The organism is Pseudomonas sp. WS 5071, from assembly GCF_012985765.1.
Classification (GTDB): Bacteria; Pseudomonadota; Gammaproteobacteria; order Pseudomonadales; family Pseudomonadaceae; genus Aquipseudomonas; species Aquipseudomonas lundensis_A.
The window spans coordinates 1-112,668 of sequence record NZ_JAAQWY010000016.1 but is presented as its reverse complement, the minus strand read 5'-3'; the positions used below and the strand labels follow the sequence as shown (position 1 = coordinate 112,668).

Sequence of the window (112,668 nt, the reverse complement as noted above, 5' to 3'; positions counted from 1 at the left end):
CGCTGATCCCGGTGACCCAGCGCTTGAAATTCCTCGTGGCGCTGCGCCCCGGCATTGTGTCCCCGACCGTGGCGGCTCGTCAGGCCGCGACCCTGGATCGTTTGTCCGGTGGGCGTGCGCTGTTCAATCTGGTGACCGGTGGCGACCCGGAAGAATTGGCCGGTGACGGCCTGTTCCTCAGCCATGAGGAGCGTTATCAGGCGTCGGTCGAATTCACCCGCATCTGGCGCCGTGTGCTGGAAGGCGAAACGGTGGATTACGACGGTCAGCACATCAGCGTCAAAGGCGCCAAGCTGCTCTATCCACCGATTCAGCAGCCGCGTCCGCCGCTGTACTTCGGTGGCTCCTCGGAAGCGGCCCAGGACTTGGCTGCTGAACAGGTCGAGATGGTGCTGACCTGGGGCGAGCCGCCCGCGGCTGTCGCGCAGAAAATCGAGCAGGTGCGCGCCAAGGCCGCCCAGCATGGCCGCAGCATACGCTTCGGGATTCGCCTGCACGTGATCGTGCGTGAATCCAACGAAGAAGCCTGGAAAGCCGCTGACAAACTGATTTCCCATCTGGACGACGACACCATTGCTCGCGCTCAGGCATCGCTGTCGCGGTTCGACTCGGTGGGTCAGCAGCGCATGGCCGCCTTGCATGGCGGCAGCCGTGACAACCTTGAAGTGAGCCCCAACCTGTGGGCGGGCGTGGGGTTGGTGCGTGGTGGTGCCGGCACGGCGCTGGTCGGCGATGGCCCTACCGTGGCTGCACGGGTCAAGGAATACGCCGATCTGGGCATCGATACGTTCATTTTTTCGGGTTATCCGCACCTGGAAGAGTCGTATCGGGTGGCGGAATTGCTGTTCCCACACCTCGATGTCGAGCGCCCCGAGTTGCCTAAAAGTGCCGGTTACGTGAGCCCGTTTGGCGAGATGGTGGCCAACGACATTCTTCCCAAAGCCGCGTCGCAGAGCTGAGGCCAGCATGAGTATGGTGAAGGCTTCGCGCCTCAAAAATGTCGGTCACAGCCTGGCTCCGTGGGTCTTGCCCGTGTTGCTGCTGGCGGTGTGGCAATTGTCAGTGTCGGCGGGCTGGTTGTCGACGCGGATTCTGCCAGCGCCCAGTGCCGTGATCGCAGCGGGGGTCGAATTGGTGCGCAGTGGCGAGATTTGGAAACACCTCGCCATCAGCGGCTGGCGCGCCGCGCTTGGGTTTGTGATCGGCGGCAGCATCGGCCTGGCATTGGGTTTCGTCACGGGCCTGTCGAAGTGGGGCGAGCGCCTGCTCGACAGCTCGGTGCAGATGATCCGCAACGTGCCGCATCTGGCGCTGATTCCGCTGGTGATTCTGTGGTTCGGGATCGACGAGTCAGCCAAGGTCTTTTTGGTCGCGTTGGGCACGTTGTTCCCGATTTACCTCAACACCTATCACGGCATCCGCAACGTGGACCCGGCGTTGGTCGAAATGGCGCGCAGTTACGGCTTGTCCGGCTTCAGCCTATTTTGGCAAGTGATTTTACCGGGCGCCTTGCCCTCGATTTTGGTGGGTGTGCGTTTTGCGCTGGGCTTTATGTGGCTGACTTTGATCGTGGCTGAAACCATCTCTGCCAGCTCCGGCATTGGCTATCTGGCGATGAATGCCCGCGAGTTTTTGCAAACTGACGTGGTGGTGCTGGCGATTGTTTTGTACGCGGTGCTCGGCAAATTGGCCGACAGCGCGGCCCGTGGGCTGGAGCGCGTCTGGTTGCGTTGGCACCCGGCGTACCAAGTGGTTAAAGGCGGTGCAGCATGACAGCTCAACAACCTCCGCGTTTGCGTCAGGGCATCCCGTTGGCGATCAATGGCCTGCACAAAGCGTTTGGCGAACGTCAGGTACTGCGCGACATCGATTTACACATTCCGGCCGGTCAGTTTGTGGCCGTGGTGGGCCGCAGCGGCTGCGGCAAAAGTACGCTGATGCGGCTGATCGCCGGGCTCGACCAACCTACCGGCGGTGAACTGATGGCGGGCAGTGCGCCGCTGCAAGAGGCCCATGACGACACACGCCTGATGTTCCAGGAAGCGCGTTTGCTGCCGTGGAAAAAGGTCATCGATAACGTCGGTCTGGGGCTTAAAGGGGACTGGCGCTCCAAGGCCCTTAACGCGCTGGAAGAAGTCGGCCTTGCCGAACGAGCCCACGAGTGGCCGGCAGCGCTGTCGGGCGGGCAAAAACAGCGTGTGGCCTTGGCCCGCGCGCTGATTCACCAGCCGCGTTTGTTGCTGCTGGACGAACCGTTGGGTGCGCTGGATGCCCTGACCCGCATCGAGATGCAGCAGTTGATTGAACGTTTGTGGCGCCAGCATGGCTTCACTGTGTTGCTGGTGACCCACGATGTCAGCGAAGCCGTGGCCATTGCCGACCGCGTGATTTTGATCGAAGACGGCGCCGTTGGGCTCGACCTCACCATCGCGTTGCCGCGCCCTCGGGCGCGCGGTTCGCATCGGTTGGCGGCGCTGGAAACCGAAGTGCTCAACCGTGTACTGGCTTTACCCGGTTCGCCGCCCGAACCGGAACCCGTTGCACCGCTACCCACACAATTGCGTTGGGCGCAATAACCTCCGTTTTTTATCCCAAGACAGGAATCGACACCATGACCATCAAAGCCATCAACGTGCGTAACCAGTTCAAAGGCCACATCAAGGAAATCGTACTGGGGGACGTGTTGTCTGAAATCGACGTGCAAACCGCGTCCGGAATCGTCACCTCGGTCATCACCACCCGCTCGGTCAAAGAGCTGGAACTGGTGGTGGGCAGCGAAGTCATCGCCTTCGTGAAATCCACGGAAGTGTCGATCGCCAAGTTGTAATGCGTGGGTTATCCACAACCCTGAAGGGCGTGAGCCCTTCGGGGTTTTTTGTGGGCGTTGTTATTTCTGGGTGCCGTCGTCGTGTTGCAGGTTGGCTTGGGTCAGGTTGCAACCGGCCGGTACGCTGCGGGTCAACCAGACGTTGCCGCCGATGGTCGAGCCCTGACCGATGGTGATGCGGCCCAGGATCGTCGCCCCGGCGTAAATCACCACGTCGTCTTCGACAATCGGGTGACGCGGGTGGCCTTTTTGCAACTGCCCGGACTCGTCCGCCGGGAAGCGCTTGGCGCCCAGGGTAACGGCCTGATAAATCCTGACCCGCTCACCGATGATCGCGGTTTCTCCAATCACCACGCCTGTCCCGTGATCAATAAAGAAGCTGCGGCCAATCTGCGCGCCGGGGTGGATGTCGATGCCGGTGGCCGAGTGGGCGATTTCCGCGCTGATGCGTGCCAGCAGCGGCAAGCCCGCGCGATACAGATGGTGCGCCAGACGGTGATGAATCACCGCCAGAATGCCCGGATAGCACAGCAGCACTTCATCCACGCTGCGGGCTGCCGGGTCGCCGTGGTAGGCGGCCAGAACGTCGGTGTCGAGCAGGGTGCGCAGGCCCGGCAGCGCCAGGGCGAAATCCTGAATCAGCAGGGTGGCCGTGGCATCGACGCCATCATCGGGCTGGCCGCTTTGGCGCGCGGCGTAGCGTAACTCCAGACGCGCCTGCGCGAGCAAGGCGTTAAGGGCTACGTCGAGCGTGTGACCGACGTAGAAGTCTTCGCTTTCTTCGCGCAAGTCCACCGGGCCCAGGCGCATCGGGAACAATGCACCGCACAACGCTTCCAGAATCTCGGCCATCGCAGCCCGCGACGGCAACTCGCGACCGCCCAACTCGCCACTGACACGCCCGTTTTGCGTGCGCCACTGGTTACGCGCGGTGCGTAACTGGCCGACGATGGTTTGCAATTGCCAAGGGTTGGAACGCTCGCTCACGATGAATACTCCGCACGCTGGCAGCCGGAGTGACCGGCCGCGAAATGGCAATGATTTTACGGTATCAAGGGATGTCGGTTTTAGACAATTACGCGATTAATGATGACGATGGCGCCAAATGCGCCAGCCCAGCGCTATCAAAACCAGCAGCACCAGCGCTGCCACAATGGCCACGCTCAAGCCGTTGTAGCTGAACAGTGGCTTTTCGATGCGCACATAGCCCGGCTCTGCGAACAACTGGCGCAACGCATGATTGGCGTCTTCAAGCGTTACCGTCTGCAAGCGCTTGGCCGGGTCGGCAAAGCGGCTTTCATCGTAATCGCCCAGCGCGCTCCAGTAATAGTCGGCCAGCGCGCTGTTGCCCTGCACCGCCCATGCCTGGCGTGCGATGGCGGCTTGCTTGAGGCGGGCGAAGCGCTGCGGGTCGAGGCCGTTCTTGAGCAAGTGGGCTTTGAGTTGCGACATCACCTGTTGCGCTTGTTCGACATCGTCACGTTCAAGGTCGGCGTTCAGGCTCAGGAAGCCCACCCCGCCAAACACTTCGCGCTCTGACCACGGCCCATAAGACAGGCCATGCTTGAGCCGCAGTTCGCTGTACAGCGCCCACTCCAGATAGTCGCGCAGCAGGTTCCAGGTTTCGTCGCTTTGCCCGGCGATCACCGGTTCTGGCAGCAACCAGTGCAACTTGGCGGTGTCACCCACCACACCGCGCAGTAAAACGCGTTCGGCATCGGCTTTGGCATCAATGTCGGCCAAGGGCTTGTGGTCGCTGGGCTCAACGGCTTCCAGCGCGCCATAGGTGCGTTCCAGATAGGCCGGCAGCAAGCGGTCAAGTTCGCCGACGACGATCAGCGTCATGTTGTTGGGCGCATACCAATCCTTGCGCACACCTTCGAGTTGTCCGCGGGTGAGGTTGTGTACGGGCGCGCGTTCGGCGCATTTAAGGCCGAGTTCGACCGCCAGTTGATTGCTCGCGCTATGGCCCAGATCTTGACGATCCAGCCAGCGCTGCAAGTGCGAATAATGGCCGCCGTCTTCGCGTTCGACCACCTGCTTGGCGGCAGCGATCCGCTGATCGGTGAGTTGGGTCTGGGTCAACAGGCTCAGTAAAAGATCAAGCACCTTGCGCTGATTCTTCGCGGGCGCTTCGATCACGAACGTGGTGTCGGCATGGCTGGTGAAGGCGTTCCACTCGCCACCCAGCGCCTGCATGCGTTCTTCAAGGCCGCCTTCGCCCGAGTCATCGGTGCCGCTGAACAACATGTGTTCAAGCAGGTGCGGCAGTTGTTGGTCGGCACAGCTGAAATCATCCAGCCCCACCCCCACTACCAACCGGATCGACACGTGTCCGCGGTCACTGGTGGGTTTGAGGATCAGTTGCAGGCCGTTGGCCAGTTGGTAGCCCTCAACGCTGGAACGATCAAGGGCAAAGCTCTGGGCTGCGCCGAGCAGCAGGCAGATGAACAGCAGGCAACGCATAAAAAATCCCTGAATCCCTGTCGGGTGTGTGATGCCGTCGATGCGGGTTCTAAAGACTGACAACAGTGGTTCGTGCAACGTTCAAGGCGAATGGTGGGTATCGGTCATCTCGTCCAGCAGCAGTGCGCCGGTTTCAGAGGTTTCAAGCACCACGTAGGCACTGGCGCAAAACAGTGAATTAAGGCGTTGCATGTCAGCGATCAGTTCCAGGTGCATGGAGCTGGTTTCGATGCTTTGGGTGATTTTGCGCTGTAAACGGCTGACGTGAGCGTGCGCCAGTCGACGTTCCTGCGCGCGGAAACGGCGTTTCTCACGCAGTAATTGCCGTGCGCTTTGCGGGTCGCCGGTCAGGAATACCGTCAGCCCCAACCGCAGGTTGTCGATCAACTGGGTGTGCAGGCCGGTCAGTTCTTCCAGCCCGTCTTCGGAAAACGCCCGACGCTTCGAGGTTTTCTGTTGTTGCACTTTGCGCAACATGCGTTCGATGAGGTCACTGGCCAGCTTGAGGTTGATCGCCAGTTCGATGATTTCGGCCCAGCGGCGGCTGTCTTGCTCGCCAAGGTCTTCACGGGGCATTTGCGCCAGATAGAGCTTTACCGCGCTGTAGAGCACTTCGACATCATCGGCCAGGGTGCGCATCTCCTGAGTGATGGCGGTTTGCTTGCCGCGCAGCACGTCCAGCATGTTGACCAGCATGTTGTCGATCAGGTCACCGATGCGCAGGGTTTCACGTACTGCGTTGGCCAGCGCAAGGCTCGGTGTTTCCAGTGCCGTCGGGTCGAGATGACGGGGTTTGACGGCGCCGTTGGCGTTTTCTCGCTCGGGCAAGAGCCATGCGCAAACCCGCGCCATCGGCCCGACCGTGGGCAGCATCAGGAAGCAACGCGCCGTGTTGTAGAGCAGGTGAAAGCCGATCACGAGTTCTTGGGCGCTGTAGCTGAGGCTGTCCATCCACGCCACCAGCGGGTCGAGCACCGGGATAATCAGCAGCAAGCCGATCAATTTGTACAACAGGCTTCCGAGCGCGACCTGCCGCCCGGCAGCGTTTTGCATGCTGGTACTGAGAAATGCCAGGACGCCGCTGCCGATATTGGCGCCAATCACCAGACCCACTGCAACGGGCAAGCTGATGACCCCGGCGCCAGCCAATGTGGCCGTGAGCAGCACAGCGGCCAGGCTGGAGTAAGAAATCATCGCGAACAAGGCGCCGATTAAGGCATCGAGCAAGATGTCGCCGGTCAGTGAGGCGAAGATCACCTTTACGCCTTGCGCTTGCGTGATGGGCGCTGCCGCTTCGACGATCAACTGCAAGGCGAGAATGATCAAGCCCAAGCCAATGCCGACGCGTCCCAGTTGCCCGGCACGGGTCTGTTTGCGCGAGAGGAAGAAGATCACGCCAAGGAAAATCAGCAGGGGCGACAGCCATGACAGGTCGAACGTCAGCACCCGGGCCATCAGGGCCGTCCCGACGTCGGCCCCCAGCATCGTCGCCAAGGCAGGCGTGAGCGCCATCAAACCCTGGCCGACAAAGGAGGTGACGAGCATGGCGGTGGCATTGCTGCTCTGCACCATGGCTGTCACCACGATACCGGCGACAAACGCCAGCATGCGCTTGGAGACGTTTTGCCCGATCACGTGGCGCAGGTTTGTACCGTAGACCCGCAGAATGCCGGTCCGAACAATGTGCGTGCCCCAGATCAACAGGGTCACGGCGGAAAGCAGATTAAGCAGGGTCAGCATGCAGGCTCCCTGTGCGATGGATGCCCTGAAGGGCCGGATCAAAGGGCTGCGGCCAGCTCCTACAGTTGTTTCTTAAGCTGTAGTCGGCAAATAAGCAGAACGCCAGCATCGCATAGCTGGCAGAGGGTTGAAACATTTCTGCAACACTTGTACGAAAACGCCTTGTTAGAGGCTGCTGTCCTGAACAGCCTCTGACGGGGGCAGGCGTTATAGCGTGCTGTACAGCGGGAAGGTGCCGAGCAGTAAGGCGGCCAGCAGAATACCCATGCACACCAGAACCGCCCATTTGAGGGTGAAACGCTGGTGATCGCCAAACTCGATACCGGCCAGCGCCACCAGCAGGTACGTGGAGGGCACCAAGGGGCTGAGCAAGTGCACGGGCTGGCCGACAATCGAGGCGCGGGCCATTTCGACCGCAGTGATGCCGTAATGGCTCGCGGCTTCGGCCAGGACTGGCAACACGCCGTAGTAGAACGCATCGTTGGACATGAAGAAGGTGAACGGCAGGCTCACCAGTGCGGTGATGACTGCCAGGTATGGCCCCAGCGCCGGGGGAATGACGGCCAGCAAGCTTTTCGACATGGCATCCACCATGCCGGTGCCGGAGAGGATGCCGGTGAAAATACCTGCCGCGAAAATCAGCCCTACCACCGCCAGCACACTGCCTGCATGGGCGGCGACGCGGTCTTTTTGCTGTTGCAGGCAAGGGTAGTTGACGATCATCGCGATACTGAACGCGACCATGAACAGGACGGGCAGCGGCAACAAACCGGCGATCAGCGTAATCATCAACGCCAAGGTCAGAGCACCGTTGAACCAGATCAGCTTGGGACGGCGCGCATCGGGGAATTGCGACACGCTGATTTCGCTGTGATCCACGTCGTCGCCCTGAACCTGCAACTGACCCAGGCGCGCGCGCTCGCGCAGGCCGTAGCACCAGGCTATGACCAGAATGGTGGCACAGCCCGCGAGCATGGCCGGGATCATGGGCACAAAAATGTCAGAGGGATCGACGTGCAGCGCACTGGCGGCCCGCGCAGTCGGCCCGCCCCAGGGCGTCATGTTCATCACCCCGCCGGCCAGAATAATCAGCCCGGCCATGATGCGCGGGCTCATGCCGATGCGCTTGTACAGCGGCAGCATCGCCGCCACGCAAATCATGTAGGTGGTGGCACCGTCGCCATCCAGCGACACCACCAATGCCAGTACGGCCGTGCCGACGCTGATCTTCAGCGGGTCGCCCTTGACCAGTTTGAGGATCTTGCGCACGGCCGGGTCGAACAGGCCGGAGTCGATCATCAGGGCGAAATACAGAATGGCAAACATCAGCATCACCCCGGTCGGGGCCAGCTTGGTAATGCCTTCGAGCATCATGGGGCCGATCTTCGGTGCAAAACCGCCAAAGATCGCAAACAGGATCGGGACCAGAATCAACGCGATCAGGGCGGACAGACGTTTGGTCATGATCAGGTACATGAACGTAATGACCATGGCAAAGCCAAGGAAGGTCAGCATAAACAGTCACCATTCTTATTGTTGTCGAGTGGGCGCTGAGAGCGGATTGGGCCGCTGCTCTGGCCTGCCGGTCTTTTGCCGGGAGTGACGCGATGCTAGAGGGGAATGCTTTCAGCCAGCTTTCGCCGGGCAGAAATTACTGAAGGGTGGGATGTTATGGGCGACAGAGGTTGTTGTCGCTGACGCGGCAAAGCGGCGCGTCAGCGACAACAGGTATGGCTTCAGTCCAGCTTGAGGACTTTGGCCAGGACGATTTTCGGTCCTTTCATCTTTTTGATGATGATGCGCAAGCCTTCGACTTCCAGCAGTTCTTCTTCTTCCGGCACGCGCTTGAGGGTGTCGTAGATCAAGCCCGCCACGGTTTCGGCTTCGACGTGGTCAAGATCGACCCCCAGCAGGCGTTCGATCTTGAACAGCGGCGTGTCGCCCCGCACCAGCAGTTTGCCGGGCTGGTACGAAAGAATGCCGCGTTCGGCCTTGCGGTGTTCGTCCTGAATGTCGCCCACCAGCACTTCAAGCACGTCTTCCATGGTCAGGTAGCCCACGACTTTGCCGTCAGCTTCTTCCACCAGTGCGAAGTGCGCGCCACCCTTGCGAAACTGTTCCAGCAACTGTGACAGCGGCATGTGCCGCGAAACGCGCTCCAGAGGCCGGGTCAGTTCTTCGAGGTTGAACGTCTCGGGCAAGTGGTCGAGGTCAGCCAGTTCCAGCAGCAGATCTTTGATGTGCAGCAAACCGACGAAGGTGTTGGTTTCTGCATCGTAGACCGGGTAACGGCTGTACTTGTGGCGACGGAACAGCGCGAGGATTTCTTTGAGCGGCGCCTTGGAATCTAGGGTTACGAGGTCTTCACGGGAGTTGGCCCAGTCGACCACTTCCAGCTCACCCATTTCCACGGCCGACGCCAATACCCGCATGCCTTGGTCACTCGGGTCTTGACCCCGGCTGGAGTGCAGGATCAGTTTGAGTTCTTCGCGGCTGTAGGCGTGGTCGTGGTGCGCGCCCGGTTCACCCTGGCCGGCAATGCGCAAAATCGCGTTGGCGCTGGCATTGAGCAGGTAAATGGCGGGGTACATGGCCCAGTAGAACAGGTACAGCGGCACAGCGGTCCACAGCGACAGCGCCTCGGGTTTGCGAATGGCCCAGGATTTGGGGGCCAGTTCGCCGACCACGATGTGCAGGTACGAAATGATGAAGAAGGCGGTGAAGAACGACACACCCTTGACCACTTCGGCCGACTCCACGCCCAGCGCGCTGAGGAGCGGCTCAAGCAGGTGTGCGAACGCAGGTTCACCGACCCAGCCCAGGCCCAACGAGGCCAGCGTGATACCCAACTGACACGCCGACAGGTAGGCGTCGAGCTGACTATGAACGGTGCGCAGGATGCGTCCGCGCCAGCCGTTCTGGTCGGCAATGGCTTCGACCCGGGTTGAGCGCAGTTTGACCATGGCAAATTCCGCCGCAACGAAGAAGCCGTTGAGCAAAACCAGGATCAGTGCAAAAAGAATCATGCCGAAATCGGCGAACAGTGTGGCGAGGGTCAAGCCAGGGGAAGGGTCCATGATGGAGTTTTAATGGTTCCGTTGTTTCAAAAAAGGGAAAGGTCAAGTGCCTGAAGGGCAGGCACATGGCAAGCAATGTAACCATTGATGTAGCTGTTGCCTAGTGGGCGAACGCCGCATGGCTCAGTCAATCAGGTCGGGGTTGACCGATTTTGTCACCTGAACAGGGGGGAAATGGCAGGTGAAGGTGCTGCCGTGGCCGAGCACGCTGCTGATCTCAAGGCGGGCACGATGACGCAACAGCACATGCTTGACGATGGCCAGGCCCAGGCCCGTGCCGCCGGTGCTGGCGTTACGGCTGGAGTCGACGCGGTAGAAGCGTTCGGTCAGGCGTGGCAGGTGTTTGTTATCGATCCCGACCCCGGAGTCCTGCACGCTCAAGTGCGCGCCCGACCCGTCGGCCCACCAGCGAATGCGAATGCTCCCGCCGTCTTGCGTGTATTTGACGGCGTTAAATATCAGGTTTGAAAACGCACTGCGCAGCTCGGTCTCACTGCCTTTGAGGGCAATGTCGGCTTCAACGTCCAGCGTGATGGTTTGATTGCGCTGCCCGGACAACGCCTGGGCGTCGTTTTTGATGGTACGCAGCAGGCTGTCGATAGGCACGGGCTGGTTGTCCGACGGGTAATCCGTGGCTTCCAGTTTGGCCAGCAGCAGCAAGTCGTTGAGCAGGGTTTGCATACGCTCGCCCTGTTGCTGCATCTGCGACAGCGGGCGTTTCCAGCGCGGGTTCACGTCATCGACGTTATCCAGCAGGGTTTCCAGGTAACCGCAGATGACGGTCAGCGGGGTGCGCAGCTCGTGGGACACGTTGGCGATGAAGTCTTTGCGCATCTGTTCGAGCTGGTGCAGGCGTGTGACGTCGCGCACCAGCATCAAATGTTCGTTGTTGCCGTAGCGGGTGATGTACAGCTGGATGCGCAGGTGGTCGTTGACTGGCGAAGGGATGTCCAGCGGTTCGGCATAGCTGTCTTGCTCGAAATATTCCTTGAAGCGCGGGTGACGCACCAGGTTGGTCACGGGCTGCCCGCTGTCCTGTGGCGTCTTGAGGCCCAGCAAGGTCTCTGCGGCGCGGTTCCACCATTCAAGGTTGCCATCGCTGTCGAGCATCACCACAGCGTCTTTGAGCGCGGCTGTGGACTCCTGCACGCGGTCGATCACGGCTTGCAGGCGCCCGCGCACCCGTTGATCGCGGCGCTGCAGGTGATAAATGCTGTCGAACACCTCGCCCCACAGGCCGTAGCCGTCGGGCGGTGCTTCATCGGGTTGGTGATTACGCAGCCAGTCATGCAGGCGCAGCAGCTGCTTGAGCGTCCAGCCCAGATACAAGGCCACGCCTGCGGCCAGGCTCCAGCCGTAATAACCGGTGACCAGCCCGACCAACAGGCAGGCAGTGACCAGAAGCAACAAATGACGAATCAGCGTGCTATGCCAGTTTTGATTCACGTCGCGCGGGTCCTTGCTTGCCGTTGAGTCTGGAAGGGGTATCAGGCTTTGGTGGAGAAGCGATACCCGGTGCCGCGCACGGTTTGTACCAGATTCTCGTAAGCCTCGCCGAGGGCTTTGCGCAAACGGCGGATGTGCACGTCTACGGTACGCTCTTCTACGTAAACGTTGCCGCCCCACACTTGGTCGAGCAATTGCCCGCGGGTGTAGGCGCGTTCCTGGTGGGTCATGAAGAACTGCAGCAGGCGATATTCGGTCGGGCCCATCTCGGCGGGGGTGCCGTCGATGGTGACGCGGTGGCTGATCGGGTCGAGCAACAAGCCGCCAATTTCAATCGGGGACTCGCTGTCCGCCGGGCCTGCACGCCGCAATACGGCTTTGAGACGCGCCACCAGTTCACGAGGGGAAAATGGTTTGGTGATGTAGTCGTCTGCGCCGACTTCCAGACCTTGAATCTTGTTGTCCTCTTCACCCTTGGCCGTGAGCATGATGATCGGGATGTCCGCGGTCATTTCCTCACGCTTGAGGCGGCGGGCCAGTTCAATACCTGACGTGCCACCCGGCAGCATCCAGTCGAGCAAGATCAAATCGGGTTTGCGGTCGACAATGATGGAGTGGGCTTGCTGAGCATTCTCCGCCTCCAGGCAGTCGTAGCCTGCCATTTCCAGGGCCACGGCGATCATTTCGCGGATCGGTGCCTCGTCATCGACGATCAGAATGCTCCTGCCAACCATGCCGTAATCCTCGTGTCATTTATCTGTCTTGTGGCGCATTAGATAACGGAAATATTGCAGTCGTGTGACAACTTTGGGCAATCGCCACGTTCCAAGGGCGAATGAACTACGCTTTTGGTTCAAATCGTACAATCACGAAGAGGACGATTCCGATGACACGCAGCTCATTTTCCCTGAAGGCTTTACTGTTAGGTGCTGTGTTGGCCTTGCCGGGATTAGCATTTGCCGCCGAACCGGCGATGATCAAAGACGGTGTGCTGGTCGACCATAAAGGCATGACGCTGTACACCTTCGCCAAAGATGCAGACGGCAAATCGATGTGCAATGACCAATGCGCAACAAATTGGCCGCCGTTGAAGGCTGAAAGCACGGACAAAGGCGAAGGCAAATGGACCACCATCATCCGCGATGACCAGCAAGTCCAGTGGGCCTATGACGGCAAACCGTTGTACACCTTTGTAATGGACAAGAAAGCCGGGGAAAAGAAAGGCGACGGCAAAATGGACGGTGCCTGGAAAGTCGCCAAACCCTGAAACGTCCCGAGCGGCATCTGATCTGGCGCCCATAAAAAAACCTCGCCCCCTTGAACAGGAAGGCGAGGTTTTTTATTGCGCTGCCTTAAGCCGCGCTGGGCGACTTGGGACGGCGAACATCCGGTTGCTTCCATGACTCGGCAGCCGCCTCATCAATGGCTTGCTGGATAGCTTTCTTGCGGTGTTCTTCGGCGCGACGGCTGAAGAACCACACCAGGAAGGTCACCAGCGACACCGCCAGCAGGATCAGGCTGGCCACGGCGTTGATCTCGGGCTTCACTCCAAGGCGCACGGCCGAGAACACTTCCATCGGCAAGGTCGTGGAGCCGGGGCCGGACACAAAGCTGGCCAGAACCAGGTCGTCCAGCGACAGGGCAAAGGACATCATGGCGCCCGCCGCCAGCGAAGGTGCGATCATCGGGATGGTGATCAGGAAGAACACTTTCCAGGGCTTGGCGCCCAGGTCCATGGCCGCTTCTTCGATCGACAGGTCCAGTTCACGTAACCGCGCCGACACCACCACCGCTACATACGCGGCACAGAATGTGGTGTGAGCGATCCAGATGGTGACGATGCCGCGCTCTTGCGGCCAGCCAATCATCTGCGCCATGGCCACGAACAGCAGCAGCAGCGACAGACCGGTAATCACTTCAGGCATGACCAGCGGAGCTGTCACCAGGCCGCCAAACAGCGTGCGGCCTTTGAAGTGGCTAATGCGCGTCAGCACGAACGCCGCCAGGGTACCCAGGGCGACCGCCGCAATTGCCGTGTACAGGGCGATTTCCAGCGAGCGCATTACGGAGCCCATCAGCTGCGTGTTGTCCAGCAGGCCGGTGTACCACTTCAGCGACCAGCCGCCCCACACCGTCACCAGCTTGGAGGCGTTGAACGAGTAGATCACCAGAATCAGCATCGGCAGGTAGATGAACAACAACCCCGCGACCAACATGAAGCTAGAAAAACGGAAGCGATTCATATCTTGCCCTCCAGCTCTTTAGCCTGGCTGCGGTTGAACAGGATGATAGGCACGATCAGGATCGCCAGCATGACCACGGCAAGGGCAGACGCCACCGGCCAGTCACGGTTGTTGAAGAACTCTTGCCACAACACCTTACCGATCATCAGGGTTTCCGGGCCGCCCAGCAGTTCAGGGATCACGAACTCACCCACGACCGGGATGAACACCAGCATGCAGCCAGCGATGATGCCGTTTTTGGACAGCGGGACGGTGATTTTCCAGAAGCTGTTGAACGTGCTTGAACCCAGGTCAGACGCGGCTTCCAGCAGGCTGGTGTCGTGTTTAACAAGGTTGGCGTACAGCGGCAGGATCATGAACGGCAGGTACGAATAGACGATGCCGATGTAGACCGCGATGTTGGTGTTGAGGATCTGCAACGGTTCGCTGATCCAGCCCATCGACATCAGGAAGCCGTTAAGCAGCCCGTTGTTGCTCAGAATGCCCATCCACGCGTAAACGCGGATCAGGATCGCTGTCCAGGTAGGCATCATGATCAGCAGCACCAGCACGGTCTGCATCTCTTTACGCGCATTGGCGATGGCGTAGGCCATCGGATAGCCGATCAGCAGGCACAGCAGCGTGCTGAAGAACGCCATCTTCAACGAGCCCAGATAAGCGGCGATGTACAACTCATCGTCGCCCAACATGGCGTAGTTGCCCAGGTTCAGCAGGATCTGGATTTTTTGGTCAACGTAGCTGTAGATCTCGGTGTAAGGCGGGATCGCGACGTCGGCCTCGGCAAAGCTGATCTTCAACACGATGAAGAACGGCAGCATGAAGAACAAAAACAGCCACAGGAATGGAATCCCGATCACCGCATGGCGGCCACCGGGGGTTATTCGTTGCAGTCGGCGTTTAAGTTTTCGCATGTTCATGAGCGCAGTACCACGCCGCTGTCGTCTTCCCACCAGACGTAAACTTCGTCGTCCCAGGTCGGACGTGCGCCGCGGCGCTCGGCGTTGGCCACGAACGATTGCACCAGCTTGCCGCTCGGCAGTTCGACATAGAACACCGAGTGCCCGCCCAGATAAGCGATGTCATGCACCTTGCCGCGCGACCAGTTGTACTCGTAGGTCGGCTTTTCAGTGGTGACGAGCATTTTTTCCGGGCGAATCGCGTAGGTCACATGCTTGTCTTCTACCGAGGTGCTGATGCCGTGACCGACGTAGATGTCGTTCTCCAGCTCCGGGCAGTTGATACGGGCATACCCTTCTGCGTCATCGACCACTTCACCTTCGAACAGGTTGACGTTGCCGATAAATTCGCACACCAGGCGGCTGACCGGGGTTTCATAAATGTCGATCGGGCTGCCGATCTGGGCAATCCAGCCCAAATGCATGATCGCGATACGCTGGGCCATGGTCATGGCCTCTTCCTGGTCGTGGGTCACCATCACGCAGGTCACGCCCACGCGCTCGATGATTTCCACCAGTTCGAGTTGCATTTGCGAGCGCAGTTTTTTATCCAGCGCCCCCATCGGTTCGTCGAGCAGCAGCAGCTTCGGGCGCTTGGCCAATGAGCGGGCCAAGGCCACACGCTGGCGCTGGCCACCGGACAACTGGTGCGGCTTGCGCTTGGCGTACTGGCTCATGTGGACCAGCTTGAGCATTTCGCCCACGCGGGCATCGATCTCGGCGTTGGACATTTTGTCCTGCTTGAGACCGAACGCGATGTTCTGCGCCACCGTCATGTGCGGAAAAAGCGCGTAGGACTGGAACATCATGTTGATCGGCCGCTCGTAGGGCGGCATGTCCGTGATGTCCACGCCGTCGAGGAAAATACGGCCCTCTGTTGGGCGCTCGAAACCGGCGAGCATACGCAGCAAGGTGGATTTGCCCGATCCCGATCCGCCGAGCAAGGCGAAGATTTCGCCCTTGTTGATTTCCAGGGACACGTCGTCCACGGCAATCGTCTCGTCGAATTTTTTCGTGACCCGGTCGATTTTGACCAGTACCTGTTTAGGGGTCTGGTCGCCCTCGAGGGCTTTCTTATAGGCGCCGGAGGCAACAGCCATTACGAAACTCCCAACAAATTTAGCAGCCCGATCCAGTTGGTCGGGCCTTGGATAGGTGATCCAGAGGGTTATTTACCCGTCTTGACCTTGGTCCACGTGCGCGTCATCAGACGTTGCACTTTCGGGGGTAGTTCGGTGGAAACGTACGTTTTGTCCAGCACCGCCTGGGTTGGGTAAACCGCTTCGTCGGTACGAATGGACTGGTCCATCACCTTGTCGGCAGCCGGGTTAGGGTTGGCATAGCCGACATAGTCACTGACCTGAGCGATCACTTCAGGTTTGAGCAAGTAGTTGATGAACGTGTGGGCTTCCTTGACGTTGCTGGAGTCCTTGGGGATCGCCAGCATGTCAAACCACAGTGCGCCGCCTTCCTTGGGCACGATGTAGGCGATGTTAACGCCCTTTTTGGCCTCTTCGGCACGCGCCTTGGCCTGGAACACATCACCGGAGAAACCGATGGCAACACAGATATTGCCGTTGGCCAGGTCCGAAATGTATTTGGAAGAATGGAAGTAGGTGACGTATGGACGCACCGACATCAGGGTCTTTTCAGCTTCTTTGTAATCCTTGGGGTTGGTGCTGTTGGCATCTTTACCCAAGTAGTTGAGCACGGTGGGCAACATTTCGTCGGCCGAGTCGAGGAAGGCCACGCCGCAGCTTTGCAGCTTTTTCATGTTTTCGGGTTTGAACACCACATCCCACGAGTCGATCGTGTCCACGCCCAGAACTTCTTTGACTTTGTCGACGTTGTAGCCGATGCCATTGGTGCCCCAGAGATAAGGCACGGCATACAGGTTGCCCGGATCGTTTTGCTCAAGACGCTTGAGCAAGGCCGGATCCAGGTTGGAATAGTTGGGCAGCTGCGATTTGTCGAGCTTTTGGAACGCGCCCGCTTTGATCTGCTTGCCCAGAAAATGGTTGGACGGCACGACCACGTCATAACCGGTACGTCCGGCCAGCAGTTTGCCTTCCAGGGTTTCGTTGGAATCGAAGACGTCATAGACCGGTTTGATACCGGTGGCCTTTTCAAAATCGGCCAGCGTGGTCGGGGCAATATAGTCCGACCAGTTATAGATGTGCACGGTGGGTGCCGCTTGTACGCTGACGGCAAGCGTCAAACCAGCGCCGACCAGCAAGGTCTTGCGAAACAAAGATATAGACACGTGATGGTCCTCAAAATAGTTGGGCCTGAGTTGCCCGCGTCACACGGCAGCAGTACCGCCAAAGACAAAACCGGCGCGCAACTTACCCTCGATAAACCTGCACAGCAAAGTTTTCTGCGATTAATTGCGCGATCGCCGGATTCTGTCGCCGTTGCGCCGGGCTGCGATAAGGCCTTACGGGCCTGCAAAAGGGCAAAAACCGGTGTCCTTTTGTCTCAATCGCAACCCTGCGCCGCGGCGACAGGAGGCTTACTTGCCCGACTTGATCTTGGTCCAGCTGCGGGTCAGCAAACGCAAGGTGGCCGGTGGCAAATCGCTGATTGCGTACAACTTGGCTTTCACCTCGTCGGACGGGTAGATACTCGGGTCGCCCGAGATATCTTTGTTCACCAGTGGCGTTGCAGCCTTGTTACCGTTCGGGAAACGTACGCTGTTGGTGATTTCGGCCATCACTTCCGGTTGCATCAGGAAGTTCATGTAAGCGTAAGCCGCATCAACGTTTTCGGCGTCTTTAGGAATGGCAACCATGTCATAGAAGCTGCCAGCGCCTTCTTTAGGAATCACGTACTTGAGCTTGACCTTGTCACCGGCTTCCTTGGCACGGGAAATCGACTGCTCCAGGTCACCCGAGTAACCCACAGCGACACAGATGTTGCCGTTGGCCAGGTCGGAGATGTACTTGGAAGAGTGGAAGTAACCCACCGAAGGACGGATCTTCAGGAACAGGGCTTCGGCTTCAGCCAATTGCTTTTTGTCCTGGGTGTCGGTCGGGTAGCCCAGGTAATGCAAGGCAGCCGGGATCATCTCGGTCGGGGAATCGAGGAAGCTGATGCCACAGCTTTTCAGCTTGGCCGCGTTCTCGGGCTTGAACAGCACGTCCCAGGAGTCGATGGTGTCGACGCCCAGAGCAGCCTTCACCTTTTCAGGGTTGTAGCCGATGCCGATGGTGCCCCACATGTACGGGAACGCGTGTTTGTTGTCTTTGTCGCTGGCATCGCCAACGGCCTTGAGCAACGCAGGGTCGAGGTTTTTCCAGTTAGGCAGCTTGGACTTGTCCAGCTCCTGGTAAACCCCGGCCTTGATCTGCTTGGCCAGGAAATTGTTGGAAGGCACGACGATGTCGTAGCCTGATTTGCCCGCTAGCAGCTTGGCCTCGAGGGTCTCGTTGCTGTCGAACACGTCGTACACGACTTTGATACCGGTCTGGTCTTCAAACTTTTTCACGGTATCGGGTGCGATGTAATCGGACCAGTTGTAGATATGCAGCACTTTATCTGCCGCTTGGGCTGCCCCCGCCATCACACCCATCAAGGACAGGGCGAGAAGGGTCTTGCCAGCTTTTTTAAAACCTGATGCCTTCATCTGTAATGCTCCAATTATTCTTTTAAACCACCGATTCAGCGTCCTGATCTCAGGGTGACTAAAGCCGGCGGCTAGTCTGGCAAGATCCGGGGCAGGCTTTCAAGGGAAGAGCCTTGATTCTTAAGGCTTCGAGCGCAATTACCTACATTAAAACGGCAGTTGTCTTGTGCTCGAAGCCTAGCAGTTAACCTTGCAGGACTTCCAAGGTCAGATCCAGGCACTTGCGAGCCTTGGTCACCAGCTCATCAATCTCGTCCTTGGTAATCACCAGCGGTGGCGAAATAATCATGGTGTCGCCCACGGCGCGCATGATCAGACCGTTATCAAAGCAGAACTGGCGGCAGATCATGCCGACGCCTTTGCCCTCGTAACGTTTGCGCGTGGCCTTGTCCTGCACCAGTTCGATGGCGCCCAGCATGCCCACCCCGCGCACTTCGCCCACCAGCGGGTGATCGTTCAGTTCGCGTAAACGCTTTTGCAAATACGGTGCCGTTTCGGCGTGAACTTTTTCGATAATTTTTTCATCGCGCAGGATGCGGATGTTTTCCAGCGCAACCGCAGCGGCCACCGGGTGGCCGGAGTAGGTAAAGCCGTGGTTGAAATCACCGCCTTCGTTGAGCACCGCCACCACTTCATCGCGCACGATCAGGCCGCCCATCGGGATATAGCCCGAAGTCAGGCCCTTGGCGATGGTCATCATGTCGGGCTTGAGGCCGTAGAAATCGCTACCGAACCACTCGCCCGTACGGCCAAAACCACAAATCACTTCATCGGCCACGAACAGGATGTCGTATTTGGCGAGAATTTCTTTGATGCGCGGCCAGTAGGTTTCAGGCGGCACGATCACGCCGCCCGCACCCTGAATGGGCTCTGCGATGAACGCACCGACGTTATCGACGCCGATTTCGAGGATTTTTTCTTCCAGTTGGTTGGCCGCCCAGATGCCGAACTCTTCCGGCGACATGTCACCGCCTTCGCCGAACCAGTAAGGCTGCGGGATGTGGGTGATGCCCGGGATCGGCAAGTCGCCCTGTTCGTGCATGTAGGTCATGCCGCCCAGGCTTGCACCGGCCACGGTCGAACCGTGGTAGCCGTTTTTGCGGCTAATGATGACCTTCTTGTTCGGTTTGCCCTTGATCGCCCAGTAGTGGCGGACCATGCGCAACATGGTGTCGTTGCCTTCGGAACCGGAGCCAGTGAAGAACACGTGGTTCATGCCTTCAGGCGCAATCTCGGCAAGGACTTTCGACAGCTCAAGCACCGGCGGGTGCGCAGTCATGAAAAACAGGTTGTAGTAAGGCAGTTCGCGCATTTGTTTGCTGGCAGCGTCGGCCAGCTCGTCACGCCCGTAACCGATGGCTACACACCACAGGCCGGCCATGCCGTCGAGAATCTTGTGACCTTCGCTGTCCCACAGGTACACGCCCTTGGCGTGAGTGATGATGCGCGGTCCGACTTCTTTCAACTGTTTAAAGTCGCTGAATGGCGCGAGGTGGTGATCGTTACTGAGGTTTTGCCATTCGCGGGTTTGCGGGTTCTTGTTGGTCATACGGCTCTCCTTTATTCAGTGGGGAGCCGCGCTTCCCAAGCGCGGCCCCGGCGTGTCAGACGGCGAACAGCAGGAATTCCCGCTCCCACGAACTGATGACGCGCTTGAAGTTTTCATGCTCGGCACGTTTTACAGCCACGTAGCCGGTGATGAACTTGGTACCCAGGTACTTCTCGATGGTCTTGCTGTTTTCCATGCGCTCAAGAGCGTCCTCAATGGTCAACGGCAGACGCAGGTTGCGGCGCTCATACCCGCGGCCGACAACAGGCGCGCTCGGGTTAACGCCTTCGACCATGCCGATGTAGCCGCACAGCAAGCTGGCAGCAATCGCCAGGTACGGATTGGCGTCGGCGCCCGGGAGGCGGTTCTCGACCCGACGGTTTTGCGGGCCGGCGTCCGGTACCCGCAGACCCACGGTCCGGTTCTCTTCACCCCATTCCACGTTCACGGGTGCCGACGTGTCAGGCAAGAAGCGACGGAAGGAGTTCACATTCGGTGCAAATAGCGGCAGCAGCTCTGGAATGAACTTCTGTAGGCCCCCGATGTGATTGAGGAACAGCTGGCTCATGGTGCCGTCTTCATTGGAGAAGACGTTTTTGCCGGTTGCGATGTCGATGATGCTCTGGTGTAAATGCATGGCGCTGCCAGGCTCGCCCGTCATGGGCTTGGCCATGAAGGTAGCGGCCACGTCGTGCTTGAGCGCAGCTTCGCGCATGGTGCGCTTGAACACCAGAATCTGGTCGGCCAGCGACAACGCGTCACCATGACGGAAGTTGATTTCCATCTGCGCGGTGCCGTCTTCATGGATCAAGGTGTCCAGATCCAGCTCTTGAAGTTCGCACCAGTCGTAAACATCTTCGAACAGCGGATCGAATTCGTTGGCGGCTTCTATAGAGAAGGACTGGCGACCTGTTTCCGGGCGGCCAGAGCGACCGACTGGCGGTTGCAGCGGGTAGTCCGGGTCGTCGCTGCGCTTGGTCAGGTAAAACTCCATCTCCGGTGCCACGATGGGCTGCCAGCCGTGGTCGGCGTAGAGTTTGAGCACCTTTTTCAGCACGTTGCGCGGCGACAACTCAATCGGGTTGCCTTGCTTGTCGTAGGTGTCGTGAATCACCTGGGCCGTAGGCTCAATCGCCCAAGGCACGAGAAATACGGCGTTCTCGTCGGGCCGGCAGACCATATCAATGTCGGCCGGATCGAGGAGTTCGTAATAGATGTCGTCTTCGACGTAGTCGCCCGTTACGGTCTGCAGCAATACGCTCTCGGGCAGGCGCATGCCTTTTTCGGCAATGAACTTGTTGGTCGGCGAGATCTTGCCGCGAGTAATCCCGGTAAGGTCGGCGATCATGCATTCGACTTCTGTGATCTTGTGGTCTTTCAACCAATCGGTGAGCTGGTCGAGGTTGTTACTCATAAATGCCTCTGGGCTGAGTTTCCTGACTTGAATAAGTCAGGCGTTTACTGACGCATCGGCGTCGCGTTGTGTTGCGCGCCGTCTGCAGGCATCTCCAAATGCCTGGAAGATGGCGAGGTAAATCGGGTTAGAGCTTACCTGCCATTCGGGGTGCCACTGAACCGCTAAAGCAAAAGCCTTGCCGCCTTCGACCGAAACCGCTTCTACCAGACCGTCCGGAGCAGTGGCTTCAACCCGCAAACTCGGGGCCAGATGGTCAATGCCTTGGGTGTGAATGGAGTTGACTTCGAACTCGGCGGGTACGCCCAGGCCGGCCAATACGCCGCCGGGCTGAACGTGCATGGCGTGGCTAGGGGCGTATTGCACGTCAACGGGGGCGCTGGGGTCTTCACGGTGCTCGATGAAACCGTCGACTTCGTGGAGTTTCTGGTGAAGCGAGCCGCCGAGGGCTACATTCAACTCCTGAAACCCGCGGCAAATGCCGAGCACGGGTACGCCCGCTGCCAATGCGGCACGGATCAAGGGCAGGGTGGTGCGGTCACGGTCAGCGTCATGCAGCGTGCCAGGGGCACTGGCCGGGCCGTGATACAAATGAGGTTCGATATTGGAGGGTGACCCGGTAAATAGCAGGCCATCCAGACCGTCAAGAATATCGGTCGGATCAATAAGCTCCGCCAACGACGGAACGATCAGAGGCAAGCCTTTGGCTGCTACCGCAACAGCTCGCACGTACTTGTCACCGGTAATGTGATAAGGATGCAAACCGATCTGCTTGGTGCAGGCGGTGACGCCGATTAACGGCAGGCGTGACATGTAACACCCCGGTATTATTGCTGTTATGGGTTTGAATCGAGCTTAGCCTTGTTCATTTTTTTACACAACACCCCCGTAAAAAATACAACACGGCCCGCTCAAGCCTGCGGGCGGCACAGTTTTTTTTGGATAAATGACGCCCTAAAAAGCGTCAAAAATGGCCTTTCGGCGCTTTTTTAGGGCGAAAAACAGGCTGCTTGACTTCGGTATGCCGTTCGGGTTGACTGAAACCCGTAGCGCTCAATGATTGATATTTTTAACAACAAAGGTGTTGCATCATGTCGGTACCCCCGCGTGCCGTTCAGCTGAATGAAGCGAACGCGTTCCTTAAGGAACATCCTGAGGTTCTGTACGTTGACCTTCTAATTGCGGATATGAATGGTGTAGTGCGCGGCAAGCGCATTGAACGCACCAGCCTCCACAAGGTTTACGAGAAAGGCATCAACCTGCCAGCCTCTTTATTTGCCCTGGATATCAATGGCTCGACGGTGGAAAGCACCGGTTTGGGTCTGGACATCGGTGACGCAGACCGAATCTGTTATCCAATCCCTGACACCCTGTGCAATGAACCATGGCAAAAGCGCCCAACCGCGCAACTGCTGATGACCATGCACGAACTTGAAGGTGAACCTTTCTTCGCCGATCCGCGCGAAGTCCTGCGTCAAGTGGTGACCAAATTTGACGATCTGGGCCTGACCATTTGCGCCGCGTTCGAGCTGGAGTTCTACCTGATTGACCAGGAGAACGTGAACGGTCGTCCGCAACCTCCGCGCTCGCCAATTTCTGGCAAACGCCCGCATTCGACACAGGTGTACCTGATCGACGACCTCGACGAGTACGTCGATTGCCTCCAGGACATTCTGGAAGGTGCGAAAGAGCAAGGCATCCCGGCTGACGCCATTGTTAAAGAAAGCGCCCCGGCTCAGTTCGAAGTGAACCTTCACCACGTTGCCGACCCGATCAAGGCTTGCGACTACGCGGTATTGCTCAAGCGCCTGATCAAAAACATCGCCTACGACCATGAGATGGACACCACGTTCATGGCCAAGCCTTATCCGGGCCAGGCGGGTAACGGGTTGCATGTACATATTTCGATTCTGGACAAAGACGGCAAGAACATTTTTGCCAGCGAGGATCCCGAGCAGAACGCCGCATTGCGCCATGCAATCGGCGGTGTGCTGGAGACCCTGCCCGCCCAAATGGCGTTCCTTTGCCCTAACGTTAACTCCTACCGTCGTTTCGGCGCACAGTTCTACGTGCCGAATTCGCCGTGCTGGGGGCTGGACAACCGCACGGTTGCGATCCGCGTTCCGACCGGTTCGTCCGACGCTGTGCGTATTGAGCATCGGGTTGCGGGTGCCGATGCCAACCCGTATCTGTTGATGGCGTCTGTTCTGGCCGGTGTTCACCACGGCCTGACCAACAAAATCGAGCCGGGTGCACCGGTCGAAGGCAACAGCTACGAGCAGAACGAGCAAAGCCTGCCCAACAACTTGCGTGATGCCCTGCGCGAGCTGGACGACAGCGAAGTCATGGCCAAATACATCGACCCGAAATACATCGATATTTTTGTGGCCTGCAAGGAGAGTGAGCTGGAAGAGTTTGAACACTCCATCTCCGATCTCGAATACAACTGGTACTTGCACACCGTGTAAACGGTCCGTGCTTTATAAAGACGCCGCCGGCTCCCAAGCCCGCGGCGTTTTTTATGGTCATTACTTTCGGTTATTCAGGCTTTTTCTGATGAGAAACAGGATAAATCCTACATATAAATGCATCTGAAGCTCCCAAGATGATCGACTTGTTGAGCCTCACGTAGGGCGCTCCATGACCTTTATCGGACTGCCTTTTTATGCATCTTGTCTTGAAGCGTTCAGCTCTCAAACATCACCGCTTGGCTGCGCTTATTTTGTTACTGGCGTTGCTGGTCTATCACTCTGCCTTGGCTGAAAATTTGGCAGCGTTGGACCCAAAATACGCGTTGTGTAACGCCGGGGAGCAGCAGGCGCCCATCAATATTGAGCGCGCGGTGCTTGCCGACTTGCCGGCATTGAAGACCCGCTATCTCCCGGGGCCTGCCACTGTGAGGCATAACGGCCATAGTCTGGAAGTGCTTACAGACACCAAAGGTGAGCTCAGGTTAGGCAATAAAGTCTACGAATTTGTGCAGTTGCATTTTCATACACCCAGCGCAGAGCACATTCAGGGCCGGATTTACCCACTGGTTGCGCACCTTGTTCATCGCGATGACAAAGGTGCGCTGGCGGTGATTGCCATTCAGTTCGAGCAAGGAAAAGAAAACAACGGCCTGGCCCAGTTATTGGGGGTGATGCCTCGGCACAAGGACGATGCCTACGTGCTGGGGCATTTCAATGTGGAACAGTTTCTGCCGGCTCAACGGGACTACTTTGTATACAAAAGGGCCTTACCTGACCCAGCCTGCATTGAGAAGGTCCGCTGGCATCTCTTGAAGACTCCCGTAGAGGTGTCGCAGGCGCAGATAGCGACTTTTCAGTTGATGTTTCCCACGGACTCACATTCGGTCCAGCCGGTGAGCCCACGCACGGTGAGGATCAGTGGCTAACTGCTCATACGGCTCGTACAATGCCTGCTGCCCCGCAGGAGAAACCCATGACGCGTCCCGCCGCCTCACGCGCAACACCTCGCAAGGCCCGCGCACGTAGCCAGGGTCGGATTGAGGCAATACTCGATGCCGCCCGCACGTTGCTTGCCACCGAAGGGGTGGCCAGTTTGTCCATTTACAGCGTGGCAGAGCGGGCGCACATTCCTCCGTCCTCGGTCTACCATTTTTTCTCCGGTGTGCCGGGGTTGCTCGAAGCCCTCACCAGTGATGTGCATGCGGCCTTTCGTGGCTGCCTGCAAGCCCCTGTCGAGCATGCGCAACTGCACGGCTGGCACGATTTAGCGCGTGTGCTGGAGCAACGCATGCTGAGGATTTACAACGAGGATGCGGCCGCGCGACAGCTGATTCTGGCGCAACATGGTTTGACTGAAGTCACTCAGGCCGACCGCCAACACGACCTGGAACTGGGCCAACTGCTCCACACCGTCTTTTCCCGGCATTTCGAACTGCCAGCCCTGCCCGACGATGTAGACGTCTTTACCTTGGCGATGGAATTGGGGGATCGTGTGTATGCACGTTCCATCCAGCTTCATGGCAGCATTACGCCGCGTATGGCCGAAGAGGGCATGCGGGTTTTCGAGGCATATCTGGCGCTGTATTTGCCGCCGTTCCTGCCCAAGCGCACAGCACCTGTTTCAGCCGATCACTGATCGGCCGAGGGCTTTTTAAATACGTAAAACAGATTCGGCTCACTGACCACGTATACCGTGCCTTCATCATCCATCGCGATGCCTTCAGCTTGCGGGACCGATTTCTTCAAGCCATGCCGTCCTTTCTTCAGGGACAACATGCTGATAGGGCGTCCTTCTACGTCCAGTTCGATCAACAGCTTCGACTCGTCAGACAGCGCCAGCAAGTGGCCGCTACGTTCATCGAATTGCAGGCTCGACAAGTCGCGCACGAACAGTCGGGAATCGCGGCGCGGGTTGTTTACCACGTGGGTTGCATACGGCTGCTGGGGATTGGACTGAGGAAAGCCGCGCACTTCGTAGATCAGCATGGGATCACGCTCTTTAGCCACAAACAGATGCTTGCCCGCCGAGTCGTACGCCAGCCCTTCAAACCCTTTATTACCCGACAGGTTGATGCCCAACGTCAGCTGTTCTGCATCAGCGGCGTCCAGTACGTGGGTGTTGTCATCCACATGGACTTTGATCAAACGCTGCTGGCGCTCATCGGTAATGACGTAGGTATCCGGACCAATGAACTCCACTGCCTCTGCATCCCCAAAACCGATTAACGGGATACGTCGCAAAATTCGCCCATCCAGTGACAGCTCCACCAACTCGGCTTGCTTGTTGGTGACCGTGAACAGGCTTTTGCGCACCGGGTCGTAGGTGAGTGCCGATACGTCATCCTCAAGGCCATCAATCTTCTGGCCCTGAAGCACGGCCTGATACTCACCCAGGTTGATGCTATTCGGATCAACCGGTTCCCACAGTTGGCGGGCGTTGAACCATGTTCGCTCAAACAGGCGAAAGTGCTGCGCAGCAAAGCCTGCGGCCACGAACAGCACAATCATGAGGCTAATAATAAAAACGGTAGTGCGGCGGGTGCGGCGCATGGGGGTCGGACTCAAATCAGATCAGGCCGTGTAAATACCACGGCTGTATGAATTAAACCTTAATCCACAATGGTCGCTGACGCCTCACAGAAAAATCCTACGCAGCAATAGGTTATTTCTTCGTTTTCTCAAAGCGATAAAACAGGTTGGGTTCACTCACCATGTACAGAGTCCCATGTTCATCAATGGCGACGCCTTCAGCACGAGGAATTGTGTCTTTCAAGCCGTTGAAGCCGCCGAGCAGGGTCATGAAACTGACTTGCTGACCCTGCTCATCCAGTTCGAGCAACATGTGCGAATCGGCTGACAGCACCAGCGTATGACCTGTCCGCGGATCAACGCTCAAAGCCGACAGGTTGCGCAGATCCAGCTCATCGCTGATTACTTTTTGCTTGTCACCCCTGAGCACCTGGCTGCCATCGCTTTTCCACGTGAACATGGCGGGCGGTCGCTCTTCGCCCAACAGCAATTGTTGGCGGCGCGGGTCCCAGGCAATGGCTTCAAAAGCCTTGTTCTGATTCTTTGAAAGCCCCAGTTCGTACTGCGGGAAATCAGCGATGTTCAAGCGCTTGGTATTGGCGTCGACCTTCACAAGTGACAGTGAGTGCATGCGTTCATCAACGATCGCCAGCAACCCGTTTTCCATCACGGTCAGCCCTTCCGGGTTATTCCAGCCCTCCAATGGGATCTTGCGCAACACCTCACCCTCAAGGGTTAACTCGACCAAAAACGGGTTTTTCCCCATGACTGAAAACAACGTCTTTGTGAGTGGCGAATACGCAAGGTCAGACGCTTCATCTTTTTCCATGCCGGGCAACACTTTGGCATCGATGACCGCCGTGTAATCAGGCAGCCAGACGCTTTCATTCTGTTCTGTCTTGCTCTCAAACCGCTCTAGCACCCATAACGCGCCACGATCGTCCCAGTGCATCGCTATCATCAGGCCGTAGAGCAAAACTGCCAATAATAAAAGCCAGTAATACCAGCGCAAGACAAAGCGGGAAGCTCGACTGGCGGGCGGATTTTGCTGAGGATCGGTGGACATTGGTGTGCTCTTCCAGAATTTTTTGCTACGTCTAAATAATACAAACAGGCGGCAGAGACGGTTTTCTCGCGTAGGGATTATCCATATTACATGTGAAATTTTTGACAAAAATTTCAGCTGTGGCCTACCAGCTTAGAGGGAAGCCGAAAAAAACTCAGCTATGGCGTATCGCCATATTAGGGTGGCTCGCCCAACATGAACTCAGACCGTCCCGGCGGTCTATGTTCAAGCCGATGTAGGAATTGTCTGTAAATACGCGCGATAACAAAAAAGCGATACATCCGGAAAAGTATTTAAAGCGGCTAATATGTTAACTGTGCTTTAGAACACTAAAACTTGTGCGAGCGCACATTACATATGTGTAGATTTTAAACTTACACATGCACACTTCTAGTGACAGAAGCGTTTCGTAAGTAGGATCTTTCCGAATAGCGCGAAGACATGTGTATTCGTTTAGTTCTAACTTGACACCCACCTTCTTAGCCTCTTATCTAATAAAAAGATTGCCAGTGCATGTACTTACTATCGATTGCACCGACTGCAGGGGTGATCGAGTTCGCGACAATCACACGAATTCAGGGCTAACGACATCCGTTGCTTGCCTCCCTGTCAGGCATGTAAATGCTCTGGCGTACGCGGTTATGTACTTAATAATTGATTATGGAGTTTCTATATGCCGTTCACCTCGCACACTCAAAAGCTCGCGGCGCCCACCCTTTATCAAACTAATAAAAACACTATTTGTGCGTTAGCCGCCGAGCAGTTGTTCATTACAATACTGCCTTATCCAAATATGGAGGAGGGCGACCTGATCGAGTTGTTCTGGGATGGCTGTTATGTAACTTCCCAGCAAGTTGGCAAGTTGGATGTGGGGCAGCCCTGCCAGCTTAGAGTGCCTGAGAGTTTCATTCAGAACGGTACGTCCCGGCTTTATTATCGCGTCATGCATATCGGCAGCAGCCCTGCACTTTCCACTCAACTCAAAGTCCTGGTAAAGCTGGATTCGCCAGGCGGAAAGGCCATCGGTGAGGAAAATCAGGGATTGGCGCCCGTGACCATTCCTGATCCGATCCAGCGCTATGGGATCAACCCAAGTCAAATGAAGCGTGGGGTGCCGCTGACCATCGAGCCTTATCCCAACATGGCAGTCGAAGACGCCATCACGCTGATGTGGGGCGACATTCGCATGGATGTGCCCAAATTGCGTGTGATGGATATTGGTAAACCCGTCAACGTATTCGTGGCGCCCGAGATCATTCAGGAGGCCGGAGAAGACCCGAAGCTGGAAATCACCTATTGCGTGATTGATCGCGTCGGCAACAACTCGCGCTGGGCGCCTCCTCGCAGCATCAAGGTCGGCGCCAACAAACGTTACGTTAACCCTGCACCCCGCGAGCTGTTGCGCGCAGCCGAGCCGAGGCCTAATTGGCGAGAATAGACGGCACAACGCCGTAGGAAATAAGAAAAAAGGATGTGAGAAGCGTCTATCCATATTCCTAAAAGTTAGTGTTTAAAATTTTTATACTCGATTAGGGTATATAGACCGGACCACCGGACTCTCTAGTGATTACCCGCGCCGTTTGAATGGCGCTCCCATGAGATGCGAGGTAGGTATGGTCAGTAACACAATCACCCTTGTGCGTAACGCCAGGGCATTGGGTGCAGCCAAGGAGCGGTACTAATGTCTGATTTGGCTAATGCACATTTGCACAGCGACCAGGACGTCGCGCCTTTGTTGTTATCTGCGCACATTCTGCGTACGGATAATGAAGCCCTTGAAGCTGCGCACGCCCTGGCTGCGGTGGCCCGCGAACAGGCTGCCAAGCGTGACCGGCAACGCCAACTGCCGTGGTCCCAGATCGAGGCGTTCACCCAAAGTGGTTTGGGCAGTATTACCATTCCCCGCGAGTTTGGCGGCCCTCAGGTGTCTTATGTCACCTTGGCCGAAGTCTTTGCGATCATCTCGGCAGCCGACCCGGCACTCGGGCAGATCCCGCAAAATCAGGTCGGAATCCTGAACCTGGTGCTGAATACGGCAACTCAGGCTCAAAAAGAGCAGCTGTTTAGTCGCGTGCTGAAGGGGGGGCGCATCGGGAATGCCGGCCCGGAGCGCGGCAGTAAAAATACCCTCGACCTCAAAGCGCGAATCACGGCTGAGGGTGATGCGTTCGTTATCAACGGTCAGAAGTTTTACTCGACCGGCGCGTTGTTTGCCCACTGGATTGCCGTCAAAGCGCTAAACGACGAAGGCAAGCAAGTCATTGCCTTTGTGCAGCGTGCAACGCCGGGTTTACGCGTGGTGGACGACTGGTCAGGCTTTGGTCAACGCACGACCGCCAGTGGCACCGTGCTGCTCAACAATGTGCGCGTTGACGCTGACCTGGTGGTCGACAACTGGCCATTAACGAAAGCCCGAATATTCAAGGCGCGGTGTCGCAGCTGGTTCAGGCGGCCATTGACCTGGGCATCGCCCGCGAAGCCATTGCCGACACTATCCGTTTCGTACGCGAACGCTCTCGCCCGTGGATTGACGCCAACGTTGAGCGCAACAGCGATGATCCGTATGTGGTCGCTGACATTGGCAAGCTCAGCATTGAGTTGCATGCCGCCGAAGCGCTACTGCGTAAGGCCGCACGCGTGCTGGATGACGTCAGCGCCTACCCCGTCGACGCTCAGGCAGCCGCTCGGGCCTCAATTGCCGTGGCCGAAGCCAAAGTCCTGAGCACCGAACTCTCGTTATTGGCCAGCGAAAAGCTCTTCGAGCTATCCGGCAGCCGCGCCACCCTGGCGGAGTTCAACCTTGACCGGCATTGGCGTAACGCCCGCGTTCACACGCTACACGACCCCGTGCGCTGGAAATACCACGCCATCGGCGCCTACCGCCTGAACGGCACCTTGCCTGCCCGGCATTCCTGGATCTGACGCTGGAGAGAACCATGTCACTGACATCCCAACAGGTCCCGGTGCTGCGCAGCGACACCGAGGCCCTGAGCGTAGCGCGTGAGCTGGCTACCATCCTGAAGCGCGACAGCGCCCTGCGCGACCGCGAACGGCGCTTGCCGCACGATGAACTCGAACTGTTTTCCCGCACCGGCCTGTGGGGCATTTCCGTGCCCAAAGCCTATGGCGGCGCGGGGGTTTCAACAACCACGCTGGCCAGCGTGATTGCCTTGATTTCGGCTGCCGACAGCTCGCTCGGGCAAATCCCGCAAAACCATTTTTATGCACTTGAAGTCCTGCGTGTAAATGGTCGGCCGCAGCAACAGCAGCGTTTCTACGAAGAGGTCCTCGCGGGCAAGCGTTTCGGCAATGCGCTGGCAGAGCTGGGTACCAAAAACGCCCATGAGCGCACCACTCATCTGGCCAAGGCCGAGCATGGTTTCCGCATTACCGGGCGCAAGTTTTACGCCACGGGCGCGCTGTATGCGCAGCGCATTCCGACCTCTGTCGTCGATAACGACGGTGTGCAGCATCTGGCGTTTGTGCCACGTGACAGCGATGGACTGACCGTGATTGATGACTGGAGTGGCTTCGGCCAGCGCACCACGGGCAGTGGTTCGGTGGTGTTCGACAACGTGTTTGTGGCCGCTGAAGACGTGATTCCGTTCCAAAGCGCTTTCGAACGTCCGACGACGGTTGGCCCTCTGGCGCAGATCCTTCATGCGGCCATCGACACCGGTATTGCACGGGCAGCTTATGAAGACGCGTTGCACTTTGTGCGCACCAAAACCCGCCCGTGGATCGACGCCACCACCGACATCGCCAGCAAAGACCCGTTGACCCTCAAAAGTTTTGGTCACCTGAGCGTGCGCCTGAGTGCAACCGAAGCCCTGCTGGAGCGGGCCGGGGAGTTCCTTGATATTGCCCAGGCCAACCCGAACGCGCAGACAGTGGCCGCCGCATCTATCGCCGTGGCCGAGGTGCGCGCCTTGAGCACGGAGATTTCCCTGGCCGCCGGCAGTACGTTGTTTGAACTGGCGGGTAGCCAGGCAACCCTGGCCGAGCACGGGCTGGACCGCCACTGGCGTAACGCCCGGGTGCACACCCTGCATGATCCGGTGCGCTGGAAGTATCACGCTGTGGGCAATTACTACCTCAATGATGAAAACCCACCACTGCGGGGGACCATCTGATGGCCAAGAAGAAAATCCTGCTCAATGCCTTCAACATGAATTGCATTGGCCATATCAACCATGGGCTGTGGACGCATCCGCGGGATAACTCCACTCAATTCAATACCCTCCAGTACTGGACAGAACTGGCGCAGTTGCTGGAGCGCGGGCTTTTTGACGGCCTGTTTATTGCGGACATCGTCGGCGTGTACGACGTGTATCAGCAGTCGGTGGATGTGCCGCTCAAAGAGTCGATTCAATTGCCGGTCAATGACCCTTTGTTGTTGGTTTCGGCGATGGCAGCGGTCACCAAACACCTTGGGCTTGGGCTGACGGCGAATCTGACTTACGAGCCGCCGTATTTATTTGCGCGTCGCATGTCGACACTGGACCACCTGAGTCGCGGCCGGGTGGGCTGGAACATCGTAACCGGCTACCTCGACAGCGCTGCCAAGGCGATGGGGTTGAAGGAACAAGTTGAGCATGACCGCCGTTATGACCAGGCCGACGAATACCTTGAGGTACTCTACAAACTGTGGGAAGGCAGTTGGGAAGACGGCGCGGTGATTAATGATCCCGCGCAGCGCATCTATGCCCGGCCGGAGAAGGTGCACAAGGTGAAGCACCACGGCGAGTTCTATCAGGTGGAGGGCTATCACTTGTGCGAGCCCTCGCCCCAGCGTACGCCGGTGCTGTTTCAGGCAGGCAGCTCCGATCGTGGTCTGGCCTTCGCCGGACGCCACGCTGAATGCGTGTTCATCAGCGGTCAGACCAAAGCGGCGACTCGGCAGCAGGTCGATAAAGTGCGTGCCAGCGCCGAGGCGGCCGGGCGCAACCCGGATGACATCAAGGTGTTCATGGGGCTCAACGTGATCGTCGCGCCGACCGAGCAACAGGCGCGCGCCAAACGCGAGGAATACCTGAGCTTTGCCAGCGCCGAAGCCGGTGTGGCGCATTTCTCCAGCTCCACGGGCATTGACTTCTCGGACTACGAACTGGACGAACCGATCCAGTACGTCAAGAGCAACGCCATTCAGTCCGCCACCCAGGTGCTGCAAAACAACGATTGGACACGTCGCAAACTGCTCGAACAGCACGCGCTGGGCGGTCGCTACATGACCGTGGTGGGCTCACCGGAACACGTCGCTGATGAGCTGGAATCCTGGATTGCTGAAACCGGCCTGGACGGCTTCAACCTGACCCGCATTGTCACTCCCGAAAGCTACGAGGACTTCATCGAGTGGGTGATTCCCGAACTGCAGCGCCGGGGTTCGTACAAGACGGCCTACGACCACGGCAGCCTGCGTCAAAAACTGTTTACCGAAGGCGATGCGCACCTGCCCCAACGCCACACCGGCGCGGGTTACCGCTACAGCGCTTGAAGCAGCGTCACTGAATTTCACCCCTTGACTGGAACCTACCCATGAATAAAAAACACATCACTCACCCAGTCAACGCACTGGTGTTAGCCCTCGGTCTGCTCAGCGGATTTACCCACGCCGCCGATAGCCCGCTCAAGGTCGGCACGACGGCCGCTTTTGCCATGCCGCTGGAAAAAGCCGTCGCTGAAGCTGACAAACAGGGTCTAAAGGTGGAGCTGGTAGAGTTCACGGACTGGATCGTGCCCAACACCGCACTGGCAGCGGGCGATATCGACATTAACTATTTCCAGCACATTCCATTTCTGGAAAACGCCAACGCAGCATCCGGCAGTGATCTGGTGCCGTTCAAACCGGGGATCATCAACAACATCGGTTTGTACTCCAAAAAGTACAAAAGCCTGGAAGCCCTACCCGCAGGTGCCACAGTGGCGATCGCCAATGACCCGATCAACAGCGGTCGCGGTCTGCAGTTACTGGCCAAGGCGGGATTGATTACGCTCAAACCGGGTGTCGGTTACAAAGCCACCGAAGCCGACATCACCGCCAACCCGAAAAAAATCAATATTTTGCAAGTCGAGGCCGTGCAATTGGTGCGCGCGTACGATGACGCCGATTTGGTCCAGGGATATCCGGCTTACATCCGTCTGGCCAAAACGTTCGATGCTCAATCCGCCCTGCTGTTTGATGGCCTCGATCACCCGGAGTACGTGATTCAGTTCGTCATCAAACCGCAGAACAAGGACGATCCGCGCATCGCCAAATTCGTGGACATTTATCAGCACTCGCCGGTGGTCAAGGCCTCGCTGGATGAAACCTACGGCACCTTGTACCAGCCGGGCTGGGGAGGCTGATCATGAGCGTGGCCATTGCTCGCACGGGGCGGCTCGACGTCCAGCCGCCCAGTGCGACCCAGACTCAATTGCACCCTGAATTAAGCCGCGCCCATGTGCGTTTTATCGGCGTGGGCAAAACCTATGACGGACGCCAAGGCCCGGTGGATGCGCTCAAGGGCATCGACCTGGCGATTCAACGCGGGGAGATCTTCGGCATCATCGGCCGCAGTGGTGCGGGTAAATCGTCGTTGATTCGCACCATCAACCGCCTTGAACAGCCCAGCAGCGGCCGCGTGCTGATTGATCAGGTCGACATTGGCGGGTTTGATGAAAACGCGCTGGTGGCGTTGCGCAGGCAGATCGGCATGATCTTCCAGCACTTCAACCTGATGTCCGCCAAGACCGTGTGGCAGAACGTGGAGCTGCCGCTGAAAGTGGCTGGCGTTCCCAAATTGCAACGTGAGCAAAAAGTCCGCGAGCTGCTGGAGCTGGTGGGCCTGCAAGGCAAGCACACGGCTTACCCGGCGCAGCTGTCCGGTGGGCAGAAACAGCGCGTAGGCATTGCCCGCGCATTGGTGCATAACCCTGCCATTTTATTGTGCGACGAGGCCACGTCGGCACTTGATCCCGAAACCACCCAATCGATCCTCGGCTTGTTGCGCGAAATCAATCAGCGGCTTGGGTTGACCATCGTACTTATCACCCATGAGATGGCGGTGATTCGCGACATCTGTCATCGGGTGGTGGTGCTGGAACAAGGACGAATCGTTGAGCAGGGCCCTGTGTGGCAAGTGTTTGGCAACCCGCAGCACGAGGTCAGCAAAACCCTGCTCGCACCGCTACAGGATGCGTTGCCCGAAGGCTTGCAGGCGCGCATTAGCGCGCAACCCGTGTCGGCGCAATCGGATGTGATCCTGCGCCTGCGATTTACGGGCCAGCAGGCGCAGGAGCCTGACCTTGGCGCCTTGTTTGCTGCACTCGGCGGCCAGGTGCGCTTGCTGCATGGCGGGGTTGAGCAGATTCAGGGCCATGCGCTGGGGCAACTGCTGCTCAGTGTCAGCGGTGTATCACTGGGCGCAGAGGAATTGCGTAAACGCGCTCAACATTGGGCACAACAGGTCGAGGTGGTCGGTTATGGCATTTGATCGTTTGTGGCAGGGGGTGATCGACACCTTCCTGATGGTCGGCGTGTCGTCGTTGATCGCGCTCGTGCTGGGCATTCCACTGGCCGTGATTCTGGTGACCAGCGACAAGGGCGGCATTTATCAGGCGCCCGCGCTGAATAAAGCGTTGGGCGCGTTCGTGAACCTGTTTCGCTCCATCCCGTTTTTGATTCTGATGGTGGCGCTGATCCCTTTCACCCGGCTGATTGTCGGTACGACGTACGGCGTGTGGGCGGCCGTTGTGCCACTGACCATCGCTGCGACCCCGTTCTTTGCGCGGATTGCAGAAGTCAGCTTGCGTGAAGTGGACCACGGCCTGATCGAGGCGGCACAAGCCATGGGCTGTAAACGCCATCACATCATTTGGCATGTCCTGCTGCCTGAAGCATTACCCGGCATCGTCGGCGGATTCACCATCACCCTGGTGACCATGATCAATTCCTCCGCCATGGCAGGTGCCATCGGTGCGGGAGGGCTGGGTGACATTGCCTATCGGTATGGCTACCAGCGCTTTGACACGCAAGTGATGCTCACCGTGATTGTGTTGCTGGTGGTGTTGGTGGCGGTGATCCAGCAAGGGGGAGACCGTCTGGCAAGGGTGCTCAACAAGCGGTAATCCGTCCGATGACCTGCTGGCACAACCTGCCAGCAGGTTTGTCCCGGTCAGCCGCGGGCTTTGCGAACACCTTCAGCCAACGCTGCGCACAGGCTCAGCACGCCATCCACGGCCTGCTCAGGTGTGGCGGCATTTTCGATCTTGTCGATCAGCGCCGACCCGACAACCACGCCATCGGCCAAACGGGCAATGGCGGCCGCCTGTTCCGGGGTGCGAATGCCAAACCCGACACTGATTGGCAAATCAGTGTGCCGACGCAGACGCTCAATCGCTTCACTCACCTGGTCGGTGGTCGCTGAGCCGGCGCCGGTCACACCCGCCACCGATACGTAATACACAAAACCCGAACTGCCGGTCAGTACTTTGGGCAGGCGTGCGTCGTCGGTGGTGGGTGTGGTCAGGCGGATGAAGTCCAGACCCGCCGCTTGTGCCGGGTCGCACAGCTCGCTGTTGTGCTCCGGCGGCATGTCGACCACGATCATGCCGTCAACGCCCGACTCCTTCGCTTCGGCAATGAATTTTGCCACGCCGTAATGGTGGATCGGGTTGAAGTAACCCATCAGCACCAGTGGCGTATCGCTATTCCCTTCACGGAACTCGCGCACCATTTGCAGGGTTTTGGCCAAATTTTGGTGGCCGCCGAGGGCGCGAATGTTGGCCAACTGAATGGCCGGGCCATCGGCCATCGGATCGGTGAACGGCATGCCCAACTCGATCACGTCAGCCCCCGCCGCTGGCAGCCCTTTGAGAATGGCCAGCGAGGTGGCGTAGTCAGGATCGCCCGCCGTGACGAAGGTCACCAATGCGGCGCGGTTCTGTTGCTTGAGTTCAGCAAAGCGGGTTTGCAGGCGGCTCATCAGTGTTTCTCCTGCTGGGATTGTTCCATGTGGTGCATCACGGTTTGCATGTCTTTGTCGCCCCGGCCGGACAAGTTGACCACCATCAGGTGATCGGCTGGCAGGGTCGGCGCGCGCTTGAATACTTCAGCCAGCGCGTGGGCGCTTTCCAGTGCGGGAATGATGCCTTCCAGGCGGCAGCATTTATGGAACGCGTCGAGGGCCTCGTCGTCAGTGACCGAGGTGTATTCAACGCGACCGATGTCGTGTAACCACGCGTGTTCCGGGCCAATGCCGGGATAGTCGAGACCCGCAGAAATCGAGTGTGCGTCGATGATCTGACCGTCGTCGTCTTGTAACAGAAAGGTACGGTTACCGTGCAACACGCCTGGCTCGCCGCCATTGAGGCTGGCCGCGTGTTTGCCGGTGTCGATGCCATACCCGGCCGCTTCCACGCCGATGATTTCAACCTGTGTGTCATCCAGGAACGCGTGGAACAGGCCCATGGCATTGGAGCCGCCCCCGATGCAGGCCACCAGGCTGTCGGGAAGACGGCCTTCCTGCGCCAGCATTTGGTCACGGGTTTCCTTGCCGATTACCGCCTGGAAATCCCGCACCATCGCCGGGTACGGGTGCGGGCCCGCCACGGTGCCGATCAGGTAGAACGTGCTGTCGACATGGGTCACCCAGTCACGCAGGGCTTCGTTCATGGCGTCCTTGAGCGTGCCGGTGCCGGCCACGACCGGGATCACTTCGGCGCCCAGCAGCTTCATGCGGAACACGTTGGCCTGCTGGCGTTCGATGTCGGTCGTGCCCATGTAAATCACGCATTGCAGGCCGAAACGCGCCGCTACGGTGGCGGTGGCTACGCCGTGCATCCCGGCGCCGGTTTCAGCAATGATGCGTTTTTTGCCCATGCGCCGCGCCAGCAGAATCTGGCCGATGCAGTTGTTGATCTTGTGCGCGCCGGTGTGGTTCAGCTCTTCACGTTTGAGGTAGATCTTTGCACCGCCGCAGAATTCGGTCAGGCGTTCGGCGTAGTACAGCGGGCTGGGGCGACCCACGTAGTCGCGCTGAAAGTAGGCCAGCTCTTTAATGAATTCGGGGTCGTGCTTGGCCAGCTCGTATTCACGATCCAGTTCAAGGATCAACGGCATCAGGGTTTCTGCCACGTAACGGCCGCCGAATGAACCGAACAGGCCATTGGCATCGGGGCCGCTACGCAAATTGGATTGGGTCATGGGACGCTCCAGCTGAAAAGGTACGAAGGTCGATGGGCCTGACTCTACGCGCGACAGACCGGGATGAAAACCGATAAGATCGCTGCAACCTGTCAGGAAAACTCACAGATACCATGAGCCGCGACCTTCCTCCCTTAAATGCCCTGCGTGCTTTTGAAGCCACCGCCCGCCTGAACAGCGTGAGTCAGGCGGCCGAGCAGTTGAACGTCACCCACGGCGCCGTCAGTCGGCAACTTAAAGTTCTTGAAGAGCACCTGGGCGTCAGCCTGTTCGTCAAGGAAGGCCGCGGTTTGAGGTTGACTGATGCCGGTGTGCGACTGCGCGATGCCAGCAGCGAGGCGTTTGATCGCTTACGAAACGTATGCAGTGAACTCACGCAAAGCCATGTCGACGCGCCCTTTGTGCTGGGGTGTTCGGGAAGTTTGCTGGCGCGCTGGTTCATCCCGCGCCTGGGTCGGTTGAATGCCGATTTGCCGGATTTGCGTTTGCACCTGTCAGCCGGTGAAGGCGATCTGGACCCTCGTAAACCGGGTCTCGACGCGCTGCTGGTATTCGCTGAACCGCCGTGGCCTGCCGATATGCAGGTGTATGAACTGGGCAGCGAACGTATCGGGCCGGTGCTCAGCCCGCGTTTCGTCCGTTATGAGCAATTGCGCAATGCGCCGCCGGGCGCCTTGCTGGACGAACCCTTATTGCATACGACCTCAAGGCCACAGGCATGGCCGAGCTGGGCGCAGCAGCAGGCACTCGACGCAACTGCGTTGAAATACGGACAAGGGTTTGAGCACTTGTATTACTTGCTGGAAGCCGCCGTCGCCGGGTTGGGCGTGGCAATTGCCCCTGAGCCGTTGGTTACGGAGGATCTGAAGGCAGGACGCCTGATTGCGCCATGGGGTTTCGGGGAAACCCCGGCGCAACTGGCGTTATGGCTGCCCAAGCGCGCCGCAGATGGGCGCGCCCGGCAACTGGCGCAATGGCTCAAGGCTGAGCTTGCGCGTAACGCGGTTTAGTTGCCGCGTTTGCACATCAGGTAAGCGGCCAGCAGGCCCAGCGCGCCGATGGCAACGCCCGCAGTCGCGTAGGGATGCTCTTGGGCGTATTCACGAGTGGCGATGGCCGTCTCGCGGGTTTTGTCTTTCACTTCTTCAAAGGTTTCGCTCAGCAGATGACGGGAATGCTTGAGGGCATTCTCAGCATTGCCTTTGAGTGCCTTGAGGGTCTTTTTGGACTCTTCCGAGGCATCATCCTTGAGGCTTTCCAGAGACTTAAGCAGGCTCTCGATCTCAGCTTCCATACTTTGCAACGAGGCTTTACGTAAAGAATTGCTAGCCATTTGGGCTCTCCTGCATTGATGAGTGACTGTGTGTGTTAAGTCCGACTGCGGCGTTTTCAGAAAGTGCAGTAAACCTGAACTTTTCCTTTTGCATCGCTTCCCAAGTATTCAGCACATTCGCTGCTAGGCTTTGACTTACGACAAATGGAGAACGTTATGTCTGACCATCACACCTACAAAAAAATCGAACTGGTAGGCTCGTCCCCGAGCAGCATAGAAGACGCCATCAGTAATGCACTGGCCGAGGCCAACAAAAGCATCAAGCACATGGAATGGTTCGAAGTGCTGGAGACCCGCGGGCATATCAAGGACGGCAAAGTGGCGCACTATCAGGTGACGCTCAAGGTCGGATTCCGTATCGCCAGCAGCTGAGTCGTGCAAACCTTTTGAACTTGTGAGCTGGCCGTTTGCCATAAACTCCGCTACACCGTCTGGGTGCGACGTTGCGCAAGCGCGGCGCACCCTTTTTGTTTTGAACAGGGGATGTGACGGATGAAGAAGATTTTAGTGGCTGTCGGTTTGATGGCACTGGCGAGCACCGCTTTCGCTGCGAAAGACTGCGGTGAGCTGAAAAGCGAAATTGCCGCCAAGATTGACGCCAAAGGTGTTCCACATTATTCGCTGGAGATCGTCGACAAAGGCGCTTCGGCTAATGGCAAAGTGGTTGGCACCTGTGACGGTGACACCAAGGAAATCGTTTACAAGCGCGGATAAACCACCGCGCACAAAAAAGCCGACGCATGCGTCGGCTTTTTCATGCCCGAGGAATTACCTGGACAGGGTCTTTACGCCTTCAGGCGTGCCCAGCAACAGCAAATCAGCAGGTCGTGCGGCGAACAAACCGTTGGTCACCACGCCGACGATGGCATTGATTTGGCGCTCCAGCTCCACCGGGTTGGTGATCTGCATGTTGAACACGTCAATGATGATGTTGCCGTTGTCGGTTATTACGCCTTCACGGTAAACCGGGTCGCCGCCCAGTTTGACCAATTCGCGGGCCACGTGGCTGCGGGCCATCGGGATCACTTCAACTGGCAGCGCAAATGCACCCAAAACCGGCACCAGCTTGCTGGCGTCAGCAATGCAGATAAAGGTTTTGGCAACGGCAGCGACGATTTTCTCGCGGGTCAGGGCAGCACCGCCGCCCTTGATCAGGTTCAGGTTTTCGTCGCTTTCGTCGGCGCCGTCCACGTAGAACTCCAGATCGCTGACGGTGTTCAGCTCGTAGACCGGAATCCCGTAGCCCTTGAGGCGTGCGGCGGTGGCTTCGGAGCTGGCGACAGCGCCGTCGAACGCACCCTTGTGCTGGGCGAGTGCGTCGATGAAGCAGTTAGCGGTGGAGCCGGTGCCGACCCCGACGATGCTCTTGTCATCCAGTTTTGGAAGGATGAAATCGACAGCCGCCTGGGCGACGGCCTGTTTGAGTTGATCCTGGGTCATGCGGGCTCCGGGGCGGGAAGGAAAACAGAAGGGCGGCATTATACGGGCAAGCGCCAAACTGTGGGCGTGGTCTGACAATGGGTGCGACCCTTTGCCCTTGCGCTGCTGTCTGGCTCAGCGAGCACGCCTGTTCAGTTCCCTCTCCCTTTTAGAAGAGGGTCAGGGGGAGGGTCTGTATAAACCTCCCATTTCGTGTGGTCGGCCGCGTAAACGCTGGGGTAGACTCCTTGGTCCCTGCTAACTCGCACAGTGACGCTTTCCGATGCTCGAACAGTACGTTAAGAAGATCCTCAACTCGCGCGTTTATGACGTGGCCGTTGAAACGCCCTTGCAAGCCGCCAACCAGCTGACCGAGCGGTTGGGCAATCAGATTTGGCTTAAACGCGAAGATCTGCAGCCGGTGTACTCGTTCAAGATTCGTGGCGCTTATAACAAGTTGATGCACCTCACTGACGCCGAGCGCGCGTGTGGCGTGGTCACGGCCTCTGCAGGCAATCACGCTCAGGGCTTGGCCCTGGCCGCCAAAAAATTGGGGGTCAAGGCCACCATCGTCATGCCTAAAACCACGCCGGAGATCAAGATTGAAGGCGTACGCTCGCGTGGCGGCATTGTGGTGCTGCACGGCGACTCCTTCCCCGAGGCGCTGGCGTATTCGCTGCAACTGGTCGAACAAAAAGGCTACGTCTACGTACACCCCTACGATGACCCGCACACCATCGCCGGGCAGGGCACCGTGGCGATGGAAATTCTGCGCCAGCACCCGGCGCCACTGGACGCGATTTTTGTGCCGGTGGGCGGCGGCGGGCTGATTGCAGGGATTGCCGCGTACGTGAAGTACTTGCGGCCGGACATCAAGGTCATTGGCGTTGAACCTGACGATTCCAACTGCCTGCAAGTCGCCATGGCCGCTGGCGAGCGTGTGGTATTGCCGACCGTGGGCATTTTTGCGGACGGCGTGGCGGTCGGCCAGATTGGCCAGCATACGTTTGATATCTGCAAAGACTACGTGGATGAAGTCATCACGGTCAGCACGGACGAGATCTGTGCAGCCATCAAGGATATCTTCGATGACACCCGCTCGATCACCGAACCTGCCGGCGCGCTGGGCGTGGCCGGGATCAAGAAATATGTCGAACAGCGTGGCGTGAAGGGGCAAACGCTGGTCGCCATCGACTCGGGTGCCAACGTCAATTTCGACCGGTTGCGCCATGTCGCTGAACGTGCCGAACTGGGCGAAGGCCGTGAAGCCATTATCGCGGTGACCATTCCCGAAGAAGTCGGCAGTTTCAAGGCGTTCTGTCAGGCCATCGGCAAGCGCCAGATCACTGAATTCAACTACCGCTACCACACCGGGCGCGAAGCGCATATTTTTGTCGGCGTGCAGACACACCCGATCAATGATCCGCGCAGCGCCCTGCTGGCGAGCCTGCGGGAACAGGGCTTCCCGGTGGTGGACTTGACTGACAACGAACTGGCCAAATTGCACATCCGCCACATGGTGGGCGGGCATGCCGATAAAGTCAGTGATGAGCAACTGTTCCGCTTCGAATTCCCGGAACGCCCGGGTGCCTTGTTCAACTTCCTCAACAAGTTGGGCGGGCGCTGGAATATTTCAATGTTCCACTACCGCAACCACGGCGCGGCTGATGGCCGTGTGATGGCGGGCCTGCAAGTACCTGCGGACGAGCGCCATCTGGTGCCTGCCGCATTGGCGGACATCGGCTACCCGTATTGGGATGAAAGTGATAACCCGGCTTATCAGCTGTTTCTTGGCTGATTGCCGCTAAGCTGAATGGACCGTTCAAGGAATCAATGACATGGAAACCTTCACCGCGTTGAAGCTGTTGCATGGGGTGTCGACGCTGCTGCTGTTCGTCTGCGCAATCGCGTTGCTGGTGGTGGTCACTCGCCGTTACCGGGCCGGGGATAAAAACCTGTCGGGCGGCGTGTTACGACGCCCCTGGGGCTTTGTCTGGGCATTGATGGGGCTGTGTTTGCTGGCATTACCGTTTAGCGGATGGTGGCTGGTGCATCTGGCGGGCTGGCCGTTGAGTCAACTGTGGCTGCTGGCGGGCAGTTGTTTATACCTGCTGGGTGCGCTGAGTTGGGTGTGGCTGGTGGTACGCCTCAATCGCCTGCGTTTGGGGCGCGTCGCCAAACACCCCCGTTTCACGTTGGGACTGGCTATTTTTTGCGCAGTTTGTTTTGTCGCCATCGCAGGTTTGATGGGCGCGAAGCCGGTTTAAAACGAGCCCTGACCCCGTCAAGCCCCTCTGCCAGGAGGGGCTTTTACATTCAGTCGCGTAGCGACATTACCTTCCAGCCGCGTTTCTTGGCTTCGGCCAGCAGGTTGGGGTCCGGGTCCACGGCTACTGGATGGGTGACACGTTCCAGCAACGGCAAGTCGTTCATCGAGTCACTGTAAAAGTAACTGTCTTCGAGCGTGTAGCCGTTTTCTTCTGTCCAGCGTGTCAGGCGTGTGACTTTGCCTTCACGAAAGCACGGGACGTCGGCGCTGCGGCCGGTGTAGCGGCCATCGACGATTTCGCACTCGGTGGCGATTAAATGTTCCACGCCCAGGCGTTTGGCAATGGGGGCGGTGACCACGCGGTTAGTGGCGGTGATGATGACCAGCGTGTCGCCTGCGTCGCGGTGTTGGGCCAGCAGTGCTTGCGCTTTGGGCAGCATCAACGGCTCGATGCAGTCGCGCATGAATTCGCGGTGCCACTGATCCAGTTGCGCCATGTCATGACGGCCGAAAATTTCCATGCTGAAATTCAGATAGGCCGCATTATCGAGTGTGCCTGCCAGGTAATCCTGATAAAACGCATCGTTGCGTGCTTTATAAGCAGCACCGTCGAGAATGCCGCGTTCGCACAGGTAGTCGCCCCATGCGTGGTCGCTGTCGCCGCCTAAAAGGGTGTTGTCCAAGTCGAATAAAGCCAGACGCATTGCAATTACCCGCTGAGCTGTCGGTTGAAAGCCCACAAGAATACGGTCTTTTAATAAGAGTGCACATAAGACAGGGTGGCGCGTTGCTGCTTTCACAACCTTTGTGGAACAATGCGGCGACATGCGTTTGCGAGGTTGTTGCCGTGATCGACCCCGATGGTTTCCGTCCTAATGTCGGGATTATTCTGACAAATGATGCTGGTCAGGTACTTTGGGCTCGCCGAATCAATCAAGACGCGTGGCAGTTTCCGCAGGGTGGTATCAACCCTGATGAGACGCCAGAAGACGCCTTGTACCGTGAGCTGAACGAAGAAGTTGGCCTTGAACGCGAAGATGTAGAAATACTCGCCTGTACGCGAGGCTGGTTGCGCTATCGTCTGCCGCAACGTTTGGTCCGTACCCACAGCCAGCCGCTGTGCATCGGCCAGAAGCAGAAATGGTTTTTGCTGCGCCTGATCTCTAACGAGCAGCGGGTGCGGATGGATTTGACCGGTAAACCGGAATTCGATGGCTGGCGCTGGGTCAGCTATTGGTATCCGTTGGGCCAGGTGGTGACATTCAAGCGCGAGGTCTACCGTCGCGCTCTCAAAGAGCTTGCCCCGCGCCTTTTAACGCGCGCCTGACACGGAGTTCGACCCCGAGCCATGCTCAATACGCTGCGCAAGATCGTCCAGGAAGTTAACTCCGCCAAGGATCTCAAGGCGGCGTTGGGGATTATTGTGTTGCGCGTCAAAGAGGCCATGGGCAGTCAGGTCTGCTCGGTCTATTTGCTTGATCCAGAGACCAACCGTTTTGTGTTGATGGCCACCGAGGGCTTGAACAAGCGCTCGATCGGCAAGGTCAGCATGGCGCCCAACGAAGGCCTGGTCGGCCTGGTGGGCACCCGTGAAGAACCTCTGAACCTCGAAAACGCCGCCGATCACCCTCGCTACCGTTACTTCGCCGAGACCGGTGAAGAGCGTTATGCCGCCTTCCTGGGTGCGCCGATCATCCACCACCGGCGTGTGGTCGGCGTTCTGGTGATCCAGCAAAAGGAGCGTCGCCAGTTCGACGAAGGCGAAGAAGCCTTTCTGGTGACGATGAGTGCGCAATTGGCCGGGGTTATCGCCCACGCTGAAGCCACCGGCTCGATTCGTGGTCTGGGGCGTCAGGGCAAGGGCATCCAGGAAGCCAAGTTTGTCGGCGTGCCTGGCTCGCCCGGCGCGGCGGTCGGCACGGCGGTGGTCATGCTGCCCCCGGCCGACCTTGACGTGGTGCCCGACAAGGCGATTACCGACATCCCCGCGGAAATCGCCCTGTTCAAGACTGCCCTCGAAGGCGTGCGCAATGACATGCGTGCCGTGTCGAAGAAACTCGCCACCCAACTGCGCCCTGAAGAACAGGCGCTGTTCGACGTTTACTTGATGATGCTCGACGACGCGTCGCTGGGCAGCGAAGTCAAAAATGTGATCAAGACCGGTCAGTGGGCTCAGGGCGCGTTGCGGCAAGTGGTGACTGACCACGTCAACCGATTCGAATTGATGGACGACGATTACCTGCGCGAGCGGGCATCGGATGTGCGCGACCTGGGTCGGCGGCTGCTGGCCTATTTGCAGCACGACCATAAACAAACCATGGTTTACCCCGATCACACGATTCTGGTCAGTGAAGAGCTGACGGCGACCATGCTTGGCGAGGTGCCCGAGGGCAAGCTGGCCGGTCTGGTGTCGGTACTCGGTTCGGGCAACTCTCACGTGGCGATCCTCGCCCGTGCCATGGGTATCCCGACTGTCATGGGCCTGGTCGACCTGCCGTATTCCAAGGTCGACGGCATTCAGATGATCGTCGACGGTTACCACGGCGAGGTTTACACCAACCCCAGCGAACTGCTGCGCAAGCAATATGCCGACGTGGTGGAAGAAGAGCGTCAGCTGTCTCAGGGCCTCGATGCCCTGCGCGAGCTGCCGTGCATCACCCCGGACGGGCATCGCATGCCGCTGTGGGTCAACACCGGCTTGCTGGCCGATGTGGCACGGGCGCAGCAGCGCGGCGCAGAAGGCGTTGGCCTGTACCGCACCGAAGTGCCGTTCATGATCAACCAGCGCTTTCCGAGCGAAAAGGAGCAACTGGCGATTTATCGGGAGCAACTTGCCGCCTTCCATCCGCAACCGGTGACCATGCGCAGCCTGGACATTGGCGGCGACAAGTCACTGTCGTACTTCCCGATCAAAGAAGACAACCCGTTCCTCGGCTGGCGCGGGATTCGCGTCACCCTCGACCACCCTGAAATCTTTCTGGTTCAGGCCCGGGCCATGCTCAAGGCCAGCGAAGGCCTGAACAACCTGCGTATTTTGTTGCCGATGATTTCTGGCACTCATGAACTCGAAGAAGCTTTGCACCTGCTGCACCGTGCCTGGGGCGAAGTGCGTGATGAAGGCACCGATGTGCCGATGCCACCCATCGGCGTGATGATCGAAATCCCGGCCGCGGTCTATCAGACCAGGGAGCTGGCGAGGCAGGTGGATTTCCTGTCTGTCGGTTCCAACGACCTGACTCAATACTTGCTGGCGGTGGACCGCAACAACCCGCGCGTTGCCGATTTGTACGACTACCTGCACCCGGCGGTGCTGCAAGCCTTGCAATCGGTGGTGCGCGACGCCCACGCCGAAGGCAAGCCTGCGAGCATCTGCGGCGAAATGGCGGGCGATCCGGCGGCGGCGATCCTGTTGATGGCGATGGGCTTTGACAGCCTGTCGATGAACGCCACCAACTTGCCGAAAGTGAAATGGATGCTCCGTCAGGTCGAGCTCAGTCGCGCCAAGGAGCTGTTGGCCGAAGTCATGACCATCGACAACCCGCAGGTGATTCGCAGCACCGTGCAACTGGCCCTGAAAAACATGGGGCTGACCCGCATGATGAATCCGGCGGCAATCAAACCGTACTGAAAAGCGCCTCACCCGGCCCGCTCGCAAAGGGAGAGGGTGGGGGCAGCTCCAGCCTGACTTCCCCCAGGCGCCCGCCCTTTGGCCCGAAGCTGTGTTCCACCATCACCCTGGAACCGTCAGCATTAACAATCAATGCCGTGCTTGCACGGGTGCCATAGGTGGTGCTGGCAATAAAGACACTCGACAGCAAAAACTCCGTGGCCAGCCCCACACCGGTATCGGGCAGGTCGCTATACGTCGCCGTCTGTTGATCCTTCAAAATACCCAGCAGCGCTTGCGGGTCAGCCTGGTCTAACACTTCACTGAGCGCAGCCTTGGCTTTCACTAATTTTGGCCACGGCGTGTCCAGGCCAGCGTTAGACAGGCCATGAACACCGGCCTTCAAGGGTTCAGGGGCGACAACCTTTGAATTGAAATGCCACAGCGCGTCCCGAGTGCCCACGAGCAAATTGAAGCCTGCGTAATCGACTGATCGTCGGCCAATGTCGTTGAAAAATTCGGAAATCGATTGATTTCCGCATAAAAAACGCGCCACTAAATCCCCCCGCGAACGTCGTGTCGGCGGTTTGTGCGGCTCGCGAATATTGGTCAACGCCGCAAAGCGGCCGTCAGCGCCAATGCCCAGCCACGTGCCGCCAGCCTCCAGGTCACGCCCTGCGTACACGTGCGGCGCATCGGCCCATTGCGCAAGGGGCTTGGCGGGGCGGGCGTAGAACTCATCCCGGTTAGCCGCCACCACCAGCGGCTGTGCATGGCCGGGGCGCCACGCGAAGACAATCAAGCACATGATCAGTCCTTAATGTTTTTTAACCCCTGTACTTATAGATTGCTCAGGCGCCTTGCGCCATGTGTGGAGCCCAAGCCCTTGCTCCGTTACCATGCGGGTCAAATTTGGGGGGCGTCATGGAATTTCTGCTCTATCTGGTGCTGGGAGGCTTTGCCGGGGTATTGGCCGGTTTGTTCGGGGTCGGGGGCGGCATCATCATCGTCCCGGTGCTGGTGTTCAGTTTTACGTTGCAGGGCTTCAATCCCGAGGTGCTGACCCACCTGGCCGTGGGCACTTCATTGGCCACGATCATCTTTACCTCAATCAACTCGATTCGTGAACACAACCGCAAAGGCGCGGTGCGCTGGCCGTTGTTTGTGTGGATGGCGCTGGGCATTTTAATCGGCGCGGGTATCGGTGCTCTGACGGCCGAAGCGATCGCCGGTCCTCATTTGCAGAAAATCATTGGCGTTTTTGCCTTGGTCATCGCTGTGCAGATGGCGCTTGAACTCAAACCCAAAGCCAGCCGAACGGTGCCGGGTAAAGTCGGTCTGACCCTGGCTGGCACTGTCATTGGTTGGGCGTCGGCGATTTTTGGTGTGGGCGGTGGCTCCTTGACCGTGCCGTTCCTGAGCTGGCGCAGTGTACCGATGCAGCAAGCCGTGGCCACGTCGGCCGCCTGCGGGCTGCCGATTGCGCTGGTAGGTGCATTAAGTTTCATGATTATTGGCTGGCACAACCCCGACCTGCCCGCGCATAGTCTCGGGTTTGTGTATTTGCCGGCGCTGCTCGGGATTGCCCTGACCAGCATGTTTTTCGCCCGTTTTGGTGCGCGTTTGGCCCACACACTTTCGCCGCGCTTGCTGAAACGGCTGTTTGCCGCACTGTTGTTCTGTGTCGGTTTGAGTTTCCTGATCTAACAAGGAGTCGCAATGCTGCCTTACCCGCAGATTGACCCGGTGGCCTTGGCCATCGGTCCGCTGAAAATCCATTGGTACGGCTTGATGTACCTGATCGGCATTGGCGCCGCGTGGCTGATCCTGTCGCGCCGCCTGAACCGTTTCGACCCGACCTGGACCAAAGAGAAACTCTCTGATCTGGTGTTCTGGGTGGCTATGGGCGTGATCGTCGGCGGCCGTTTAGGCTACGTCCTGTTCTACGACTTGAGCGCCTACATCGCCAACCCGCTGCTGATCTTCGAAGTGTGGAAAGGCGGTATGGCGTTCCACGGCGGGCTGATCGGCGTGATGCTGGCCACTTGGTGGTTCGGCAAGCGCAACAACAAGTCATTTTTCCAAATCATGGACTTCATTGCGCCTGTGGTGCCGATTGGTCTGGGGGCCGGGCGTATCGGTAACTTTATTAACGCCGAGCTGTGGGGCAAAGCCACTGACGTGCCTTGGGCGATGATTTTTCCGACCGATCCGCAACAACTGGCGCGTCATCCGTCGCAGCTTTATCAGTTTGCCCTCGAAGGTGTGGCACTCTTCCTGATTCTTTGGCTGTACTCGCGCAAACCGCGCCCGACCATGGCCGTTTCCGGCATGTTCGCCCTGTTCTACGGTATTTTCCGATTCATCGTCGAGTTCGTCCGCGTACCGGATGCTCAGCTAGGCTATCTGGCGTTCGGTTGGGTGACGATGGGGCAAATCCTGTGCATCCCGATGATTCTCGGTGGCCTGTTCTTGATCTGGTGGGCTTACCACCGCGATCCTGCGGCCCGCCAAGCAGCGCAATAAATTCGAATCGCAGGGCTGCGCGGCCCTGCATTCAAACGGTAGGAAAACCATGAAGCAATATCTCGACCTCGTTGCCGACGTCATCAAAAACGGCACCCTGCAAGCCAACCGCACTGGCGTTAAGACCATCAGTCTGCCCGGCGCCATGTTGCGCTACGACCTCAAGGAAGGCTTCCCGGCCATCACCACCCGGCGCATGGCCTTCAAATCGGCCATCGGCGAGATGTGCGGCTTTTTGCGTCCGGTTAACAGTGCAGCGGATTTCCGCGCCCTGGGCTGCAAAGTCTGGGACCAGAACGCTAACGAAAACGCGCAATGGCTGGCCAACCCGTTCCGTCAGGGTGAAGACGACCTTGGCGAAATCTACGGCGTGCAGTGGCGCAAATGGCCTGCGTACAAACAAGTCGCGCGCAGCAATCAGGCTGCCATCGAACTGTGCCTGAGCCAGGGCTACCGGCAGATCGCTGAAGGTGAAGAAGACGGCCAACCGTATGTGGTGCTGTACAAGGCCATCGATCAGGTGCGCCAGTGCGTCGACACTATCATTAACGACCCGGGCAGCCGCCGTATCCTGTTCCACGGCTGGAACTGCGCCCAGCTCGACGAAATGGCGCTGCCGCCGTGCCACCTGCTGTACCAGTTCCACCCGAACGTCGAGACTAAGGAAATTTCCCTGAGCCTCTACATTCGCTCCAACGATCTGGGCCTGGGCACGCCGTTCAACCTGACCGAAGGTGCTGCGTTGCTGAGCCTGATCGGCCGCCTGACGGGTTATACACCGCGCTGGTTCACCTACTTCATCGGCGATGCCCACGTGTATGAAAACCACCTGGACATGCTCAACGAACAGCTGACCCGCGAGCCGTTCCCGATGCCCAAACTGGTGATTTCGGAGCGCGTGCCCGAGTTTGCCAAGACCGGCGTTTACCAGCCCGAGTGGCTGGAGCTGATCGAGCCGAGCGACTTTAGCCTTGAAGGTTATGAGCACCATGCGCCCATGACCGCGCCGATGGCGGTGTAACTCACACTCCCAATCCCGCGCCGCGTCCAACCCTAGCGTTGTACGTGGCGCTACAACAGGTGCTTGGGTCTATACCGAAAGCGTCTATTCAACTGTGAGTTGTGACAGTTCCTGATAAAGCAGATGCATGTTTATTTGGCTCTTCAATTGCTATGCAACTGGAGAGCCTGTCATGACGCATAAAGATGAATTAAAGACTGAAGGTTTCTGGCCAAGCGAACACGTTGGCACCGCTATAAAACGTGAAACCCGGACGAGCAGTAAAAGTGTTCAGGCGGGTTTATTCCTGCCAGCGGTCCTGTATCTCTACGACGATAGATTATTCTCTTTTGGTATCACTGCACCCGAGGGAGCGGTCATTGCGCAGGAAATGATCGGACATTCCTTTTTTAGAAATGCAATAAAAGTATTAATAGAAACAGATGTACCAGAGATTGAAGTTGGCGACGAAGTTCAGGCGGTCTGGACTGTACTCTCGGCAGAGGATTTTTATGAGTATCGATCGGCCCCCGTGCGTGTTGATAGCAAAAATAAGGATGTGCTGATCACCTTGCCTGACACCGAGGCTGTCAAATTTGTAGGGAAGAAATCCGAAATTGTCTATTTCCATATGCCACAAGCGGGGGGAGTCACACCTTCGCCTGGAAGGTTGGTGTATGTCGCGCCATCGTTGGGGCCTAAACCCATCCTGAAGGTGATGGGTGTGGTTGACGGTGTACTGGATACGACAGCTCACCCGGATGGCATTAAAGTCATTATTGATCCCATTGCCAACATGCACCGATATAACGCGCTGGAGATCCGCTGGACACAGGACTCCGGTATTTGGGTCGACTCTCAACACAGAATGACCGTCTACCCAGACCAATCAATGGCGTTCACTATTCCTCCGGTTGTCTACCAGCCCCATGTGGGCAAGCGCGTTTTAGTGCAGTACTTTATTTTTCTTGGGGCCAACATGAGCCCGAATCTGAGGTGGTCAACTAGCACTCTGACGCAGGCAGAATTCAACTTGATTTGACCTCCACAAACAGTCAATTAACGACGCTTTCTTTTTAATTGACTGTACTTTACCCATCAATGCCCGTGGCTTCTGCCCACATGGCTGGGTTCGCCATCGTGCGCCATGACCGAGCCACTGACCTCCAACTGCTGCAAAATCCCGCAATGTTCCTTGTCGGCGCCTTCGCTGCAGCGTTGGCGCAGGTCGAGCAGTTGTGTCTGCAACGCCAGCAACCCGTCAATTCGCGCCTTGACGTGATGAATGTGTTCATCAATCAACGCGTTCACGCTCTCACACTGGTCCTGCGGGCTATCGCGCAAGCTGAGCAGGCTGCGGATTTCTTCAAGGGTCATGTCGAGGCTGCGGCAATTGCGAATAAACGTCAGCCGCTCGACATGCGCCTGGTTGTACAAACGGTAATTGCCTTCACTGCGCGCCGGCGCCGGCAGCAGCCCTTCGCGCTCGTAATAACGGATGGTTTCAACCTGACAGTCGGTCAGTTTTGCCAGTTCACCGATTTTCATCACGCGTTTCTCCGAAGGTCGCTTGACCCTATAGTGGCTACAGGGTCTTTACTTGGCAACAAGCACCTTTTCTGGACGCACCCTGATGAGCGATTCCATTCACACCCCGCACAAATCCCACGCTGATCACGATCACGATCACGATCACGATCACGATCACAGCACTCAGCACGCGCCTGCGGCCCATGCCCACAGTTGCTGCTCGGCGGCAGAAGGTCCTAGCGTCATCAAACTTGGCGCTGCGCCTACGGCAGGCGCCCGCGTGAGCAGTTTTCGCATCGAAGCGATGGACTGCCCGACCGAGCAAACGCTTATCCAGAACAAACTGGGCAAGTTGGCGGGTGTGCAGCAACTGGAATTCAACTTGATTAACCGCGTGCTCGGCGTGACCCACGACCTGCCGTCTACCGATCCCATTATCGACGCAATCAAGTCCCTTGGCATGCAAGCCGATCCTTTGGAATCGGGGAGCGATAGCCCGCCTGCGCCTGTCGAGAAAAAACAGGGGTGGCCGCTCGCGGTGTCCGGCGTGGGTGCGTTGGCAGCTGAAGTGCTGCACTTCACCGACGCAGCGCCGACCTGGGTGATTGCGCTGGTGGCGCTGGTGTCGATCTTCAGCGGCGGTCTGACCACCTACAAGAAGGGCTGGATCGCCCTGAAAAACCTCAACCTCAACATCAATGCGCTGATGAGCATTGCCGTTACCGGTGCCGTATTGATCGGGCAGTGGCCTGAGGCGGCGATGGTGATGTTCCTGTTTACCGTGGCCGAGCTGATCGAAGCCAAATCCCTCGACCGCGCCCGCAACGCCATTGGCGGCCTGATGCAAATGGCGCCTGATAAAGCCACAGTGCAGCAGGCAGACGGCAGCTGGCGTGTGCTGGAGGTCAAAGATATCGCCCTGGATGCCATCGTGCGCGTACGCCCCGGCGAGCGCATCGGCCTGGATGGCGACGTGGTCTCAGGGCGTTCAACCATCGATCAGGCACCGATCACCGGTGAGAGCTTGCCGATTGAGAAAACGGTCGGGGATAAAGTCTTCGCCGGCACCATCAACCAGGCCGGATCGTTGGAGTACCGTGTCACAGCGGCTGCCAATAACTCTACCCTGGCGCGCATCATCCATGCCGTGGAACAAGCCCAGGGCGCTCGCGCGCCGACTCAACGCTTCGTCGACAGCTTTGCCAAAATCTACACCCCCGTGGTGTTCCTGCTGGCACTGGCCGTGGCCGTGATCCCGCCGCTGTTCATGGGTGGCCTGTGGTTTGACTGGATCTACCGTGCGCTGGTGTTGCTGGTGGTGGCGTGCCCGTGCGCGCTGGTGATTTCGACCCCAGTCACCATCGTCAGCGGGCTGGCGGCGGCAGCGCGCAAGGGCATTCTGGTCAAAGGCGGGGTGTACCTCGAAAGCGGTCACAAACTCGACTATCTGGCCCTGGATAAAACCGGAACCATCACCCACGGCAAGCCGGTGCAAACCGATTACCTGCCGCTGGACCCGCTATTAGCCGACAGCGCCGTGTTGCTGGCCGCCAGCCTGGCCTCGCGCTCCGATCACCCGGTGTCGCTGGCCGTGGCGAATGCGGCTGTGGATAAAAAATGGGCGTGGCGCTCTGTGGATAACTTCACTGCGCTGGCCGGGCGCGGGGTGCGCGGCGAAATCGACGGCACGCTGTATCACTTGGGCAACCACCGTATGGTGGAAGAACTGGGCCTGTGCTCGCCCGAGCTTGAAGAAAAACTGTTCGCCCTGGAAGAGCAGGGCAAGACGGTGATTTTGTTGTGCGACAGCGCGGGGCCTATGGCGTTGTTTGCCGTGGCTGACACGGTCAAGGCCTCAAGCCGCGAAGCGATCGCGCAGTTGCATGCCCTTGGCATCAAAACCCTGATGCTGACCGGTGACAACCCGCACACGGCCAAGGCCATTGCCGCTCAAGTGGGAATCGACGAAGCGCAGGGCAACCTGCTGCCGGATGACAAACTGAAAGCTATTGAAGCGCTGTATGCCAAAGGCCACCACGTCGGCATGGTCGGTGACGGGATTAACGACGCGCCTGCGCTGGCGCGCGCTGAAATCGGCTTCGCCATGGCGGCGGCGGGCACCGATACGGCGATAGAAACAGCCGATGTCGCCCTGATGGACGACGATCTTCGCAAGATCCCGGCATTCATCCGACTGTCACGTCAAACGTCCAGCATTCTTAAGCAGAACATCGCGTTGGCGCTGGTCATCAAAGGCATCTTTCTTGCGGTAACCTTCCTCGGTCTGGCCACCATGTGGATGGCCGTGTTTGCCGACATGGGCGTAAGCCTGTTGGTGGTGTTCAACGGGTTGCGCCTGTTGCGCAAATAGATCAAGAGAGGCTGTAGTGCTGAGTGCCGAGCTGAAAGCGTTTTACCGGGTGGCCCAATTGGGCAGCATGACTCAGGCCGCGAAAAAGCTCGGGCTCAGCCAGCCGACGGTTACCACGCAGATTCGCCAGCTCGAAAGCCAGTACGCCGTCGAGTTGTTCTACCGTGGCGGGCGGCGCCTGACCTTGACCGAAGATGGCGTGCGCTTGATGCCAATGGTCAAGGCGTTGCTCCAGCAAGAAGCCGACATCGAATTCTTCCTGCGTAACAGCGGTCAGGGTATGGGCGCGCTGCGTATCGCCGCGACGGCGCCGTATTACATCCTCGATCTGGTCAAAGCCTTTCGCGAACGTTTGCCGCAGATCGACGTGTCGGTCGACATCGGCAACTCACAGCAGGTCCTGGAGGCGCTGGAGGAATACCGCGTCGACATTGCGGTGTCCTCGCAACTGCTGGAAGACCCGCGCCTGATACGCCGCGTGCTCGGCTCGGACCCGCTGGTCCTCGCGGTGCATCGCAATCACCCGTTGGCCGCGCTGGATCACGTGCCGCTCGCGGCATTGGCCGGGCATTGCCTGTTAATGCGCGAGCAAGGGTCCACCACGCGCCGTCTGACTGAAGACCTGCTGGCCAGTGCAGGGGTGGGCGTTGGTCCGTTGCTGGAAATCGGCAGTCGCGAGTCCATTCGTGAAGCCGTTTTGCGCAACATCGGCATCAGCATCATTGCCCGTCAGGAAGTGCCGCACGATCCCCAGTTGCGAGTCCTGACGCTGGAAAACGCGCCCGTGATTCACGAATACCTGTACTGCCTTAAGGAGCGAAAAGCGGCGCGTTTGCCAGCGGCCTTTCTGGGGTTGGCGCAAGAAATGGCCGGCTGCTGAAAAGTCCTTCAGCGCAAATCCGCCAATACCACTATCGGTAGCTTTTGCCTTGCTGCCACATCTTGTACGCATTGCCTCTTTAGGATGACGCTTATCAGCTTGATGAGGTGCATCCATGAACCGCTCCAACGCAACCGTTGTGTCCCAACCCGGCGTACCGATGCAGGTGCGCAATGTGAGCAAACGCTTTGGCGCGTTCACCGCGCTGGAGGATGTGTCGCTGGAGGTCGCTGCTGGCGAACTGGTGTGTCTGCTCGGGCCGTCCGGCTGCGGCAAGACCACACTGCTGCGTTGCATTGCCGGGCTCGAACGTCAGGACAGCGGCGTGTTGTACCTGGGCAGTCGCGATGTGTCCGACCTCGCACCTCAAGCGCGGGATTACGGGATTCTGTTTCAGTCCTGTGCCTTGTTTCCCAATCTCAGCGTTGAAGCCAACATCGCCTACGGGCTGGCGGGCAGTAATCGCGACGTGGTGCGCAAACGGGTCAGCGAGATGTTAGAGCTGGTGGGCCTGAGTGGCAGCGAGAAGAAATTCCCCGGCCAACTCTCGGGCGGTCAGCAACAACGTGTGGCACTGGCCCGGGCACTGGCGCCGTCGCCTTCGCTGTTGTTGCTCGACGAGCCCATGTCGGCCCTCGATGCCAGAGTGCGCGAGCATTTGTGTACCGAGCTGCGTCAACTGCAGCGCCAGCTTGGCATCACCACGCTGATGGTCACCCACAATCAGGACGAAGCCATGCTCATGGCCGACCGTATTGCGGTGATGAACCAGGGCAAGGTCGAGCAATACGATACGCCGCAGGCGATCTACAACACGCCGGCCACGCCGTTTGTAGCCGAGTTCGTCGGGCAAGGTAATTGGCTGCCGTTCCAGCGCAGCGGCGACAGCCAGGCGCAGGTCGGCGGTTTGAACATGCGACTGGCGGATGACGCCAGCCAGGCCGCATCAGGCCGACTGTTTTGCCGTCCGGAGGCAATCACGGTCAACCCGGTGCTGCATCAGGAAAACCTGTTCCCGGCCCGCGTACGGGAGATCACGTTCCTGGGCAACCGCTGCCGCATGAGCTTTGAACTCAATCATTTGCCAGGCCATGCGCTGATGGTCGAAGTGGGCAGCCACGACCTGCCGCGCCTTGGTCATCAGGACATTGTGGTCGCTTTGCCGCCCGCCAGTTTGCAGGTGTTTGCCTGAGATGGCCGCAGACATGGCGTTGCCATTGCCCGGCAAACACACCCGCAGCATGTCGCGTGCCGAATTGGGCGACCGGCTTTTCGTGGTCGGCGGCAAACTGTTGTTACTGCTGCTGTTGGGCGTCGCGGTGCTGATGCCGTTGCTGGCGATCTTCTGGCGCGGTTTCAGCGCAGAAGACGGGCAGGGCGGCGGGTGGGTCGCTGCACGGGAGCTGCTCGTCAGTGACAACTTCCATTGGTTGCTCGGCAACAGCCTGAAGGTTTCGCTGAGCGTGGCGGTGATTGTCGTACCGCTGGCCTATCTCTTTGCCTACGCGCTGCAACGCACCCTGATCCCCGGCAAACGTGTCTGGCGCGGGTTGTCGCTGTTGCCGTTGATGGCCCCGTCCATGCTGCCAGGGATTGCGCTGGTCTACCTGTTTGGGAATCAGGGCATGTTGCGCAGTCTGCTCTCGGACAACATTTATGGCTTTTGGGGGATTGTGCTGGGCGAGGTGATTTACACCTTCCCCCATGCGCTGATGATTTTGCTCTCGGCCCTGTCGTTGGCCGATGCACGCCTGTTCGATGCCGTGTCCAGCATGGGCGCCGGGCCGTTCAAAGCCTTTCGCAGTATCACGTGGCCCGGAACGCGTCAGGCCGTGTTTGCGGCGTTTTGTCTGGTGTTTACCCTGACCATCACCGATTTTGGCGTGCCCGTGGTGGTGGGTGGCGATTATCAAGTGCTGGCGCTGGAAGCTTACAAAGCCGTGGTCGGGCAGCAACAATTTGGCCGGGGCGCCTTGATCGGCATGGTTTTGCTGCTGCCTGCGCTGTTCAGCTTCGGCGTCGATGCGTGGTTGCGCAGGCAACACGGCGACGCGATGAGCGGCCGCGCTCAAGTCTTCACACCGTTGCCTGGCAAGGTGCGTGACGGCTGCTATCTGGCCATCGTGCTGCTGATTTGCGCGGTTTTGCTGATGGTGTTCGGGATGGCGGTGTATTCGTCGCTGGTCAAATTTTGGCCTTACAACCTGTCGTTGTCGCTCGGCCACTATCAATTCAACGACACGGCCGGGGGCGGCTGGCTGGCCTACCGCAACAGCCTGACCATGGCGCTGTTAACAGCGTTGATCGGCAGCACCGTGATCTTCACCGGCGCGTACCTGATGGAGAAAACCAAAGGCCAGAAAGGGCTGACCCTGGCCTTGCGCATGCTCAGCTTTGTGCCCATGGCTGTTCCAGGCCTGGTGCTGGGGTTGGGCTACGTTTTTTTTTTCAACCTCACCGGCAACCCGCTGCACGTGTTCTACGGAACCATGACGCTGCTGGTGGTGTGCACCATTGCGCATTATTTGACCACTGCACAAATGACTGCCACCACGGCCCTGCGCCAACTGGATGGCGAGTTCGAAGCGGCGGCGTTGTCGCTCAAGGCCCCGCTGTATCGCCATTACCTGCGGGTCACGGTGCCGATCTGCCTTCCGGCGCTGCTGGACATCGTGCGTTATCTGTTTGTGTCGGCCATGACCACCGTGTCGGCCGCGATTTTCCTCTACAGCTCCGACACCCTCCTCGCGGCCGTGGCCGTGCTGAACATGGACGACGCGGGCAACGTGGGCGGTGCAGCCGCCATGTCGACCCTGATTTTGTTTACCTCGGCGGGTGTTTCCCTGCTGCTGGCCTGGGCGTCGCGCGGCGTGCTGCGCCGTTCTCAAGCCTGGCGTCAGGGCGCCCCGGCGCAATGATCCGTCCCCTTCCCCCTCAAAGGAACCGCACCATGTTCAAGCCTGTTGCCCTTGTCGCTGCTGTCCTCACGGCTTTGAGCGGCCATGCATTCGCCGCGAAAACCGAGTTGACGGTGTACACCGCCCTCGAAGCCGAACAGCTCAAGACCTACAAACGCGCCTTCGAAAAGGCCAACCCGGACGTGGACATCAAGTGGGTGCGCGACTCGACGGGCATCATCACCGCCAAACTGCTGGCCGAGAAAGCGCGTCCACAGGCCGATGCGGTGTGGGGGCTGGCGGCGTCGAGTCTGGCGATCCTCGACCAGCAAGGGATGCTGCAACACTACGCGCCCAAAGACTTGGGCAAAATCGGCCCGAACTACCGCGACGCGGCCAACCCACCGGGCTGGGTGGGGATGGACGTGTGGGCCGCGACGATTTGCTTCAACACCATCGAAGCCGAAAAACAGGGGCTGACCAAGCCTGTGAGCTGGCAAGACCTGACCAAGCCTGAATACAAGGGCAAGATCGTGATGCCTAACCCGGCGTCCTCCGGGACGGGGTTTCTGGACGTGAGCGCGTGGCTGCAAACCTTCGGTGAGCAGCAGGGCTGGCAGTACATGGACGATCTGCACCAGAACATCGGGCAATACGTTCATTCCGGCTCCAAACCTTGCAAATTGGCAGCCGCAGGGGAATTTCCGATCGGTATTTCGTTTGAATACCCGGCCGTGCAGCTCAAGCGTCAGGGCGCGCCGCTCGACATCGTGTTGCCCAAGGAAGGACTGGGCTGGGAGATCGAAGCCACGGCGGTGATCAAAGGAACACCGCATGAAGACGCCGCGAAGAAACTGGCAGACTTTTCGGCCAGCCCTGAAGCGATGGAACTCTACAAAGAGAACTTTGCTGTGTTGGCCCAGCCCGGCATTGCCAAGCCGCAGACCGAATTGCCTGCCGATTATGAGCAGCGTTTGATCAAAAACGACTTTGCCTGGGCCTCGAAAAACCGTGACCGGATTTTGGCCGAGTGGCGTAAGCGGTACGACGGCAAGACTGAGAAAGCGGCGCAGTAAAGGGCCATCCAAGGAGTTCGCTATGTCCGTTTCCAACACGATTCTGATCGTCGGCGCCGGGATTCTTGGCCTGTCCCACGCCTACGCGGCTGCCCGGCGCGGCTTAAACGTGCGGGTTTTCGAACGCACCGCCACGCCACTGGGTGCGTCGGTGCGCAACTTCGGCCAGGCGCTGGTCACGGGGCAGCCGCCCGGCGTGATGCTGGAGCTGGCCCGCGCCAGTCGCGGCATTTGGGCCGACTGGTCCCGGCAGGCGGGCTTCGACCTCACGCGCAACGGTTCTTACCTGTTCGCCCGCACGCAAGCCGAAGAACACCTGCTCGATGCGTTCTGTCAGGGCCGCGCCCAAGAGCAGGGCTACCGTGTCGAATTGCTCGGCGCCCGTGATCTCAGCCATTTGTATGGCGGCCAGTTCAAGCATCATCGCGCCGCTTTGCATGGCCTGGACGATCAACAAGTCTATTCCCGTGAAGCCATCCCGGCGTTGATCGAGTACCTGGGTAACGCGCTCGGCGTCGAGTTCCATTTCTCAACCCTGGTACGCGACGTCGAGCCGGGCGCGGTCCACACCACTGCGGGCAGCTTTGAAGGCGCGCAGGTGATTGTCTGTTCGGGCCACGATTACCAGACCCTGCTTGCAGAGCCCATGGCGCAGCTGACGCCTCAAGTCTGTCGCCTGCAAATGTTACGGGTGCGCCCGCAGGTGGCGTTGAACCTGCAACATGCTTTGCTCACGGGGTTGAGTTGTGTGCATTACGGGGCGTTTGCCAATTTGCCCGAGGCCGCTGCGGTGCAGGAGGAAATTTTGTGCAACAGCCCTCATCTGGATGATCACGGGATTCACCTGCTGATGAGCCCGACCCCTTATGGCGATTTGATTGTGGGGGACACTCATGAGTACAGCGACGATCCATCGCCCTTCAACGGCGAACAGGTCGATAACTGGATGCTACAACTGTGTGAGGAAACCCTCGGCTGTCGCGTGCAGGTCGTTGAACGCTGGCAAGGGGTGTATGGGGCCAAAGGGGTCAGCCCGTTTTCATGGCTGGACGTGGCGCCGGGCCTGCATGCCGCGCTCATGCACACCGGGGTGGGCATGAGCATCGGGCCCGCCATGGCCGAGCGTAATATCGCCCGGATGCTGCTGGAGGCGTGAGGTGCCTTGGCTCAGATGTGTTGGGCCAACGCTTCAATCTGTTCCTGACGCTCAGCCTGACTCAGTTTGGGGTGCGGATTGAGTGAGGACCATTGCGGGTGCGCCCGGGCCTTGCTCAGTGCTTCTGGCAGTTTGCCTTCGCGCCAGGTGGTCTCCTGCGGTGTCGCCACCTTGATGCTGTCAACCGCTGCATGCCCTCGGGCGTTCAGCGCATGCAGCAATTGGCGTTGGCGCAAGGCCAGCAGGCGCAGCACGCTGTCGTCCACGGTCAGTTCGCGCTGGCCTTTGATTTTGCCCAGCAACCGGCTGCCATAACTGCGCGCGGTTTGCAGCGCACCGCCTGCAATGGCCCCGGCCAATGCTGCCGCGCCCAGCGTCAGACCGCCCACCATCAAGTCCACGCCTGCACCCGCTGCTGCGCCTGCGGCAATGCCGCCGCCCACGCGCACCCCCAGTTGTTTGAGGGTTTCGGGGTTGAACAGGTCATCGCCCCAGCGGCCGTCCAGCAGCGGCAAATCACCAGCGGCCGCGTCGCTGGTACGAAAACCGTAGAGTTTGAGCAGGGCTTCCACGCAACGTTGTTCACGCTGGCGAACGGCCTGACGCAATTGATGGATAGCATCCTGCTCGGCCGTTTTGTCGCTGACCACACTGCGTCGACACGCCGCGCAGTCGATCAGCAGTTCGGCAATTAGCCGCAGCGCGCTGTGCTTGCGCGCTTGTCGCTGGGCTTCAAGATCGGTAATCAGGCGTTGCAATGCGTCGCGTGAATGCTCCAGCAACAGCGCAAGGCTTTCATACAAACGCCGCTCGCCATCTTCGGGCGGCGCCACGCTGTCGAAGCGCACCAATGCATGTAAACCGAGGCGCGCCAGCGCGTCGCGCCATTCGGGTTCGCGCTGCTGCGGGCTGCTGACGAAATTGAGTATCGGCAGTAACGGCTTGCCACAACTGGCCAACACACTCAGTTCATCACGGTATTTGGCCAACACGGGTTCGCGGGCATCGATCACGTAGAGCCCGGCGTCCGAGGCCAGCAGTTGGCGCAGGACTTTGGCCTCTTGCTCGAAACGCTGTCTGGCCTCACTGCCTTCAAGGAAGCGCGCCACCCGGGCAGGGCCGTCCAGGCGTTCACCGGGGCGGTCAAGGCGCTCAAGGTAGTCGAGCAGCGCGATGGCATCTTCCAGCCCCGGCGTGTCGTACAACTCCAGCAGCGGTTCGCCGTCCACCGACAGGCGTGCCCCTTCGACGTGCCGGGTGGTGCTGGGGCGATGGGAGACTTCGCCGAAACCGACATCCCGGGTCAGGGTACGCAGCAGCGAGGTCTTGCCGACATTGGTGTGGCCGACCACGGCCAGTGTGAGCGGCTTAGTCATGACCTGTCTCCAGCCAGTTCAAGGGCGCGCTGGAGGCAAAGGGCAGGCCCAGTTGCTCCAGCGCGGCGTGCCAGTCACTCAGGCGCTCGGCGTCCAGCGCCTGACCGGGCGGGGCTTGCAGCAACCACACCCGGGTGGCGGCGGCACTGCGCGCAAGTTCACCGATCAGGGCCAGGCTGCCGCGATCCGGGGAGCGCCGGGGGTCACAGGCAATCGCCAGGCGCGCAGGCGGGAAACGGGTCATTTGCTCAAGCAAGGTTTGCCGTGACTCGCGGCTGTCGAGAATGCCTGCGTCTTTGACCGAGGCGGGCAAGGTGGGTGGCCAGGATTGTTGGTCGTCAAGTTCGATGCCCACGATCAGTGCGCCATCGGTTTGTAGTTCCGAACGTCCAGCCTGCACGTGATGCAACTGCTCGGGGGCGATGTCATTGACGCCAAGGCGCTCGCTGCTCGGCATTAAGGCTTCACGCAACTGGCTGTAGCCGGGCAGGTTGAGGTCCAGTCGCAGCGTGTTGCGCCCGGTCTTCCAGCGCCACCGGCAAAACACGTAGAGCAGCAGACGCGGAATCACGCCATAAATCAGGACAACGCCGACCAGCCAGATCGCCCAGGACTGACGGACCAGTTCGTTGTTGTAGAGGCTGCTGTCGTTGCTGACGAGGATCATCTCCACGGTGGGTACACTGAAACCCAGCCAGTTCGGCAGTGCGCCCAGCGCCCGTGTGGCGGCGACGAACACATCGGCGCCGAGGATCGTGGTCTCCCAGATAAACCCGTAGCGGCGCGTAGCCATGAGCAACAACATCATCACCAGCGCGCTGAGCATGGCCAGCAGCCACAGGCCATTGACCAGCGCGCCAACGGCCCAGCGATTGAGCATGCGCCGTTGCAGCAACAGCACTAACGCGGGGCCAAGCTGTGCAGCCTTGGCATCGCGGGCGAGTTTTTCACTGAGCCATAGCCACAATCGGCCCAGGCCCGCACCGTGCTCACCGGCACACACCAGGCCGACCACCCAGCTCAGCAGCAGGATCAGGTTGAGCCCGAGCAAACTGCCCAGCGCCCAGAACACGTTGACCGGGGTCTGGCCATTGCCCAGCGCCGCAAAGGCCAGCCCGGCACCGCTGACGACAGCCATCACCGCGAGCACCAACAGGGCCAGCCGCGCGCCTTGCCGCCAATGCTGCATGGCGCTGAGTAAACCATCGCGCTCGGCCAGCCAAAGCGCCCGGTTTTCCAGGCGAGCGGGCAAGTCACCGCCGGTGCTGCGGGCGCGGCGGTTGGCCTCCTGATCATCCAGCGGGCCAGCATGTGCTTCGCGCAAACGCACGGTTTCAGTCAGCCAAAGGCGTTGCAAAGGAGAGAGTTGAGTCACAGGCCGATCCATTCAAGTGAGCCAAGAGCATAACCGCTGCGGCGCCGGACGGGGTACTGCGGGCGCGGGTCGCTCTGGTATCCTCGCCGCCATGAAAAAAACACTCCCCCTCAGCCTGATCGCAGCCCTCGGTGAAAACCGCGTGATCGGCGTCGATAACAGCATGCCGTGGCATTTGCCGGCGGATTTCAAGTATTTCAAGGCCACCACCCTCGGCAAGCCCATCATCATGGGGCGTAAAACCTGGGATTCGCTGGGCCGCCCGTTGCCGGGCCGGTTGAACCTTGTCGTCAGTCGTCAGACCGGGTTGCAACTTGAAGGTGCCGAAGTATTCCCTTCCCTTGAGGACGCAGTGGCGCGCGCACAAGCCTGGGCACTTGAACAAGGTGTCAGCGAAGTCATGTTGATTGGCGGTGCGCAGCTGTACACCCAGGGGCTGGCGGATGCCGACCGGTTGTACCTGACGCGTGTGGGCCTGAGCCCGGAAGGCGATGCGTGGTTTCCTGAGTTTGATCAGGCGCAGTGGACATTGGTGTCGAATGAACCGCATGCAGCTGAAGACGGAAAGCCGGCGTTCAGTTTTGAAGTGTGGGAAAGGGCTTAAGCAGACGTTGAAGCCCCTCTCCTTATGGGAGAGGGGCAAGGTTCAAACCTTAGGCGTGTGCCAGCTCACCATGATCGTCTTCAGCCAGGATGGCTTTATCCGTCTCATTCATGATCTGGCTGGTCACCGTACCGGCCACCATGGCACCGCTCACGTTCAAGGCCGTGCGGCCCATGTCGATCAGCGGTTCAACCGAGATCAACAGCGCCACCAGCGACACGGGCAGGCCCATCGCGGGCAGTACGATCAGCGCGGCAAACGTTGCGCCACCGCCTACGCCCGCCACACCGGCTGAGCTCAGCGTTACGATCGCCACCAGCGTTGCAATCCACAGCGGGTCCAGCGGGTTGATGCCCACTGTCGGGGCAACCATCACGGCCAGCATGGCCGGGTACAGACCGGCACAGCCGTTTTGACCAATGGTCGCGCCAAACGAAGCAGCAAAGCTGGCGATGGACGACGGAATCCCCAAACGACGGGTTTGCGCCTCAATGCTCAATGGAATGCTGGCTGCGCTTGAACGGCTGGTGAACGCGAACGTCAGCACCGGCCAGACCTTGCGGAAGAAGCGCAGCGGGTTGACCCCGGACAGCGACACGATCAGCCCGTGAATCACGAACATCAGCGCCAGGCCGATGTAAGACACCACCACGAAACTGCCGAGTTTGATGATGTCTTGCAGATTGGACGTCGCCACCACTTTGGTCATCAGGGCCAGCACGCCGTACGGGGTCAGTTTCATGACCAGACGTACCAGACGCATCACCCAGGCTTGCAGGGTGTCGATGGCATTGAGCACTTTGCTGCCTTTTTCCGGCTCATCCTTGAACAGTTGCAGCGCGGCAACGCCCAGGAATGCAGCGAAGATCACCACGCTGATGATCGACGTCGGCTTGGCGCGGGCCAGGTCGGCAAACGGGTTTTGCGGGATAAACGACAGCAGCAACTGCGGCACATTCAGGTCGGCCACTTTCCCTGCGTAATCGCTTTGAATGATCTGCAGGCGGCTCATCTCCGCAGCGCCCGCCACCAGACCTTCAGCCGTGAGGCCGAACAGGTTGGTCAGGCCGATACCCACCAACGCTGCGATCATCGTGGTAAACAGCAGGGTGCCGATGGTCAAAAAGCTGATCTTGCCCAACGACGACGCGTTATGCAGGCGCGCCACGGCGCTGAGGATCGAAGCAAATACCAACGGAATCACGATCATTTGCAGCAGCTGCACATAGCCGCTGCCAACCAGATCGAACCAGCCGATGGACGTTTTCAGGGTAGGGTTTTCAGCACCATAGATAAGGTGCAAACCAAGACCGAAAATCACACCGACAACCAGCGCCAGCAGGACTTTTTTAGCAAGGCTCCACGCGGTGTGGCGGGTCAGCGACAAGCCGAACAGCAACGCGAGGAACACCAGCAGATTGAGGATCAGCGGGTAATTCATGAAAGCTCCGAGGGGCGACTTGTACCAGTCTTGGGATGTAACAATTTCGAACCGGAAATGCTAACAGGTTGATATAGCTAGAAATATACCGTTCTGGAATGACTACCTTTGATTTAGGCATAAGACTGTCGACAGTGCGAAGGTTGTTTGTGCCTCTCGTGTCGCTTATAGAGAAGCATAGCGGCTATGCGTCAGACGACTCAGAAATCGGCGCTGCGTTGACGTGTCGTCAGAGGGAACGTAAGCGCACGGTCGAGGGATTCCTGAAATTCAAACAAAGAACTGACGATGAGCTTTCAGTCCAGAGCATGCCAGGCAGGGCACATCTTTTCCGGATGCTCTTCGTTGCAAGGGTGAACATCTTTTGGCCGCTCATTAAAAATCCCGGCACATGGCCGGGATTGTTGGGTAGAGCGAGGCGAGTTACGGCACCAGTTTGTCCAGCAAGGCTTTGTCACGTACCGCGCCCTTGTCGGCGCTGGTGGCGAGCAAGGCGTATGCCTTCAATGCCGTGGTGACTTTGCGTGGACGCACTTCGACCGGTTTCCAGCCTTTTTTGTCCTGCTCGACGCGGCGCGCCGCCAGCTCTTCGTCGCTGACCAACAAATTGATCGAGCGGTTCGGGATGTCGATCAGGACTTTGTCGCCGTCCTGTACCAGGCCAATTGCGCCACCGGCAGCGGCTTCCGGTGAGGCGTGGCCGATTGAAAGGCCCGACGTACCCCCCGAGAAGCGGCCGTCCGTCAGCAAGGCGCAGGCTTTGCCCAGCCCCTTGGATTTGAGGTACGAGGTGGGGTAGAGCATCTCTTGCATGCCCGGCCCGCCCTTCGGGCCTTCGTAGCGAATGATCACGATGTCGCCCGCCTGCACTTCGTCCGCGAGGATGCCGCGCACGGCGCTGTCCTGGCTTTCGAAAATTTTGGCGTTGCCTTCGAACACGTGAATCGACTCATCGACCCCGGCGGTTTTCACTACACAACCATCCAGCGCGATGTTGCCGTACAGCACGGCCAGCCCGCCTTCTTGGGAGTAAGCGTGTTCGACGCTACGTATGCAGCCGTTTTCGCGGTCGTCGTCCAGCGTGTCCCAGCGGGTTGACTGGCTAAACGCGGTTTGCGTCGGGATGCCGGCCGGGCCTGCGCGGAAGAACGTGTGCACGGCTTCATCGTCAGTCTGGGTGATGTCCCACTTGGCGATGGCGTCGGCCATGGTCTTGCTGTGCACAGTCGGCAAGTCGGTGTGCAGCAAACCGCCACGGGCCAGCGAGCCGAGGATGGAGAAAATCCCGCCAGCGCGGTGTACGTCCTCCATGTGGTACTTCTGGATGTTCGGCGCCACTTTGCACAGCTGCGGCACGTGGCGTGACAGGCGGTCGATGTCTTTGAGGTCGAAATCAATCTCGGCCTCCTGGGCAGCGGCCAGCAAATGCAGGATGGTGTTGGTCGAGCCGCCCATGGCAATGTCCAGCGTCATGGCGTTTTCGAAGGCCTTGAAGTTGGCGATGTTGCGCGGCAGTACGGATTCGTCGTTCTCGACGTAGTACTGGCGGCACAGGTCGACGATGGTACGGCCCGCTTGCAGGAACAGTTGTTCGCGGTCGCTGTGGGTGGCCAGTGTCGAGCCGTTACCCGGCAGTGCCAAACCGAGGGCTTCAGTCAGGCAGTTCATCGAGTTGGCGGTGAACATGCCGGAGCATGAACCGCACGTCGGGCAAGCGCTGCGCTCGTACTCGGCAACCTTCTCGTCAGAAGCGCTGGAGTCGGCTGCTATCACCATGGCATCAACCAGGTCGAGACCATGGCTGGCGAGCTTGGTTTTGCCCGCTTCCATTGGCCCGCCGGAGACGAAAATCACCGGGATGTTGAGGCGCAACGAGGCCATCAGCATGCCGGGAGTGATTTTGTCGCAGTTGGAAATGCACACGATGGCGTCGGCGCAGTGGGCGTTGACCATGTATTCCACGGAGTCGGCAATGATCTCGCGGCTCGGCAGCGAATAGAGCATGCCGTCATGGCCCATGGCGATGCCGTCGTCCACCGCGATGGTATTGAATTCTTTGGCGACGCCGCCTGCACGCTCGATCTCGCGGGCGACCAGTTGGCCCATGTCTTTGAGGTGCACATGGCCCGGCACGAATTGGGTAAAGGAGTTGGCAATGGCGATGATCGGCTTCTTGAAGTCGGCATCTTTCATCCCCGTGGCGCGCCACAAAGCGCGGGCACCGGCCATGTTACGGCCATGGGTGGAGGTTTTCGAACGATAGTCAGGCATGGAGCAACTCCGGGCGGCTAATCAGGTAACAAACAGGGAAGTGAGCTTCTAATTGCTGACTGACAACACAGAAAATGACTACGTGTCAGCAAGCTGCCGTTAACGCTGCGGGATCGCCGCGCGTCTGGGCCTGAGCTCATAAACCCGCCGGGGATGATTGGCGATGAATGCGTCGATTCTACACGGCTGGCGTGCGGAGGGAATGGGCCAGACACACGGGCCACAGAGGAGGGGGCTATGCAGGGTGTTGTGCGCGCTGGCGTCGGCGAGTGGAGAAGATCAGGCCCAACGCAATCAGGCCCAGCGCCATAAAGGTGATCGCCAGTGTCACTTGCAGGCTGGCCGGGCTGAGGTTGACCCAGGCACTGACAACCCCGCCGCAGATGAAGATCAGCGCGCTGCCGGCTGACGACGCAGTGCCTGCCAGATCAGGAAAAACGTCCATGGCCCGCGAGGTGGCAATTGGCCGGGCGAGGGTGATGCCCGTGGTGCAGACAATCATGGGCAGCAACACGTTAAAAACCGTCAAGCCCGTATGGCGGTGCAGCAGCCACATCAACCCCCCTGCCAGGACGATCAACAACAGCCCGGTAATGATCTGCCAGTTCGCCCTGATGCGTTTCCCGAGGACATGAGCCAACACACCGCCGCCGACATAGGCCGCGCCATACACCAGCAAAATCAGTGAGTAGGTGTAGCTGGACAGGTGCAGTTGTTCCAGAAACAACAAGGGTGAAATGACGATGAATGAAAAGTGGCAGGCGAACGCGATGGCCGCTATCAACCAGTAGCTGATGAACGTGGGATTGCGGCACACCATGGCGTACGCCTTCAGCAGGCCGAGGGTCGAAGGCTTGCGAGCAGGGTTTTCTCTTAAGTGCTTCCACGCCATGGCCCATACGATTGAACCCAGCGCAATGAACACCCCGAAGCTCCCGGGCCAGTCGAATGCCTCTTGCAGCACGGTGCCAGCCAGGGGCGAAAGCGAAATCGCCAGCCCGCTGGCGGTGACCATCAGGATGCGCAACTGGTCACGTTGCTTGCCTATGAACAGGTCCTGAATCAAGGCTTGAGACAACACAAAGCACCCGCACCCGACGGCCTGCATGCACCGAAAAAACAGGAATCCCGTGTAATGGGTGGACAGTACGCAACCCGCCGCGCCCAGAATCGACAAGGCCATCCCGGCAAGCAACAAGGATTTGCGCCCGATGCGGTCTGAAAGCGGGCCTATGAGCAGTTGTGAAAGTGAAATACCGATAGCGAACAGACTGATGGACAGTGCGATATCGCCCGGTGTTCGTTCAAAGAAGTCAGCCAGGGCGGGAAATGAGGGCAACACCACATCCAGCGGGAACACCCCGAGCACCACCATGCTCAGCAACAGCACAATCGCCAGTCCCGGTCGGGTTGCGGGGGTTTCAGGCATCCATAAACCCTGCACTCATAAACAGGCGTCGATTGTGATCACAGTTAAAAAAACCGGCATTGGCCAACGCCAGCACTGTGGCTTTGGACCCCGCACGCACGCGCTGCTGATGAACGGCGGGTTGCTGCAAGTGGGTGGTGATCTGCTCGATGGTGGCAGGGTTGAGGTCGACACTGCTGAGGCTTTCTTTGAGCCAGCGGGTGTCGCTCTCGAAAAAGATGCCAAGCAGGGTCAGTAATTGTGTCGAGGCTTGGGCGCGTTGAGCGTCATCCAGCCGTGACCACACATGGGCGAACACTTCACTAAAGTAACGACTGTGCCGTGCTTCGTCCCCCAGGTGGCTTTTGAACATGTCCAAAACAGTGGTAACCAGCGGTACATGGATGGCGCCCAACAGCTCTTTGGCAATAATCGTCTCGGACACAAAGCCGATCAAAAACCAGTTCAACGGCCTGTCAGCCGGGCGGCATACCTCTATTTGATGCAGCAGGCGCTGGATACGATGAGCGGGGCGCGAGCGGTTGTTTATCCCGTACAGGTCGGCTACCTGCTCTGCGATCTGGCAGGAAAACAGCGCGTGATAGCCCTCGTCGATATAAAGCTGCAAGGCCGCGTTCTTCATCGCCGCGGGCACGTGAACGCCAAGTTCGTTATGAATCAGGGTTTCGACCGCCCGGTTCACCAGTTTGTGTTCCAGCACCGTGGTGTGGTCGAGGAAATACACCAGTTGATTGGCTTCAAGGCGCCGCGCAACTGACTGGCCTGCCTGCACGATGTCCGGGTGGTCGAGGTAAGGCATGAACGCGGGTACAAACCAATGACGCTCGCCCAGCTGACATTCCAGGTCGGCAGGCAGCGAGTAAGGTGTTCGATCCAGGCGCACGCTGGCCTTGTTGTCCCAGTCAGGCAAGGTGTATGGGGGGCTCGCGGCAAGCCTTTTCGGGGACGTGGATTCGCTCACAACGTCGATTCCTCCTGCTTGATTAATGCGACCAGTTCCGGGCACTGCACTTGGCCGTCACCTTTGCCGCAACCCACAAAGAACAGCGGCTGTTCGGGACTGTTGTCCATATCCAGCAGTGCTTCAACCCGGTCATCGGTCAGGGCGCCGGTTAGCCAGGTATTGAGCCCAAGTTGTGTGGCGACGAGCTGAAATGTCTGAGAGATATGCCCGGCTTCGACGTAGGCCATTCGATAAGCGCGAGAATGCTCGTACTTCCACCACAACTTGTCGAAGCGCGCAGTAATGAACAACCCCACGGGCAGCGAGTTGATGAAGTGTTGGCCGCACAGCAGTTGCCCCAGCGGTTCTTCCGGCAGCGGGTTGATCAGGCTCAAAGCATGCAGATCGCTTGAATAGGCATAAATGCCGGGTTTCAGGCCGTTCACATGCCGGACATAGACGTAACCTTCGCACGCATTCAGCCCACCACCTGAAGGGCTGCTGCGGCGCGACTCCATGCCCAAGGGGAGCGTGGGGTTGACCTCGCCCCGGCGCTCGTTGAGATACCCCAGCGACAGATAAAGCAGCGAGCTGAGTTGGGTAAGCGTGAGGCTTTGCTCAGTGAAGGCGCGTGAGGTTTTGCGGTTGAGCAGCGCCGCCGACAATGTGCCTTTCAACGTGTCGGCAGGCCTGCATACGGGTAACGCAATCAGGGGCGCGTTATGTGGGTCGACCCGGTTGGGCGCAGGGGCCGGGCTATTCAGGACCTCATTGCAATGTGCCAGGTACTGCGAGGCCCATTCGTGGACATCTTGAGGGATGTGTTCCTGCGGCAGGTTTTTAGTGCCGATATGAAAGATCATGGACAGTTCGTCCCAGCCCCATTCAGGCACCGGCATTTCATCCGGCGTGATAATGGACGCGGCTAAAAAGTCTTGATCAATCCGATTGTCAGGGTCGAACAGTTCCGGGCAAGTAATCAGTTGGGTTAATCGTTTGCTGTAATGGAAGTCGAGTTCAAATTGGGTGTGATTGGCATAATTCCAGACAATATGGTGCGGTGATCGGGCCAATATAAATAAATAAGGATTTATATGCATGGATCAACAGCTCTGAATTGAGAAGGTAATGAAACCGGGGTGTCGGATGCCCCCGGCTTCATAGTCAGCGACGTTGCGTTAGCGCTGAGTAACCGCCAAACAAGCGAGGTTGGCGATTTTGTTGGCTTCCAGCGTAATGGCTTTCATCGTATTGCTCCTTACTTAAAAGTGGGTGACTTCAGTGCGTAAGTGCAGTCGCTGAGTACTGCGGTGTTCGCTCAGTGACTTGGTTAAAACTAGCTGCTTAATGAAAAACAACAATGTTATATAAAGTGGGGCATTGCCCGCTTTTGCGTAAGTTTCATCTTATGTAAGGGTTAAACCGCTGTTTATATCCGGGGCGTTTTAATAAACGCAGCTTGTGTAGGCGATTGGTGGGTTACGCCTTAAAGTGGCGGGGTGCTTTCCTTACAGGGATTTTGAAAGATGGTCATTACGCGCTCCATCAAGGCCTGCCTGGCCATTGGTCTGGTGCAGGGAGTGTTGCTCTGGCTCGCTCGCTCCATCACCGAAAACGGCATCAAGTTCGCACTCGTGACCGCGGTGCTGGTGGGCGGGATCAACCTGCTGCTACTGGGCGATAACGTGCGTCAGCGCGGCACCGGCTGGCTTGTACTCGGATTGACCGCCGTGATGAGCGCCATCAGTGCCTGGGTGTTCTGGGAGGGTGGGGAGCAGTGGCGTTCCAGCAGTTGGCTGACGGGTAGCTGGACCTGTTTCGCCGTCGTGATCACCTACATCTGCACGGCCTTCATCCTCAGTTGGCCAACCCGCGAAGGACGTTACCCGCGCTACGAAGATTTATTCCGCCACGCGTGGGACACCGTCTTCATTGTGTTGCTGGGGTTGCTGTTTAACGGGGTGTTCTGGGCCTTGATTCTGCTGTGGGGCAGCCTGTTCAAAATGCTCGGCATTGTGGCATTGAACAAAGTGTTCTCCACCGACGGTTTTATCTACATCAGCACGGCCATGGTGTTTGCCCTGGGCTTGAAGATGGGCCGCGACAATGATCGGGTGATCGGCTTGCTGCGCGGCATTCTGCTCACGTTGTGCCGCTTCTTGCTGCCACTCGGCGCTTTGATTGCCCTGGTGTTCACGTTCGCATTGCCCTTCACCGGGCTGGAGCCGATCTGGGACACAGGGTATTCAACGCCGATCATGGTGTGCCTGGTGGCCGTTAATCTGTTCTTGCTCAACGGCGTGGTACAGGACGGCGAACACGAGATCGGCTACCCGACGTGGCTGTTGCGCATGATCGACCTGTGCCTGTTGTGTTTGCCGGTTCTGGTGGTGCTGGCCGGGTATTCGACCTGGTTAAGAATTGAACAATATGGCCTGACGCCGAGCCGCCTGTTGGCGATGCTGCTGGTGGCCGTGATGCTGGTGCACAGCCTTGCAGCGGCTTGGGCAGTGGTGCTGCCGCAGCGTCAGTGGTTGTGGCGTTTACGTGTTAGCAACCCAGTGATTGCACTCTTGAGCGTGCTGCTGTTACTGGCGATTCATACGCCGTGGTTCAGCCCGTTGCAGTTCAGTGCGCAGAATCAGGTGAACCGAGTATTGAGCGGTAAGTCGTCCGTCGAAACCTTTGATGCAGACACCTTGCGTTATCGACTGGGGCCTCCCGGCAAACAGGCTTTTGAGGCACTGCGGGCGCAGGTGGAGCAAGGTCAGGTGCTGTCTGCGTCAGCACGTGATGTGCTGTTGAAGCGTCTCAAGGATGCGGACATGGGCAACGGTGTGCGCGCGCCGAATGACCGGGTGCTGGAATGGATCGGCCCTGAAGTCGAAGGCAGGGAGCAATTTGGCGAGCCGGGCATTGGCGGACAGCCCTGCTGGGCGCCGGGGTGCGTGTTGTGGGCGGTAGACCTGAATCAGGACGGTCAGATGGAGGTGCTGCAACTGCCGAAACAGAAGTGGTCTGATCCGTTGTATTTCTTCACGCGTGACGCCCAAGGGCGATGGAAACGGGCAGGCACCTATGAAGGTGGCGACAGCCCTCTGGAGATGATCGAGCAGATTCGCGAGGGGCAGGTGAAGGTGGTGAAACCCCGCTATCAAGCGTTGCAGATCGGCTCAACCGAGCTGAATCCGAAGCTGGATCGCGAACCGCAGCCGTAAAAATGAGCCCCTGACCGCCACCGTTGGCAGCGGTCAGGGAAGCGTCGTTACTTAGCTGTTTGGCAGCAAACGGCAGGTGATGCTCTTGATGTAGCGGGTTTCCTGGATCGCCGGGTGTACCGGGTGATCCGGGCCCTGGCTGCCGCGTTCCAGCAACTGGATATTGCGGTCAAGGTGACGGGCGCTGGTCAGCAGGATGTTTTGCAGGTCGTCCTCCGGCAAGTGCATCGAGCACGATGCGCTGACCAGAATGCCGTCTTTGGTGAGCAGGCGCATGGCTTGCTCGTTCAGGCGACGGTAGGCGCCTTCGCCGTTTTTCAGGTCTTTTTTACGTTTGATGAACGCTGGCGGGTCGGCCACGATCACGTCGAAACGCTCTTCGTTGGCTTTCAGCTCTTTGAGCGCTTCAAACACGTCGCCTTCCAGGCAGGTCACGCGGTCAGCGAAACCGTTGAGTGCCGCGTTGCGCTCTACGCCGTCCAGTGCGAACGAAGACGCATCCACGCACATGACTTCGCTGGCGCCGAAAGCGGCGGCCTGAATGCCCCAGCCGCCGATGTAGCTGTACAGGTCCAGAACGCGCTTGCCCTTGGCATACGGCGCCAGACGCGCACGGTTCATGCGGTGGTCGTAGAACCAGCCGGTTTTTTGTCCGGCGATCACCGGGGCTTCAAACTTCACGCCGTTTTCTTCCAGCGCAACCCACTCTGGCACTAGGCCAAACACGGTTTCGACGTAACGTTCAAGGCCTTCGGCATCACGGGCGGCCGAGTCGTTCTTGAACAGGATGCCGCTCGGCTTGACGACTTGAACCAGCGCGGCGATGACGTCAGCCTTGTGCTGTTCCATGGTCGCGGAAGCCAGTTGCACCACCAGAATGTCGCCGAAACGATCCACCACCAGACCCGGCAGCAAATCGGAATCGCCGTACACCAGGCGGTAAAACGGTTTGTCGAACAGGCGATCACGCAGCGAGAGGGCCACGTTCAGGCGGTGAACCAGGAACGACTTGTCCAGTGGCACTTTGACGTCGCGCGACAGCAAGCGCGCGCAGATCAGGTTGTTCGGGCTCATGGCAACGATGCCCAGCGGTTTGCCGCCAGCAGTCTCCAGCACCGCTTGGTCGCCAGCCTTGAAACCGTGCAACGGCGTTGTGGCTACATCGATTTCGTTGCTGTAGACCCACAAGTGGCCGGCGCGCAGGCGTCGATCGGCGTTGGCTTTAAGGCGCAGGCTTGGCAGGGACATGACGTCGCTCCGGGTATTGAAAAGGGCGCGATTATAGCCCTAGACGCGTACGTGGGGCTTGGTTGATTCACCGCATTGCGTCGGATTGCCTGCGCAAAGCTGCGAGGAATTCCGTTAGAATCGCGTGCTATTCCAGAGTGTGTCGTCATGCCCCCAGAGCTTTCATCCGAACAGATCAGCCAAGCGCTGCAAGGCATTAGCGTGCCGCCTCAACCGCAAATCATGGTGGATTTGCAGATGGAGCAGTACATGCCCGATCCGGATCTGGAAGCGATCTCCCGGCTGATTGCCCAAGACCCCGGTTTGTCGGGTGCATTGCTGAAAATCGTCAACTCCCCGCATTACGGCCTGACCAACAAGATTGCGTCCATACAGCGCGCCGTGACGTTGCTGGGCAGCCGGACCGTGATCAACTTGATCAACGCGCAGTCGATCAAGGGCGAGATGTGTGACGAAACCATCGTGACCCTCAACCGCTTCTGGGACACCGCGCAAGATGTGGCCATGACCAGCATGACGCTGGCCAAGCGCACCGGTTCGCAGGCGGTCGATGAGGCTTACGCGTTGGGGCTGTTCCACGACTGCGGCATTCCGTTGATGCTCAAACGCTTTCCCAATTACATGGGAGTGCTCGAACAGGCTTACGCCCATGCCGGTGCGAACAGTCGCGTGGTCGACACCGAAAATACGCATTTCAACACCAACCATGCCGTGGTCGGCTACTACACAGCCAAGTCCTGGCGCTTGCCGGAACACCTGACCCACGCCATTGCCAATCACCACAACGCGCTGGCGATCTTTAGCGACGACTCGTCGCGCCACAGCCAACTGAAAAACCTGTTGGCGATCCTCAAGATGGCCGAGCATATTTGTGCCTCGCACAAAGTTCTGGGCAATCAGCGTGAGGACCACGAATGGAGCAGCATCAGCCATCTGGTGCTGGATTACATCGGTCTGTCCGAGTACGACTTTGAGAACCTCAAAGAGAGCATCCGCGAGTTGGGTGCCCACTAGGTTGTCCCCCGCCGGAGCGTCGAATGCCTGAATTACCTGAAGTCGAAACCACTCGCCGCGGCATTGCCCCGCACCTTGAAGGGCAGCGGGTCAGCCGGGTGATCGTGCGCGAGCGGCGCTTGCGTTGGCCGATCCCGGAAGACCTGGATGTGCGTTTGTCCGGGCAGAAAATCATCGGGGTGGAGCGCCGTGCCAAATACCTGCTGATTAACGCTGAAGTTGGGACGCTCATCAGTCATTTGGGCATGTCCGGCAACTTGCGTCTGGTTGAAGCGGGTTCGTTAGCGGCCAAGCATGAGCACGTGGACATCGAGCTGGAGTCCGGGCTTGCCTTGCGCTACACCGACCCGCGGCGTTTTGGCGCGATGCTCTGGACCCACGACCCGCTCAACCACGAACTGTTATTGCGCTTGGGCCCTGAGCCGCTGACCGACCTGTTTGACGGTGAACGCCTGTTCCAGCTGTCGCGCAAACGCGCCATGGCGGTCAAGCCGTTCATCATGGACAACGCGGTCGTGGTGGGGGTGGGCAATATCTATGCGACCGAAGCGCTGTTCGCGGCTGGCATTGATCCGCGCCGCGAAGCCAAAAGCATCTCGCGGGTGCGCTACCTGAAGCTGGCGGTTGAGATCAAACGCATATTGGCGGCAGCGATTGAGCGCGGCGGCACCACCCTGCGTGACTTCATCGGCGGCGATGGCCAGCCCGGCTACTTCCAGCAAGAACTGTTTGTCTACGGGCGCGCGTACGAGCAGTGCAAGGTGTGCGGCAGTGAATTGCGCGAGGTCAAGCTGGGCCAGCGCTCAAGCGTGTTTTGCCCGCGCTGCCAGAAATAAATCGGGTCGCGCAACTGACTGCACAGCGTTGCTTTACGCCTTGCCGGTGATCTGACGGTATTTTTCCATCAGCTGTTCTTCGGTTTCCGGGTGGGCTTCATCCAGGGGGATGCAGTCGACCGGGCAGACCTGCTGGCACTGCGGCTCGTCATAATGACCGACGCACTGCGTGCAGAGGTTCGGGTCGATGACGTAGATCTCTTCGCCTTGGGAGATCGCGGCGTTCGGACACTCGGGTTCGCAGACGTCGCAATTGATGCAATCGTCGGTGATGATCAGGGACATGGGTACTCCTGCCGGGGCGGTCGGCCCGGGCAACTGAAATCGAATGCGGGCAATTGTGCCGCATTGGCGCCCGCAGTGCACGCGGGCGCCGCTTCAGCGGTCACTTCTTGCGAAAGCGCTCAGTCAGGGCATCGGCAACGGCCGGATGCACGAACTTGCTGATATCACCGCCCAACGCTGCAATTTCTCGCACTAACGTCGACGATATGAACGAATAACGCTCCGACGGTGTGAGGAACAGACTCTCAACGTCCGGTGCCAGTTGGCGATTCATGTTCGCCAGCTGAAACTCATATTCGAAGTCCGACACCGCTCGCAGGCCGCGCAAAAATACATTGGCGTTCTGCTCTTTGGCGAAATGCGCAAGCAGGGTCGAGAAACCGACCACTTCGACATTGGGCAGGTGTTTGGTGACTTCGCGCGCCAGCTCAACGCGTTGTTCCAGAGGGAACAGCGGGTTTTTCTTGGGGCTGGCAGCGACAGCAATGATGACGTGGTCGAACAGGCGCGAAGCGCGTTCAACCAGGTCGCCATGGCCCTTGGTAATAGGGTCGAATGTACCTGGGTACAACACTCGGTTCATCGCGTCGTCCTGGCGGGAATCCGTTGGGGAGTCGGATGGTATCGCAGCAATCCCGGTCGGCCAAGTCGCCATTCGCAGTAGAAAGCACTATAGACGCCGCTGATTTGCTGCTTTTTTACTGTTTTCATCGTGTGTTTGCGAGACGCTCAGCCAACTGCGTCGCCAGTTTTGCCGTGAGCCCATACACCGACAGTTGGGGGTTGGCGCCAATGCTGGTGGGGAATAATGAGCCGTCATGTACCGACACATTGCTCAGTTGATGATGGCGCCCAAGGTTATCGGTTACGGCCAGGTGCGGATTTTCTCCCATCGCGCAACCGCCCATCACGTGGGCGCTGGCCAGACGTGTCCGATACAACTCAAGGCTCAAACTGTCGATCAGTTCACGGGTTTCTCGCAGGTTGGTGCACATCCGTGCATCGCTGTGCAGTGGCATGACAGCGCTGGCGCCTGCTGCGAATTGAATGTCGGCCATGCTGTGAAAGGCGCGCCTCAATCCCTCCCAGCCGTACGCCGTGAGGCGGTAATCCAGCACCGGCGAGCCATCGCTGCGTAATTCAACGCTGCCACCAGGACTGTCGGGATGAAAACCATCGCGCATCAGGGCCAGCATCATTTGGGTGTTGGGCAGCTGCGCCATGGGGTGCGCGCCGGTTTCGCCATAGCGGGCAAACAAGGTGGCGGCCAGCGCCGGGTGCAAGGGCGGTACTTCGAGTTTGTAACCCATTGGCCCGGTCACACCGTCTTTCCACTGAAAATGGTCGGAATAAATCGACTGCGGGGCACCGTAAAACCCGTTAATGGCGGTAGGAAACTGCGCTGCCGAGAAATTGACCACGTGTAGAAAGGTCCGCTTACCCAGTGTTTTGTGTGGGTCGGGTGCGTCAGATCTCAGTAACAGACCTGGCGTATTGATGCCGCCGCCCGACAGCACGTAATGCCGTGCCCTGACGGTGATAAGTCGGCCAGTGGGGGCAACGCAGCGCGCGTCCATGCCTTGGCATTGCAAACCTGTGACCTGATCGCCGGTGATCAGCAGGCGGTGGGCGCGGGCCAAATACAGCAATTGACCACCCTTTTCGAGGGTGGCAGGGATGGTGGTCACCAGCATCGACTGCTTGGCGTTGGTCGGGCAGCCCATGCCGCAATAACCGAGGTTCCAGCACCCGCGTACGTTGCGCGGGATCACGTGCCAGCTATAGCCCAACTGCTCGCAACCGGTTTGCAGCACCTGATTATTGGCATTGGGTGGAATCAACCAGGGCGCCACGCCTAAGCGCTGTTCCATGCGCTCAAACCAGGGCGCCATCTGCTCGCTGTCATGACCTACCACCGCATGCTCACGGGCCCAGTGCTCGAGGGTGGCCGGGGGTGTGCGAAAACTCGACGTCCAATTCACCAGCGTGGTCCCGCCGACGGCCCGGCCTTGCAGAATGCTGACGGCGCCGTCCTTGCTCATGCGGCCGATACCTTCCTGATACAGGCTGGCGTATGCCTCGTCTTCAAGCATCTTGAAGTCGCTGCTGGTTTTGAGTGGGCCTTCTTCGATCAGCAGCACCTTAAAGCCTGCCGCACTGAGGATCTCGGCCGTGGTGCCGCCCCCTGCGCCGCTGCCGACGATGGCAACGTCGGCGTCCAGTATCAGGTCATGTTCGAGCTGAGAACCGTTGAGGGTTTTCCAGCCACGGGCCATGCCTTCGCGAAAAAGGTCAGGGACAGGCATAAAGAGGTATCCATTGAGTTTTTATTGTTTTGGATGGCGCGTGTCAGACGGTCGGCGGACCGGGGTATCCGCAATGTGCCCACGATTCCGGTCGTTCATACCAGCTCATCATCACCAGTTGCAGCAATGAAGCGTGCCCCATGCGCAGCAGGCTCAGGCTGCTGTTCTGCCAGCGTTCGAGAAAATCCCGGATACGCTCCGGCGTGGCGTTTTCCCAACCGCTCCAGACGCCTGTGAGCGGGCCGCGTGTCACGGGCATGGCCAGCACATCAAACAGTTGCTGAGTGAGCGTTAACAACGCAGGGGACAGGCGATCGAGGTTGTTGTCCAGCTTATGCAGCGTGGCATCGTTCGCACCGGGCATCAGTGATGGCCTTACGCTGCCAGCCAGCATGACGGGGATCACTGCCTGCAAAAAGGGCAGGTCACTGTTGCGCAGGACAGCAAAGCCGCAGGCTCGGTCGCTGGACGAGCAACCACTCAGGCTGGCAGTTAGCCCTGCGGTGGCCAATAAGGTACTGGCCAGCAGGCCGACCTTCATTACGCCCCGGCGTGACAACAGCGCGTGTTCAATACGGGCGTCAGGCATGCCCACTCCTCGATCAGCGAATAAAGAGTTTCTGCACCCAGCGCCCAAGTGTGCGTCCGTAGGGCGGGTAGATGGCCGACGAGCTGTTAACCCGTTGCTTGGTCAGCACGGCTTTGGCATGGCTGAAGGTCAAAAAACCTTCGTGGCCGTGATAACGGCCCATCCCAGAAGGTCCGACGCCGCCAAACGGCAGGTCATCGATGGCCACGTGCAGCAAGGTTTCATTCACACACACGCCGCCTGAGTGGGTGTTTTCAAGCACCTGCTGCTGTTCGGCCTTGTTGTAACCGAAATAGTAGAGCGCGAGCGGGCGGGGTCTGTCGTTGACGTAGGCCAATGCCTGTTCCAGGGTTCGATACGGCACGATCGGCAGGAGCGGGCCGAAGATTTCGTCCTGCATCACCTGCATGTCGTCGTTGACCTCCAGCAGCAGGCAATGGGGCATGCGTCGGCCCTGTCCCTGCTCGTACAGCTGAATCAGGCGTGCACCTTTGGCGCAGGCATCTGCTTTCAAATGCTCAAGACGCGCCAGTTGTCGCTCGTTGATGATGGCTGTGTAGTCCGGGTTATCGCTCAAAGTGGGATAGAAGCTGTGCATCACTTGACGATACGCATCAATAAAAGCGCCTACCCGGTCTTCAGGCACTAACACGTAATCAGGGGCGATACAGGTTTGTCCCGCATTCAGGCTTTTGCCCCAGGCGATGCGCTGGGCGGCGTCCTTGAGCGATACGTCGGCCGAGACAATGGCAGGGGATTTGCCGCCCAGCTCCAGTGTGACTGGCGTGAGATGTTCCGCCGCCGCGCGCATCACTGACTTGCCAACATGGGTGGAGCCGGTGAACAGCACATGGTCGAATGGCAGAGAAGAAAAGGCCACCGCCACCTCGGCATCGCCCAGCACCACGGTGACCATGTCGTCGGGGAAAATGCGCCCCAGCAAGTCCTTGAGCAAACGCCCGGTGGCCGGGGTGAACTCACTGAGTTTGAGCATTACCCTGTTGCCCGCCGCCAACGCACCGATCAAGGGGCCCATGGCCAGATACAGCGGGTAATTCCACGGAACAATAATCCCGACTACACCCAAAGGCTGATACAGCACGCGGGCGCTGGCGGGCTGGAACATTACGCCTACGCTGCGCGAAGAGGGCTTGAGCCAGCGTCTAAGGTGTTTAAGGGTGTAATCGATGTTATGCAGGCTGGGCATCAGCTCGGCAAACAGGGTTTCGTCAGGGCTACGGTGGCTAAAATCCTGGCTGATGGCGTCGATTAACACATCGCGCTCATCACAGAGCAACCGCCTTAAACTTTTAAGCCACTGCTGGCGTTGTGCAAGCGGCGGATAAGGATGCGCAGCGTAGGCCTGACGCTGTTTTTCGAGCAGAGAGAGGAGATCACCTGCTAGGACTGTTGTGTCTTGATGGTAGGCACTGTCGACAGACATGATCCGCTCCGGGTAGATTTTTATAAGTAATATTTACAAGAGCCAGATCGTTTCTAGAGCGTATGCTCTAAATTGTCAATCAAGGGGCCTGCCTGTCGCGTTGTTTGTCGATTCGGGGTTAGGCCGTAAGATGCCATTCGTTTTCAAGTAAAGCTCAAGCCCATGGCCACGCGAATAAAAACCAGCCAGCGCATTATCAACACCAGCTTGGCGCTGTTTAACCAGCTGGGCGAGCGCAGTGTGAGCACCAACCACATTGCTGCTCACATGGAGATTTCTCCGGGCAATCTGTATTACCACTTCCCCAATAAGCAGGCGATCATCGCTGTATTGTTCGGCGAATATGAAACGCTTGTCCTGAGCTTTTTGCGTGCGCCTGAGGGGCGGCTAGCGACTGTTGCGGATAAGCATTTTTATTTGCAGCAATTGCTCGATGCCATGTGGCGCTATCGATTCTTGTACCGCGACATTGAGCACTTGTTGCGCAGCGACAATGAGCTGGCCGCGCGTTACCGGCTTTTTTCGCAAAACTGCCTGAAGCAGGCCCAGTTGATTTATGCGAGCTTCGTCGAGGCCGGCATCCTCAAAATGACCCCGCTGCAAATCGAGTCGTTAACGCTCAATGCGTGGATCATCCTCACCTCATGGGTCGGATTCCTGTGTACCACGCGTGAGAACAGCGACCAGCTCAGCGAGCAGGCGATCAAACGCGGTGTTTATCAACTGCTGATGCTGGAAGCCGGGTTCGTCACCGATCAGGCCCGAGAGGCCGTGGATGAAGTCATCAGGGAATATTACGTTGCGCTGGAAACCGCGCTGGATGCTCACTAACTGCTTTTCACCCGTCACAGGAGTTCACAATGCCCGTTGCGCAATTGATTAGCCCGCACGCCCTGAACGAACGTCAAACGCAACCCGGTCTGGTCATTCTGGATTGCCGCTTTGCGCTTGAAGACCCGGACTATGGGCTGCGCAGTTATGCTCAAGGTCATATCGAGGGGGCGCAGTTCGCGGACCTGGAGCGTGATTTGAGTGGCCCGGTGATTAAAGGTGTCACAGGACGCCATCCCTTGCCTGACCCCGATGATCTGATTGAGCGTTTGCGCGGGTGGGGCATCAACAACGACAGCGATGTGGTGCTGTATGACGACGGTCCGGGGGCATTTGCCGCAAGGGCGTGGTGGTTGTTGGCGTGGTTGGGCAAGCGGGACGGGGTATTGCTGCTCGATGGCGGTCTTAAAGCCTGGCACGGCGCGGGATTTCCGTTGAACCTTGATTCGGTCAAGCTGCCCCGCGGGCATTTTGATGGTGTTGCGGACAACCGGTTACTGATCACTGCCGATGCGCTTCAGAGGCGGCAGGACGACCCGGCCCTGACCTTGATTGATGCGCGTGCTTTGCCGCGTTTTCGTGGCGAGTCTGAGCCGATAGATCCGGTGGCCGGGCATATTCCGGGGGCGCAGTGTGCGGCCTTTAACGAAAACCTCGACAGCACCGGACGTTTTCTCACGGCTGAGCAACTCAAGCGGCGTTTCGCCGAAAAACTGGGTGATCGCTCGCCGGATGAGTTGGTGGCGTACTGCGGGTCTGGTGTGACGGCGTGTCACAACTTGTTTGCGCTGGCCTTGGCTGGTTATCCGCTGGGCAAACTGTACGCCGGGTCGTGGAGCGAATGGATCAATGATCCGCAGCGAGGCGTCGCGACGGGCGAGTAGCACACGCCGTAGTCGCCGGGTGAGTGGGCAACTGCGCAGAGAGCGGTGTCAGGTACACGCCGCCCGGTAGGCAGCAGGCCCGACCCCATAAACCTTTTTGAATTGCCGGCTGAGGTGGCTTTGGTCCGCGAAACCCAATTGGCTCGCAACCTGTACCGGCATGCAGCCTTGTTGCAATAAAGCCCGGGCGTGGGCGACGCGTTGCTGCAGCAACCAGGCGTGCGGCGGCATCCCTGTGGCACGCTGAAAGACCCGCGCAAAGTGAAAGGGTGACAGGTTGACGGCTCCAGCCAGCTCCTCCAGCGACGGCGGGTGTGCCAGCCGGGCCTGCAACAGCTCTTTGGCCTGTCTGACGGCCCGGTGCTCTATCCCGGGTTTCGCAGGTTGCGGCAAGCGGGCATGGCGGCTGAGCAGCGCAAGCATCATATGCCGCCATACGGTTTGTTGTTGAAGCGCTGATTCCGGGCCTTCGAGCAATTGGTGCAAATGGCACAGCCCGCTGAACAGTTCGGGGTCTTGCAGCAGTGTGTCGTTGAACGTGGGCAAGTGCGTGCCCGGCAGGTTCAATTCATCCAACAGGCTGTGCATTTGCGCGTTGTCAGGGTAGAAGGCGCGGTAGCGCCACCCTGCGTCGTGGCCTTTGTGCCCGTTATGCACTTCGTCGGGGTTGATCAACACCAGCGTACCGGTGGGCGCCAAGTGTTCAGCACCGCGATACCGATAACGCTGGGCACCGGCCATGATCATGCCAATCACAAAGCCATCATGCACATGGGGCACGAAACGGTGTTCGATGTAGCGCGCAGTGAGTAATTCGACCCCCGTCAGCGGGGCTGTTTGCCAGAAACGGATTGACTCACCTTGCTCGGCGTTCATCACGCCGACCCGGGTTTCAGGCTGGCCAGCCACTGGGGAATGCGGCGCTCAAGGTAATACCGCGGGGTTCTGAGCGAGCCTTCCACGAACCCGACATGGCCGCCTCGGGTATGCAGCTCCAGTTCAGTGCAGGGCGACAACTCACTGGCGTCGGGAATGCTGTGCTTGAACACGAACGGGTCATCTTCGGACTGGATAATCAGTGTGGGTGTCTCAATGGCACCGAGGAAGTAACGGCTCGACGCGCGGCGGTAATAATCGTCCACATTCAGGTAGCCATTGAGCGGGGCTGTGACCCGGTCATCAAACTCCCAAAACGTACGCATTTTGCTCAGTGCCTTAAGCGGGCCCAGTTTCTCAAGCGTGGCCAGCCCCTCTTGCCGGGCATCGTGTTGAAACCGACGCTGCTTGTTTTTGACGTACGCCACCATCTCGCGCATGAAGTGCGCCTGATACACCTTCGAGAACCCCAACCCGATACGGTCTGCGCACTGGTCCAGGCGAAAGGGTACCGACACCGCGACGGCACCTTGCAGGCCGCTGGCGTTGCCCGATTCGCCCAAATACTTGAGCAAGACGTTGCCGCCCAGCGAGTAGCCAACGGCATACAGCGGGGCCAGTGGAAAGCGGGCCCGCAAGTGCGCGACGGCCGCGGCCAGGTCTTCACTGGCCCCGGAATGGTAGCTGCGCGCCAGCAGGTTGGGCTCCCCGGAACACCCGCGCCAGTTCAACGCCACACTGGCCCAGCCTTGAGCCGCCAGCGCGCATTGTTGGCCCACGATGTAGTGCGACCCCGAAGAACCGGTCAGACCATGCAGTACCAGCACCAACGGTTGATAGGCCGATGGCGCGCCATGCCAGTCCAGGTCCAGAAAGTCACCATCGTCGAGCCACAGTCGCTCCCGCTGGTGTTCAACGACAGGTTTGGTGCGCCATAACGGCCCCCACAAGGTTTGCAGGTGAGGATTGCCGAGGCCTGAAGCTGGGTTAAACGATTCAACAGCTGACGCAGGGGAAACTGGGGGGCGCACTTAAGTTCTCAATCGGTGACAGGGGTGGGGGTGTGCTTAAGTTGCCACAACATGGACCGGTGCCCAAGCAGTGTGTGCTGACCCGCGCTTGCCCAATTGGTCGAATTGCAGGTCATAGAAGCGTTGGCCGCGTGGCTGCTGGTATCGGGCAAGGGCTGTTGTTCAGCACTGGGGCCGAGCGTCAGGCTCACCCAGCTGTCAGCATCGAGGTGTCGATTGATGGCCGCCTTGATCTGTTCAGTGGTCATGTTTTGAATTTCAGCGGTTTTGTAAGTGAAGTCCAACGGTTGATCGAAACGGTTGATCACCCCGAGTTCGTTCAGCAAATTTTTGTTGGTGGCCATCAATTGGGGCAACGCACGGCGCAGGTATTTTTTAAGGGTGTTCAGTTGTTCTTCACTGGGGCCTTCCTTGAGAAATTGCGCAAACAGCGTTTTGGTCAGGGCCATGGCCTCGCGGCTGTATTGAGGCGCAACGCTGAACTGGATCAGCCAGCCAGTCGCGCCCCGCGCATGCTCGATATCGGAAAGCACGCCATAGGTAAGGCTGTATTTCTCGCGCAACTGAGCATTGAGCACGTGGTTGAACACCACGTTGGCGATACGCATGGCGATGGCGTCGGGGTGCTGATTGGGCAGGGCGTTTTGCATCATCATCAGCATTGTCTGACTTGCATCCTCCTCAATGTGCAGCTGTTTGCCGTGGTGGGCCGGCGCCGTAAACCCCGGCGGGACTGACAGTGCCGGGCCTTGGGGCAGCGTGTCTGCCAACTGTTGGCTGAGCAATTTCGCCTGCTCGGGCGTGAGGTCGCCCACTATCACCAATTGCGCATTCGCTGCGGTATAGGCACGACGATAGAAGTCGCGCAGCTGTCTGGCCGTAATGCGTTGCAGGCTCTCGCGGGTGCCATTCACCGGGCGCGCCAGCGGGTGATCGACGTACAGCGTTTCTTTGAGTAGCGTTAGCGCTCGCGACTCAGGGAGTGATTGCAGGAGCTTGAGGTCTGTTTCAAGTGCATGCCTGATCCTGTGCAGGTTTTCCTGGCTGAATTTGGGGCGTGAGAGGGTCTCGGTAAACAGGGCCATCACCGGTGCAAAGATCGCTTCTTCGCTCAAGCTTCTGAGCGTGTAGTAGCTGTGTTCAGTGTCGATACCGCGGGTGATTTTGACCCCATAGCGGTCGAATTCCCGGGCAATATCAGTTGCTTGTTTCACGGCCGAGTCCGTTCCGAAAAGCGCTTGGGCCATGGCGGCCAGCCCCGGCGCATCGCCATCGTGGTAACTGCCAGCGGCAAAGGTAAGTTTCAGGTCGATCATCGGCAGGTTGTGATTTTCCACAAACAGTACGCGGGTGCCTTGCCTGAGTGTCCAGGCCTGGATCAGCGGGGCGTTGGGGGCGGTTTCGGGTTCTGACAGTTCGCGCAGCGATTGCAAAGGCAGCGAGGGTGCAGGATTCTGTGCAGCTTGCAGATAGTTGCCAATACACAAGGCAATGCTCAGCAGTGTAATCAGGCAAGCCAGTGCGCAACGAGTAAAGGCGTTGGGATTATTCATGGGGCATCTCCTCTGGCAGCGCGTAGCCGGTGGTTAATCGATCTGTCACGAGGAAGCGTTGCACCACGCGCTGGAGGTCTTGGGGCGTTATGGACTTCAGGGTGTCGAGCCTCGCCTGTTCAGCGCGCCAGGGCACGTCGGCCATTTCCTGTTCGCCCAGGTGCAGCGCCCGATTGAGCAGCTCGTCCTGATCGAAAACCCGTCGCGCCGTAATCTGAATACGTGCGCGATCAAGGTCTTGCTGACTGGGCGGGGTTGTTTTCAACTCGTCGAGAAGGGCCATAATCCGGGTTTTGAGCGCTTCAATGGAGGTGGCGTTCTCAAGGTCAGGCAATGCCCTGATGCTGAACAATTCATCGCCGGGGCTGACTGCGTTGTAATGCACGGTAATGCCACTCACCAGTCCTTCGTTGCGCGCTAATCGAACGTTTAACAGTGCGCTGTTTGCGCCTGCCAGCAACTCGCTGAGCAACTCCAGCGCCGGGGCGGTCCTAGGGTCGGCTTGAGTCTTCAGACCGGGAACATTGAAAGCCATGTAGAGCACAGGCAGTTGGTGAGGCAGGTATTGCGTGATGCTGCGTTCCCCCGGTGTAGACAACTCGATAGGGGCAGGCCGATAGGGCAAAGGCCGTCGCGCAATGCTCCCGAAGTAACGCTCGGCCAGCTGTTTGACCTGCTTTGGGTCCACATCGCCCGAGACAATGAGCACGGCGTTATTAGGGGCGTACCAGCTGCGATACCAATGCTCAAGGTCATGGGGGTGCAGGCGATCCAGGTCATGGCGCCATCCAACTATCGGGTTGCCCGCTGCGCTTGCAGGCAGCGCCAGTCGCCGTGGCACTTCCAGTGCGCGTCTGACAGGGTGATTCTCAAACGATTCGCTGCGTTCGTTTTTGATGACTTCACGCTCGCCGCTCCATTGGGCCGCTGACAGGTGCGCAGTGCTCATTTGGTCGGCAAATATTTCAAAACTTACCCCCAGCGCGTACGGCGGCAGGGTATGAAAGTACAGGGTCGCGTCATTCAGGGTCGTGGCGTTTTCACTGCCGCCCAGGTTTTGCAGAATCTGGGCGGACTCGCCCGAACACAGTTTGCTGCTGCCATTGAACAGCATGTGTTCCAGAGCGTGTGAAAGGCCTGTCTGGCCGGGACCTTCCTGATTCGAGCCAATGCGATACCACAGGTGGGAGTGAACCAGAGGGGCGTGGTGGTCTTCGTAAACAATGAGTTTCAGGCCGTTGTCGAGCAAGAACTCATGGATCGAAGGAGGGCGGCTGGCGAATGCCAGCAGCGGTTGCAACATGACGCCGAGTACCAGTGCGGCGAGGAGTGGTCTCATGGTGGGTGTCCTGACGATTGTTCGTCAGGACAGGTTGAGTCAAACGCTTGCTGCCCGTGCGTTACATAACTACGCAATGATCGGCGCCGAGACGTCAGGGCGCCAGGGCGGGTAAAGGGCGTTGGGCCGTCGTGGGGCCTAGGCTAGTCACCACCCATTGATCGGCCTTTAAGTAGCGATTTATGACCGCTTTGATGCGCTGAGGCGTCAGCTGTTGCGCTTGCATGACCAGCGCGTCGAAGTTCCGGGGTAGCCCGTGTGCGCCGATGATCAGCAACTGTTCCAGCATTTGCGCGTTGCTGGCGCTGGTCAGCGGCAGGTTGCCGGCCAGCCGTCGCTTGACGGCGGCCAGCTCTTGTTCGGTCGGACCTTCGCGCAACCACTGGGCAAAGACCTCTTTGACAAGCTTGATCGTGGCGTCTTGCAGAGCGGGATCGGTTTGCAAGCTGATGGTCCAGGGGCCACCCGCCTCCCACAGCGGCATGGCTGACGCTGCACTGTAGGTCAACCCGCGTTTATGGCGTAACTCATTGATCAGGCGATTATTGCCGGAACCACCGAATAGCAGGCTGGCCACTTGCAGTGCAACGTAATCGGGGTGGTTGGCCGGTACGCCGGGCTGCGCCAGCATGATATGGGTCTGGCCGGAAAGCGCTTCGACGTGCACATGAGCAGGTCGCGTTGCAATACCCGTAGCCAGCGGGATTGCTGCCAGTTTCGGCCCTTGGGGCAATGCCTGGCTCACGGCGATGCTGAGGTTTGTGGCGTCGTCTAGCGAGATATCGCCCACTATCACCAGCACGGCATTCGAGGCGCTATAGGCCTTTTGATGGAAGGCCCGCAGGTGTTCGACCTCAATCTGCGCGATGCTCTGCTCGTTGCCTGCCTGCGCACTCGCGTAAGGGTGACCGGCGTACAGCTGTGCATGCAGGGCCTGTTGGGTCACAGACGCGGGAGTTTGCCGGGCCAGCTTGAGTTCGTTGAGTGCGGTTGCCTTGATGCGCTCAGTGGCCGCTGAGGCAAACGTCGGCTTACTGACCCGTTGCGTGAACAGCTCAACCGCAGCCCTGCGGGTGTGCGGGTCGCTCAGGGTGCGCAGGTTCACGCGCACTTCGTCCTTGTCCACAGAAGACGTCAGTTGAGCGCCCAGTTGATCGAAGGTGTCGGCAAGGGTTTGGGCGTCTTTACCGTCAATCCCTTGATGCAACAGTTTCAAGGTCATGGTGGCTCGCCCCGGCATGTCCTCGTCCCTGCTGCTGCCCGCAGAGAAGCGCAGGCTTATGTCCACGACAGGAACTTCCCGGGTTTCGATAAAAAGTACCCCGGTGCCTTCGTGGGTTGTCCAGGCATGGATCTTCAGAGCGCGGTTGGCGATTTGGCTGTCATCAAGGTGTTGCAAGGTCGTCAAACTCCAAGACACAGGCTCAAGCGCCTGTGCAGCGGCGTTTAGTGTGAGGCTCACGATCAGCGCCGACAGTGCCGTGCGCAGGCGAGAGGGACGCGTTGGCGTCGGGCTCAGGTCAGTCATTTTTTTTCTCCGGTCCTGGCAGGTAAACGGCGCTGTAGTTGTTTTCAGTGAGGTAGGCTCGGGCCAGACGCTGGATGTCGGCCGCAGTCAGTGCGTTCAGGTTTCGGGCTTGCGCGTCGAGGGTGGACCACGGCAGACCGATGCTTTCCAGCTCGCCCATTTCACTGGCCTGTTTTTCGATCTGATCGTGGGCGTAGAAGCGCTTGGTGACGATCCTTCGTTTGGCGCGCTCCAGGACGTCAGTGCTGACCGGCGTGGTCTTGAGCGCCTCCAACTGCGCCCAGATCAGGCGCTCGATGTCGTGGGGTGTGTGCGTGCCGGACGGGCTGATTTCAGCCCACATCCTGAGCAGGCCATCGCCGCGATTCAACAAGTCGTAATGGGAGTAAGCACCTGCCAGCAGCCCTTGTTGATGGAGCAGGCGTACTTTGAGGGGCGAGCTGTTGCTGCTGGCCAGTAGCTCGTTGAGCAAGAGCAGGCCAAAGGCGGTTTGAGGGTCTTTCGCGCTTTTCAAACTGGGCACGTTGAACGCGATCGCCAGTTTGCCATTAGGGCTGGGAAGGCCCAGGTAAAGCCCGCGTCGACCAAGGCGTTGCAGCTCGATGGGAGCCTTTGCCGTGGGCAGTGTGCGTGCGGCCAGCGCGCTGAAATGTTCAGTGACCACCTCCCTGACCTGCGCCAAGGTGACATCGCCGACGATGACCAGAACGGCATTGTTGGGCGCGTACCACTGTTGATACCACTGGGTGAGTGCCGGGTTGGGCAGACGCTTGATGTCATGCATCCAGCCCAGAACCGGGTTTTTATACGTGCTTGCTACATGGGCCGTGGTTTTGAGCCGTTCGTTGATCACATTCCACAGGTTGTGGTCGACGGTCGCCAGCCGTTCCTTTTGGATGACTTGTAATTCGGTCTGTAACTGGCGTTCGCTCCAGCGTGCGCTGCGCATCTGGTCCGCAAGCACTTCAAGCGACACCGCCAGCCGGTTTTTCGCCTGTAACTGCGTGTAGAACGTGGCATCGGGACGGGTGGTTGCCTGGTGACTGACGCCCAGCGAATCAAAGACCTTCAAGGCCTGGCCTTCAGGTAACTTGCTGCTGCCTTTGAAGACCATATGTTCCAGCGCGTGGGACAAACCTGTTTGCCCTTCCTGCTCATAGCTGGCGCCGACTTTGTACCAAAGCTGGGATGCCACCACGGGTGCGCGGTGGTCTTCGCGGACGACGACCTTCAGGCCATTATCGAGTGTGAAAACGTGGGTAACAGGGTGTGAATGGGCATGAACGGTCGCTGGAAACCACAAGGCGATAAGCCAGCGACCCAAGAGCGGAAGTTTCATCCGGGAGGATCCTTGAGTGTTCTGTCTGTAGGTCAGAACAGGGTGGATCAACCCCAATGCGGCAAGGCGGTATATAGGTAGCGCGCCTTACTCAAGGGTGGTCAGGACGTGCGCGGCAGGATGTGCGCCACGCTCAAGCGTTGCGGTGTGAAGTACGCGTTTGCCACCCGCTGAATGTCATCGGCCGTGATGCTGTGGATCTGTTGGGCTTCATGATCGATCAGCGTCCAGGGTTGACCGATGGCCAATAAGTTGCCGATCACGGAGGCCTGCATTTCCAGGGTGTCGAGATCGTTAAGGTAGGTCAGGGCCTGATGTCGGCCGTAACACAGCATGTCGGTATCCTGGGCGTGATTTTTGAGTGTTTCCAGCAGCTGTTTCACCTCCAGCTCAACGTGTTCGATGGAGGCTGACGTGTGTTCGCCGAGGGTGACACTGATCAGCAATAGATCATCGTTCAAGCGATAGCCCGGAAAGCGGCTGATCACGCTGCTCAGGGTGTCCGCGCCCCCGGACAACCTGTTCGGGAGCCAGGCCTGAGGGCCCTTGGTCAGCAATGCGCTGATCACTTGCAAGGCGCGCATGTCGCGCGTGTCTTCGACGGTGGCCAGGCCGGGGGTATTGAAGGCCAGTTGCAAGCGCGGCCTCGGTGTATCGAGGTATTGAGTGAGCCTGCGTTCATCGCCAAGGGGTTGGCTGGCAGGCTGTTCTATCGGGGTGAAGCCATTGAAGCGGGGAACGCTGCCAAACATGCGCTGGACCAAAGGCTGAATTTCCTCAAGGGTGATATCGCCAACCACGACCAGAATCGAATTGTTGGGCGCGTAGCCCTCTTCATGCCAGCGCAGTACATCCGCGACAGTCATACGCTCAAGGTGATCGATGTTTCCGAATTTGTAGACCTTGCCAGCCGAGGGAAAAATCAGCTGTTCGAATTCCGGGCTGATCCAGTGATCCGAAGTGAAGTACGGTTCACTCAATTCCAGTTCTCGAGTGCGCAGAATGCCTTTGTTGAGGCGCTCCTGGGTCAGTACCGGCGTCGACATTCTGCCCGCCAGTAATTCCAGAACCGGTTGCAGTTCGGCCCGCGGAGCCTCAAGGCTGTATGTGCTGAGGTGGTAATCAAGCCAACCGTTGGCTACGGCGCCGATCTGCTTCTCCAGCGCTTTGTCCTTGAAGGTTGCGCCACCGGCCAGGTAAGCCAGGCCGCGCTGGTCCGGGCGTTCATGGTCGGTACCCACCTTGTGGAACAGAGAAGCGCAGATCGACGGGGTGCGCTGATCCTGGCGCACAACGACGTGCAGACCGTTGTCCAGGGTGTAGGTGTAAGTCGGTTTTGAAGGGGTAGAGGTCATGGTTCACATTCCGTTGCTTGGATAACGCCGATCGGTGCAGATGCGCACGTAAAGAGAGTGATCGGGTAGAACCAACAGAATGCGAGGTTGCCGGGAAGGCAGGGCGGTATATAGATAGGGGCAGTGGCAACACGAAGGTGACATGCAGTCGTTGCCGCCATGGACGGCAGCGACTGCACAGAGGTCAGTGGCGCTTAGGGTTGCGCAGGCACCTGAGCCGCTTCACGCTGCCACAGGGCGTAGTTCACGCCCCCGGCTTTTTGCTCGCGGTGCAGGCGCCAGTTGGCAGGTAATCCCAGTTCCGAAGGCCGCACTTCGCTTTCGGTGTAGACCCATGCCTCGTCTGCCAGCCAGCCGCGCTGTTCCAGCAAGTCGCAGGCAGGCTTGAGCAGGTCCTTGTGGAACGGCGGATCGAGGAATACCACATCAAACATGTCGCTGGGGGTGGCATCCAGATAACGCAGGGCGTCAGTCTGCTGCACCTGGCCTACGGTGCAACGCAGGATGCCCATGTTCTCGCGGATGTTGGAAATCGCATCGCGACTGCTGTCCAGCGCCACGCCCTTGGCAGCGCCGCGGGACATGGCTTCGAGGAACAGGGCGCCGCTGCCGGCAAATACGTCCAGTACCTTGGCGCCGCCGATGTAGGGCGCGAGCCAGTTGAACAGGGTTTCACGTACGCGGTCGGGTGTAGGGCGCAGGCCTTCTACGTGCGGGAAGTCGAGCTTGCGGCTGCGCCACTCCCCGCCAATGATGCGTAACTGACCCGCACCCGAGTGCGATGTGTTTTTAGGCTTTGCCATTAATGCTCCGGAACCCCAAGAGGTTGCTCTGAAGGTTTATCGGTTGGAGGCGGCAGTGGTTTCTGCGGCACGGTTGGGCCGGCGGTCACCACGACCATTTTGTCGGCGCTCAGGTGCTTGTTCATGGCGGCCTTGACCTGCTCGGTGGTCAGGTTCTGGGACTGCTGCATGAAGGTTTCGAGATAGTCCAAAGGCAAATCGTAGAAGCCCATTGCGCCCAGTTGGCCGACGATGGCAGCGTTGCTGGCAGTGGACAGTGGGAAGCTGCCTGCCAGTTCACGTTTGGCATCGTCGAGTTCTTTTTGCGTCGGACCTTCTTTGAGGTAGTCAGCGAGGATGTCCTGCACCAGTTTGAGAGTGCCTTCGCTCAGCTCTGCGCGGGTTTGCAGGTTGATCATGAAAGGGCCACGGGCCTGCATCGGGCTGAAGTTGGAGTACACGCCGTAGGTCAGGCCGCGTTTCTCGCGCACTTCAGTCATCAGTCGCGTTCCGAAACCGCCACCGCCGAGCACCTGATTACCCAGCGAGAGAGCTGCGTAGTCCGGGTCGTCGCGGTCAATACCCAACTGCGACAGCAGCAAGTGGGTTTGCTTGGACGGGAACTCGATGTGGGTTGCACCCGGCTTGGGTTCGGTCGGCTGCACGGTTTTTGGCAGTGCCGGGCCTTTTGGCAGTGCGGCCGATACCTGGGCGGCCATGGCTTGGGCTTCTTCGCGCGACAGGTCCCCGACGATCGCGATCACGGCGTTGCCCGCGGTATAAGCCTTGTTGTGGAAGGCTTTGAGCTGGTCGACAGTAATTGACGTCACGGTTTCTGCATTGCCGTCGCTGGCGTGCGCATACGGGTGGTTGCCGTACAGGCGCTTGAACAGCTCATCGCTGGCCAGTTTGCCGGGGTTCTGCTTCTGGAACTCAAAGCTGGCCAGCAGTTGGTTTTTGATGCGGGCAAGCGAGTCGGCGGGGAAGGTCGGTTTGCCAATCACTTCAGCGAACAGGTTTAACGCAGGGGCGCGTTTGGCCGGGTCGCTCAGGCTGCGCAGGGAAGCTACAGCCATGTCGCGATAGGCGCCATTGCCGAAGTCGGCTCCCAGACCCTCAAACCCTTGGGCGATTGCGCCGACATCTTTACCGGCAACGCCTTCATTGAGCATGGCGTTGGTCAGCAGCGCCAGCCCCGGGGTGTTGTCGTCCTGGCTGCTGCCCGCGGCGAAGGTCACGCGCAGGTCGAACATCGGCAACTGGCGCGCTTCCACAAACAGGACCTTGGCGCCTTCGGCGGTTTTCCAGGTTTGTACATTCATGGCGCGGTGGCTGGGCGCCTTGCCGTCCAGTTCCGCCAGCGACTCCAGCTTGTGCTCGGTCTTGGCGTTTTCCAGCGCCGGGCTGGCCACAGACTCAGGCGGGCTGGCGAAATAGTAGCCGAGTGCGCCGACCAGAACAGCGGCGCTCAAGCCGAGCAGGGCGTAGCGGGGACCTTTACGCTCACTCATGGGTTTTCTCCTCGGGCAGTACGTGCGCAACGCTCAGACGGTCGCGAGTGAAATAGGTGCGGGCGGCTTGCTGGATGTCAGCCGGGGTCACTTTTTGCAGGTCTTGCAGCTCGGTGTCCATCAGCTTCCAGGACAAACCAACGGTTTCGAGCTGGCCGATGGACGTGGCTTGCGAGGTGATCGAGTCACGCTCGTAAACCAGCCCCGCGATCACTTGAGCGCGAACGCGTTCCAGTTCTTCAGGGGTTGGCGGCGTCTTTTTCAGGTCGTCGAGCAAACGCCACAGGCCAGCTTCGGCCTGCGCCATGGTGACCTTCTTCTGGCCGTTGGGCATGGCGCTGAGCAGGAACAGGCTGTCGCCGCGGGTGAACGCGTCGTAGCTCGACGAAGCGCCGGAGACCAGTTCTTCACCGCGTTCCAGTTGAGTCGGCATGCGCGCGCTGTAGCCGCCGTCCAGCAGGGCGGAGATCAGGCGCAGGGCGTTGGCCGTGACCGGGTCTTTGGCGGTGGACACGCTCGGCACGTTGAACCCCATCATCAGGCTCGGGAGTTGGGTTTGAACATGCACCTTGAGCAGTCGCTCGCCGGGGGTCGGCAGTTCAAGCGGGGCCTTGGCGATCGGTATTTCACGCTTCACCACCGGGCCGAAATAACGCTGTGCCAGCGCTTTGACTTCGTCCGGGGTCACATCCCCGACCACCACCAGCGTGGCGTTGTTCGGTGCATACCACTCTTCGTACCACGCGCGCAGTTCGGCGACGCTCATGCGCTCCAGGTCCACCATCCAGCCGATGGTCGGGGTGTGGTAGCCGCTGGACGGGTAGGCCATGGCGCTGAACAGTTCGTACGCTTTGCTCATGGGTTGGTCATCGGTGCGAAGACGGCGCTCTTCCTTGATGACTTCGATCTCGCGTTTGAACTCTTCGGGCGGCAGACGCAGGCTGGCCATGCGGTCGGCTTCAAGTTCGAAGGCCACGCCCAGGCGGTCGCGGGCCAGAACCTGGTAATACGCGGTGTAGTCGTCACTGGTGAAAGCGTTTTCCTGGGCGCCAAGATCGCGCAGGATCAACGAAGCTTCACCGGGGCCGACCTTGTTGCTGCCTTTGAACATCATGTGTTCAAGGGCATGGGACAGGCCGGTCTTGCCGGGTGTCTCGTAACTGGAACCCACCTTGTACCAAACCTGCGACACCACTACCGGCGCGCGATGGTCTTCGCGAACGATGACTTTAAGGCCATTGTCCAGACGGAACTCATGGGTGGGTTGCGGCTCGGCTGCCAAGGCCGAAAGTGGAAGGCAAACTGTGCTGAGCAACAGGCCAGCAGCGCGGCGGGCTAGAGCATTCATTCGTTTTTAAACCTGTAGGGCTGCCCGCTTGGCCTTAGCGTCTGCGGGTGAGGAGGTGCTAGGATACTGATCCGTTTTACTGGCGGCCACGCCTATCAAGCCTTTGACGATCAGACGACGTTTGATCGGGCAGTATAGGAGCCCGCTTGGAAGTGTGGATGTATCCCGGTAAATTTCGCAATTTTGCCGATTTTCCCGATCCAGATCCGAGTAAAGACGAAGTTTCGCAGGTGTTTTTTACCCCGCGTCTAAGTTGTGTGCGAACGAGCTGACAAAAATACAGTCTTTTTCACACCGAATATTATTTGCCGGGGCGCCACAGTGGCGCTTCGCTACGATGAGATAGCCGTCCTCCATGTTTGGTTCCAACGACGACAAGAAGAACCCAGCCAAGGCTGGCGAGAAAAAAGGCCTGTTCGGATGGCTGCGCAGAAAGCCGCAGGAAGCCGTCGTTGAACAGCCAGATGCGGCCCCCGAGACCGCGCCCGAGACCTTGATCGAAGCCGCGCCGGTGAGCGTGGCGCCCACCCCTGAAGACGTGCGGGTGGTCGAGCCTGTTGTCGAGCCGAAGGCCGCTCCTGAACCCTGGCCGCCTTTGCCCGTCCCCGAAGAGCCGGTGGCATTGGTTGACGACGTGCAAGCGCCGCACACCGTGCCGCCCATTCCGGCGCCGGAAATCGAGGTGGTCGCAGAGCCTGTGATCGCAGCGCCACCCGTGGTCGAAGTGCTTGAGCAGACCGTGCCTGCCCTTGAGCCAGAGCTGGAACTCGAGCCCGTCATCGAACCAGTGGTCGAACCCGCTGTGGTTGCGTCCCCACCGGTGTCTGCCCCGGTAGTTGAAACGCCGCCCGCAGTTATTGAGGTTCCAACCCCGAAAGCCGAACCTGCTCCTGAAGTCAAAACCGGTTTCTTTGCCCGTCTCAAGCAAGGTCTGTCGAAAACCAGCGCCAGCATCGGTGAAGGCATGGCCAGCCTGTTCCTGGGCAAAAAGGCCATCGATGATGACTTGCTGGAAGAAATTGAAACACGCTTGCTGACGGCTGATGTGGGTGTCGAAGCCACGTCGGTGATCATCAAGAACCTGACTCAAAAAGTTGCGCGCAAGCAATTGACTGACGCCGACGCGCTGTACAAGTCCTTGCAGGACGAGTTGGCGGCCATGCTCAAGCCGGTTGAACAGCCGCTGAAAATCGAATCGCAAAACAAACCGTTTGTGATTCTGGTCGTCGGCGTTAATGGCGCGGGTAAAACCACCACCATCGGCAAACTGGCGAAGAAACTGCAACTTGAAGGCAAGAAGGTCATGCTTGCAGCGGGCGATACGTTCCGTGCCGCGGCGGTTGAACAGTTGCAAGTGTGGGGCGAGCGCAACCACATCCCGGTGATTGCACAGCACACCGGTGCCGACTCCGCGTCGGTGATCTTCGACGCCGTACAAGCGGCTAAGGCGCGCGGGATTGACGTGCTGATCGCGGACACTGCCGGGCGTCTGCACACTAAAGACAACCTGATGGAAGAACTGAAAAAAGTGCGCCGCGTGATCGGCAAGCTCGACGAAGACGCGCCGCACGAGGTGTTGTTGGTGCTCGACGCAGGCACAGGCCAGAACGCCATCAGTCAGGCCAAACAATTCAATCAGACGGTCGCGCTGACCGGTCTGGCCCTGACTAAGCTGGACGGTACGGCTAAAGGCGGCGTGATCTTCGCCCTGGCCAAGCAATTCGGTATCCCGATCCGCTTTATTGGTGTTGGTGAAGGCATCGATGATTTGCGCACTTTTGAATCCGAACCCTTTGTCCAGGCTCTGTTTGCGGAGCGGGAGCGTCCATGATTCGTTTCGAGCAGGTCGGTAAACGCTATCCAAATGGACATGTGGGCCTGCACGAGCTGAGCTTTCGGGTCCGCCGTGGCGAATTCCTTTTTGTCACGGGTCACTCCGGCGCGGGCAAAAGTACGTTACTGCGGCTTTTGCTGGCCATGGAGCGCCCCACCAGCGGCAGGTTGCTGCTGGCCGGGCAGGACCTGAGCCAGATCAGCAACGCGCAGATTCCGTTCTTGCGGCGTCAGATCGGAGTGGTGTTCCAGAACCACCAGTTGCTGTTTGATCGCACCGTCTTCAACAACGTCGCCTTGCCGTTGCAGATTCAGGGGTTGTCCAAGGCCGAAATCGTCAAGCGCGTTGATTCGGCGCTTGAGCGGGTATCGCTTTCGGATAAAACCGATCTGTACCCCGGTGACTTGTCCACGGGCCAGCAACAACGCGTGGGTATTGCCCGCGCCATCGTGCATCGCCCAGCATTGCTCTTGGCCGATGAACCCACCGGCAACCTCGACCCGCGTCTGGCGGCGGAAATCATGGGCGTATTTGAAGACATCAACCGTTTGGGCACCAGCGTATTGATTGCCAGCCACGACCTGGCACTGATCGCACGTATGCGTCATCGCATGTTGACCCTGCAGCGCGGGCGATTGATCGGCGACGGGGAGGCCGGGCAATGAGTGCAACACGCAGCCCAAAGGTATCGGAGCGCGTAGCGCCCAAGGCCGCCGAACCGCAGCCGCCGAAGAAGAAGCACGATGAAGACGACGGGCCGACGTTTGGCATGTTGTTTCACGCCTGGATCGATGCGCACCGCGCCAGTTTGCTCGACAGCTTGCGACGTTTGGGGAAGCAGCCGATCGGTAGCTTCTTTACCTGTTTGGTGATGGCCGTGGCGCTGAGCTTGCCCATGGGATTGTCGTTGTTACTTAACAACGTCGAGCGCCTGGGAGGTTCGTGGCAGCGCGCAGCACAGATTTCGTTGTACTTGCAGATGGACGCCACAGGCGATCAGGGCGCGCAACTGAGCAATCAGATAAAAGGTATGGCGGGTGTCGCGGATGCTGAATTTATCAGCCGCGAACAAGCCCTCGAAGAGTTCCAGCAGCAGTCAGGGCTGGGCGAAGCCCTTAAAGAGCTGCCGGACAACCCGTTGCCGGGTGTGGTGCTGGTGACCCCGAATGAGGTCGATAAAGCCACCCTTGAAGCCCTTCGGGAGCGACTTTCGGAATTGCCGAAGGTGCAACAGGCGCAACTTGATCTAGTCTGGGTTGAGCGTCTGGCGGCCATCCTCAAATTGGGTGACCGGTTTGTATTTGGTTTGACGGTGCTGCTGGTCTCAGCCCTGCTGCTGGTTATCGGTAATACGATTCGGCTGCATATTGAGAACCGCAGGGTCGAGATTGAAGTCACCAAGCTGGTCGGCGGTACTGATAGCTATGTACGTAGGCCGTTTCTATATATGGGCGCGCTTTATGGCTTTGGTGCCGGTGTACTTTCGTGGGGCGTTTTGGCTTTCGGCCTGAACTGGCTCAATGACGCGGTTGTCGGGCTGGCCGGGCTTTATGGCAGCGATTTTGCCCTCGCGGGCGTGCCTGTTGCCGACGGTCTGTCGCTCTTGCTTGGCGCGGTACTGTTAGGGTATATCGGTGCATGGATTGCGGTAGCACGGCATTTACGTGAGCTTTCACCCAAGTAGTTTCATTTTTACCTGTTGACCTTTTCAGCTTATGTGGGAACTTTTTTTGTGGTTCCCGGTCAATTTTCGCAGTGCTGAACTGCACGAGTTATGTGAGTCGGAGGTTTTTCGTATGACCACTTCTTTGCAACCTGCGTATGCGTTAGTCCCTGGTGCGAACCTTGAGGCCTACGTAAACACCGTGAACAGCATTCCACTGCTGACGCCGGAGCAGGAGCGTGAACTGGCCGAGAGTCTCTATTATGAGCAGGATCTTGAGGCGGCTCGGCAGATGGTGCTCGCCCACCTGCGTTTTGTAGTACACATTGCTCGTAGTTATTCGGGCTATGGTCTGGCACAGGCCGACCTGATCCAGGAAGGCAATGTTGGCCTGATGAAAGCGGTAAAACGCTTCAACCCTGAAATGGGTGTGCGTCTGGTGTCGTTTGCTGTGCACTGGATCAAGGCCGAAATTCACGAGTTCATCCTGCGTAACTGGCGGATCGTGAAAGTCGCGACCACCAAGGCCCAGCGTAAATTGTTCTTCAACCTGCGCAGTCAGAAAAAACGTCTGGCGTGGTTGAACAACGACGAAGTTCATCGCGTGGCCGAGAGCCTTGGCGTTGAACCTCGCGAAGTGCGTGAGATGGAAAGCCGGTTGACCGGCCATGACATGGCGTTCGACCCGGCTGCAGAAGCTGACGATGACAGTGCGTTCCAGTCGCCAGCCAACTACCTGGAAGACCACCGCTACGACCCGGCGCGTCAACTGGAAGATGCTGACTGGACCGATAACTCCACCAGCAACCTGCACGAAGCGCTGGAAGTGCTGGACGAACGCAGCCGCGACATTCTCTATCAGCGCTGGCTGGCTGAAGAGAAAGCCACGCTGCATGACCTGGCACAAAAGTACAACGTGTCTGCCGAGCGTATTCGTCAGCTTGAAAAAAGTGCGATGAACAAGCTCAAACTGTCGATTGCCGCGTAAATCGGCCGACAAAAAAACGCCCCGCTGAGTCGGGGCGTTTTTGTTTGCGCATAACGCTGAGGTGCTGCCAGTCAGCGGTTACAAGGCCCAAGGCGCCTGGCGTGAGTTGTTCAGGGTGTCCAGATAACTGTCCCCGCCCAATTGACGCATTTGCTGGCGTATCCAGGCCGCACGCGTGCTCACATACGCAGATGGGCGACCGGCGCTCCAGTTGCGCGGGTTCGGCAATACCGCGGCCAATTGGCTTGCCTGCTGACGGCTCAACCGGGCAGCGCTCACGCCAAAGTGGTGTTGTGCGGCGGCTTCGGCGCCAAACACGCCGTCATCCCACTCGGCGCTGTTGAGGTAAACCTCAAGAATCCGTTGCTTGGGCCACAGGACTTCGATCAGCCCAGTGAACCAGGCTTCCAGCCCCTTGCGCAGCCAACTGCGGCCTGACCATAGAAACAGGTTTTTGGACACTTGCTGGCTAAGGGTGCTGGCTCCGCGCAACTTGCCTCCGCGCTCGTTGTGCTCGAACGCGGCGCGAATGGCACTCACGTCAAAGCCCCAATGCTCGGCAAATTTCTGGTCCTCGCCGGCAATTACGGCGATTTTCAGGTCATTGGAGATCTCGTCCCATGGCCGCCAGCTGCGTTGCAGGTCGATGGGCTGGCCGTCGAACCACGATTCAACCTTGCGCTCTACCATCAGCGCAGTGCCCGGCGGTGGCACCCAGCGGAAAATCAGCACCAGCAATGCACTGCCGGCAGCGAACCACAGCAGGGCTTTGAGCAAACGATGAACCAGTAAACGCAGCATAGATGGCTTGGCCGAACCCGTTGAGCGGGCCATTATACAGACCCTGTGCCATTCGATGACCCTGACGGGAGTGACCCATGCTGCGCGTTTTTCTAATGTTGGCTGCGTTCTTTGGATTCACCGGTGTGGCGCTGGGCGCCTTTGCAGCGCACGGTTTGAAAGGCCGCTTGACCGAACAATACCTGGCTATTTTTCATACAGGCGTGACCTATCAACTGGTGCACACCCTTGCACTGTTGGGCGTGGCGTTGCTGGCAACCCAGTTGCAAAGCCGCCTGGTGACGTGGGCAGGCTTCTGTTTCGCGCTGGGAATTGTGTTGTTTTCCGGGAGTTTGTACTTGCTGACGATGAGCGGTATTGCCAAGCTGGGGATCATCACCCCCATTGGCGGCGTGGCTTTTTTGGCGGGCTGGCTGTGTCTGGGACTGGCCGCCTGGCGCCTGAGCTGAGGGCGCAAGATGAATGGCTTGGGTCGACCTGACGGATCGGGCTAGAATGCTGGCCCCCTAAAAATGAAGGCAGCGTCGCGCATGCGCATTCAGTTGAACGGTGAATCTTTTGAACTGCCGGATGGCGAGACCGTCGCAGGCCTTTTGGCGCGTCGTGAATTGGCCGGACGTCGGGTGGCGGTTGAGCTAAATCTGGACATCGTCCCGCGCAGCCAGCACGCAGAAACTGTGCTCAAAGAGGGCGATCAGGTCGAAGTGGTCCACGCCATCGGTGGCGGCTAGCCCTCGGGCCGACGTTCCTTCCCCGCAGCGCCACTGATAATCCACATTCAAGAGGTTTACCGATGAGCAATGTTCGCAGCGACAAGCCGTTTACCCTGGCCGGCCGTACCTACCAGTCTCGTTTGCTGGTGGGCACGGGCAAATACCGCGACCTCGAAGAAACCCGCCTGGCCATTGAGGCCTCGGGTGCTGAAATCGTTACGGTCGCCGTGCGTCGCACCAACATCGGTCAGAACCCCGGTGAACCGAACCTGCTCGATGTGTTGCCGCCAGACCGCTACACCATCTTGCCGAACACGGCCGGCTGCTTCGATGCCATTGAAGCGGTGCGCACCTGCCGTCTGGCCCGTGAGCTGCTCGATGGCCATAACCTGGTCAAGCTTGAAGTGCTGGCCGACCAGAAAACCCTGTTTCCCAACGTGATCGAAACCCTCAAGGCCGCTGAAGTACTGGTCAAGGAAGGTTTCGACGTGATGGTTTATACCAGTGATGACCCGATCATCGCCCGTGAGCTTGAAGCCATGGGCTGCGTGGCCGTGATGCCTCTGGCTGGCCTGATTGGCAGCGGTTTGGGCATCTGCAACCCGTATAACCTGCGGGTCATCCTTGAAGAAGCCAACATTCCGGTGCTGGTGGACGCGGGCGTGGGCACGGCCTCCGACGCGACAATCGCCATGGAAATGGGCTGCGAAGCGGTGCTGATGAATTCGGCCATCGCCAATGCCCAGCACCCGATCCTCATGGCCCAGGCCATGAAATACGCCATTGAGGCAGGTCGTCTGGCCTATCTGGCCGGTCGTATGCCGAAAAAACTCTATGCCAGCGCCTCCTCGCCGCTGGATGGTCTGATCAAGTAAGAGCCCCTGATGACTGAACCACTCGATACCCCAACCCCGGAAGAAGGCGAAGATCGCCAGCACCGTCGCATCAAGAGCTTTGTCATGCGCGCCGGGCGCATGACTGAAGGCCAGCAACGCGGCCTCGATCAAGGTGCGCCGTTGTACGTTTTGCCACTGGCTGATGCGCCGGTCGATTTTGATCAGGTCTTTGGCCGTTCTGCGCCGCGTACGCTGGAAATCGGCTTTGGCATGGGGCATTCCCTGCTGGAGATGGCGGCAGCGTCGCCGGAGCAGGATTTTATCGGGGTTGAAGTTCACCGTCCGGGCGTGGGCGCATTGCTTAATGGCGTGCTGACACAGGGCCTGACCAATCTGCGTGTGTACGATTGCGACGCCATCGAGGTCTTGACGCGCTGTGTAGCCGATAACAGCCTGGACCGTCTGTTGCTTTTCTTCCCGGACCCATGGCACAAGAGTCGCCACCACAAGCGTCGCATTGTGCAGGCATCGTTCGCCGAACTGGTGCGTTCCAAGCTCAAGGCAGGCGGTGTGTTGCACATGGCCACCGACTGGGAACCCTATGCCGAGTACATGCTGGAAGTCATGAACGTGGCACCGGGTTACCGCAATCTGGCCGAAGACGGCCGTTGCGTACCGCGCCCTCCTGAGCGCCCGGTCACCAAGTTCGAACGCCGCGGCGAACGCCTTGGGCACGGCGTGTGGGACTTGAAGTTCGAAAAATTGGCCTAAGCCGTTTTTCAATGACTGGCCTCCGTTCGGGGGCCAGTTTCTTTAGGCGACGTCCGTCGCACTGCATCACAAAACAAACCTTACGCGTTTGCTCAGTAGAATCAGCACCGGGGCGGCTGCCAGCGCCAAGGCGATGACCACGAGCGCTAGCAGGTTGCCGTACGCCATGCCGACCGCCAGTGCCCCCAAAATAAACATCGGGTGGATGTAATACACCGCCGAAGACACCTTGGCCGCAGTGTTGCGGGTGGACGCCCGAAAATACACGCACGCCAGTAGAAACAAGGCGGGGGTGAGAATGGGCAATGAAAACATGAAGTCGAAATACACCTGCGGATTGGCCTGCAGCGAGTAATTGATGTACGACTCGGTCAGCATCAGTGCCGTACCGGCCACCAGCCAGCCCCACACCCAAGGGCGTTTCACTGTTTGTGCGACCTGATGCCTGGCAAACACAAACCCCATGCACATGAACGGGAAACCCATGAACAGGAAGTTACGGGCGGCATAGTCGTTTTGATTGAAGTGTTGCAGGAAGGGGTTGGGTAGCACGTAATAAACACGCGCATATTGCAGCGTCAGGCCGATCATATAGGCGATCAGGGCCAGTGTGACCAGCCGCTGAGTCGACGTTTTACGCAGTGCATACAGCATCAGTCCACCGCCGAGCATGCCCACCAGATACCAGAGGTGGAAATAGCCGATCAGCAACGACTTGATGATCCCGAGCACGCCTTTTAGAGAGCCCAGCGTCGCGGGGTCGACATAAAAGGGGCTGTAGACCAGCATCCAGAAGAGGTACATCCACAGTCCGCGCTTGAACCACTTACCGAATGAGTGGCCTTCGTTGAGGGTGTGGAACAGGTAGTAGCCGTTGATGATAAAGAAGACGGGGACCGCGACCCGAAACAGCCCGTTGCCCAGCATGTAACCGACGGCCGTGTCATTGCCGCCGAGTACCTTGCAATGCAGTGCAACGACACAGATCGCCAACACCACTTTCAGCGCATCAAGATTGCCATTCAAAAGCTTCGGCATGGGCAGGGCTCACGTATCAAGCGATACCCAAGCGTAGCCCGCAATCTGCTGCTTTCTGCGGGGTTGCGACACCCCGGCCATCGCTGCCAGTCACGTGTTAACGACGATCAGCCACCACGCCGATCAGCACCAGCACCACAACCAGTACCGGCGCCAGGCTGTAGTTGTTGAACTGGCTCAGGCCGCGCTCGACCCACGGCGTTGCGTAGATCAATGCTGCGCCGCTACCGATCAGGCACAGCAATGCCATCAGCGGGACGCGCAAGGCACCGGCGATACTGCCCAGACGTTGCTCGACCCAGCTCTTGAAGTCAGCGCCAAACAGCACCAGCAAACAGCCAATCAATGCCAGAGAGATCTCTGAAAGGTGGCTGCGGCTCCAGCGCGATACCGTGGCAAGCAGGTCGAGTACCAAGTCCATTCGATTTCCTTAGGTCAAAAAATGCTGCAACAGGTCATTGAGAAACAGCTGGCCTCGGGCAGTCGCCGCCAGGCGTGTCGGTTCGACCTGCAATAAGCCACTTTGTTCGGCGGCGTCGCGCCCGGCGTTCAAGCTGTCGAGGGGAAGGCCCGTACGCAGCGGATAAAGGGCTGAATCAACGCCGTCTGTCAGGCGCAAGGCGTTCATTAGAAACTCAAACGGTAGCTCTTCGGCAGTCAGTATTTTCTCGCCAGCCTGAAAGTTCTTCGTTGGATTGAGGTAGTCCTTTGGCAGGCGGGTTTTCCAGGTGCGCACGATGCGGCCGTCGGGATGGCTCAACTTGCCATGGGCACCGGCGCCAATGCCAATGAAGTCGCCAAAGCTCCAGTAATTGAGGTTATGCCGCGCAGCTCGGCCGGGCTGGGCGTAGGCCGACACTTCGTACTGTGCGTAGCCGTGTTCGGCGAGCAGGGCTTGCCCCGCCTCTTGAATGTCCCACAGCGTGTCGTCTTCCGGCAGGGTTGGCGGCTGGTTCCAGAACACCGTGTTGGGCTCAAGGGTTAGCTGATACCACGACAGATGTGTCGGCTTGAGGGCAATGGCCTGGCGCAGGTCGCTCAGGGCGTCGTCCAGCGACTGATCGGGCAAGCCGTGCATCAAGTCCAGGTTGAAGTTGTCAAACCCGGCCTGACGCGCCATGCCGGCGGCCCGCACGGCTTCGTCGCCGTTATGGATACGCCCCAGCGCCTTGAGTTTTTCTTGCTGAAAACTCTGGATACCAATCGACAGTCGATTGATTCCCAGTGCGCGGTAGGCCACGAACTTTTCCTGCTCGAACGTGCCGGGATTGGCCTCGAGGGTGATCTCGATATCGCTGGCGAACGGAATGCGTGCTTCAACACCCTTGAGCAGACGCCCCAACGCCTGGGCGCTGAACAGGCTGGGAGTGCCGCCACCAAAGAAAATGGAGCTCAGCTCGCGCCCATACACCGCGTGCAGGTCCTGATCGAGATCGGCCAGCAGCGCGTCCACATACGCTTCTTCGGGCAGCACCGGGCTGGCGGTATGGGAATTGAAGTCGCAATACGGGCATTTGCGCACGCACCACGGGATGTGGATATACAGCGACAGCGGCGGCAGTTGCGTCAGTGGCGCTCGGGGCGCCTGCTGAGAAAAGCCAGCCGCTCCGAGGTAGAGCGGCTGGGGAGGTGTGTCGTGGGTCATTTCAGGCCCAGACGCTGGCGCAGCAAAGCCATGGCACGAGCCCGGTGACTGAGCTGGTTCTTTTCCGACGGGCTGAGTTCGGCGCTGGAGCAGTTGCGCTCAGGCACCCAGAACAGCGGGTCGTAGCCAAAGCCATGCTCACCGCTGGCAGCGGGCAGAATGCGCCCGTGCCACAAGCCTTCGCAGAGGATCGGCAACGGATCGTCAGCGTGGCGGACCAAGGCCAGCACGCAGACAAACTGGGCGCCTCGTTCGGCTTGAGGTACGTCTTTGAGGGCGTCGAGCAGTTTGGTGTTGTTCGCCGCATCGCCCTGGCCATCGGCATAGCGGGCAGAGTAAATGCCGGGTGCGCCGCCAAGATAGTCCACCGCCAGCCCCGAGTCGTCCGCCAGCGCAGGCAGACCGGAAATGCGCGCTGCATTGCGGGCTTTAAGAATGGCGTTTTCAACAAACGACAAGCCGGTTTCTTCCGGCTCGACGCTGCTGAACTCTCCAATCGAGCGCAACTGCACCGACTCGCCGAGCATGGCCTGAAGTTCTTTGAGTTTGCCTGCGTTGTGACTGGCGAGTACCAGTTGCGTGAAGTTCATCATTCGATTGGTGCGACCATTTGAGTAAATTCGATTGTTTCAGCGCTCGCCCCGCCAGCTTTTACCGTCACGTTGAACGTGAAGGTTTGCGGGCCTGTGACAGGAAATTGCGCCAGATAGTTGATTTCCCCATCTTGACCGACTTGGCGGAAATTCAGGCTTTTTGACTCTTTATCACCGGTTTTAAAGGTGCCCTGCACATTGGCCGGAATATTTTTGCCTGCTTTGTTGATGGTGATGTTCAGCACTGCGTTTTGCTTGCCGCGCGAAACCTCAACTTTTTTTGCAATTTCAGGCGTCAGGAACGTAGACGGGAACGCGTTGTAATACACCGTCATGTCACCAAACGTCTGCTGCCGTTGGGCAGGATTGACGTCGGCCGCCATGGCCTGCGCGCCAAAACACATTGAAAGCACTAGTAATCCAATACGACCCATTGTCTTTCTCCTTTGAACGAACCTGTTAAACCGCGACGTTATGGTCCTGAAGGCCAGGACTGCTGACACGGTAAATGCCAATCTCGCCCAACAGGTTAGGCCATAACTTGCTCGCCCACCCGTGTCGGTGTTGTTGATCTACGGCAAGACGGTTGATGACCTGCGCTTCACGCTCACGGCACAGTGCTTCGAAGTCTTCAAAGGTGCAGAAGTGAATGTTCGGCGTGTTGTACCAGGTGTACGGCAAGAACTCGGAAACAGGCATGCGGCCTTTACTGGCCAGATACCATCGGCAGCGCCAGTGTCCGAAGTTCGGGAAGGTGATGATGCATTGACGGCCAACCCGCAGCATTTCGTCGAGGATCCGGTCGGGGTAGTGCACGGCTTGCAACGCTTGGGTCATGACCACGATGTCGAAACTGTTGCTGGCAAAGTTGCCCAGCCCTTTGTCGAGATCCTGTTCGATAACGTTGATGCCTTTTGCGACACACTCCGCAATGTTGTCCGGGTCGTTTTCCAGGCCGTAGCCGGTGACTTGCTTGTTGTCGCGCAGCCAGCTCAGTAATTCGCCATCACCGCAGCCGAGGTCGAGCACACGGCTGCCGGCGGGGATCCAGTCTTGGATGATTTCCAGGTCGGCTCTCATGGCGTTCTCACAGTTCAATACGGTTCATGTAGTTGCTGAAGGCTTGCAGGTAGCGCGGGATCGGGATCAGGAAGGCGTCATGGCCTTGCGGCGCATCGATCTCCAGGTAGCACACGTCCTTTTTGGCCGCCATCAACGCATCCACCAGCTCCCGCGAGCGGGCGGGCGAGAAGCGCCAGTCAGTGGTGAACGACATCACGCAAAAGCGTGCCTTGGCGCCAGCGAAGGTTTTGGCCAGATCGTCATCGAAGTTCGCCGCCGGGTCGAAGTAGTCCAGCGCCTTGGTCATCAGCAAATAGGTGTTGGCATCGAAACGCCCGGAGAACTCTTCGCCCTGGTAGCGCAAATAGCTCTCAACCTGAAACTCGACGCTGTGAAAGTCGTAGTTAAGGTTTTCGTTCTTCAGGCCGCGTCCGAATTTTTCGCCCATCGAGTCATCCGACAGGTACGTGATGTGACCGACCATACGCGCCAGCATCAAGCCGCGTTTGGGGATGACGCCCTGTTCCTGAAACGACCCGCCGTGGAATTCAGGGTCGGTGAGGATGGCCTGACGCGCGACTTCGTTGAACGCGATGTTTTGTGCCGAGAGCTTCGGTGCCGAGGCGATGGCTAGGCAATGGCGCAGGCGGTCGGGGTAGCTGATGCTCCACTGCAATGCCTGCATCCCGCCCAGGCTGCCACCAATGACGGCTGCCCACTGTGAAATGCCCAGGCGGTCAGACAGGCGGGCCTGGCTGTGCACCCAGTCTTCAACGGTCAACACGGGGAACGATGCGCCAAATGGGCGACCGGTTTCAGGGTCGATGCTGCTCGGGCCGGTCGAGCCGTTACAACCGCCGAGGTTGTTGAGGCTGACCACGAAGAATTTGTGGGTGTCGATGGGCTTGCCGGGACCAATACAGCTGTCCCACCAGCCAGGCTTGCGGTCGTCGACGCTGTGATACCCGGCGGCGTGATGATGGCCTGACAGCGCGTGGCAAATGAGCACGGCATTGCTGGCCGACGCATTGAGCTGGCCGTAGGTTTCGTAAATCAGGTCATAGGCTGGCAGTGAGCGGCCGCACGCAAGTGCCAGCGGTTCGCTGAAATGTGCAACTTGCGGCACAACCAGACCAACGGAATCGGGGGGAAAGGCAGCTGGCATCGACCCTGCTCTCATTTAAATGAGGCGTAAGTCTAATGAGCGGGGCAGCGAGCGGCAAGCAATGGTGCAAAACCCTTTGGCAGCGCAGCCATGCTGCCCTAAAGGCCGTTTTACAGCCTGTCGCAGCCTGCGCAAACGGGTTTGGCGTCAGAGGTCGGGACGGATCAACCCGGGAAGCACCGGCAGTTTTTTGGGGCTGTGCAGGCGTACCCGTTTCTGTCGGTTGAGCTCGCCACTGATCAGGCTGACCTGACTTTTAGAAATGCCGAACGCTTTGGCAAGAAAGGCCATCAAATGGGCGTTGGCCTTGCCTTCAACCGGCGGGGCGGTGAGACGGATTTTCAGGCGGTCACCGTGCAGGCCAGCGAACTCATCGCTGCTGGCCTTGGGTTGCAAATGACAGTCAAGAATCAGGTCGTCACCGTCCCAGCGGAAATAACTCATCAGATCAGGCCGAACAGCTCAGGCGGCATATCGACGTACATGGCCAATGGCGGGATCACGTAGCTCTGGATCAGTTGGATAACCATGAACGCGAGGATCGGCGAGATATCCAGACCGCCCAAGTTCGGCAGAAAGCGACGGAACGGGGCCAGGGCTGGCTCGGTGATCTGATTGACCAGTTCGGCGCCGGGGCTGGTGCTGCCCGGTGCCACCCACGACAGAATCACGCTGATGATCATGGCGAAGAAGAACACCTTCAGGAACAGCGCCGTCACACCGATGATCGACCACAGCAGCAGCTCGAGGATGTTGAACGGGATGTAACTCAAGGTCAGCACGATGGCGAACACCACCATTTGCACCAGAATGGCCAGCACCAGCGACGACATGTCCAGGCCGAAAATGCTTGGAATCACGCGGCGCATTGGCTTGAGCAGGGTTTGCGTGGCCTTGACGATGAACTGGCAGATCGGGTTGTAGAAGTTGGCGCGTACCAGTTGCAGGATGAATCGCAACAGCACGACCAGCAAATACAGGCTGCCCAGGGTTTGAACCACAAAAATGGCAGCGCCATTAAGTCCTGACATCATTTGCTCCTTTATTGACCCAGTTGTTCGGCCATTTCGGCCGAGCGGTGCGCGGCGGCACTCAATGCTTTTTCGACCGTGGCTTCAAAACCACTGGCCTGGAATGACTTGATTGCAGCTTCAGTGGTGCCTGCTGGCGAGGTCACGCGACGACGCAACTCGGCCGCGTCGGCATCACTGTCAACAGCCATGCAGGCGGCGCCCAGCGCTGTTTGCTCGGCCAGTTTCTCCGCGACGTCATGGCTCAGGCCCAGCTTCACGCCCGCGTTGGTCATGGCTTCAATCAACAGGAAGAAATACGCCGGGCCGCTGCCCGATACTGCTGTTACCGCATCGATCAGGGCTTCTTTCTCGACCCAGACCACAACGCCCACAGCGCTCAACAACTCGTCGGCCATCGCGCGTTGCTCTTGGGTGACGTCATCAGTGGCGTACAGACCGCTGACACCCTTGCCCAACAAGGCAGGCGTGTTGGGCATGCAGCGCACCAACGGTTGCGTGCCCAGCCACTGCAGCAGGCTGGAAGAGGTGATACCGGCAGCAATCGACACCAGCAGTTGCTTGGGTTTGAGGTGCGGTTGCAGGTCTTGGCACACAGCTTTCATGGCCTGCGGCTTGACCGCAATCACAATCACGTCAGCGTCCTGAACGGCTTGGGCGTTATCAGCGAACAATTCGATGCCGTGTTCAGCCGCTACGTTGGCGCGGGTCTCGGCGCCAGGATCGCTGGCGCGGATCTGTGCTGCGTCCAGACCTTTGGCCAGCAGGCCGCCAATCAAGCTGGAAGCCATGTTCCCGGCTCCGATAAAGGCAATACGCGTCTTGCTCATGACAGATCCTTATAAGTGTGAGGCAGACCTTTTCAGGCCTGACTGTAGTCGCGAGCGCCAAACAGTGCAGTACCGATCCGCACCCAAGTGGCACCTTGGGCAATGGCCGACTCAAGGTCGTGGCTCATGCCCATCGAAAGTGTGTCGAGCCCCATGTCCAGGCTGTGTTGCAGTTCACGGACTTTCGCAAACGCTGCGTCCTGTTCGGCGCGGTCGTCGGTAGGCTCTGGAATCGCCATCAGCCCGCGCAGCTTCAAGCGCGGCAACCCATTGATCGCTTCCGCCAGCGCGGGCAGGTCCGTCGGGGTACACCCGGACTTGCTGGCCTCGCCGCTGACGTTCACCTGAATGCAAATGTTCAACGGTGGCAGCTCATTTGGCCGCTGTTGCGACAGACGCTGAGCAATTTTAAGGCGGTCTACGGAGTGCACCCACGCAAAATGCTCAGCGATGTCACGCGTCTTGTTCGATTGAATGGGGCCGATGAAGTGCCAACACAAGGGCAGGTCAGCTAATTCGACCTGTTTGGCGCGCGCTTCCTGCAGGTAGTTTTCGCCAAAGTTGCGGAGCCCGGCGGCATATGCTTCACGCAGCGCGGCGGCGGGTTTGGTCTTGCTGACCGCCAGTAAGTGAACGCTCGTTACATCGCGTTGCACAGCCAGTGCGGCTGCGCGGATGCGCGCCTCAACCTGAGCAATGTTGTCAGCTATCGTGGACATTCAATTAAGCCCGCCGTGGTGAAAGTCTGCGGCATTCTACTGGAATTGGGAGGGGGGATGGATATCGCCGACCTGTTGGCCTTATGCGTAGAACGCGGAGCATCGGACGTGCACGTGTCTGCGGGCATGGTGCCGATGCTGCGCATAGATGGCGACATGCAGCGTTGCGAGCTGCCGAGCGTGAGTGCGCAGCGTGTACACGAACTTATCCACAGCATGATGAATGAGTCGCAGCGGGGTGCCTTTGAGGCAACCCACGAAGCTGATTTTTCATACACCGCGCCGGGGCTGGGGCGGTTTCGAGTGAATGCCTTCAGGCAACAGCATGGCCCCGCTGCGGTGATGCGCAGTATTGGCGCGACGGTGCCGAGCCTGGCATCACTGGGTTTGGAACACGTCCTGAGCCCGCTGTTCGGCCTGCCCTCCGGTTTGGTCTTGATCACCGGCGCGACGGGCTCAGGCAAAACCACCACGTTGGCCGCCATCATCGATCACCTGAACAGCACGCGTCAGCAACACATCCTTACCATTGAAGACCCGATTGAATTCATCCACGTATCGCGCCGCTGCCTGATCAACCAGCGCGAAGTGCACCGTGACACCCACAGTTTCGCCAACGCACTGCGCTCAGCACTGCGTGAAGACCCGGACGTGATTCTGCTGGGTGAAATGCGCGACCTCGACAGCATCCGCTTGGCCCTCACTGCTGCGGAAACCGGACACCTGGTGTTCGCCACGTTGCACACGCCCAGTGCGGCCAAAACCATTGACCGTATCGTCGATGTGTTTCCGGCAGAAGAAAAAGCCATGGTGCGGGCGATGTTGTCTGAATCACTGCAGGCAGTGGTCTGTCAGACGTTGCTCAAGAAAAAAGGCGGCGGGCGCATTGCGGCACACGAAATCATGCTTGGCACGCCTGCGATCAGGAACCTGATTCGGGAAAACAAAGTGGCGCAAATGGCGTCCGTCATCCAGACCAGTGCAGCGGTCGGCATGCTGACTTTGGACATGAGTGTGAAACGCTTGCAGGAGAGGGGAATCATTGACCTGTAATCGTTGAAGAGCAGCCTTGCGCTGCTCTTCAACGATGCCAGTTAGCGCTGCGCAACCCGCAGGTTGGTTTGCTCTTTAGGCAATACGCGCTTGGCGACCACATAGTGGCTCTGCCAGTACGGTTTTTTCAGTGTGTCGATGGTCACCGACTTGCCGCGACGTGGCGCATGGATAAACCGGTCATTGCCCAGGTAAATGGCTACATGGTTGACCTTGCGGCTCTTGATGTTGAAAAACAGCAGGTCGCCGGGCTTCAAGTCCTTGCGGTCGACTTTCTGGCCGTGGCCGCTGGCCATGGCGCTGGAGCTGCGGGGCAGATTGACCGCCGCGACATCATTGAACGCGTATTTGACCAATCCGCTGCAATCAAAGCCTTTACTTGGGCTGCTGCCGCCCCAACGATAAGGCGTACCCAGCACGTTGACTGCACGGCTCAGCACGGTGCTGCTTTGTTTGTTGGCCGCTACCAGAGCAGGGGGCGCAATTTTGCCGGGGGCTTTGCGATGAACTTTACTGGAGGTCGGACGTGTTACGGTTTTGCTGTTAGAGGCAACAAACGGAGCACTCGCAGATGACTTTGCGGTGTAACCGGTGAAGCCTGAAGGAAGACGTTGCTCACGATTGGTGGCGTGGGCGGCCAGTGGCAGTAATAGGCAAATGGTTAGCCATGTCTTGAATAAAGGACGCATTCGGCAGGGCTCTATGTGGTTAAGCGCGCAACTTTATAACAGCTTTTAGGTCCTTTCTCAGGCCGTTTGTCGATTGGACCGGGGGGTCAAAAACCGCCAAAGCAGTGGCAAATTGTCACATGACGACTGCGCAGGCCAGATAGCACAAGGGTTTGCGCGAAATCCTGCAACAGACTTTTACCTGTTGCGAGACAGTAAAAAAGTCACAAAAAAACTGTAAATTTTTTCTATCGATACCCAAGGGGGCATCAATGAGCGGCTATCGGGACGATGTACAACACGATACTCACAGCAAGGTACTGGGTTATTTGCTGTGGATTTTCGGATTTCTGGGAGCACACCGCTTCTATTACGGCAAGCCGGTTACCGGGACCATCTGGTTCTTCACCCTGGGCTTGTTGGGCATTGGCTGGCTGATTGACCTGTTCCTGATCCCGAGCATGGACCGCGAAGCGGACCTGCGCTTTACATCGGGTAATACCGACTACAGCGTGGCGTGGATTCTGCTGACGTTTCTGGGGGTATTCGGCCTGCACCGCATGTACATGGGTAAATGGATCACCGGAATCATCTACCTGTTCACGGGCGGGTTGTTTCTGATTGGTGTCCTGTACGATTTCTGGACATTGAATACCCAGATCTCGATCAAGAATGCCGAGCGCCGTTAAGCGCTAAAACCCTCACCCCAAGCCTCTCCCGTGTATGGACCGGGGACATAGCGAACACTTTGTTCGGAGACATAGCGAACAGTTAACGTAGCTTTTTCCCTGATATTACAACCCCGGTCACTCTGTCAATTTGCGCAATACGATGGCTTCCCCAGAA

107 protein-coding genes and 1 pseudogene (1 of these 108 only partly in view) are annotated in these 112,668 nt (G+C 58.7%); 48 read left to right on the top strand and 60 right to left on the bottom strand.

Going from position 1 to position 112,668, the window contains the following annotated elements:
* The 4 genes in view from ssuD to HBN61_RS12090 are tightly spaced (at most 35 nt apart) and all read left to right on the top strand, a layout consistent with a single transcriptional unit that may run on beyond the window.
* Positions 1 to 959: the 3' portion of an FMNH2-dependent alkanesulfonate monooxygenase gene (gene ssuD / locus HBN61_RS12105; RefSeq protein WP_170046860.1), read on the top strand. It extends 190 nt beyond the left edge of the window; only the last 959 of its 1,149 coding nucleotides appear in the window; its start codon lies off the left edge, out of view; it ends in the stop codon at positions 957 to 959.
* A gap of 7 nt (positions 960 to 966) precedes the next feature.
* Positions 967 to 1,773, top strand: coding sequence for an aliphatic sulfonate ABC transporter permease SsuC (ssuC, locus tag HBN61_RS12100; protein ID WP_170046859.1), 807 nt, complete (start codon positions 967 to 969; stop codon positions 1,771 to 1,773).
* On the top strand, positions 1,770 to 2,576 hold the full coding sequence (gene ssuB / locus HBN61_RS12095; protein ID WP_170046858.1) for an aliphatic sulfonates ABC transporter ATP-binding protein: 807 nt from the start codon (positions 1,770 to 1,772) through the stop codon (positions 2,574 to 2,576). The genes ssuC and ssuB overlap by 4 nt, the downstream gene beginning before the upstream one ends.
* A 35-nt stretch (positions 2,577 to 2,611) precedes the next feature.
* Positions 2,612 to 2,827: a TOBE domain-containing protein gene (locus tag HBN61_RS12090; RefSeq protein ID WP_003444581.1), complete on the top strand. Its 216-nt coding sequence runs from the start codon at positions 2,612 to 2,614 to the stop codon at positions 2,825 to 2,827.
* Between the two features lie 60 nt (positions 2,828 to 2,887).
* Here HBN61_RS12090 and epsC read toward each other — a convergent pair whose 3' ends face one another.
* The 7 genes from epsC to phoB all read right to left on the bottom strand — a co-directional run bounded on the left by epsC (position 2,888) and on the right by phoB (position 12,290).
* The gene (epsC, locus tag HBN61_RS12085) at positions 2,888 to 3,814 is read right to left on the bottom strand and encodes a serine O-acetyltransferase EpsC (protein ID WP_169962289.1); all 927 of its coding nucleotides are present in this window, start codon (positions 3,812 to 3,814) and stop codon (positions 2,888 to 2,890) included.
* Between the two features lie 96 nt (positions 3,815 to 3,910).
* Positions 3,911 to 5,293, bottom strand: coding sequence for a M16 family metallopeptidase (locus HBN61_RS12080; protein WP_170046857.1), 1,383 nt, complete (start codon positions 5,291 to 5,293; stop codon positions 3,911 to 3,913).
* 81 nt (positions 5,294 to 5,374) lie between these two features.
* Complete coding sequence (locus HBN61_RS12075) at positions 5,375 to 7,033, bottom strand: Na/Pi cotransporter family protein (RefSeq protein ID WP_170046856.1); 1,659 nt, start codon at positions 7,031 to 7,033, stop codon at positions 5,375 to 5,377.
* 207 nt (positions 7,034 to 7,240) lie between these two features.
* Positions 7,241 to 8,548, bottom strand: coding sequence for a CitMHS family transporter (locus tag HBN61_RS12070; RefSeq protein ID WP_094991725.1), 1,308 nt, complete (start codon positions 8,546 to 8,548; stop codon positions 7,241 to 7,243).
* A gap of 221 nt (positions 8,549 to 8,769) precedes the next feature.
* Complete coding sequence (locus HBN61_RS12065; RefSeq protein ID WP_047278557.1) at positions 8,770 to 10,110, bottom strand: hemolysin family protein; 1,341 nt, start codon at positions 10,108 to 10,110, stop codon at positions 8,770 to 8,772.
* Between the two features lie 123 nt (positions 10,111 to 10,233).
* A complete protein-coding gene (gene phoR, locus HBN61_RS12060; RefSeq protein WP_170046855.1) occupies positions 10,234 to 11,556 on the bottom strand; it encodes a phosphate regulon sensor histidine kinase PhoR in 1,323 nt (440 codons plus the stop codon).
* Positions 11,557 to 11,597: 41 nt separating this feature from the next.
* Complete coding sequence (phoB, locus tag HBN61_RS12055; RefSeq protein ID WP_094991723.1) at positions 11,598 to 12,290, bottom strand: phosphate regulon transcriptional regulator PhoB; 693 nt, start codon at positions 12,288 to 12,290, stop codon at positions 11,598 to 11,600.
* A 152-nt stretch (positions 12,291 to 12,442) separates the two neighbouring features.
* Between phoB and HBN61_RS12050 the strand changes: the two genes are divergently transcribed.
* A complete protein-coding gene (locus HBN61_RS12050; RefSeq protein WP_094991722.1) occupies positions 12,443 to 12,823 on the top strand; it encodes a COG4315 family predicted lipoprotein in 381 nt (126 codons plus the stop codon).
* Between the two features lie 85 nt (positions 12,824 to 12,908).
* Here the strand turns inward: HBN61_RS12050 and HBN61_RS12045 are convergent, their stop codons facing one another.
* The 8 genes from HBN61_RS12045 to HBN61_RS12010 all read right to left on the bottom strand — a co-directional run bounded on the left by HBN61_RS12045 (position 12,909) and on the right by HBN61_RS12010 (position 22,156).
* On the bottom strand, positions 12,909 to 13,799 hold the full coding sequence (locus HBN61_RS12045; protein WP_047278547.1) for an ABC transporter permease subunit: 891 nt from the start codon (positions 13,797 to 13,799) through the stop codon (positions 12,909 to 12,911).
* Positions 13,796 to 14,716 (bottom strand): ABC transporter permease subunit, encoded by a 921-nt coding sequence (locus tag HBN61_RS12040; protein ID WP_094991721.1) that lies wholly within the window; start codon positions 14,714 to 14,716, stop codon positions 13,796 to 13,798. The genes HBN61_RS12045 and HBN61_RS12040 overlap by 4 nt, the downstream gene beginning before the upstream one ends.
* Positions 14,713 to 15,855, bottom strand: coding sequence for an ABC transporter ATP-binding protein (locus HBN61_RS12035; protein WP_047278543.1), 1,143 nt, complete (start codon positions 15,853 to 15,855; stop codon positions 14,713 to 14,715). Before HBN61_RS12035 ends, HBN61_RS12040 begins: the two co-directional genes overlap by 4 nt.
* 68 nt (positions 15,856 to 15,923) lie before the next feature.
* A complete protein-coding gene (locus tag HBN61_RS12030; RefSeq protein ID WP_170046854.1) occupies positions 15,924 to 17,018 on the bottom strand; it encodes an extracellular solute-binding protein in 1,095 nt (364 codons plus the stop codon).
* Between the two features lie 249 nt (positions 17,019 to 17,267).
* Complete coding sequence (locus tag HBN61_RS12025; RefSeq protein ID WP_094991719.1) at positions 17,268 to 18,380, bottom strand: polyamine ABC transporter substrate-binding protein; 1,113 nt, start codon at positions 18,378 to 18,380, stop codon at positions 17,268 to 17,270.
* 184 nt (positions 18,381 to 18,564) lie between these two features.
* Positions 18,565 to 19,929, bottom strand: coding sequence for an aspartate aminotransferase family protein (locus tag HBN61_RS12020; protein ID WP_170046853.1), 1,365 nt, complete (start codon positions 19,927 to 19,929; stop codon positions 18,565 to 18,567).
* A 55-nt stretch (positions 19,930 to 19,984) separates the two neighbouring features.
* On the bottom strand, positions 19,985 to 21,343 hold the full coding sequence (locus HBN61_RS12015) for a glutamine synthetase family protein (RefSeq protein WP_094991717.1): 1,359 nt from the start codon (positions 21,341 to 21,343) through the stop codon (positions 19,985 to 19,987).
* Positions 21,344 to 21,379: 36 nt separating this feature from the next.
* The gene (locus tag HBN61_RS12010; RefSeq protein WP_170046852.1) at positions 21,380 to 22,156 is read right to left on the bottom strand and encodes a gamma-glutamyl-gamma-aminobutyrate hydrolase family protein; all 777 of its coding nucleotides are present in this window, start codon (positions 22,154 to 22,156) and stop codon (positions 21,380 to 21,382) included.
* Between the two features lie 278 nt (positions 22,157 to 22,434).
* Between HBN61_RS12010 and HBN61_RS12005 the strand changes: the two genes are divergently transcribed.
* From HBN61_RS12005 to HBN61_RS11995, 3 genes are all read left to right on the top strand, one after another.
* Positions 22,435 to 23,811, top strand: coding sequence for a glutamine synthetase family protein (locus tag HBN61_RS12005; protein ID WP_020295897.1), 1,377 nt, complete (start codon positions 22,435 to 22,437; stop codon positions 23,809 to 23,811).
* 209 nt (positions 23,812 to 24,020) lie between these two features.
* Positions 24,021 to 24,740 carry a carbonic anhydrase gene (locus HBN61_RS12000; RefSeq protein ID WP_170046851.1) on the top strand — a complete coding sequence of 240 codons (720 nt, stop codon included), beginning with the start codon at positions 24,021 to 24,023 and terminating at the stop codon, positions 24,738 to 24,740.
* 47 nt (positions 24,741 to 24,787) lie between these two features.
* Entirely contained in the window at positions 24,788 to 25,450 is a 663-nt protein-coding gene (locus HBN61_RS11995) for a TetR/AcrR family transcriptional regulator (protein ID WP_094991714.1), read from the top strand.
* On the opposite strand, the gene HBN61_RS11990 is transcribed toward HBN61_RS11995, so the two are convergent.
* Positions 25,444 to 26,364: an SdiA-regulated domain-containing protein gene (locus tag HBN61_RS11990; protein WP_170046850.1), complete on the bottom strand. Its 921-nt coding sequence runs from the start codon at positions 26,362 to 26,364 to the stop codon at positions 25,444 to 25,446. The two genes, HBN61_RS11995 and HBN61_RS11990, sit on opposite strands and share 7 nt — an antisense overlap.
* A 112-nt stretch (positions 26,365 to 26,476) precedes the next feature.
* Positions 26,477 to 27,409: an SdiA-regulated domain-containing protein gene (locus HBN61_RS11985; RefSeq protein WP_170046849.1), complete on the bottom strand. Its 933-nt coding sequence runs from the start codon at positions 27,407 to 27,409 to the stop codon at positions 26,477 to 26,479.
* Between the two features lie 673 nt (positions 27,410 to 28,082).
* On the opposite strand from HBN61_RS11985, the gene HBN61_RS11980 reads away from it, so the two are divergent.
* The 7 genes and pseudogenes from HBN61_RS11980 to HBN61_RS11950 all read left to right on the top strand — a co-directional run bounded on the left by HBN61_RS11980 (position 28,083) and on the right by HBN61_RS11950 (position 35,515).
* Positions 28,083 to 28,847: a hypothetical protein gene (locus HBN61_RS11980; protein WP_169962273.1), complete on the top strand. Its 765-nt coding sequence runs from the start codon at positions 28,083 to 28,085 to the stop codon at positions 28,845 to 28,847.
* 243 nt (positions 28,848 to 29,090) lie between these two features.
* Positions 29,091 to 30,331, top strand: a pseudogene (locus HBN61_RS11975) (SfnB family sulfur acquisition oxidoreductase).
* 14 nt (positions 30,332 to 30,345) lie between these two features.
* Positions 30,346 to 31,542, top strand: coding sequence for an SfnB family sulfur acquisition oxidoreductase (locus tag HBN61_RS11970; RefSeq protein ID WP_170046848.1), 1,197 nt, complete (start codon positions 30,346 to 30,348; stop codon positions 31,540 to 31,542).
* Positions 31,542 to 32,903: an LLM class flavin-dependent oxidoreductase gene (locus HBN61_RS11965; RefSeq protein ID WP_170046847.1), complete on the top strand. Its 1,362-nt coding sequence runs from the start codon at positions 31,542 to 31,544 to the stop codon at positions 32,901 to 32,903. The genes HBN61_RS11970 and HBN61_RS11965 overlap by 1 nt, the downstream gene beginning before the upstream one ends.
* A gap of 41 nt (positions 32,904 to 32,944) precedes the next feature.
* Entirely contained in the window at positions 32,945 to 33,754 is an 810-nt protein-coding gene (locus HBN61_RS11960) for a MetQ/NlpA family ABC transporter substrate-binding protein (RefSeq protein ID WP_094991707.1), read from the top strand.
* Between the two features lie 2 nt (positions 33,755 to 33,756).
* Positions 33,757 to 34,881 carry a methionine ABC transporter ATP-binding protein gene (locus tag HBN61_RS11955; RefSeq protein ID WP_094991706.1) on the top strand — a complete coding sequence of 375 codons (1,125 nt, stop codon included), beginning with the start codon at positions 33,757 to 33,759 and terminating at the stop codon, positions 34,879 to 34,881.
* Positions 34,871 to 35,515 carry a methionine ABC transporter permease gene (locus HBN61_RS11950; protein ID WP_169962263.1) on the top strand — a complete coding sequence of 215 codons (645 nt, stop codon included), beginning with the start codon at positions 34,871 to 34,873 and terminating at the stop codon, positions 35,513 to 35,515. The genes HBN61_RS11955 and HBN61_RS11950 overlap by 11 nt, the downstream gene beginning before the upstream one ends.
* A gap of 47 nt (positions 35,516 to 35,562) precedes the next feature.
* On the opposite strand, the gene trpA is transcribed toward HBN61_RS11950, so the two are convergent.
* Positions 35,563 to 36,372 carry a tryptophan synthase subunit alpha gene (gene trpA, locus HBN61_RS11945; protein ID WP_094991704.1) on the bottom strand — a complete coding sequence of 270 codons (810 nt, stop codon included), beginning with the start codon at positions 36,370 to 36,372 and terminating at the stop codon, positions 35,563 to 35,565.
* Positions 36,372 to 37,592, bottom strand: a complete 1,221-nt coding sequence (gene trpB / locus HBN61_RS11940) for a tryptophan synthase subunit beta (RefSeq protein WP_170046846.1) — start codon at positions 37,590 to 37,592, stop codon at positions 36,372 to 36,374. Before trpB ends, trpA begins: the two co-directional genes overlap by 1 nt.
* Positions 37,593 to 37,705: 113 nt before the next feature.
* Here trpB and HBN61_RS11935 point away from each other — a divergent pair, with 113 nt between their 5' ends.
* Positions 37,706 to 38,602 (top strand): LysR family transcriptional regulator, encoded by an 897-nt coding sequence (locus HBN61_RS11935; RefSeq protein ID WP_169962259.1) that lies wholly within the window; start codon positions 37,706 to 37,708, stop codon positions 38,600 to 38,602.
* Here the strand turns inward: HBN61_RS11935 and HBN61_RS11930 are convergent.
* Positions 38,599 to 38,925 (bottom strand): ElaB/YgaM/YqjD family protein, encoded by a 327-nt coding sequence (locus tag HBN61_RS11930; protein WP_047278504.1) that lies wholly within the window; start codon positions 38,923 to 38,925, stop codon positions 38,599 to 38,601. The two genes, HBN61_RS11935 and HBN61_RS11930, sit on opposite strands and share 4 nt — an antisense overlap.
* A gap of 156 nt (positions 38,926 to 39,081) precedes the next feature.
* Here HBN61_RS11930 and HBN61_RS11925 point away from each other — a divergent pair, with 156 nt between their 5' ends.
* Complete coding sequence (locus tag HBN61_RS11925) at positions 39,082 to 39,297, top strand: dodecin (RefSeq protein WP_047278502.1); 216 nt, start codon at positions 39,082 to 39,084, stop codon at positions 39,295 to 39,297.
* Positions 39,298 to 39,417: 120 nt separating this feature from the next.
* Entirely contained in the window at positions 39,418 to 39,639 is a 222-nt protein-coding gene (locus tag HBN61_RS11920) for a DUF1161 domain-containing protein (protein WP_094991701.1), read from the top strand.
* 54 nt (positions 39,640 to 39,693) lie between these two features.
* Here HBN61_RS11920 and rpiA read toward each other — a convergent pair whose 3' ends face one another.
* Positions 39,694 to 40,365, bottom strand: coding sequence for a ribose-5-phosphate isomerase RpiA (gene rpiA / locus HBN61_RS11915; protein ID WP_094991700.1), 672 nt, complete (start codon positions 40,363 to 40,365; stop codon positions 39,694 to 39,696).
* Between the two features lie 262 nt (positions 40,366 to 40,627).
* Here rpiA and ilvA point away from each other — a divergent pair, with 262 nt between their 5' ends.
* Complete coding sequence (gene ilvA, locus HBN61_RS11910; protein WP_094991699.1) at positions 40,628 to 42,142, top strand: threonine ammonia-lyase, biosynthetic; 1,515 nt, start codon at positions 40,628 to 40,630, stop codon at positions 42,140 to 42,142.
* A gap of 40 nt (positions 42,143 to 42,182) precedes the next feature.
* Positions 42,183 to 42,611 carry a DUF2269 family protein gene (locus tag HBN61_RS11905; RefSeq protein ID WP_170046845.1) on the top strand — a complete coding sequence of 143 codons (429 nt, stop codon included), beginning with the start codon at positions 42,183 to 42,185 and terminating at the stop codon, positions 42,609 to 42,611.
* Between the two features lie 49 nt (positions 42,612 to 42,660).
* Here HBN61_RS11905 and HBN61_RS11900 read toward each other — a convergent pair whose 3' ends face one another.
* The gene (locus HBN61_RS11900; protein WP_169962253.1) at positions 42,661 to 43,317 is read right to left on the bottom strand and encodes a histidinol-phosphatase; all 657 of its coding nucleotides are present in this window, start codon (positions 43,315 to 43,317) and stop codon (positions 42,661 to 42,663) included.
* Between the two features lie 143 nt (positions 43,318 to 43,460).
* Here HBN61_RS11900 and HBN61_RS11895 point away from each other — a divergent pair, with 143 nt between their 5' ends.
* On the top strand, positions 43,461 to 43,940 hold the full coding sequence (locus HBN61_RS11895; RefSeq protein WP_047278492.1) for an RNA pyrophosphohydrolase: 480 nt from the start codon (positions 43,461 to 43,463) through the stop codon (positions 43,938 to 43,940).
* 21 nt (positions 43,941 to 43,961) lie between these two features.
* A complete protein-coding gene (gene ptsP, locus HBN61_RS11890; protein ID WP_094991696.1) occupies positions 43,962 to 46,241 on the top strand; it encodes a phosphoenolpyruvate--protein phosphotransferase in 2,280 nt (759 codons plus the stop codon).
* Here ptsP and HBN61_RS11885 read toward each other — a convergent pair.
* The gene (locus tag HBN61_RS11885; protein WP_170046844.1) at positions 46,228 to 47,028 is read right to left on the bottom strand and encodes an NRDE family protein; all 801 of its coding nucleotides are present in this window, start codon (positions 47,026 to 47,028) and stop codon (positions 46,228 to 46,230) included. The two genes, ptsP and HBN61_RS11885, sit on opposite strands and share 14 nt — an antisense overlap.
* Positions 47,029 to 47,144: 116 nt before the next feature.
* Between HBN61_RS11885 and HBN61_RS11880 the strand changes: the two genes are divergently transcribed.
* The 4 genes from HBN61_RS11880 to HBN61_RS11865 all read left to right on the top strand — a co-directional run bounded on the left by HBN61_RS11880 (position 47,145) and on the right by HBN61_RS11865 (position 50,788).
* On the top strand, positions 47,145 to 47,927 hold the full coding sequence (locus HBN61_RS11880; RefSeq protein ID WP_070412771.1) for a sulfite exporter TauE/SafE family protein: 783 nt from the start codon (positions 47,145 to 47,147) through the stop codon (positions 47,925 to 47,927).
* Positions 47,928 to 47,939: 12 nt separating this feature from the next.
* Complete coding sequence (gene lgt / locus HBN61_RS11875) at positions 47,940 to 48,746, top strand: prolipoprotein diacylglyceryl transferase (protein WP_070412770.1); 807 nt, start codon at positions 47,940 to 47,942, stop codon at positions 48,744 to 48,746.
* Positions 48,747 to 48,795: 49 nt separating this feature from the next.
* Positions 48,796 to 49,767: a thymidylate synthase gene (locus HBN61_RS11870; protein ID WP_094991694.1), complete on the top strand. Its 972-nt coding sequence runs from the start codon at positions 48,796 to 48,798 to the stop codon at positions 49,765 to 49,767.
* A gap of 172 nt (positions 49,768 to 49,939) precedes the next feature.
* Positions 49,940 to 50,788 carry a hypothetical protein gene (locus HBN61_RS11865; RefSeq protein ID WP_170046843.1) on the top strand — a complete coding sequence of 283 codons (849 nt, stop codon included), beginning with the start codon at positions 49,940 to 49,942 and terminating at the stop codon, positions 50,786 to 50,788.
* 56 nt (positions 50,789 to 50,844) lie between these two features.
* Here the strand turns inward: HBN61_RS11865 and cadR are convergent, their stop codons facing one another.
* Positions 50,845 to 51,294, bottom strand: coding sequence for a Cd(II)/Pb(II)-responsive transcriptional regulator (gene cadR / locus HBN61_RS11860; protein WP_170046842.1), 450 nt, complete (start codon positions 51,292 to 51,294; stop codon positions 50,845 to 50,847).
* An 85-nt stretch (positions 51,295 to 51,379) separates the two neighbouring features.
* On the opposite strand from cadR, the gene HBN61_RS11855 reads away from it, so the two are divergent.
* From HBN61_RS11855 to HBN61_RS11830, 6 genes are all read left to right on the top strand, one after another.
* Positions 51,380 to 53,647 carry a heavy metal translocating P-type ATPase gene (locus tag HBN61_RS11855; RefSeq protein WP_170046841.1) on the top strand — a complete coding sequence of 756 codons (2,268 nt, stop codon included), beginning with the start codon at positions 51,380 to 51,382 and terminating at the stop codon, positions 53,645 to 53,647.
* Positions 53,648 to 53,663: 16 nt separating this feature from the next.
* Positions 53,664 to 54,527 (top strand): LysR substrate-binding domain-containing protein, encoded by an 864-nt coding sequence (locus HBN61_RS11850; RefSeq protein ID WP_169962243.1) that lies wholly within the window; start codon positions 53,664 to 53,666, stop codon positions 54,525 to 54,527.
* Positions 54,528 to 54,642: 115 nt separating this feature from the next.
* On the top strand, positions 54,643 to 55,719 hold the full coding sequence (locus HBN61_RS11845) for a putative 2-aminoethylphosphonate ABC transporter ATP-binding protein (RefSeq protein ID WP_170046840.1): 1,077 nt from the start codon (positions 54,643 to 54,645) through the stop codon (positions 55,717 to 55,719).
* 1 nt (position 55,720) lies between these two features.
* Positions 55,721 to 57,445: a putative 2-aminoethylphosphonate ABC transporter permease subunit gene (locus HBN61_RS11840; protein ID WP_170046839.1), complete on the top strand. Its 1,725-nt coding sequence runs from the start codon at positions 55,721 to 55,723 to the stop codon at positions 57,443 to 57,445.
* A 32-nt stretch (positions 57,446 to 57,477) separates the two neighbouring features.
* The gene (locus HBN61_RS11835; RefSeq protein WP_170046838.1) at positions 57,478 to 58,500 is read left to right on the top strand and encodes a putative 2-aminoethylphosphonate ABC transporter substrate-binding protein; all 1,023 of its coding nucleotides are present in this window, start codon (positions 57,478 to 57,480) and stop codon (positions 58,498 to 58,500) included.
* 22 nt (positions 58,501 to 58,522) lie between these two features.
* Complete coding sequence (locus HBN61_RS11830; RefSeq protein WP_170046837.1) at positions 58,523 to 59,656, top strand: TIGR03364 family FAD-dependent oxidoreductase; 1,134 nt, start codon at positions 58,523 to 58,525, stop codon at positions 59,654 to 59,656.
* Between the two features lie 11 nt (positions 59,657 to 59,667).
* On the opposite strand, the gene HBN61_RS11825 is transcribed toward HBN61_RS11830, so the two are convergent.
* Complete coding sequence (locus tag HBN61_RS11825; protein ID WP_170046836.1) at positions 59,668 to 61,032, bottom strand: GTPase/DUF3482 domain-containing protein; 1,365 nt, start codon at positions 61,030 to 61,032, stop codon at positions 59,668 to 59,670.
* Entirely contained in the window at positions 61,025 to 62,407 is a 1,383-nt protein-coding gene (locus tag HBN61_RS11820) for a DUF2868 domain-containing protein (RefSeq protein WP_170046835.1), read from the bottom strand. Before HBN61_RS11820 ends, HBN61_RS11825 begins: the two co-directional genes overlap by 8 nt.
* 91 nt (positions 62,408 to 62,498) lie before the next feature.
* Between HBN61_RS11820 and HBN61_RS11815 the strand changes: the two genes are divergently transcribed.
* On the top strand, positions 62,499 to 63,011 hold the full coding sequence (locus HBN61_RS11815) for a dihydrofolate reductase (protein WP_186347872.1): 513 nt from the start codon (positions 62,499 to 62,501) through the stop codon (positions 63,009 to 63,011).
* A gap of 49 nt (positions 63,012 to 63,060) precedes the next feature.
* Here HBN61_RS11815 and HBN61_RS11810 read toward each other — a convergent pair whose 3' ends face one another.
* From HBN61_RS11810 to HBN61_RS11790, 5 genes are all read right to left on the bottom strand, one after another.
* Positions 63,061 to 64,452, bottom strand: a complete 1,392-nt coding sequence (locus HBN61_RS11810) for an L-cystine transporter (RefSeq protein ID WP_047278457.1) — start codon at positions 64,450 to 64,452, stop codon at positions 63,061 to 63,063.
* A gap of 423 nt (positions 64,453 to 64,875) precedes the next feature.
* Positions 64,876 to 66,723, bottom strand: a complete 1,848-nt coding sequence (ilvD, locus tag HBN61_RS11805; protein ID WP_094991681.1) for a dihydroxy-acid dehydratase — start codon at positions 66,721 to 66,723, stop codon at positions 64,876 to 64,878.
* 235 nt (positions 66,724 to 66,958) lie between these two features.
* Positions 66,959 to 68,152 carry an MFS transporter gene (locus tag HBN61_RS11800; RefSeq protein ID WP_170046834.1) on the bottom strand — a complete coding sequence of 398 codons (1,194 nt, stop codon included), beginning with the start codon at positions 68,150 to 68,152 and terminating at the stop codon, positions 66,959 to 66,961.
* Positions 68,145 to 69,113, bottom strand: a complete 969-nt coding sequence (locus tag HBN61_RS11795; RefSeq protein ID WP_346266457.1) for a diiron oxygenase — start codon at positions 69,111 to 69,113, stop codon at positions 68,145 to 68,147. Before HBN61_RS11795 ends, HBN61_RS11800 begins: the two co-directional genes overlap by 8 nt.
* On the bottom strand, positions 69,110 to 70,195 hold the full coding sequence (locus tag HBN61_RS11790) for a SagB/ThcOx family dehydrogenase (RefSeq protein WP_094991679.1): 1,086 nt from the start codon (positions 70,193 to 70,195) through the stop codon (positions 69,110 to 69,112). The genes HBN61_RS11795 and HBN61_RS11790 overlap by 4 nt, the downstream gene beginning before the upstream one ends.
* Positions 70,196 to 70,621: 426 nt before the next feature.
* Here HBN61_RS11790 and HBN61_RS11785 point away from each other — a divergent pair, with 426 nt between their 5' ends.
* Positions 70,622 to 72,313, top strand: a complete 1,692-nt coding sequence (locus HBN61_RS11785) for a DUF4153 domain-containing protein (RefSeq protein ID WP_170046833.1) — start codon at positions 70,622 to 70,624, stop codon at positions 72,311 to 72,313.
* A 51-nt stretch (positions 72,314 to 72,364) separates the two neighbouring features.
* Here the strand turns inward: HBN61_RS11785 and HBN61_RS11780 are convergent, their stop codons facing one another.
* Entirely contained in the window at positions 72,365 to 73,561 is a 1,197-nt protein-coding gene (locus HBN61_RS11780; protein WP_047278442.1) for a class I SAM-dependent rRNA methyltransferase, read from the bottom strand.
* 201 nt (positions 73,562 to 73,762) lie between these two features.
* Here HBN61_RS11780 and HBN61_RS11775 point away from each other — a divergent pair, with 201 nt between their 5' ends.
* Positions 73,763 to 74,575 carry an HDOD domain-containing protein gene (locus HBN61_RS11775; protein WP_169962549.1) on the top strand — a complete coding sequence of 271 codons (813 nt, stop codon included), beginning with the start codon at positions 73,763 to 73,765 and terminating at the stop codon, positions 74,573 to 74,575.
* A gap of 23 nt (positions 74,576 to 74,598) precedes the next feature.
* Positions 74,599 to 75,411, top strand: a complete 813-nt coding sequence (gene mutM, locus HBN61_RS11770; RefSeq protein ID WP_170046832.1) for a bifunctional DNA-formamidopyrimidine glycosylase/DNA-(apurinic or apyrimidinic site) lyase — start codon at positions 74,599 to 74,601, stop codon at positions 75,409 to 75,411.
* Positions 75,412 to 75,444: 33 nt separating this feature from the next.
* Here the strand turns inward: mutM and HBN61_RS11765 are convergent, their stop codons facing one another.
* From HBN61_RS11765 to HBN61_RS11745, 5 genes are all read right to left on the bottom strand, one after another.
* Positions 75,445 to 75,696, bottom strand: coding sequence for a YfhL family 4Fe-4S dicluster ferredoxin (locus HBN61_RS11765; protein ID WP_047278436.1), 252 nt, complete (start codon positions 75,694 to 75,696; stop codon positions 75,445 to 75,447).
* 100 nt (positions 75,697 to 75,796) lie between these two features.
* Positions 75,797 to 76,279 carry a pantetheine-phosphate adenylyltransferase gene (gene coaD, locus HBN61_RS11760; protein ID WP_047278434.1) on the bottom strand — a complete coding sequence of 161 codons (483 nt, stop codon included), beginning with the start codon at positions 76,277 to 76,279 and terminating at the stop codon, positions 75,797 to 75,799.
* A 124-nt stretch (positions 76,280 to 76,403) separates the two neighbouring features.
* Positions 76,404 to 78,002, bottom strand: a complete 1,599-nt coding sequence (locus HBN61_RS11755; RefSeq protein ID WP_170046831.1) for a GMC family oxidoreductase — start codon at positions 78,000 to 78,002, stop codon at positions 76,404 to 76,406.
* A gap of 43 nt (positions 78,003 to 78,045) precedes the next feature.
* The gene (locus HBN61_RS11750; protein WP_094991673.1) at positions 78,046 to 78,591 is read right to left on the bottom strand and encodes a twin-arginine translocation pathway signal protein; all 546 of its coding nucleotides are present in this window, start codon (positions 78,589 to 78,591) and stop codon (positions 78,046 to 78,048) included.
* Between the two features lie 13 nt (positions 78,592 to 78,604).
* Positions 78,605 to 80,035: a coniferyl aldehyde dehydrogenase gene (locus HBN61_RS11745; protein ID WP_170046830.1), complete on the bottom strand. Its 1,431-nt coding sequence runs from the start codon at positions 80,033 to 80,035 to the stop codon at positions 78,605 to 78,607.
* A 162-nt stretch (positions 80,036 to 80,197) separates the two neighbouring features.
* On the opposite strand from HBN61_RS11745, the gene HBN61_RS11740 reads away from it, so the two are divergent.
* The gene (locus HBN61_RS11740; protein WP_094991671.1) at positions 80,198 to 80,866 is read left to right on the top strand and encodes a TetR/AcrR family transcriptional regulator; all 669 of its coding nucleotides are present in this window, start codon (positions 80,198 to 80,200) and stop codon (positions 80,864 to 80,866) included.
* A gap of 29 nt (positions 80,867 to 80,895) precedes the next feature.
* Positions 80,896 to 81,750 carry a sulfurtransferase gene (locus HBN61_RS11735; protein ID WP_094991670.1) on the top strand — a complete coding sequence of 285 codons (855 nt, stop codon included), beginning with the start codon at positions 80,896 to 80,898 and terminating at the stop codon, positions 81,748 to 81,750.
* Between the two features lie 48 nt (positions 81,751 to 81,798).
* On the opposite strand, the gene HBN61_RS11730 is transcribed toward HBN61_RS11735, so the two are convergent.
* From HBN61_RS11730 to HBN61_RS11685, 10 genes are all read right to left on the bottom strand, one after another.
* Entirely contained in the window at positions 81,799 to 82,626 is an 828-nt protein-coding gene (locus HBN61_RS11730; protein WP_170046829.1) for an AraC family transcriptional regulator, read from the bottom strand.
* Positions 82,626 to 83,657 carry a hydrolase gene (locus HBN61_RS11725; RefSeq protein WP_094991668.1) on the bottom strand — a complete coding sequence of 344 codons (1,032 nt, stop codon included), beginning with the start codon at positions 83,655 to 83,657 and terminating at the stop codon, positions 82,626 to 82,628. Before HBN61_RS11725 ends, HBN61_RS11730 begins: the two co-directional genes overlap by 1 nt.
* Positions 83,658 to 83,665: 8 nt before the next feature.
* Positions 83,666 to 85,210: a M16 family metallopeptidase gene (locus HBN61_RS11720; protein WP_170046828.1), complete on the bottom strand. Its 1,545-nt coding sequence runs from the start codon at positions 85,208 to 85,210 to the stop codon at positions 83,666 to 83,668.
* Positions 85,203 to 86,549 carry a M16 family metallopeptidase gene (locus HBN61_RS11715; protein WP_170046827.1) on the bottom strand — a complete coding sequence of 449 codons (1,347 nt, stop codon included), beginning with the start codon at positions 86,547 to 86,549 and terminating at the stop codon, positions 85,203 to 85,205. The genes HBN61_RS11720 and HBN61_RS11715 overlap by 8 nt, the downstream gene beginning before the upstream one ends.
* Before the next feature lie 94 nt (positions 86,550 to 86,643).
* The gene (locus HBN61_RS11710; protein ID WP_170046826.1) at positions 86,644 to 88,077 is read right to left on the bottom strand and encodes a M16 family metallopeptidase; all 1,434 of its coding nucleotides are present in this window, start codon (positions 88,075 to 88,077) and stop codon (positions 86,644 to 86,646) included.
* Positions 88,070 to 89,416 carry a M16 family metallopeptidase gene (locus HBN61_RS11705; RefSeq protein ID WP_094991664.1) on the bottom strand — a complete coding sequence of 449 codons (1,347 nt, stop codon included), beginning with the start codon at positions 89,414 to 89,416 and terminating at the stop codon, positions 88,070 to 88,072. Before HBN61_RS11705 ends, HBN61_RS11710 begins: the two co-directional genes overlap by 8 nt.
* Positions 89,417 to 89,517: 101 nt before the next feature.
* Positions 89,518 to 90,771 carry a M16 family metallopeptidase gene (locus HBN61_RS11700; protein ID WP_170046825.1) on the bottom strand — a complete coding sequence of 418 codons (1,254 nt, stop codon included), beginning with the start codon at positions 90,769 to 90,771 and terminating at the stop codon, positions 89,518 to 89,520.
* Between the two features lie 194 nt (positions 90,772 to 90,965).
* Positions 90,966 to 91,574 carry a 16S rRNA (guanine(966)-N(2))-methyltransferase RsmD gene (rsmD, locus tag HBN61_RS11695; RefSeq protein WP_094991662.1) on the bottom strand — a complete coding sequence of 203 codons (609 nt, stop codon included), beginning with the start codon at positions 91,572 to 91,574 and terminating at the stop codon, positions 90,966 to 90,968.
* Complete coding sequence (locus HBN61_RS11690; RefSeq protein ID WP_170046824.1) at positions 91,574 to 93,064, bottom strand: M16 family metallopeptidase; 1,491 nt, start codon at positions 93,062 to 93,064, stop codon at positions 91,574 to 91,576. The genes rsmD and HBN61_RS11690 overlap by 1 nt, the downstream gene beginning before the upstream one ends.
* Positions 93,057 to 94,412, bottom strand: coding sequence for a M16 family metallopeptidase (locus tag HBN61_RS11685; RefSeq protein ID WP_094991660.1), 1,356 nt, complete (start codon positions 94,410 to 94,412; stop codon positions 93,057 to 93,059). The genes HBN61_RS11690 and HBN61_RS11685 overlap by 8 nt, the downstream gene beginning before the upstream one ends.
* Positions 94,413 to 94,767: 355 nt before the next feature.
* Here HBN61_RS11685 and ftsY point away from each other — a divergent pair, with 355 nt between their 5' ends.
* From ftsY to rpoH, 4 genes are all read left to right on the top strand, one after another.
* On the top strand, positions 94,768 to 96,243 hold the full coding sequence (ftsY, locus tag HBN61_RS11680) for a signal recognition particle-docking protein FtsY (RefSeq protein WP_170046823.1): 1,476 nt from the start codon (positions 94,768 to 94,770) through the stop codon (positions 96,241 to 96,243).
* Complete coding sequence (ftsE, locus tag HBN61_RS11675) at positions 96,240 to 96,911, top strand: cell division ATP-binding protein FtsE (protein ID WP_094991658.1); 672 nt, start codon at positions 96,240 to 96,242, stop codon at positions 96,909 to 96,911. The genes ftsY and ftsE overlap by 4 nt, the downstream gene beginning before the upstream one ends.
* Positions 96,908 to 97,930, top strand: coding sequence for a permease-like cell division protein FtsX (gene ftsX / locus HBN61_RS11670; protein ID WP_094991657.1), 1,023 nt, complete (start codon positions 96,908 to 96,910; stop codon positions 97,928 to 97,930). The genes ftsE and ftsX overlap by 4 nt, the downstream gene beginning before the upstream one ends.
* Before the next feature lie 112 nt (positions 97,931 to 98,042).
* A complete protein-coding gene (gene rpoH / locus HBN61_RS11665) occupies positions 98,043 to 98,897 on the top strand; it encodes an RNA polymerase sigma factor RpoH (protein WP_047279197.1) in 855 nt (284 codons plus the stop codon).
* Positions 98,898 to 98,975: 78 nt separating this feature from the next.
* Here the strand turns inward: rpoH and mtgA are convergent, their stop codons facing one another.
* Positions 98,976 to 99,731, bottom strand: coding sequence for a monofunctional biosynthetic peptidoglycan transglycosylase (gene mtgA / locus HBN61_RS11660; protein WP_094991656.1), 756 nt, complete (start codon positions 99,729 to 99,731; stop codon positions 98,976 to 98,978).
* Positions 99,732 to 99,775: 44 nt separating this feature from the next.
* Here mtgA and HBN61_RS11655 point away from each other — a divergent pair, with 44 nt between their 5' ends.
* From HBN61_RS11655 to trmB, 4 genes are all read left to right on the top strand, one after another.
* A complete protein-coding gene (locus HBN61_RS11655) occupies positions 99,776 to 100,147 on the top strand; it encodes a DUF423 domain-containing protein (RefSeq protein ID WP_094991655.1) in 372 nt (123 codons plus the stop codon).
* A gap of 81 nt (positions 100,148 to 100,228) precedes the next feature.
* Complete coding sequence (gene thiS / locus HBN61_RS11650; RefSeq protein WP_094991654.1) at positions 100,229 to 100,429, top strand: sulfur carrier protein ThiS; 201 nt, start codon at positions 100,229 to 100,231, stop codon at positions 100,427 to 100,429.
* 62 nt (positions 100,430 to 100,491) lie between these two features.
* Positions 100,492 to 101,286 carry a thiazole synthase gene (locus HBN61_RS11645; protein WP_047296120.1) on the top strand — a complete coding sequence of 265 codons (795 nt, stop codon included), beginning with the start codon at positions 100,492 to 100,494 and terminating at the stop codon, positions 101,284 to 101,286.
* 9 nt (positions 101,287 to 101,295) lie between these two features.
* The gene (gene trmB, locus HBN61_RS11640) at positions 101,296 to 102,018 is read left to right on the top strand and encodes a tRNA (guanosine(46)-N7)-methyltransferase TrmB (RefSeq protein ID WP_094991653.1); all 723 of its coding nucleotides are present in this window, start codon (positions 101,296 to 101,298) and stop codon (positions 102,016 to 102,018) included.
* Between the two features lie 66 nt (positions 102,019 to 102,084).
* On the opposite strand, the gene HBN61_RS11635 is transcribed toward trmB, so the two are convergent.
* From HBN61_RS11635 to HBN61_RS11585, 11 genes are all read right to left on the bottom strand, one after another.
* Positions 102,085 to 103,056 carry an acyltransferase family protein gene (locus HBN61_RS11635; RefSeq protein WP_170046822.1) on the bottom strand — a complete coding sequence of 324 codons (972 nt, stop codon included), beginning with the start codon at positions 103,054 to 103,056 and terminating at the stop codon, positions 102,085 to 102,087.
* Between the two features lie 97 nt (positions 103,057 to 103,153).
* Complete coding sequence (locus HBN61_RS11630) at positions 103,154 to 103,477, bottom strand: DUF3392 domain-containing protein (RefSeq protein ID WP_169962189.1); 324 nt, start codon at positions 103,475 to 103,477, stop codon at positions 103,154 to 103,156.
* Between the two features lie 9 nt (positions 103,478 to 103,486).
* The gene (hemW, locus tag HBN61_RS11625; RefSeq protein ID WP_094991650.1) at positions 103,487 to 104,701 is read right to left on the bottom strand and encodes a radical SAM family heme chaperone HemW; all 1,215 of its coding nucleotides are present in this window, start codon (positions 104,699 to 104,701) and stop codon (positions 103,487 to 103,489) included.
* Positions 104,698 to 105,294: an RdgB/HAM1 family non-canonical purine NTP pyrophosphatase gene (gene rdgB, locus HBN61_RS11620; RefSeq protein ID WP_170046821.1), complete on the bottom strand. Its 597-nt coding sequence runs from the start codon at positions 105,292 to 105,294 to the stop codon at positions 104,698 to 104,700. Before rdgB ends, hemW begins: the two co-directional genes overlap by 4 nt.
* Positions 105,291 to 105,728: a DUF4426 domain-containing protein gene (locus tag HBN61_RS11615; RefSeq protein ID WP_094991648.1), complete on the bottom strand. Its 438-nt coding sequence runs from the start codon at positions 105,726 to 105,728 to the stop codon at positions 105,291 to 105,293. The genes rdgB and HBN61_RS11615 overlap by 4 nt, the downstream gene beginning before the upstream one ends.
* A 25-nt stretch (positions 105,729 to 105,753) precedes the next feature.
* On the bottom strand, positions 105,754 to 106,374 hold the full coding sequence (gene metW / locus HBN61_RS11610) for a methionine biosynthesis protein MetW (protein ID WP_094991647.1): 621 nt from the start codon (positions 106,372 to 106,374) through the stop codon (positions 105,754 to 105,756).
* Positions 106,375 to 106,381: 7 nt separating this feature from the next.
* Positions 106,382 to 107,521 carry a homoserine O-succinyltransferase MetX gene (metX, locus tag HBN61_RS11605; RefSeq protein WP_094991646.1) on the bottom strand — a complete coding sequence of 380 codons (1,140 nt, stop codon included), beginning with the start codon at positions 107,519 to 107,521 and terminating at the stop codon, positions 106,382 to 106,384.
* Positions 107,522 to 107,668: 147 nt separating this feature from the next.
* Positions 107,669 to 107,965 (bottom strand): DUF167 domain-containing protein, encoded by a 297-nt coding sequence (locus HBN61_RS11600; protein ID WP_094991645.1) that lies wholly within the window; start codon positions 107,963 to 107,965, stop codon positions 107,669 to 107,671.
* Positions 107,965 to 108,552 carry a YggT family protein gene (locus tag HBN61_RS11595; protein WP_170046820.1) on the bottom strand — a complete coding sequence of 196 codons (588 nt, stop codon included), beginning with the start codon at positions 108,550 to 108,552 and terminating at the stop codon, positions 107,965 to 107,967. Before HBN61_RS11595 ends, HBN61_RS11600 begins: the two co-directional genes overlap by 1 nt.
* Positions 108,553 to 108,563: 11 nt before the next feature.
* Positions 108,564 to 109,382: a pyrroline-5-carboxylate reductase gene (gene proC / locus HBN61_RS11590; RefSeq protein ID WP_170046819.1), complete on the bottom strand. Its 819-nt coding sequence runs from the start codon at positions 109,380 to 109,382 to the stop codon at positions 108,564 to 108,566.
* A 32-nt stretch (positions 109,383 to 109,414) separates the two neighbouring features.
* Complete coding sequence (locus tag HBN61_RS11585) at positions 109,415 to 110,101, bottom strand: YggS family pyridoxal phosphate-dependent enzyme (protein WP_094991642.1); 687 nt, start codon at positions 110,099 to 110,101, stop codon at positions 109,415 to 109,417.
* A 57-nt stretch (positions 110,102 to 110,158) separates the two neighbouring features.
* Here HBN61_RS11585 and HBN61_RS11580 point away from each other — a divergent pair, with 57 nt between their 5' ends.
* The gene (locus HBN61_RS11580; protein ID WP_170046818.1) at positions 110,159 to 111,154 is read left to right on the top strand and encodes a type IV pilus twitching motility protein PilT; all 996 of its coding nucleotides are present in this window, start codon (positions 110,159 to 110,161) and stop codon (positions 111,152 to 111,154) included.
* Between the two features lie 41 nt (positions 111,155 to 111,195).
* On the opposite strand, the gene HBN61_RS11575 is transcribed toward HBN61_RS11580, so the two are convergent.
* A complete protein-coding gene (locus tag HBN61_RS11575) occupies positions 111,196 to 111,843 on the bottom strand; it encodes a C40 family peptidase (protein WP_170046817.1) in 648 nt (215 codons plus the stop codon).
* A 251-nt stretch (positions 111,844 to 112,094) separates the two neighbouring features.
* Here HBN61_RS11575 and HBN61_RS11570 point away from each other — a divergent pair, with 251 nt between their 5' ends.
* On the top strand, positions 112,095 to 112,511 hold the full coding sequence (locus HBN61_RS11570; RefSeq protein WP_047278349.1) for an NINE protein: 417 nt from the start codon (positions 112,095 to 112,097) through the stop codon (positions 112,509 to 112,511).
* Positions 112,512 to 112,668 lie beyond the last annotated feature (157 nt).

Excerpts from the sequence above, each read along its gene's own strand:
- HBN61_RS12040 (WP_094991721.1), bottom strand. The coding sequence starts at position 14,716 with ATGAACATGCGAAAACTTAAACGCCGACTGCAACGAATAACCCCCGGT.
- coaD (WP_047278434.1), bottom strand. The coding sequence starts at position 76,279 with ATGAACCGAGTGTTGTACCCAGGTACATTCGACCCTATTACCAAGGGC.
- hemW (WP_094991650.1), bottom strand. The coding sequence starts at position 104,701 with ATGACCCACGACACACCTCCCCAGCCGCTCTACCTCGGAGCGGCTGGC.
- HBN61_RS12090 (WP_003444581.1), top strand. The coding sequence starts at position 2,612 with ATGACCATCAAAGCCATCAACGTGCGTAACCAGTTCAAAGGCCACATC.
- HBN61_RS11580 (WP_170046818.1), top strand. The coding sequence starts at position 110,159 with ATGGATATCGCCGACCTGTTGGCCTTATGCGTAGAACGCGGAGCATCG.
- mtgA (WP_094991656.1), bottom strand. The coding sequence starts at position 99,731 with ATGGCCCGCTCAACGGGTTCGGCCAAGCCATCTATGCTGCGTTTACTG.
- HBN61_RS11905 (WP_170046845.1), top strand. The coding sequence starts at position 42,183 with ATGGAAACCTTCACCGCGTTGAAGCTGTTGCATGGGGTGTCGACGCTG.
- HBN61_RS12010 (WP_170046852.1), bottom strand. The coding sequence starts at position 22,156 with ATGTCACGCCTGCCGTTAATCGGCGTCACCGCCTGCACCAAGCAGATC.
- HBN61_RS11950 (WP_169962263.1), top strand. The coding sequence starts at position 34,871 with ATGGCATTTGATCGTTTGTGGCAGGGGGTGATCGACACCTTCCTGATG.
- HBN61_RS11835 (WP_170046838.1), top strand. The coding sequence starts at position 57,478 with ATGTTCAAGCCTGTTGCCCTTGTCGCTGCTGTCCTCACGGCTTTGAGC.
- HBN61_RS11815 (WP_186347872.1), top strand. The coding sequence starts at position 62,499 with ATGAAAAAAACACTCCCCCTCAGCCTGATCGCAGCCCTCGGTGAAAAC.
- HBN61_RS11870 (WP_094991694.1), top strand. The coding sequence starts at position 48,796 with ATGAAGCAATATCTCGACCTCGTTGCCGACGTCATCAAAAACGGCACC.
- HBN61_RS11655 (WP_094991655.1), top strand. The coding sequence starts at position 99,776 with ATGCTGCGCGTTTTTCTAATGTTGGCTGCGTTCTTTGGATTCACCGGT.
- mutM (WP_170046832.1), top strand. The coding sequence starts at position 74,599 with ATGCCTGAATTACCTGAAGTCGAAACCACTCGCCGCGGCATTGCCCCG.
- ftsY (WP_170046823.1), top strand. The coding sequence starts at position 94,768 with ATGTTTGGTTCCAACGACGACAAGAAGAACCCAGCCAAGGCTGGCGAG.
- HBN61_RS11800 (WP_170046834.1), bottom strand. The coding sequence starts at position 68,152 with ATGCCTGAAACCCCCGCAACCCGACCGGGACTGGCGATTGTGCTGTTG.
- HBN61_RS11635 (WP_170046822.1), bottom strand. The coding sequence starts at position 103,056 with ATGCCGAAGCTTTTGAATGGCAATCTTGATGCGCTGAAAGTGGTGTTG.
- HBN61_RS11845 (WP_170046840.1), top strand. The coding sequence starts at position 54,643 with ATGAACCGCTCCAACGCAACCGTTGTGTCCCAACCCGGCGTACCGATG.
- HBN61_RS11830 (WP_170046837.1), top strand. The coding sequence starts at position 58,523 with ATGTCCGTTTCCAACACGATTCTGATCGTCGGCGCCGGGATTCTTGGC.
- phoB (WP_094991723.1), bottom strand. The coding sequence starts at position 12,290 with ATGGTTGGCAGGAGCATTCTGATCGTCGATGACGAGGCACCGATCCGC.
- HBN61_RS11715 (WP_170046827.1), bottom strand. The coding sequence starts at position 86,549 with ATGAGACCACTCCTCGCCGCACTGGTACTCGGCGTCATGTTGCAACCG.
- HBN61_RS11840 (WP_170046839.1), top strand. The coding sequence starts at position 55,721 with ATGGCCGCAGACATGGCGTTGCCATTGCCCGGCAAACACACCCGCAGC.
- lgt (WP_070412770.1), top strand. The coding sequence starts at position 47,940 with ATGCTGCCTTACCCGCAGATTGACCCGGTGGCCTTGGCCATCGGTCCG.
- HBN61_RS11705 (WP_094991664.1), bottom strand. The coding sequence starts at position 89,416 with ATGAAACTTCCGCTCTTGGGTCGCTGGCTTATCGCCTTGTGGTTTCCA.
- HBN61_RS11630 (WP_169962189.1), bottom strand. The coding sequence starts at position 103,477 with ATGGACTTGGTACTCGACCTGCTTGCCACGGTATCGCGCTGGAGCCGC.
- HBN61_RS11970 (WP_170046848.1), top strand. The coding sequence starts at position 30,346 with ATGTCACTGACATCCCAACAGGTCCCGGTGCTGCGCAGCGACACCGAG.
- HBN61_RS11865 (WP_170046843.1), top strand. The coding sequence starts at position 49,940 with ATGACGCATAAAGATGAATTAAAGACTGAAGGTTTCTGGCCAAGCGAA.
- HBN61_RS11930 (WP_047278504.1), bottom strand. The coding sequence starts at position 38,925 with ATGGCTAGCAATTCTTTACGTAAAGCCTCGTTGCAAAGTATGGAAGCT.
- HBN61_RS12065 (WP_047278557.1), bottom strand. The coding sequence starts at position 10,110 with ATGGACCCTTCCCCTGGCTTGACCCTCGCCACACTGTTCGCCGATTTC.
- HBN61_RS12045 (WP_047278547.1), bottom strand. The coding sequence starts at position 13,799 with ATGAATCGCTTCCGTTTTTCTAGCTTCATGTTGGTCGCGGGGTTGTTG.
- cadR (WP_170046842.1), bottom strand. The coding sequence starts at position 51,294 with ATGAAAATCGGTGAACTGGCAAAACTGACCGACTGTCAGGTTGAAACC.
- rpoH (WP_047279197.1), top strand. The coding sequence starts at position 98,043 with ATGACCACTTCTTTGCAACCTGCGTATGCGTTAGTCCCTGGTGCGAAC.
- HBN61_RS12025 (WP_094991719.1), bottom strand. The coding sequence starts at position 18,380 with ATGAAGGCATCAGGTTTTAAAAAAGCTGGCAAGACCCTTCTCGCCCTG.
- HBN61_RS11595 (WP_170046820.1), bottom strand. The coding sequence starts at position 108,552 with ATGTCAGGACTTAATGGCGCTGCCATTTTTGTGGTTCAAACCCTGGGC.
- HBN61_RS11825 (WP_170046836.1), bottom strand. The coding sequence starts at position 61,032 with ATGACTAAGCCGCTCACACTGGCCGTGGTCGGCCACACCAATGTCGGC.
- HBN61_RS11785 (WP_170046833.1), top strand. The coding sequence starts at position 70,622 with ATGGTCATTACGCGCTCCATCAAGGCCTGCCTGGCCATTGGTCTGGTG.
- HBN61_RS12035 (WP_047278543.1), bottom strand. The coding sequence starts at position 15,855 with ATGGCTGTTGCCTCCGGCGCCTATAAGAAAGCCCTCGAGGGCGACCAG.
- HBN61_RS11920 (WP_094991701.1), top strand. The coding sequence starts at position 39,418 with ATGAAGAAGATTTTAGTGGCTGTCGGTTTGATGGCACTGGCGAGCACC.
- HBN61_RS11780 (WP_047278442.1), bottom strand. The coding sequence starts at position 73,561 with ATGTCCCTGCCAAGCCTGCGCCTTAAAGCCAACGCCGATCGACGCCTG.
- proC (WP_170046819.1), bottom strand. The coding sequence starts at position 109,382 with ATGAGCAAGACGCGTATTGCCTTTATCGGAGCCGGGAACATGGCTTCC.
- ilvA (WP_094991699.1), top strand. The coding sequence starts at position 40,628 with ATGCTCGAACAGTACGTTAAGAAGATCCTCAACTCGCGCGTTTATGAC.
- HBN61_RS12080 (WP_170046857.1), bottom strand. The coding sequence starts at position 5,293 with ATGCGTTGCCTGCTGTTCATCTGCCTGCTGCTCGGCGCAGCCCAGAGC.
- HBN61_RS11750 (WP_094991673.1), bottom strand. The coding sequence starts at position 78,591 with ATGCCTGACGCCCGTATTGAACACGCGCTGTTGTCACGCCGGGGCGTA.
- HBN61_RS11745 (WP_170046830.1), bottom strand. The coding sequence starts at position 80,035 with ATGTCTGTCGACAGTGCCTACCATCAAGACACAACAGTCCTAGCAGGT.
- rsmD (WP_094991662.1), bottom strand. The coding sequence starts at position 91,574 with ATGGCAAAGCCTAAAAACACATCGCACTCGGGTGCGGGTCAGTTACGC.
- HBN61_RS11755 (WP_170046831.1), bottom strand. The coding sequence starts at position 78,002 with ATGCCTGTCCCTGACCTTTTTCGCGAAGGCATGGCCCGTGGCTGGAAA.
- HBN61_RS12070 (WP_094991725.1), bottom strand. The coding sequence starts at position 8,548 with ATGCTGACCTTCCTTGGCTTTGCCATGGTCATTACGTTCATGTACCTG.
- HBN61_RS11570 (WP_047278349.1), top strand. The coding sequence starts at position 112,095 with ATGAGCGGCTATCGGGACGATGTACAACACGATACTCACAGCAAGGTA.
- HBN61_RS11880 (WP_070412771.1), top strand. The coding sequence starts at position 47,145 with ATGGAATTTCTGCTCTATCTGGTGCTGGGAGGCTTTGCCGGGGTATTG.
- HBN61_RS11740 (WP_094991671.1), top strand. The coding sequence starts at position 80,198 with ATGGCCACGCGAATAAAAACCAGCCAGCGCATTATCAACACCAGCTTG.
- HBN61_RS11900 (WP_169962253.1), bottom strand. The coding sequence starts at position 43,317 with ATGCGTCTGGCTTTATTCGACTTGGACAACACCCTTTTAGGCGGCGAC.
- ssuC (WP_170046859.1), top strand. The coding sequence starts at position 967 with ATGAGTATGGTGAAGGCTTCGCGCCTCAAAAATGTCGGTCACAGCCTG.
- HBN61_RS12015 (WP_094991717.1), bottom strand. The coding sequence starts at position 21,343 with ATGAGTAACAACCTCGACCAGCTCACCGATTGGTTGAAAGACCACAAG.
- rdgB (WP_170046821.1), bottom strand. The coding sequence starts at position 105,294 with ATGATGAACTTCACGCAACTGGTACTCGCCAGTCACAACGCAGGCAAA.
- HBN61_RS11790 (WP_094991679.1), bottom strand. The coding sequence starts at position 70,195 with ATGCATATAAATCCTTATTTATTTATATTGGCCCGATCACCGCACCAT.
- ilvD (WP_094991681.1), bottom strand. The coding sequence starts at position 66,723 with ATGCCTGACTATCGTTCGAAAACCTCCACCCATGGCCGTAACATGGCC.
- HBN61_RS11990 (WP_170046850.1), bottom strand. The coding sequence starts at position 26,364 with ATGCGCCGCACCCGCCGCACTACCGTTTTTATTATTAGCCTCATGATT.
- trpA (WP_094991704.1), bottom strand. The coding sequence starts at position 36,372 with ATGAGCCGCCTGCAAACCCGCTTTGCTGAACTCAAGCAACAGAACCGC.
- HBN61_RS11935 (WP_169962259.1), top strand. The coding sequence starts at position 37,706 with ATGAGCCGCGACCTTCCTCCCTTAAATGCCCTGCGTGCTTTTGAAGCC.
- HBN61_RS11855 (WP_170046841.1), top strand. The coding sequence starts at position 51,380 with ATGAGCGATTCCATTCACACCCCGCACAAATCCCACGCTGATCACGAT.
- HBN61_RS11735 (WP_094991670.1), top strand. The coding sequence starts at position 80,896 with ATGCCCGTTGCGCAATTGATTAGCCCGCACGCCCTGAACGAACGTCAA.
- HBN61_RS11685 (WP_094991660.1), bottom strand. The coding sequence starts at position 94,412 with ATGAATGCTCTAGCCCGCCGCGCTGCTGGCCTGTTGCTCAGCACAGTT.
- HBN61_RS11810 (WP_047278457.1), bottom strand. The coding sequence starts at position 64,452 with ATGAATTACCCGCTGATCCTCAATCTGCTGGTGTTCCTCGCGTTGCTG.
- HBN61_RS12020 (WP_170046853.1), bottom strand. The coding sequence starts at position 19,929 with ATGACCAACAAGAACCCGCAAACCCGCGAATGGCAAAACCTCAGTAAC.
- HBN61_RS11575 (WP_170046817.1), bottom strand. The coding sequence starts at position 111,843 with ATGCGTCCTTTATTCAAGACATGGCTAACCATTTGCCTATTACTGCCA.
- thiS (WP_094991654.1), top strand. The coding sequence starts at position 100,229 with ATGCGCATTCAGTTGAACGGTGAATCTTTTGAACTGCCGGATGGCGAG.
- HBN61_RS12075 (WP_170046856.1), bottom strand. The coding sequence starts at position 7,033 with ATGCTGACCCTGCTTAATCTGCTTTCCGCCGTGACCCTGTTGATCTGG.
- HBN61_RS11995 (WP_094991714.1), top strand. The coding sequence starts at position 24,788 with ATGACGCGTCCCGCCGCCTCACGCGCAACACCTCGCAAGGCCCGCGCA.
- ftsX (WP_094991657.1), top strand. The coding sequence starts at position 96,908 with ATGAGTGCAACACGCAGCCCAAAGGTATCGGAGCGCGTAGCGCCCAAG.
- HBN61_RS11600 (WP_094991645.1), bottom strand. The coding sequence starts at position 107,965 with ATGAGTTATTTCCGCTGGGACGGTGACGACCTGATTCTTGACTGTCAT.
- HBN61_RS11700 (WP_170046825.1), bottom strand. The coding sequence starts at position 90,771 with ATGACCTCTACCCCTTCAAAACCGACTTACACCTACACCCTGGACAAC.
- HBN61_RS11645 (WP_047296120.1), top strand. The coding sequence starts at position 100,492 with ATGAGCAATGTTCGCAGCGACAAGCCGTTTACCCTGGCCGGCCGTACC.
- HBN61_RS12005 (WP_020295897.1), top strand. The coding sequence starts at position 22,435 with ATGTCGGTACCCCCGCGTGCCGTTCAGCTGAATGAAGCGAACGCGTTC.
- ssuB (WP_170046858.1), top strand. The coding sequence starts at position 1,770 with ATGACAGCTCAACAACCTCCGCGTTTGCGTCAGGGCATCCCGTTGGCG.
- HBN61_RS11960 (WP_094991707.1), top strand. The coding sequence starts at position 32,945 with ATGAATAAAAAACACATCACTCACCCAGTCAACGCACTGGTGTTAGCC.
- HBN61_RS11955 (WP_094991706.1), top strand. The coding sequence starts at position 33,757 with ATGAGCGTGGCCATTGCTCGCACGGGGCGGCTCGACGTCCAGCCGCCC.
- trmB (WP_094991653.1), top strand. The coding sequence starts at position 101,296 with ATGACTGAACCACTCGATACCCCAACCCCGGAAGAAGGCGAAGATCGC.
- trpB (WP_170046846.1), bottom strand. The coding sequence starts at position 37,592 with ATGACCCAATCCAATTTGCGTAGCGGCCCCGATGCCAATGGCCTGTTC.
- HBN61_RS11710 (WP_170046826.1), bottom strand. The coding sequence starts at position 88,077 with ATGACTGACCTGAGCCCGACGCCAACGCGTCCCTCTCGCCTGCGCACG.
- HBN61_RS12050 (WP_094991722.1), top strand. The coding sequence starts at position 12,443 with ATGACACGCAGCTCATTTTCCCTGAAGGCTTTACTGTTAGGTGCTGTG.
- HBN61_RS11615 (WP_094991648.1), bottom strand. The coding sequence starts at position 105,728 with ATGGGTCGTATTGGATTACTAGTGCTTTCAATGTGTTTTGGCGCGCAG.
- HBN61_RS11690 (WP_170046824.1), bottom strand. The coding sequence starts at position 93,064 with ATGAGTGAGCGTAAAGGTCCCCGCTACGCCCTGCTCGGCTTGAGCGCC.
- HBN61_RS11765 (WP_047278436.1), bottom strand. The coding sequence starts at position 75,696 with ATGTCCCTGATCATCACCGACGATTGCATCAATTGCGACGTCTGCGAA.
- HBN61_RS11730 (WP_170046829.1), bottom strand. The coding sequence starts at position 82,626 with ATGAACGCCGAGCAAGGTGAGTCAATCCGTTTCTGGCAAACAGCCCCG.
- HBN61_RS11585 (WP_094991642.1), bottom strand. The coding sequence starts at position 110,101 with ATGTCCACGATAGCTGACAACATTGCTCAGGTTGAGGCGCGCATCCGC.
- HBN61_RS11980 (WP_169962273.1), top strand. The coding sequence starts at position 28,083 with ATGCCGTTCACCTCGCACACTCAAAAGCTCGCGGCGCCCACCCTTTAT.
- HBN61_RS11925 (WP_047278502.1), top strand. The coding sequence starts at position 39,082 with ATGTCTGACCATCACACCTACAAAAAAATCGAACTGGTAGGCTCGTCC.
- ptsP (WP_094991696.1), top strand. The coding sequence starts at position 43,962 with ATGCTCAATACGCTGCGCAAGATCGTCCAGGAAGTTAACTCCGCCAAG.
- HBN61_RS11985 (WP_170046849.1), bottom strand. The coding sequence starts at position 27,409 with ATGTCCACCGATCCTCAGCAAAATCCGCCCGCCAGTCGAGCTTCCCGC.
- metX (WP_094991646.1), bottom strand. The coding sequence starts at position 107,521 with ATGCCAGCTGCCTTTCCCCCCGATTCCGTTGGTCTGGTTGTGCCGCAA.
- ftsE (WP_094991658.1), top strand. The coding sequence starts at position 96,240 with ATGATTCGTTTCGAGCAGGTCGGTAAACGCTATCCAAATGGACATGTG.
- HBN61_RS11965 (WP_170046847.1), top strand. The coding sequence starts at position 31,542 with ATGGCCAAGAAGAAAATCCTGCTCAATGCCTTCAACATGAATTGCATT.
- metW (WP_094991647.1), bottom strand. The coding sequence starts at position 106,374 with ATGAGAGCCGACCTGGAAATCATCCAAGACTGGATCCCCGCCGGCAGC.
- HBN61_RS11720 (WP_170046828.1), bottom strand. The coding sequence starts at position 85,210 with ATGAATAATCCCAACGCCTTTACTCGTTGCGCACTGGCTTGCCTGATT.
- HBN61_RS11885 (WP_170046844.1), bottom strand. The coding sequence starts at position 47,028 with ATGTGCTTGATTGTCTTCGCGTGGCGCCCCGGCCATGCACAGCCGCTG.
- rpiA (WP_094991700.1), bottom strand. The coding sequence starts at position 40,365 with ATGACCCAGGATCAACTCAAACAGGCCGTCGCCCAGGCGGCTGTCGAT.